Source organism: uncultured Parasphingorhabdus sp., from assembly GCF_963975735.1.
Taxonomy (GTDB): Bacteria; Pseudomonadota; Alphaproteobacteria; order Sphingomonadales; family Sphingomonadaceae; genus Parasphingorhabdus.
In genome coordinates this window covers 1-115343 of sequence record NZ_CAXBIA010000009.1, presented here as the reverse complement: position 1 = coordinate 115343, position 115343 = coordinate 1, and the positions used below count along the sequence as shown (strand labels likewise).

At 56.9% G+C, this 115343-nt stretch carries 106 protein-coding genes (1 of these 106 running past the window's edge); 51 read left to right on the top strand and 55 right to left on the bottom strand.

All coding sequences use genetic code 11. The features are described 5' to 3' along the window. The 5 genes from AACZ86_RS11220 to AACZ86_RS11200 form a co-directional block, all read right to left on the bottom strand. Positions 1 to 480, bottom strand: the start of a protein-coding gene (locus AACZ86_RS11220) for an acetyl-CoA C-acetyltransferase (protein ID WP_339692545.1). The gene continues 693 nt to the left of window position 1, outside the view; 480 of the gene's 1173 nt are visible here — the first part of the coding sequence; it begins with the start codon at positions 478 to 480; the stop codon falls past the left edge of the window. Positions 481 to 612: 132 nt separating this feature from the next. Next, the gene (locus tag AACZ86_RS11215) at positions 613 to 2043 is read right to left on the bottom strand and encodes an aldehyde dehydrogenase family protein (RefSeq protein ID WP_339692543.1); all 1431 of its coding nucleotides are present in this window, start codon (positions 2041 to 2043) and stop codon (positions 613 to 615) included. Positions 2044 to 2118: 75 nt separating this feature from the next. Further along, positions 2119 to 3417, bottom strand: a complete 1299-nt coding sequence (locus AACZ86_RS11210; protein WP_339692541.1) for a cytochrome P450 — start codon at positions 3415 to 3417, stop codon at positions 2119 to 2121. A gap of 4 nt (positions 3418 to 3421) precedes the next feature. Next, positions 3422 to 4951, bottom strand: a complete 1530-nt coding sequence (locus tag AACZ86_RS11205; RefSeq protein WP_339692540.1) for an acyl-CoA synthetase — start codon at positions 4949 to 4951, stop codon at positions 3422 to 3424. Between the two features lie 126 nt (positions 4952 to 5077). After that, positions 5078 to 5827 (bottom strand): 6-phosphogluconolactonase, encoded by a 750-nt coding sequence (locus tag AACZ86_RS11200; protein ID WP_339692538.1) that lies wholly within the window; start codon positions 5825 to 5827, stop codon positions 5078 to 5080. 126 nt (positions 5828 to 5953) lie between these two features. Between AACZ86_RS11200 and purU the strand changes: the two genes are divergently transcribed. Beyond that, positions 5954 to 6814: a formyltetrahydrofolate deformylase gene (gene purU / locus AACZ86_RS11195; RefSeq protein WP_339692536.1), complete on the top strand. Its 861-nt coding sequence runs from the start codon at positions 5954 to 5956 to the stop codon at positions 6812 to 6814. A gap of 23 nt (positions 6815 to 6837) precedes the next feature. On the opposite strand, the gene gspI is transcribed toward purU, so the two are convergent. After that, complete coding sequence (gene gspI, locus AACZ86_RS11190; RefSeq protein ID WP_339692535.1) at positions 6838 to 7242, bottom strand: type II secretion system minor pseudopilin GspI; 405 nt, start codon at positions 7240 to 7242, stop codon at positions 6838 to 6840. Next, the gene (gspH, locus tag AACZ86_RS11185; protein WP_339692533.1) at positions 7239 to 7718 is read right to left on the bottom strand and encodes a type II secretion system minor pseudopilin GspH; all 480 of its coding nucleotides are present in this window, start codon (positions 7716 to 7718) and stop codon (positions 7239 to 7241) included. The genes gspI and gspH overlap by 4 nt, the downstream gene beginning before the upstream one ends. Positions 7719 to 7821: 103 nt before the next feature. Here gspH and AACZ86_RS11180 point away from each other — a divergent pair, with 103 nt between their 5' ends. From AACZ86_RS11180 to AACZ86_RS11160, 5 genes are all read left to right on the top strand, one after another. Beyond that, positions 7822 to 8619 (top strand): enoyl-CoA hydratase-related protein, encoded by a 798-nt coding sequence (locus AACZ86_RS11180; RefSeq protein ID WP_339692531.1) that lies wholly within the window; start codon positions 7822 to 7824, stop codon positions 8617 to 8619. Positions 8620 to 8744: 125 nt separating this feature from the next. After that, positions 8745 to 10706: an alkyl sulfatase dimerization domain-containing protein gene (locus tag AACZ86_RS11175; protein ID WP_339692528.1), complete on the top strand. Its 1962-nt coding sequence runs from the start codon at positions 8745 to 8747 to the stop codon at positions 10704 to 10706. Positions 10707 to 10811: 105 nt separating this feature from the next. Next, a complete protein-coding gene (locus AACZ86_RS11170) occupies positions 10812 to 11966 on the top strand; it encodes an acyl-CoA dehydrogenase family protein (RefSeq protein WP_339692525.1) in 1155 nt (384 codons plus the stop codon). 118 nt (positions 11967 to 12084) lie between these two features. After that, positions 12085 to 13113 (top strand): acyl-CoA dehydrogenase family protein, encoded by a 1029-nt coding sequence (locus AACZ86_RS11165; RefSeq protein WP_339692523.1) that lies wholly within the window; start codon positions 12085 to 12087, stop codon positions 13111 to 13113. A 70-nt stretch (positions 13114 to 13183) separates the two neighbouring features. Then, a complete protein-coding gene (locus AACZ86_RS11160) occupies positions 13184 to 14161 on the top strand; it encodes a nitronate monooxygenase family protein (protein ID WP_339692521.1) in 978 nt (325 codons plus the stop codon). Positions 14162 to 14227: 66 nt separating this feature from the next. Here the strand turns inward: AACZ86_RS11160 and AACZ86_RS11155 are convergent, their stop codons facing one another. From AACZ86_RS11155 to AACZ86_RS11135, 5 genes are all read right to left on the bottom strand, one after another. Beyond that, complete coding sequence (locus AACZ86_RS11155; RefSeq protein WP_339692519.1) at positions 14228 to 14653, bottom strand: RcnB family protein; 426 nt, start codon at positions 14651 to 14653, stop codon at positions 14228 to 14230. Between the two features lie 151 nt (positions 14654 to 14804). Then, a complete protein-coding gene (locus AACZ86_RS11150) occupies positions 14805 to 15764 on the bottom strand; it encodes an alpha/beta hydrolase (RefSeq protein ID WP_339692516.1) in 960 nt (319 codons plus the stop codon). A 9-nt stretch (positions 15765 to 15773) separates the two neighbouring features. Next, entirely contained in the window at positions 15774 to 16532 is a 759-nt protein-coding gene (locus tag AACZ86_RS11145) for a crotonase/enoyl-CoA hydratase family protein (RefSeq protein WP_339692514.1), read from the bottom strand. A 107-nt stretch (positions 16533 to 16639) separates the two neighbouring features. Then, positions 16640 to 17764 carry an acyl-CoA dehydrogenase family protein gene (locus tag AACZ86_RS11140; RefSeq protein WP_339692511.1) on the bottom strand — a complete coding sequence of 375 codons (1125 nt, stop codon included), beginning with the start codon at positions 17762 to 17764 and terminating at the stop codon, positions 16640 to 16642. Positions 17765 to 17885: 121 nt separating this feature from the next. Further along, positions 17886 to 19100, bottom strand: a complete 1215-nt coding sequence (locus AACZ86_RS11135) for an acyl-CoA dehydrogenase family protein (RefSeq protein ID WP_339692509.1) — start codon at positions 19098 to 19100, stop codon at positions 17886 to 17888. A gap of 147 nt (positions 19101 to 19247) precedes the next feature. Between AACZ86_RS11135 and AACZ86_RS11130 the strand changes: the two genes are divergently transcribed. Further along, positions 19248 to 21482 (top strand): molybdopterin-dependent oxidoreductase, encoded by a 2235-nt coding sequence (locus tag AACZ86_RS11130; RefSeq protein WP_339692507.1) that lies wholly within the window; start codon positions 19248 to 19250, stop codon positions 21480 to 21482. A 227-nt stretch (positions 21483 to 21709) separates the two neighbouring features. Next, complete coding sequence (locus AACZ86_RS11125; protein WP_339692505.1) at positions 21710 to 22423, top strand: DUF3592 domain-containing protein; 714 nt, start codon at positions 21710 to 21712, stop codon at positions 22421 to 22423. Positions 22424 to 22489: 66 nt separating this feature from the next. Here the strand turns inward: AACZ86_RS11125 and AACZ86_RS11120 are convergent, their stop codons facing one another. The 11 genes from AACZ86_RS11120 to thiS form a co-directional block, all read right to left on the bottom strand. After that, the gene (locus AACZ86_RS11120; RefSeq protein WP_339692503.1) at positions 22490 to 23374 is read right to left on the bottom strand and encodes an ATP-grasp fold amidoligase family protein; all 885 of its coding nucleotides are present in this window, start codon (positions 23372 to 23374) and stop codon (positions 22490 to 22492) included. Positions 23375 to 23470: 96 nt separating this feature from the next. Then, the gene (locus AACZ86_RS11115; protein ID WP_339692571.1) at positions 23471 to 24247 is read right to left on the bottom strand and encodes a glucose 1-dehydrogenase; all 777 of its coding nucleotides are present in this window, start codon (positions 24245 to 24247) and stop codon (positions 23471 to 23473) included. 99 nt (positions 24248 to 24346) lie between these two features. Further along, positions 24347 to 25348: an inorganic phosphate transporter gene (locus AACZ86_RS11110; protein WP_339692500.1), complete on the bottom strand. Its 1002-nt coding sequence runs from the start codon at positions 25346 to 25348 to the stop codon at positions 24347 to 24349. Between the two features lie 14 nt (positions 25349 to 25362). After that, entirely contained in the window at positions 25363 to 26493 is a 1131-nt protein-coding gene (locus AACZ86_RS11105) for a DUF47 family protein (protein ID WP_339692498.1), read from the bottom strand. A 265-nt stretch (positions 26494 to 26758) separates the two neighbouring features. Further along, positions 26759 to 27217, bottom strand: coding sequence for a MaoC family dehydratase (locus AACZ86_RS11100; RefSeq protein WP_339692495.1), 459 nt, complete (start codon positions 27215 to 27217; stop codon positions 26759 to 26761). Positions 27218 to 27242: 25 nt separating this feature from the next. Then, the gene (locus tag AACZ86_RS11095; protein ID WP_335652901.1) at positions 27243 to 28157 is read right to left on the bottom strand and encodes an SDR family NAD(P)-dependent oxidoreductase; all 915 of its coding nucleotides are present in this window, start codon (positions 28155 to 28157) and stop codon (positions 27243 to 27245) included. Between the two features lie 77 nt (positions 28158 to 28234). Further along, complete coding sequence (locus tag AACZ86_RS11090) at positions 28235 to 29776, bottom strand: wax ester/triacylglycerol synthase family O-acyltransferase (RefSeq protein WP_339692489.1); 1542 nt, start codon at positions 29774 to 29776, stop codon at positions 28235 to 28237. Between the two features lie 126 nt (positions 29777 to 29902). Continuing rightward, the gene (locus AACZ86_RS11085; RefSeq protein ID WP_339692486.1) at positions 29903 to 31060 is read right to left on the bottom strand and encodes an EAL domain-containing protein; all 1158 of its coding nucleotides are present in this window, start codon (positions 31058 to 31060) and stop codon (positions 29903 to 29905) included. Positions 31061 to 31137: 77 nt separating this feature from the next. Then, entirely contained in the window at positions 31138 to 31428 is a 291-nt protein-coding gene (locus tag AACZ86_RS11080; RefSeq protein WP_339692483.1) for a DUF1153 domain-containing protein, read from the bottom strand. A gap of 238 nt (positions 31429 to 31666) precedes the next feature. Continuing rightward, positions 31667 to 32020: a UrcA family protein gene (locus AACZ86_RS11075; protein ID WP_339692480.1), complete on the bottom strand. Its 354-nt coding sequence runs from the start codon at positions 32018 to 32020 to the stop codon at positions 31667 to 31669. A 325-nt stretch (positions 32021 to 32345) separates the two neighbouring features. Beyond that, the gene (gene thiS, locus AACZ86_RS11070) at positions 32346 to 33326 is read right to left on the bottom strand and encodes a sulfur carrier protein ThiS (RefSeq protein WP_339692477.1); all 981 of its coding nucleotides are present in this window, start codon (positions 33324 to 33326) and stop codon (positions 32346 to 32348) included. A gap of 99 nt (positions 33327 to 33425) precedes the next feature. Here thiS and aroQ point away from each other — a divergent pair, with 99 nt between their 5' ends. From aroQ to AACZ86_RS11050, 4 genes are all read left to right on the top strand, one after another. Then, positions 33426 to 33863, top strand: a complete 438-nt coding sequence (gene aroQ, locus AACZ86_RS11065) for a type II 3-dehydroquinate dehydratase (RefSeq protein ID WP_339692474.1) — start codon at positions 33426 to 33428, stop codon at positions 33861 to 33863. Positions 33864 to 33883: 20 nt separating this feature from the next. Continuing rightward, on the top strand, positions 33884 to 34354 hold the full coding sequence (accB, locus tag AACZ86_RS11060; protein ID WP_339692472.1) for an acetyl-CoA carboxylase biotin carboxyl carrier protein: 471 nt from the start codon (positions 33884 to 33886) through the stop codon (positions 34352 to 34354). A 10-nt stretch (positions 34355 to 34364) separates the two neighbouring features. Then, positions 34365 to 35720: an acetyl-CoA carboxylase biotin carboxylase subunit gene (gene accC / locus AACZ86_RS11055; RefSeq protein ID WP_339692470.1), complete on the top strand. Its 1356-nt coding sequence runs from the start codon at positions 34365 to 34367 to the stop codon at positions 35718 to 35720. Between the two features lie 284 nt (positions 35721 to 36004). After that, positions 36005 to 36979, top strand: coding sequence for an RcnB family protein (locus AACZ86_RS11050; protein WP_339692469.1), 975 nt, complete (start codon positions 36005 to 36007; stop codon positions 36977 to 36979). Between the two features lie 103 nt (positions 36980 to 37082). On the opposite strand, the gene AACZ86_RS11045 is transcribed toward AACZ86_RS11050, so the two are convergent. Then, entirely contained in the window at positions 37083 to 38483 is a 1401-nt protein-coding gene (locus AACZ86_RS11045; protein ID WP_339692466.1) for a methyl-accepting chemotaxis protein, read from the bottom strand. A 367-nt stretch (positions 38484 to 38850) separates the two neighbouring features. Here AACZ86_RS11045 and AACZ86_RS11040 point away from each other — a divergent pair, with 367 nt between their 5' ends. The 7 genes from AACZ86_RS11040 to AACZ86_RS11010 all read left to right on the top strand — a co-directional run bounded on the left by AACZ86_RS11040 (position 38851) and on the right by AACZ86_RS11010 (position 47165). Continuing rightward, positions 38851 to 40131 carry an amidohydrolase family protein gene (locus tag AACZ86_RS11040; protein WP_339692464.1) on the top strand — a complete coding sequence of 427 codons (1281 nt, stop codon included), beginning with the start codon at positions 38851 to 38853 and terminating at the stop codon, positions 40129 to 40131. A 10-nt stretch (positions 40132 to 40141) separates the two neighbouring features. Then, a complete protein-coding gene (locus AACZ86_RS11035; protein WP_339692461.1) occupies positions 40142 to 40843 on the top strand; it encodes a 2OG-Fe(II) oxygenase in 702 nt (233 codons plus the stop codon). 123 nt (positions 40844 to 40966) lie between these two features. Next, on the top strand, positions 40967 to 42799 hold the full coding sequence (locus AACZ86_RS11030; RefSeq protein ID WP_339692458.1) for a DUF885 domain-containing protein: 1833 nt from the start codon (positions 40967 to 40969) through the stop codon (positions 42797 to 42799). A 139-nt stretch (positions 42800 to 42938) separates the two neighbouring features. Next, positions 42939 to 43901 carry a hypothetical protein gene (locus AACZ86_RS11025; protein WP_339692455.1) on the top strand — a complete coding sequence of 321 codons (963 nt, stop codon included), beginning with the start codon at positions 42939 to 42941 and terminating at the stop codon, positions 43899 to 43901. A gap of 78 nt (positions 43902 to 43979) precedes the next feature. Then, complete coding sequence (locus AACZ86_RS11020) at positions 43980 to 44516, top strand: rhodanese-like domain-containing protein (protein ID WP_339692453.1); 537 nt, start codon at positions 43980 to 43982, stop codon at positions 44514 to 44516. A gap of 254 nt (positions 44517 to 44770) precedes the next feature. Continuing rightward, positions 44771 to 45928, top strand: a complete 1158-nt coding sequence (argE, locus tag AACZ86_RS11015) for an acetylornithine deacetylase (RefSeq protein ID WP_339692451.1) — start codon at positions 44771 to 44773, stop codon at positions 45926 to 45928. Positions 45929 to 46103: 175 nt separating this feature from the next. Next, entirely contained in the window at positions 46104 to 47165 is a 1062-nt protein-coding gene (locus tag AACZ86_RS11010; RefSeq protein WP_339692449.1) for a fatty acid desaturase family protein, read from the top strand. Between the two features lie 17 nt (positions 47166 to 47182). On the opposite strand, the gene AACZ86_RS11005 is transcribed toward AACZ86_RS11010, so the two are convergent. Genes AACZ86_RS11005 through AACZ86_RS10990 form a run of 4 tightly spaced genes read right to left on the bottom strand, consistent with a single transcriptional unit; the run spans position 47183 to position 50309 of the window. Continuing rightward, positions 47183 to 47725: a DUF1003 domain-containing protein gene (locus tag AACZ86_RS11005; RefSeq protein ID WP_339692446.1), complete on the bottom strand. Its 543-nt coding sequence runs from the start codon at positions 47723 to 47725 to the stop codon at positions 47183 to 47185. A 39-nt stretch (positions 47726 to 47764) separates the two neighbouring features. Next, on the bottom strand, positions 47765 to 48244 hold the full coding sequence (locus tag AACZ86_RS11000; protein ID WP_339692443.1) for an asparaginase domain-containing protein: 480 nt from the start codon (positions 48242 to 48244) through the stop codon (positions 47765 to 47767). Then, positions 48244 to 48732 carry a DUF3291 domain-containing protein gene (locus tag AACZ86_RS10995; RefSeq protein ID WP_339692441.1) on the bottom strand — a complete coding sequence of 163 codons (489 nt, stop codon included), beginning with the start codon at positions 48730 to 48732 and terminating at the stop codon, positions 48244 to 48246. Before AACZ86_RS10995 ends, AACZ86_RS11000 begins: the two co-directional genes overlap by 1 nt. Beyond that, complete coding sequence (locus AACZ86_RS10990) at positions 48729 to 50309, bottom strand: lysine--tRNA ligase (protein ID WP_339692439.1); 1581 nt, start codon at positions 50307 to 50309, stop codon at positions 48729 to 48731. Before AACZ86_RS10990 ends, AACZ86_RS10995 begins: the two co-directional genes overlap by 4 nt. A gap of 80 nt (positions 50310 to 50389) precedes the next feature. Here AACZ86_RS10990 and AACZ86_RS10985 point away from each other — a divergent pair, with 80 nt between their 5' ends. From AACZ86_RS10985 to AACZ86_RS10975, 3 genes are read left to right on the top strand one after another with little or no spacing between them, the layout of a single operon-like run. After that, positions 50390 to 50965 carry an NnrU family protein gene (locus tag AACZ86_RS10985; protein WP_339692436.1) on the top strand — a complete coding sequence of 192 codons (576 nt, stop codon included), beginning with the start codon at positions 50390 to 50392 and terminating at the stop codon, positions 50963 to 50965. Next, positions 50965 to 53700 carry an ATP-dependent DNA helicase gene (locus tag AACZ86_RS10980; protein WP_339692433.1) on the top strand — a complete coding sequence of 912 codons (2736 nt, stop codon included), beginning with the start codon at positions 50965 to 50967 and terminating at the stop codon, positions 53698 to 53700. Before AACZ86_RS10985 ends, AACZ86_RS10980 begins: the two co-directional genes overlap by 1 nt. Continuing rightward, positions 53697 to 54239, top strand: coding sequence for a histidine phosphatase family protein (locus tag AACZ86_RS10975; RefSeq protein WP_339692431.1), 543 nt, complete (start codon positions 53697 to 53699; stop codon positions 54237 to 54239). Before AACZ86_RS10980 ends, AACZ86_RS10975 begins: the two co-directional genes overlap by 4 nt. Here AACZ86_RS10975 and AACZ86_RS10970 read toward each other — a convergent pair. Continuing rightward, positions 54236 to 54622 carry a MerR family transcriptional regulator gene (locus tag AACZ86_RS10970; RefSeq protein ID WP_339692428.1) on the bottom strand — a complete coding sequence of 129 codons (387 nt, stop codon included), beginning with the start codon at positions 54620 to 54622 and terminating at the stop codon, positions 54236 to 54238. The two genes, AACZ86_RS10975 and AACZ86_RS10970, sit on opposite strands and share 4 nt — an antisense overlap. A gap of 28 nt (positions 54623 to 54650) precedes the next feature. Then, a complete protein-coding gene (locus AACZ86_RS10965) occupies positions 54651 to 54950 on the bottom strand; it encodes an integration host factor subunit alpha (RefSeq protein WP_339692426.1) in 300 nt (99 codons plus the stop codon). 123 nt (positions 54951 to 55073) lie between these two features. Between AACZ86_RS10965 and AACZ86_RS10960 the strand changes: the two genes are divergently transcribed. The 5 genes from AACZ86_RS10960 to AACZ86_RS10940 all read left to right on the top strand — a co-directional run bounded on the left by AACZ86_RS10960 (position 55074) and on the right by AACZ86_RS10940 (position 61101). Next, positions 55074 to 55871, top strand: a complete 798-nt coding sequence (locus tag AACZ86_RS10960) for a thioesterase family protein (protein ID WP_339692424.1) — start codon at positions 55074 to 55076, stop codon at positions 55869 to 55871. A gap of 172 nt (positions 55872 to 56043) precedes the next feature. Beyond that, a complete protein-coding gene (locus tag AACZ86_RS10955; protein WP_339692422.1) occupies positions 56044 to 58302 on the top strand; it encodes a PAS domain S-box protein in 2259 nt (752 codons plus the stop codon). 434 nt (positions 58303 to 58736) lie between these two features. Beyond that, on the top strand, positions 58737 to 58937 hold the full coding sequence (locus AACZ86_RS10950; RefSeq protein ID WP_339692419.1) for a hypothetical protein: 201 nt from the start codon (positions 58737 to 58739) through the stop codon (positions 58935 to 58937). A 149-nt stretch (positions 58938 to 59086) separates the two neighbouring features. Next, positions 59087 to 60247, top strand: a complete 1161-nt coding sequence (locus AACZ86_RS10945; protein ID WP_339692417.1) for a DNA cytosine methyltransferase — start codon at positions 59087 to 59089, stop codon at positions 60245 to 60247. Continuing rightward, a complete protein-coding gene (locus AACZ86_RS10940) occupies positions 60244 to 61101 on the top strand; it encodes a hypothetical protein (RefSeq protein ID WP_339692416.1) in 858 nt (285 codons plus the stop codon). The genes AACZ86_RS10945 and AACZ86_RS10940 overlap by 4 nt, the downstream gene beginning before the upstream one ends. Before the next feature lie 81 nt (positions 61102 to 61182). Here the strand turns inward: AACZ86_RS10940 and AACZ86_RS10935 are convergent, their stop codons facing one another. From AACZ86_RS10935 to AACZ86_RS10900, 8 genes are all read right to left on the bottom strand, one after another. Next, complete coding sequence (locus AACZ86_RS10935) at positions 61183 to 64308, bottom strand: AAA family ATPase (RefSeq protein WP_339692412.1); 3126 nt, start codon at positions 64306 to 64308, stop codon at positions 61183 to 61185. After that, entirely contained in the window at positions 64305 to 64952 is a 648-nt protein-coding gene (locus AACZ86_RS10930) for an ABC-three component system middle component 1 (RefSeq protein WP_339692410.1), read from the bottom strand. Before AACZ86_RS10930 ends, AACZ86_RS10935 begins: the two co-directional genes overlap by 4 nt. Then, the gene (locus AACZ86_RS10925; RefSeq protein WP_339692404.1) at positions 64949 to 67324 is read right to left on the bottom strand and encodes an ABC-three component system protein; all 2376 of its coding nucleotides are present in this window, start codon (positions 67322 to 67324) and stop codon (positions 64949 to 64951) included. Before AACZ86_RS10925 ends, AACZ86_RS10930 begins: the two co-directional genes overlap by 4 nt. Before the next feature lie 341 nt (positions 67325 to 67665). Continuing rightward, the gene (rlxS, locus tag AACZ86_RS10920; protein WP_339692401.1) at positions 67666 to 69642 is read right to left on the bottom strand and encodes a relaxase/mobilization nuclease RlxS; all 1977 of its coding nucleotides are present in this window, start codon (positions 69640 to 69642) and stop codon (positions 67666 to 67668) included. A gap of 271 nt (positions 69643 to 69913) precedes the next feature. After that, entirely contained in the window at positions 69914 to 70543 is a 630-nt protein-coding gene (locus AACZ86_RS10915; RefSeq protein ID WP_339692399.1) for a lytic transglycosylase domain-containing protein, read from the bottom strand. Beyond that, a complete protein-coding gene (locus AACZ86_RS10910) occupies positions 70531 to 71115 on the bottom strand; it encodes a S26 family signal peptidase (protein WP_339692396.1) in 585 nt (194 codons plus the stop codon). Before AACZ86_RS10910 ends, AACZ86_RS10915 begins: the two co-directional genes overlap by 13 nt. After that, complete coding sequence (locus AACZ86_RS10905; protein WP_339692393.1) at positions 71108 to 71341, bottom strand: helix-turn-helix domain-containing protein; 234 nt, start codon at positions 71339 to 71341, stop codon at positions 71108 to 71110. Before AACZ86_RS10905 ends, AACZ86_RS10910 begins: the two co-directional genes overlap by 8 nt. Positions 71342 to 71508: 167 nt before the next feature. Next, positions 71509 to 71832, bottom strand: coding sequence for a DUF736 family protein (locus tag AACZ86_RS10900; RefSeq protein ID WP_339692391.1), 324 nt, complete (start codon positions 71830 to 71832; stop codon positions 71509 to 71511). Between the two features lie 430 nt (positions 71833 to 72262). Here AACZ86_RS10900 and AACZ86_RS10895 point away from each other — a divergent pair, with 430 nt between their 5' ends. The 3 genes from AACZ86_RS10895 (at position 72263) to AACZ86_RS10885 (ending at position 76563) form a co-directional block, all read left to right on the top strand. Next, positions 72263 to 73315, top strand: a complete 1053-nt coding sequence (locus AACZ86_RS10895; protein WP_339692388.1) for a hypothetical protein — start codon at positions 72263 to 72265, stop codon at positions 73313 to 73315. Further along, entirely contained in the window at positions 73315 to 75171 is a 1857-nt protein-coding gene (locus AACZ86_RS10890; protein WP_339692387.1) for an endonuclease NucS domain-containing protein, read from the top strand. Before AACZ86_RS10895 ends, AACZ86_RS10890 begins: the two co-directional genes overlap by 1 nt. A 123-nt stretch (positions 75172 to 75294) precedes the next feature. After that, on the top strand, positions 75295 to 76563 hold the full coding sequence (locus AACZ86_RS10885; protein ID WP_339692385.1) for a hypothetical protein: 1269 nt from the start codon (positions 75295 to 75297) through the stop codon (positions 76561 to 76563). Between the two features lie 137 nt (positions 76564 to 76700). Here the strand turns inward: AACZ86_RS10885 and AACZ86_RS10880 are convergent, their stop codons facing one another. From AACZ86_RS10880 to AACZ86_RS10845, 8 genes are all read right to left on the bottom strand, one after another. Then, a complete protein-coding gene (locus AACZ86_RS10880; RefSeq protein ID WP_339692382.1) occupies positions 76701 to 78464 on the bottom strand; it encodes a ParB/RepB/Spo0J family partition protein in 1764 nt (587 codons plus the stop codon). A 200-nt stretch (positions 78465 to 78664) separates the two neighbouring features. Then, positions 78665 to 79615: a zincin-like metallopeptidase domain-containing protein gene (locus AACZ86_RS10875; RefSeq protein ID WP_339692379.1), complete on the bottom strand. Its 951-nt coding sequence runs from the start codon at positions 79613 to 79615 to the stop codon at positions 78665 to 78667. Between the two features lie 163 nt (positions 79616 to 79778). Further along, positions 79779 to 79961, bottom strand: a complete 183-nt coding sequence (locus tag AACZ86_RS10870) for a hypothetical protein (RefSeq protein WP_339692377.1) — start codon at positions 79959 to 79961, stop codon at positions 79779 to 79781. 137 nt (positions 79962 to 80098) lie between these two features. Then, complete coding sequence (locus tag AACZ86_RS10865; protein ID WP_339692374.1) at positions 80099 to 81319, bottom strand: M20/M25/M40 family metallo-hydrolase; 1221 nt, start codon at positions 81317 to 81319, stop codon at positions 80099 to 80101. An 83-nt stretch (positions 81320 to 81402) separates the two neighbouring features. Continuing rightward, a complete protein-coding gene (locus AACZ86_RS10860; protein WP_339692372.1) occupies positions 81403 to 83739 on the bottom strand; it encodes a prolyl oligopeptidase family serine peptidase in 2337 nt (778 codons plus the stop codon). After that, on the bottom strand, positions 83733 to 86726 hold the full coding sequence (locus AACZ86_RS10855) for a TonB-dependent receptor (RefSeq protein ID WP_339692369.1): 2994 nt from the start codon (positions 86724 to 86726) through the stop codon (positions 83733 to 83735). The genes AACZ86_RS10860 and AACZ86_RS10855 overlap by 7 nt, the downstream gene beginning before the upstream one ends. Positions 86727 to 86752: 26 nt before the next feature. Continuing rightward, the gene (locus AACZ86_RS10850) at positions 86753 to 87772 is read right to left on the bottom strand and encodes a FecR domain-containing protein (protein ID WP_339692366.1); all 1020 of its coding nucleotides are present in this window, start codon (positions 87770 to 87772) and stop codon (positions 86753 to 86755) included. Beyond that, positions 87769 to 88365, bottom strand: a complete 597-nt coding sequence (locus AACZ86_RS10845; protein WP_339692363.1) for an RNA polymerase sigma factor — start codon at positions 88363 to 88365, stop codon at positions 87769 to 87771. The genes AACZ86_RS10850 and AACZ86_RS10845 overlap by 4 nt, the downstream gene beginning before the upstream one ends. Positions 88366 to 88729: 364 nt before the next feature. Here AACZ86_RS10845 and AACZ86_RS10840 point away from each other — a divergent pair, with 364 nt between their 5' ends. The 5 genes from AACZ86_RS10840 to AACZ86_RS10820 all read left to right on the top strand — a co-directional run bounded on the left by AACZ86_RS10840 (position 88730) and on the right by AACZ86_RS10820 (position 91903). After that, on the top strand, positions 88730 to 89530 hold the full coding sequence (locus AACZ86_RS10840) for a LuxR family transcriptional regulator (protein WP_339692361.1): 801 nt from the start codon (positions 88730 to 88732) through the stop codon (positions 89528 to 89530). Between the two features lie 56 nt (positions 89531 to 89586). After that, positions 89587 to 90207, top strand: a complete 621-nt coding sequence (locus AACZ86_RS10835) for an acyl-homoserine-lactone synthase (protein WP_339692359.1) — start codon at positions 89587 to 89589, stop codon at positions 90205 to 90207. Next, on the top strand, positions 90204 to 91097 hold the full coding sequence (locus tag AACZ86_RS10830; RefSeq protein ID WP_339692356.1) for a phytanoyl-CoA dioxygenase family protein: 894 nt from the start codon (positions 90204 to 90206) through the stop codon (positions 91095 to 91097). Before AACZ86_RS10835 ends, AACZ86_RS10830 begins: the two co-directional genes overlap by 4 nt. After that, positions 91024 to 91380 carry a DUF6499 domain-containing protein gene (locus AACZ86_RS10825; RefSeq protein ID WP_339692355.1) on the top strand — a complete coding sequence of 119 codons (357 nt, stop codon included), beginning with the start codon at positions 91024 to 91026 and terminating at the stop codon, positions 91378 to 91380. Before AACZ86_RS10830 ends, AACZ86_RS10825 begins: the two co-directional genes overlap by 74 nt. 148 nt (positions 91381 to 91528) lie before the next feature. Further along, positions 91529 to 91903: a DUF2285 domain-containing protein gene (locus AACZ86_RS10820; RefSeq protein WP_339692353.1), complete on the top strand. Its 375-nt coding sequence runs from the start codon at positions 91529 to 91531 to the stop codon at positions 91901 to 91903. 5 nt (positions 91904 to 91908) lie between these two features. Here AACZ86_RS10820 and AACZ86_RS10815 read toward each other — a convergent pair whose 3' ends face one another. Continuing rightward, positions 91909 to 92136, bottom strand: coding sequence for a helix-turn-helix transcriptional regulator (locus AACZ86_RS10815; protein ID WP_339692350.1), 228 nt, complete (start codon positions 92134 to 92136; stop codon positions 91909 to 91911). 107 nt (positions 92137 to 92243) lie between these two features. Between AACZ86_RS10815 and AACZ86_RS10810 the strand changes: the two genes are divergently transcribed. The 15 genes from AACZ86_RS10810 to AACZ86_RS10740 all read left to right on the top strand — a co-directional run bounded on the left by AACZ86_RS10810 (position 92244) and on the right by AACZ86_RS10740 (position 106615). Next, positions 92244 to 92564 (top strand): DUF2285 domain-containing protein, encoded by a 321-nt coding sequence (locus AACZ86_RS10810; protein ID WP_339692347.1) that lies wholly within the window; start codon positions 92244 to 92246, stop codon positions 92562 to 92564. 153 nt (positions 92565 to 92717) lie between these two features. Then, a complete protein-coding gene (locus tag AACZ86_RS10805; protein WP_339692345.1) occupies positions 92718 to 94745 on the top strand; it encodes a conjugal transfer protein TraG in 2028 nt (675 codons plus the stop codon). Between the two features lie 3 nt (positions 94746 to 94748). Beyond that, the gene (locus tag AACZ86_RS10800) at positions 94749 to 95162 is read left to right on the top strand and encodes a CopG family transcriptional regulator (protein ID WP_339692342.1); all 414 of its coding nucleotides are present in this window, start codon (positions 94749 to 94751) and stop codon (positions 95160 to 95162) included. Positions 95163 to 95197: 35 nt separating this feature from the next. Beyond that, entirely contained in the window at positions 95198 to 96190 is a 993-nt protein-coding gene (gene trbB, locus AACZ86_RS10795; RefSeq protein ID WP_339692569.1) for a P-type conjugative transfer ATPase TrbB, read from the top strand. Further along, positions 96154 to 96498, top strand: a complete 345-nt coding sequence (locus AACZ86_RS10790; protein ID WP_339692340.1) for a TrbC/VirB2 family protein — start codon at positions 96154 to 96156, stop codon at positions 96496 to 96498. Before trbB ends, AACZ86_RS10790 begins: the two co-directional genes overlap by 37 nt. After that, a complete protein-coding gene (locus AACZ86_RS10785) occupies positions 96498 to 96770 on the top strand; it encodes a VirB3 family type IV secretion system protein (RefSeq protein WP_339692338.1) in 273 nt (90 codons plus the stop codon). The genes AACZ86_RS10790 and AACZ86_RS10785 overlap by 1 nt, the downstream gene beginning before the upstream one ends. Next, positions 96764 to 99226 (top strand): conjugal transfer protein TrbE, encoded by a 2463-nt coding sequence (trbE, locus tag AACZ86_RS10780; protein WP_339692335.1) that lies wholly within the window; start codon positions 96764 to 96766, stop codon positions 99224 to 99226. The genes AACZ86_RS10785 and trbE overlap by 7 nt, the downstream gene beginning before the upstream one ends. After that, positions 99223 to 99954, top strand: coding sequence for a P-type conjugative transfer protein TrbJ (trbJ, locus tag AACZ86_RS10775; protein WP_339692333.1), 732 nt, complete (start codon positions 99223 to 99225; stop codon positions 99952 to 99954). Before trbE ends, trbJ begins: the two co-directional genes overlap by 4 nt. A gap of 130 nt (positions 99955 to 100084) precedes the next feature. Continuing rightward, positions 100085 to 101404: a P-type conjugative transfer protein TrbL gene (gene trbL / locus AACZ86_RS10770; protein ID WP_339692329.1), complete on the top strand. Its 1320-nt coding sequence runs from the start codon at positions 100085 to 100087 to the stop codon at positions 101402 to 101404. Continuing rightward, positions 101405 to 102223 (top strand): conjugal transfer protein TrbF, encoded by an 819-nt coding sequence (gene trbF, locus AACZ86_RS10765; protein WP_339692324.1) that lies wholly within the window; start codon positions 101405 to 101407, stop codon positions 102221 to 102223. Further along, a complete protein-coding gene (gene trbG / locus AACZ86_RS10760; protein ID WP_339692320.1) occupies positions 102220 to 103209 on the top strand; it encodes a P-type conjugative transfer protein TrbG in 990 nt (329 codons plus the stop codon). Before trbF ends, trbG begins: the two co-directional genes overlap by 4 nt. After that, positions 103206 to 104450 (top strand): TrbI/VirB10 family protein, encoded by a 1245-nt coding sequence (locus AACZ86_RS10755; RefSeq protein ID WP_339692317.1) that lies wholly within the window; start codon positions 103206 to 103208, stop codon positions 104448 to 104450. Before trbG ends, AACZ86_RS10755 begins: the two co-directional genes overlap by 4 nt. A 1-nt stretch (position 104451) precedes the next feature. Then, positions 104452 to 104682 (top strand): DUF2274 domain-containing protein, encoded by a 231-nt coding sequence (locus AACZ86_RS10750; protein ID WP_339692314.1) that lies wholly within the window; start codon positions 104452 to 104454, stop codon positions 104680 to 104682. After that, positions 104679 to 104885: a helix-turn-helix domain-containing protein gene (locus tag AACZ86_RS10745; RefSeq protein WP_339692311.1), complete on the top strand. Its 207-nt coding sequence runs from the start codon at positions 104679 to 104681 to the stop codon at positions 104883 to 104885. The genes AACZ86_RS10750 and AACZ86_RS10745 overlap by 4 nt, the downstream gene beginning before the upstream one ends. Positions 104886 to 105391: 506 nt before the next feature. Beyond that, a complete protein-coding gene (locus AACZ86_RS10740; RefSeq protein WP_339692309.1) occupies positions 105392 to 106615 on the top strand; it encodes a P1 family peptidase in 1224 nt (407 codons plus the stop codon). Between the two features lie 284 nt (positions 106616 to 106899). On the opposite strand, the gene AACZ86_RS10735 is transcribed toward AACZ86_RS10740, so the two are convergent. The 3 genes from AACZ86_RS10735 to rsgA are packed head-to-tail and all read right to left on the bottom strand — an operon-like array spanning position 106900 to position 108877. Continuing rightward, positions 106900 to 107034 (bottom strand): hypothetical protein, encoded by a 135-nt coding sequence (locus AACZ86_RS10735; protein WP_339692307.1) that lies wholly within the window; start codon positions 107032 to 107034, stop codon positions 106900 to 106902. Beyond that, the gene (locus AACZ86_RS10730) at positions 107034 to 107789 is read right to left on the bottom strand and encodes a VOC family protein (RefSeq protein ID WP_339692304.1); all 756 of its coding nucleotides are present in this window, start codon (positions 107787 to 107789) and stop codon (positions 107034 to 107036) included. The genes AACZ86_RS10735 and AACZ86_RS10730 overlap by 1 nt, the downstream gene beginning before the upstream one ends. After that, positions 107786 to 108877 carry a ribosome small subunit-dependent GTPase A gene (gene rsgA, locus AACZ86_RS10725; protein WP_339692301.1) on the bottom strand — a complete coding sequence of 364 codons (1092 nt, stop codon included), beginning with the start codon at positions 108875 to 108877 and terminating at the stop codon, positions 107786 to 107788. Before rsgA ends, AACZ86_RS10730 begins: the two co-directional genes overlap by 4 nt. Before the next feature lie 443 nt (positions 108878 to 109320). Between rsgA and AACZ86_RS10720 the strand changes: the two genes are divergently transcribed. Then, positions 109321 to 109659: a GFA family protein gene (locus AACZ86_RS10720; RefSeq protein WP_339692298.1), complete on the top strand. Its 339-nt coding sequence runs from the start codon at positions 109321 to 109323 to the stop codon at positions 109657 to 109659. 121 nt (positions 109660 to 109780) lie between these two features. On the opposite strand, the gene AACZ86_RS10715 is transcribed toward AACZ86_RS10720, so the two are convergent. Genes AACZ86_RS10715 through AACZ86_RS10695 form a run of 5 tightly spaced genes read right to left on the bottom strand, consistent with a single transcriptional unit; the run spans position 109781 to position 115193 of the window. After that, positions 109781 to 111310, bottom strand: coding sequence for a DHA2 family efflux MFS transporter permease subunit (locus tag AACZ86_RS10715; protein WP_339692295.1), 1530 nt, complete (start codon positions 111308 to 111310; stop codon positions 109781 to 109783). Between the two features lie 5 nt (positions 111311 to 111315). Further along, positions 111316 to 112461 carry an EmrA/EmrK family multidrug efflux transporter periplasmic adaptor subunit gene (locus AACZ86_RS10710; RefSeq protein WP_339692292.1) on the bottom strand — a complete coding sequence of 382 codons (1146 nt, stop codon included), beginning with the start codon at positions 112459 to 112461 and terminating at the stop codon, positions 111316 to 111318. After that, positions 112458 to 113909 (bottom strand): efflux transporter outer membrane subunit, encoded by a 1452-nt coding sequence (locus tag AACZ86_RS10705; protein WP_339692290.1) that lies wholly within the window; start codon positions 113907 to 113909, stop codon positions 112458 to 112460. The genes AACZ86_RS10710 and AACZ86_RS10705 overlap by 4 nt, the downstream gene beginning before the upstream one ends. Continuing rightward, a complete protein-coding gene (locus AACZ86_RS10700; RefSeq protein WP_339692288.1) occupies positions 113899 to 114312 on the bottom strand; it encodes a hotdog fold thioesterase in 414 nt (137 codons plus the stop codon). Before AACZ86_RS10700 ends, AACZ86_RS10705 begins: the two co-directional genes overlap by 11 nt. After that, positions 114309 to 115193: an alpha/beta hydrolase gene (locus AACZ86_RS10695; RefSeq protein WP_339692286.1), complete on the bottom strand. Its 885-nt coding sequence runs from the start codon at positions 115191 to 115193 to the stop codon at positions 114309 to 114311. The genes AACZ86_RS10700 and AACZ86_RS10695 overlap by 4 nt, the downstream gene beginning before the upstream one ends. Positions 115194 to 115343 lie beyond the last annotated feature (150 nt).

The following is a 115343-nucleotide window of genomic DNA, read 5'->3' as shown; positions in this document are numbered from 1 at the left end:
TTCGGCGCCCATGAACTGGCTGAACTGAATGCCGGGATAGGCTGCCTGCAGTCCTTCCGACATGTTGGTGCCGAGGCCCGCATCCTTGAAAAGTTTGAAGGTTGAACCCATCGGTACGCGGGTCATGCTTTCGATGCCGTGCGCCAGAACCATGTCCTGAGTACCGGACATGACGCCCTGCGCCGCAAATTGAATGGCCTGTTGCGAAGAGCCGCATTGGCGATCGATCGAAACCGAAGGAATGCTGTCGGGCAGGTTGGATGCGAGAACCGCGTTGCGACCGACGTCGCCGCTCTGCTCGCCACCCTGCATGACGCAACCGGTGATCACGTCTTCGATAGCGCTCGCGTCGAAATCATTGCGCTCGGCAATCGCGTTAAGCGTGGCAGCACCAAGATCCACCGGGTGCACACCGGCCAAACGGCCGCCGCGACGACCACCAGCGGTACGAACCGCGTCAACAATATAGGCTTCTGCCATAATCTTATTCCTTTGATAGGTTGAGAGTCGAAAATTTAACTGACCGGTTAAACCCCAGAAAGCCTAGCGTCAAATGAAAAAGCCGATCATCACAATAGTGATAATCGGCTTTTTCAATTCGATCAGCGGCAGTTAGGCCGGAACATTGTCTTTCTTGACCGTAATCACCTGAGGATAGGTGAATTCCAGCAGCCCTTCCTTGCCATATTCGGCGCCAAAGCCGGACTGTTTATGTCCGCCAAAGGGTGCGAAAGGTGACAGGTGGAGGAATTCATTGACCCACACAGTGCCGGTTTCCAGCTGTTCGGCAACCCGGACACCTTCGTCGGGATTGGCGGTCCACACAGCGCCGGCAAGACCATATTCGCTGGCATTGGCGCGGCTGATCGCCTCATCCGTGGTGCTGAATTTCATCAGCGGCATGACCGGTCCAAATTGCTCTTCGGCAACAATACGCGCATCTTCCGGCGGGTTATCGAGGATCGTGATCGGTACATAATAGCCGGGAATGCCCTCTTCCTTGGCATCGCCGCCGACCAGGAACTTATAGCCGTTATCCTTGGCGTCCTTGATCAGCTCGAGCACCCGCTCATATTGCTTCTTGTTCTGGACCGGACCAACCGCGGTGCCCTGTTGCGCGCCGTCGCCGACTTTCACATTCTTGGCGAATGCCGCGATGGCCGCGCTCAGCTCGTCATAAATATCCTCATGGATATAGATGCGTTTCGCAGCGACACAGATTTGGCCGGCATTGGTAAAGCTCGACCAGAACAATTGCTCGGCGACTTTTTCGACATTGGCGTCGGGAAGGACGATTGATGCGTCATTTCCACCCAGTTCCAGCGTGATCCGCTTGAGATCCTTGGAAGCGCCTTCCATGATTTTCTTGCCGGTCGCGGTCGAACCGGTGAAGGTGATTTTGTCGATATCGGCATGCGACGTCATCAACGGACCGAGGCTGTCTTCGCCAGTAATGATATTGACGACACCCGGAGGGGCAACATCCTTGATCAGTTCGGCAAGACGTAAGGTCGTCAATGGCGTGAACGGCGATGGTTTGAGCACGATCGTGCAGCCGGACAAGAGTGCGGGGGCGATTTTCTGCACCGCCATCATCACCGGGAAATTCCACGGCACGATACCGGCGACGACACCGACCGGCACGCGGCGGGTACGGCTCAGCCGTTGCTCTGTATCCTCGTTGATCTCGTCATCAAGTTCCAGCGTTGCCTGCGAACCCGCCATATAGGCAGCACCGGCGATTTCGCCCTGAGCTTGCGCATGGGGTTTGCCTTGCTCTGCGGTGAGCAGGCGGAACAGCTCGTCATTATTCTCGTTGATCACTCCGGCAATCGCCTGAACCACCTTGCGGCGTTCGTCGATCGGTGTTTTCGACCAGGTCTTGAACGCGGCACGCGCAGCCGAAACCGCACTGTTGAGTTCGGCTTCACCGGAGGCGGGCACCTGACCGATGACTTCTTCATTGGCCGGATTGACGACGTCCAGCACGTCCGTCGTGCCGACCATCTCGCCGTTGATCAAATTCTTATATTGGGTAACCATTTCGCTCTCCTTTGAGGTCTGCCGTTCCGTTCTATTTGAGTCGCTTATACTGCATTACAAGGGCGCAAGCGCCATTCATTTTGATAGACTATATCGTATCGGCAGGGTTTTCAGCCCGCCGACGAAGGTTGATTTGGCGCGCTTCGGCTCTCCGGCCAGTTCCAGCGTCTCGATCCGGTCGAGCAGTTCGTTGAACAATATCCGCATTTCCAGCCGCGCCATATGCAGCCCGAGACATTGATGCGCGCCCGCGCCAAAGGACAGATGCCGGTTGGGCGAGCGGCTCGCGTCAAATTTGCGCGGGTCGGGAAACACGCTCTCGTCGTGATTGGCCGCAATATAGCTGATCATCAGCCAGTCATCCTTGGCGATTTTCTGTCCACCCAGCTCGGTGTCTTCGGCCGCGGTGCGCATGAAATGCTGCACCGGAGTCGTCCATCGGATCGCTTCCTCGACAATCCCCGGCAACAGATCGCGGTCGGCTTTCAGACGCGCAAATTGTTCGGGATCCCGAGCAAGCGCCATCATCGCCCCTGCCGTCGAGGCCGAGGTCGTGTCGTGACCGGCAGCGGCGAGGATGATATAATAGCCCGCCATGTCCCGGTCGCTGAGATGTTCGCCGTCGACTTTTGCATTCGCGATCACGCTTGCGACATCATCGGACGGACTGGCGCGTTTTTCGGCGGTGAGCTTGGCAAAATAGGCTTCGAAATCGGCAACGGCGCCGACCACCAGCTGCATGATTTGCTCCGGCGTCATATTCGCCATGCCGGACTTGTTGAGATCCTCGTCCTGTCCACCAAACATCTGTTGGGTGAGAAACAGCATCCACTGCTCGTCCGCTTCCGGCACGCCCAATATCTGCATCACCACATGGAGCGGGTAAGGTGCGGACACCAGCGGCACGAAATCGGCCTCGCCGCCCGCATCGATCAGCCGGTCGACCGTGACTTTCGCCAGCGCCCTGATCTCGTCTTCCATCTTGCCGAGATTCTTCGGCATGAACCAGTCTTGCGTCAGCCGACGATATTTCGGGTGGGTGGGCGCATCAAGTGCGACCAGCGAACGGACCAGATTGGGATCGCCGCCGGTGATCGATTTGACGAAAGCACCACTGTTCTTGTCGCTGAAGGTGACGCTGCGCGGGCTGTTGAGGAACAGCTTGTTATCCTTGCTCACCCTCATCACGTCGTCATAGCTGGTGACCAGCCAGAACGGATCATGGACCTCGTCATTGACCACGCGGACGACCGGGGTCTCTCTACGCAACCTGTCGAAACGGTCGAGCAGACTGTCCCAGTCGACATAATTGGCCGGATCGATGATCGCCAGCGCATCTTCGCCGGTCAAAATGGGCTCTGCATATGTTGCCATCAGACTATCCCGCTTCCTGCTTGTTCCAATATTCGTCGCGCAAATGCCTTTTGTAGAGCTTGCCGGTCGCATGGCGCGGCAATTCGCTGCGAAAGTCGATCTGCCGCGGGATTTTGACGCCGGAAAGCGACTGGCGCAGATAGGCTTCCAGTTCCTGTGCCAGATCATCTCCCGCTTCCGCCATATCCATGGGCTGCACAACCGCGACGACCTTCTCGCCCATATCCTCGTCCGGCGCACCGATGACGGCGGCATCCGCAACCTTGTCGTGCGTGATCAGCAGATTTTCGATTTCCTGCGGGTAAATATTCACCCCGCCCGAAATGATCATGAAACTCTTGCGGTCGGTCAGATAGAGAAAACCGTCCTCGTCGAGCTTCCCGACATCACCGAGCGAGGTCCAGCCCTTGGCGTGAGTCGCCGCCTTGGTCTTCTCCGGATCATTATGATATTCGAACTTCGAACCGCTCTCGAAATAGATCTGGCCTTCTTCGCCAACGGCGACTTCCTCGCCATTTTCGTCACAGATATGAACCACGCAATTGATCGGCTGTCCGACCGAACCCTTGTGCGCCAGCCAGCCTTCGCTGTTGCAGAAGACGAAGCCGTTGCCTTCGGTCCCGGCATAATATTCGTTCAGCACCGGACCCCACCATTCGATCATCGCTTCCTTGATCGGCACCGGCACCGGAGCAGCAGCATGGACCGCGCTCTTGATCGAGGACACGTCATATTTGGCGCGAACCTCTTCCGGCAATTTCAGCATCCGGACAAAATGTGTGGGTACCCACTGGCCGACATCGCATTTATATTTCTCGATCAGCTGCAGCGCCAGTTCGGGATCGAATTTTTCCATGACGATGCTGGTACCGCCGAGCGCCTGCACCGCGATATTCCAGCGCAGCGGCGCGGCATGATATAGCGGAGCGGGGGAAAGATAGACGCAATCCTTGTGGAAACCGAAAATCATCTGCGCCAGATTCGCGATGCTATTGGGTCCGGCAATATCTTCATTTTCCGGCAAAGGGAGCTTAACCCCCTTCGGCTGGCCGGTGGTGCCGGAAGAATAAAGCATGTCGACTCCGGCCCGCTCATCGGCGATCGGCGTATCGGGCATCGATTCGAGCGCCCTTTCCATATTCCGGTCATCATCGACGCCGTAGACCAGTTGATCCACATCGGGGTTCAGCTTGCGGATCTGATCAATGACGGGCAGCATTTTAGCCGAACTGATCAGCAGCTTCGCGCCGGAATCCTTCAGAATATAGCTAACCTCTTCGGCGGTCAGACGGCTGGAAATGGCGACCTGAAACAGGCCGGAGCGCTGAGAACCCCAAGTGACCGGAAAAAACTGCGGATGGTTTTCCATGCAGATCGCAACCGTATCGCCAATCTGCAGACCGCGTGACCGGTAAAGCTGGGCTATCTGGTTGGAGCGCTTGTCGAGTTCACCATAAGTGATGACTTCTCCGGATCCGGCCATGATGACGGCTGGCATGTCGGGATTCTCCTTGGCGTGCAGATAGGGATGCATAGGTTGGCGCTCTCCAATTGATCGATCACCCGTCCGGGCGATTCGCAATGGCAGCACCTTGGTTTAATCGTGCAGTTAAATCAATCGATAGTCACACCGATTGACGATAGAAAGCGGCAACTGCCCCTAATTTTCTACATAAATATCCACCGGCACGGCCAAATCGGCGAATATCCGGCCTATTGGCGCCATGCTCGTCGCGCCCTGTTCAATTTCCGATTCGAGCACGGTCTGGTTCGCCGCACCCTTGAGCAGGACGATCACGGTTCGCGCTTCACAAATCGCTGCCTTGGTCAGCGTGACCAGCGGCGTGTCCCCGTCATCGGGAAGCAGGCCAACCACCAGTTTTTCCGGAGGGCCGTCAAGCGCCTCTTCCATATCGGCGCTTTCCATGATCCCGGCAGTGCTACCACCTTCGCCCATGCCGAGCCAGACCAGGTCCGCAGGCCATTTGGTATCGCGCAGCCGCGCATCGGCCGCGGCGCCGGCCATATGATAATCCTCGTGATCCGGTGCCAGTGGCAGCACCCGCGCGCCGCGGGTCAGGAACAGTTGCGCCAGTTTCTTGACGTGGCTGCGCGGATCGTCGAGCCGCACCAGAAGATCATCAGTCGGGATGATCGTGACATGTTTCCACTTGATCTGTTTTTCGGCGAGCGCCTCGAGCACCGGCATCGCTTCGTCACTGACGGGTAAGGCGAGCAGGGCATCGCCGCGCGCATCAAGGGCGCTTTCGATTATGAACTGGATATCTCCGGCGACGGCAGCGACCATCTCGTCGGCATCGTCAAAATCCCACCATTCGAGCGTCGATTCCTCGTCTTCCGGCAGGTCGTCCGAATCGAAATTTTCTAATGCGTCTTCGAGTTTGCTCATCACTATGTCCAGATCTGTATAAAGTCTCTCGGCTTCTAATCGCTGCAGACCTCAACACAAGGGTAAATCCCCCCTTTTAAAATTCTCCACTTTGGGCCAATTGGGGCTCGAAAAGGCGATATCCATATGACCGATAACTATATTCTTACCCTTACTGCCGATGACCGGGTCGGTCTGGTTGCCGCTGTTGCCGGATTTCTGGCGGAGCATGAGGGCTTCATTCTCGACAGCCAGCAATATGCCGATCTCGAGCAGGACCGTTTTTTCATGCGAGTCGAGTTCAAGGGCGCAGGCGCGAAATTCCCGGCGAGTCTCGATGCCCTGACGGAGAAATTCTCGCTGATCGGCAAGCAATATGCGCTCGACTGGACCCTGGTCAGCGGCGCGGTGAAACCCAATATCGTCATCGCGGTGTCAAAGGGCAGCCATTGTCTGAACGACTTGCTGCACCGCTGGAAAACCGGTGGACTGCCGGCGAATATTGTCGGCGTGGTCAGCAATCATGAAAGCCTGCGCGACCTGACCGAATGGCATGGCGTCGCCTTCCACCATTTCCCCGCGACCGACGACAATCGCGCGGAACAGGAACAGGCCATATTGGACGTGATGGAGCAGGGACAGGCCGATTATCTGATCCTGGCGCGCTATATGCAGATATTGTCCGATGACCTCAGCGCCAGACTGGCCGGCCGCTGCATCAATATCCATCACAGCTTCCTGCCCGGGTTCAAGGGGGCCAAACCCTATCACCGGGCCCATGCGCGCGGCGTCAAGCTGATCGGCGCGACCGCCCATTTCGTCAGCGCCGAACTCGACGAAGGCCCGATCATCGAACAAGCGGTGGAACGCGTCGACCATCGCGCCAGCGTCGAGGAAATGATCCGGATCGGCCGCGATATCGAGGCTCAGGTTCTGGCCAAGGCGGTCAAATGGGCCGGCGAACACCGGATCTTGCTCAACGGCAACCGCACGGTGGTGTTCCGCTAGAGAGACAGCAAGCCGGTTTGACGCTACTCGTCGGCCGGTGGCGGCGGCTCGACCGCGCGCAACTCTCCGGCCGGCCGCAATATCGTCAGCGACGCCGGGGCACCGCTGATCTTTTCCCGCGCCGTGATATCGACCTGCACGAATCGCTCGTCATCTGCGATTCGCGCGCTTTGCGTCCAGATCCAGTTGCGACCGCCATTCTGCTCCTCGCCGCTGCTGTCGCCGAGGCTTGGCGGGCGCGGGTCCGTGAGAATTTCGACCGCCCGGTTGCGGACCACCGATTGTGCGACAACCCGCAGTTCCAGTTCGGCGGCATTATGGGTGGTAAAGGCCTGCAGCCGGATTAGCGCCAGCGCGGCGAGGCTGAACACCGATAGCGCGACCAGCATTTCGATCAGGGTGAAGCCGCGCTCGCCAGACTTTCTCATGGCGCCGCTCCGGCCAGTTTCACGTCACCCATCGGAGCGATCAACACCCGCCTGCTCTGCTCTGCGCGCTGCAAGACAAGCTCCGCCTGCTCGCTGGGCAGGCCCGTGCTTTCAAAACTGATCATCATCGGTCCGGTCTCGCCGGTGGCCGCGCGGACGCCGCTGGACCAGCTGGTCGACACGAACGGTTTGTCCTCGATCACCGACCAGCTGCCCTTGCGCCGTTCCAGAAAACTGTATCCGGAGGGCGTGACCTGCACCGCCATCGGGCGCGATTGCAATATCGCATTGTCTCGCAGCGCCGCCGTGCGCGCCGCAAAGCGCTGGGCATCTTCTTCGAGATCGCTGCTGCCGCCCGGGAAGGAAAAGACGACGACCGACGCCATCAGCCCGATGATCAGCAGCACGACCATCAATTCCACCAGGGTGAAGCCGGCAGCATTATCGCTAGTATTGGGATCATTCTGCGGGATCATTGATCTCCATTTAGCGATTTGATCGGAGCGAGTCTTGCAGAATCCGTTGTCCCCTGCAATGACAGGGGCATAAGATAAGAAACGCTGGGAAAAGGAATTTTTGATGTCTGACGTCATTCTCTACGAGAAAAATGACCGCATCGTTACAATCACGCTGAACAAGCCGGAAACGCGCAACGCACTGTCAACGGATCTGTGCGAGGCGATAGTCAATGCGATCAACAAGGCCGATGCCGATGCCGGCGTCAGCTGCGTCGTGCTCGCCGCCAATGGCAAGAGCTTCTCTTCCGGCGGCAATCTGCACGAGATCAAGGCGATGACCGCCGAGCAGAATATGACGCCGCTGGAAATCGAGAACTGGTACAAGACCGGTATCCAGCGCATTCCGCTGGCTTTCTCGCAAATTTCCGTTCCGGTGATAGCAGCGGTCAACGGCCATGCGATCGGCGCGGGCAATGACCTGAGCACCATGTGCGATATCCGCATCGCTGGCGAGGACGCGATTTTTGCCGAGAGTTTTTTGAGGGTCGGACTTATTCCGGGTGATGGCGGCGCATGGTTGCTACCGCGGATTATCGGACAGGCACGGGCGAACCAGATGCTGTTCACCGGCGAATTTATCGACGCCGCCAAAGCGCTGGATTACGGCCTGGTGTCGGAAGTCGTACCCAATGATAAGCTGCTCGAGCGTGCCTATGAACTGGCCGAAATGGTCGTCGGGCTGCCACCGCAGGCCATCCGCAAGACCAAGGAACTGGTGCGGACCGCGCAGAGCGTGACGCTGAAGGAAAATCTTGATCAGGCGGCTCTGTTCCAGGGCGTGTTGCAGCAGGCTGACGATCATCAGGAAGCGATTGATGCGATACTCGAGAAAAGAAAGCCCGTGTTCAAAGGGGCGTGAATCTGATTTGGCGGCCAGCGAGACAGCATTCCCGCGAAGACGGGAGCCTGTCTCCGGCCGGTGCATATAGGAAATTTCGGGAGATGGGCCCCTGCCTGCGCAGGGGTACCAGAAGGAGGGATAGAATGAACAAGACCGCTATTTTGATCGTCGCCTTGATGTCGGCAGCACCAACACTGGCAGTTCCTCCGCAAGGCATCGCCACCGAAGCGACCAAAGCCGCCAATGCCAAGGTCGCCGCCAGCCTGCCGATCGCCGACCAGACAGATTTCGAAAATGCAAATCGCGGCTTTCTCGCCAAGATTGCCGACGACAAGATTCTCAACGAAGACGGTTCCGTCGCCTGGGATTCGCGCCAGTTCGACTTTATCGAGGGCGCAGCACCCGACACGGTCAACCCTTCGCTCTGGCGGCAGGGCAAGCTGAACAGCATCCACGGCCTGTTCGAGGTCGTGCCCGGCATCTACCAGATCCGCGGCTATGATCTGGCGCAGATGACGCTGATCGCCGGCAAGACCGGCTGGATCGTCATCGATCCGCTGACCACGCCCGCTCCGGCCAAGGCTGGTCTGGCGCTGGCCAACAAGACGCTGGGCGACCGGCCGGTCGTGGCGGTGATCTTCACCCATAGCCACGGCGACCATTTTGGCGGCGTGTCCGGTGTCGCTTCGCCCGAAGACATCCAGTCGGGCAAGATACAGGTCATCGCACCGCACGGCTTTCTCGCCGAATCGATCGGCGAAAGCGTGATCGCCGGAACCGCGATGAATCGCCGGGTGCAGTTTCAATTCGGCACCGCTTTGCCGGTGGGCAAGGCCGGTCATGTCGGCGGCGGACTGGGCCAGAAAATATCGAGCGGCAATGTCGCGCTGATCCCGCCCACCAGATCGATCAGCAAGGACGGCGAGAGCCTGACAGTCGACGGCATCGCCTTTGACTTCATGGACGCCGGCGAAACCGAAGCGCCAGCCGAGCTGGTGTTCTACCTGCCCCGGTTCAAGGCGCTGCACACTGCAGAAGTGGTGACCCGTACCTTCCACAATGTCCTCACCCCGCGCGGCGCGCTGGTCCGTGACACGCTGAAATGGTCCAAGGTGATCGATGATATGCTCGCCCGCTATGGCGCGAAATCGGACCTGATGCTGGCTTCGCATCACTGGCCGACCTGGGGCAGCGACAAGGTGCAGGCGGCGCTGAAAAACCAGCGCGGCATCTATCGCTATGTCCATGACCAGACCATGCGTCAGGCCAATCAGGGCGCAACGATGGACGAGATTGCCGAGAATATCGGCGAACCGGATTTCGCCGCTACCGACTTTGGTGTGCGCGATTATTACGGCACGCTCAACCACAACAGCAAAGCGGTCTATCAACGCTATTTCGGCTGGTGGGACGCGGTCCCGGCCCATTATCATGCGCTGCCGCCGGTAGAAGCCTCGAAAAAATATGTCGCGGCTATGGGCGGCGCCAAGAAGGCTCTGGCGGTAGGCGAAAAGGCCTTCGAAGCCGGGGATTACCGCTGGGCAGCAACCGTTTTCAACCATCTCGTGTTCGCCGTTCCGGAGGATGAAACGGCCAAAAAATGGCTGGCCTCCACCTATGAACAACTCGGCTTCCAGACCGAAGCCGGAACGTGGCGGAATATCTATCTGGTCGGCGCCAAGGAGCTTCGCGAAGGCAATAACGTCAAGAATTCGATCAGCACGGCGAGTGAAAAGGTGCTGAACGGCATCCCGGCGGTCGACCTGTTCGATGCCATGGCAACCCGCTTCAACCCGGCCAAGATGCAGGGCGATGGCGGCATCATCCGCTTCTGGTTCCCCGACCGGAAAGAAGCGGTCAGCATAGATCTGGGCAAGAGCGTGATGTTCCCGCGCGGGGAAGATTATGACATCACCGCGGACGGATCGGATACGCAGATCACCATCAGCCGCGCCTTGTTCACCAAATTGCTGATGCGTGAGGCCAATCCGCTGGAGCTGATCCAGAACAAGGAAATGGTCATCAGCGGCAATGCGGCCTTAATGGCATCTATGTTCGGCGCGCTTGACGAGGTAGACCCGCAATTTGATATTGTGACGCCGTGACCGGATCTGCGCCAATCACCGTTCTTCCTGAGCCTGTCGAAGGACGCTTGCCAAGGTGCTTCGACAGGCTCAGCACGAACGGGTCTGCTGTAATAAGGATTGCCCATGCAAAGATTTAACTTCCCCGTCGTCCAGCCCGATCCTGCGCTTGAAGAATTGCGCAGCGAATTGCAGGCCTTCCTGAGCGAAGAGCGCAAGGCCGGCAATTTCCGGCCCGAACCGGAATGCTGGATGGCCTCCGCCGATCCGGAATTTTCAAAGAAGATGGGCAAGCGCGGCTGGATCGGCCTGACCTGGTCGAGCCAATATGGCGGCCACGACAAGAGCGCACTCGAACGCTATATCGTCACCGAGGAAACCTTGCGATCCGGCGCACCCGTCGGTGCCCACTGGATCGCCGACCGCCAGCACGCACCGATGTTGCTCAAACATGGCACCGAGGAACAGAAGCTCGACATATTACCGCGCATCGCTGCCGGTGAATGCTATTTCGCCATTGGCCTCAGCGAGCCGGGCGCGGGTTCCGATCTCGCCAATGTCAAAACCAAGGCCGAGAAAGTCGCCGAAGGCTGGAAGATCAACGGCCAGAAAATCTGGTCCTCCGGCGCGCATATCTCGCATTATATGGTCGCTCTGCTGCGCACCTCGCCAGCCGATGGCCGCAACCGCCATGTCGGCCTGTCGCAGATCATGATCGATCTCAGTCTACCCGGCGTGACGATCAAGCCGATTGTCGACCTGTCGGGAGACGCCCATTTCAACGAAGTCTATTTCGAGGATGTGATCGTTCCTGACGACTGCCTGCTCGGCGAAGAAGGCGGCGGATGGGCTCAGGTGACTGGCGAACTGGCGATGGAACGCTCGGGACCGGAACGCTTCCTGTCGAGCTATATCACTCTGGAAACCGCGCTATATCAACTCAGCGGCAAAATGGGCTCGGACAGCCACGCCCGGCTCGGCAAGCTGATCGCCAGCCTGCGCACACTGAAAGGCATGTCCTGGGGCATTGCCAATCTGCTCAAGCAAGGCGTGTCGCCCGAAACCGAAGCGGCACTGGTCAAGGATCTCGGCAACCGGCTGGAAAATAACCTGACGATGCAAGTCCGCGCGATGCTCAACGACCTTCCCGCCGAAGACTGGAGCCCGGATATGCGGCGGATCATGAATATCGGCGTGCTGCGCTCCCCGCCCAATACATTACGGGGTGGCACGACCGAGGTAATGCGCGGGATCACCGCGCGGCAATTGGGGTTACGCTGATGTCAGGAACCATACATATCACACCGTTCGTCCTGAGCCTGTCGAAGGACCATCACCGGCAACGGCCGCACTTCGACAAGCTCAGTGCCAACGGCTCTATTCAAGGCGCCCTTTTATCATGATCAACACCGAAGGCATGGTCGCCGAAACCGCGGCGAAAATTTACACCGACCTATGCGGTCGTGAAGTCCCGCACCAGGCAGAGGCCGGCGAATATCCCCAAGCACTGTGGGACGCGCTGACCGAAAACGGCCTGCCGCTGGCATGGGTCAGCGAGGCCAATGGCGGATTTGGCGCGGACTATGACGAGACATTCGGCGCAATATGGGCTTCGGCGCAGGCGGCATCACCGGTGCCCTTTGCCGAGACTTTGATCGCCAACTGGATGCTCGACCGGGCCGGTCTAGCACCGGCGGACGGCAGCGCCAGCTTCGCGCTTAGCGGTCATACGCCGAGCGCCGATATCCCCTTTGGCATGCGCGCCGACAAGATTGTCCTGTTCGACGAAGCGCATCACGAGATATCCCTGTTCGACAATCGCGCTGCGGTCCGTTCGCCGGAAGAATCGCTGTCGCCCGACGGCATGACACAATTCGTATTTTCCGGTCATGTCGTGGAACAGTCGGCGAAAACCGATCTTTCCCGCCGGGCAGTCGAAGCGCTGGTCCTGACCGTTCGCGCCGTCCAAATGGCAGCTGCGATGGAAACTGCGCTGAATCTGTCGATCGACTATGTTTCCCAGCGTGAGCAATTCGGACGGCCGCTGTCGAAATTCCAGGCGATCCAGCAGCAGCTCGCCGTTGCCGCTTCCGAATGCGCCGCCGCGACCATGGCCGCGACGCAGGCGGCGAGCGCCATTGCCCGTCATAGCGATGATCCGGAACAGGCCTGGCACGAGGCGGTCATCGCCAAGGTCCAGATCGGCCATAGCGTCGAGGCGGTCACCGTGCCCTTCCATCAGGTGCACGGCGCGATGGGCTATACCCAGGAATATGACCTGCACCATTATACCCGCCGCCTGTGGGCGTGGCGCGATGCGCTGGGCAACGAGCATCACTGGTCGAAATTGCTCGGCGAAGCGCTTGCCGTAACGTTACCCGACCAGATCTGGAAAGGCGTGACAACAGGCCAATGGATTGCTAGTTAATCGCCCAATTAAATGATTCCGGTAGGGAGCAGAGATGCTTCCATATCTTCCAAAAACAGGAGCTAACCCTATGAAAACACGCATTACAGAGCTTTTCGGTATCGAACATCCGATCATCCAGGGCGGCATGCATTATGTAGGGTTTGCCGAACTCGCCGCTGCGGTGTCCAACGCCGGCGGCCTCGGCATCATTACCGCGTTGACCCAGCCTACTGCAGCAGCACTGGCCGATGAAATCGCCAAATGCCGCGAGATGACCGACAAGCCGTTCGGTGTGAACCTGACCTTTCTGCCCGTGGTCAATTCCCCCGATTATGAAGGCATGGTCAAGGCTATCATCGACGGCGGCGTCAAGGTTGTCGAAACCGCCGGCAACAATCCGGTCCAGGTGCTTCCCGCACTACACGGCGCCGGCATCAAGGTGATCCACAAATGCACTGCCGTCCGCCACGCGCTGAAGGCCCAGAGCATCGGCTGTGACGCGGTTTCCGTCGACGGCTTCGAATGCGGTGGCCATCCCGGCGAAGACGATATTCCGAACATGATCCTGCTGCCCCGCGCTGCCGACGAACTGGACATTCCGTTCGTATCCTCCGGTGGTCAGGCCGATGGTCGCAGCCTGGTTGCCTCGCTCGCCATGGGCGCAGAAGGCATGAACATGGGCACCCGTTTCATCGCTACCAAGGAAGCGCCGGTCCACCAGAATGTGAAGGACGCGATCGTCGCCGCCAGCGAACTGGATACCCGCCTCGTCATGCGCCCCTTGCGCAACACCGAACGCGTGCTGACCAATGCGGCGGTCGAACGGCTGCTCGAAATCGAAAAGGAAAAAGGCGCCGACCTGCAATTCTCCGACGTTATCGAGCAAGTCGCGGGCGTCTATCCGAAGATCATGATGGAAGGCACGATGGACGCCGGCGCGTGGAGTTGCGGCATGGTGGCCGGCCTGATCAACGATATCCCGACCTGTCAGGAACTGATCGACCGGATCATGGCCGAAGCGGACCAGATCATCAACCAGCGGCTCAAGGGCTTCATGGCAGGCTGAACGAACAGAAAAGCCCCCGGAATTGCTTCCGGGGGCTTTTGTTTAATTGTGGATTGATCGTTTGGTTTAGCGAGCAATCGCGTTGCCGATAACCGCTCCGATAATGCCGCTGGTCACAGCGATAAGCACCGCATCATTGCCGGACCGAACCCACTGATAGCCGCGCGGCGCATTCGACAGGCGATAGGCCCGCGGATTGTCGATCACCCGGTAATTGGTCGCATAGCGCCGGTCGAATTTCTGACCCTTGGACCAGTTTCTATGGTTCTGCTTCACCGCGACCGATGTCCTGTTGTAGCGCGCAGGAGCTGCTTTCTGCCGGGTGACGGTTTTCGTGACTACGCGCTTGCCCTGCTTGTTCGAAGTCGTTTTCTTGACCGTCTTTTGCGTCACCTTCTTGGACGTCTGGTGCGGGGCGGCCTGAGCCTGAGCGGTAATCACCGGGGACACCGCCATTGTTGTCACTGCCAAAGCCATCAGAAACTTTTTCATGTTCAATTCCTTTTTCTATCCGGCGCCAACTGCGGCGTCACAAACAGAAATAGGAGAGACCTGTCCCAGACATTTGTCAGATTCGAGCTAATTTGTACTAGAGTGTCGCAGAACCCCGCTTTCGTTCATCTGGCAATCAGCTAGCGGGCCGTTAATCCGTCCAGAGAGCCAGGATCGACCGTAACGCCGTCACCAGAGCCAGCGGTTGATCCAGCATCAGATGATGTTGGGCTTCCGGAATCGCGATCATGGGAATATGGCTACCGCCAAGTTCGCGCAGATAGGCGGCACTGTCGCCGTCAAACAGCTTGCTGTTCTCACCATAGACGATCGCCAGCCGGTGCGGCAGATCGACAATGCGTTTTCCGGTCTGCAGCCATTTGGTCTGATCGGCATCATGGCGATGGAATACCATCGGATCGAATTTCCACGCCCAGCCTTGCGCCTCGCCCTCGTCGACCCGGCGCAGCGAATGATAGGCCATATAGTCGAACAGAAACGGCTGCTGCACCGCTTGTGGCGGCGAAAGAACAAACCGTCCATATGCTGACTCATAATCGGGATAAAGCTTGTTGGGGCGATCCGAACGTCCGGAACCGGGAGGCCCGCCGCCGCCCTTGAAATGCGCCGCCAGCCGTTCGGGCCGCAACACCATCAGGTCGCAAATGACCAGACCACCGAAGCGGTCTCCGGCCAGCTCCATTGCCTGCAGTGCCACGCCAGAACCGAAACTATGCGCGATGATCTTGGGTTTCACCGGTCCGGCAAACAGGTCCAGCGCGTCCGCAATGGCCACCATCCGCTTGGCCCGCTTGATCCCGTCACAGTCCGGGATCATCTCGCTCTCGCCCATCCCGGCAAGGTCATAGGCGACGATATCATATTCTTCCGCCAGAAACGGCGCGATAAAGGCAAAGCAACGCGCGTGCGCCAGGAAGCCGTGGGTCATCAGCAGCGGCGGCTTGCCGCGTGTGCCCCAGCGGAAATAATGGACCTTATACCCGTCCACGTCGACAAAGGCTTCCTCGCGCGGGACGTCCATCGCGCGGACGAACCATGCGGGCAGGTCATGTGACGCTGCCCACTGGTCTACAATATCTGTGCTTGCCATAAGTCGGGCTTATTCACCCTTCCAGTCGGGCTTGCGCTTCTGTGCAAAGGCCAAAGAGCCTTCCTGCGCATCCTTGGAGGTGAAGACCGGCATGGTGATTTCGGCCTGTTTCTTCCAGGCTTCTTCGCTGGTCCAGTCATAGCTTTCGTTGATGATCTTCTTGGTCGCCTTGAGCGCCAATGGACCATTGGCCGCAACGGTCGTCGCCAGCTCGATTGCGGCCTCGAGGGCAGCGCCCTCGGTCACGCGATTAACGAAGCCGACTTCATAAGCGCGCTGGGCGGTGAAGAAATCGCCGGTCAGGGCCCATTCCATGGCGATCCGTTTGCCGACCAGTTGCTGAAGCTTGATGACGCCGCCAGCTGCCGCCACCAGGCTGCGCTTAACTTCGGGAATGCCGAATTTCGCATTGACGTTGGCGACGCACAGGTCACAAGCCAGAGCCAGCTCGAGGCCACCCGCCAATGCATAACCTTCGACCGCAGCGATCAGCGGCTTTTCCGGGCCCTTTTCGGTGATCCCGCCAAAGCCATAGCCTTTGACCGATGGCGTTTCGCCGCGCAGAAAGCCCTTGAGATCCATGCCGGAACAGAATGTCCCGCCCGCGCCCGTGATGATGCCCGCGTTGAGGCTATTGTCATTGTCGAGCTGCTCCATCGCCGCGCGAATGCCTTCGGCTGCCGCCTTGGTCATTGCATTCTTGGCGTCGGGCCGGTTGATCGTGACGATGATGAAACCGTCCTGGATATCGGTGAGTACTTCAGACATTTTATTTCTCCTTATTGGTTCACACCCGTTCGCGCTGAGCTTGTCGAAGTGCGCCTATCGACTAGCGCTGTCCTTCGACAAGCACGGGACGAACGGGAAATCAGTCCTTAATCAAACAACAGGTTGGCCAGTTTCGACCGTTGGTAAGCCGCATCGCCGATCAGGGCACCTGACAAAATCGCTTTGCGCCGGTGCAACTGAGCATCACAGTCATGGGTGAAGCCGAAGCCGCCGTGGAACTGGATCGCCCGGTCGGCAGAAGTGGAATAGCTCGAGTGGGACTGGGCCGCAGCCATCCGCACGGCGACCTCGCCGCGTCCCTGTTCGCCCCAGCTGTGCGCCGCGCTATAGAGATGCGTGCGCGCCTTTTCATATTCGACATAATTGTTGACCGTCGGATGTTTCAGCGCCTGATAGCTGCCGATAATCTTGCCGAACTGCTTGCGGGTCTTGAGATATTCGAGCGTATAGTCGATCACCGACTGCGCCCCGCCGGTCATTTCCGCTGCGTGGATCAGGCCCGCAGCGAGCTCGATCTTCTCCAGCGTCTCGCGGGTCCGTGATGCGTCGAACAATGCATCGGCCGACAGGGTCACGCCATCCAGATTCACTTCATAGCTGCGCGCGGTTTCGTCGATGACCGTCTCGCGGCGCAATGCGTTGTCACTCAGTGCCGACCGTTCGACCAGGGCAAAGCGCACTTCGCCGTCAATCTTGATCGAGACGATGATCAGTTCTGCGCTATCCGCCCAGAGCACCAGCTGTTTCTTGCCTGATAGTGTAACCGTGCCACCGCTCTCGACACCAGTGGCATCGATATTCGACAGGTCCCAGTCGCCATTCTCTTCGCGCAGAGCCAGCGTTGCCGCTGTGCCCGCCGCAATCTTCGGCAGCCATTCCGCGTGCTGCGCTTCGTTGCCACCGGCGAGCAAAGCCTGTGCCGCCAGCGTCGTCGACCCAAACGGCGTGCTCATCAGATTGCGGCCCATTTGCTCGGCAATCGGTACGACTTCCGCCATCGACAGGCCAACCCCGTCATGCGCTTCGGGTATCGCAATCGCCAGCCAGCCCAGTTCGCCTATTTCCTGCCAGATCGCAGGATCATAGCCCAGTTCGTCGTCGATCAGCGAGCGGACCTTGTCTATCGGGCTTTTGTCGCGACAGAAATTGGTCGCCACGTCCATCAGTTCGATCTGCTCTTCGGTGGTTCCGATTGTGCCTAGATTATCCATATATATCCTCAATTTCCAAAATGGCCGCTAGACCGTTCGTGGTGAGCCTGTCGAACCACATCTCTCGTCGCAAAATGTCCTTCGACAAGCTCAGGACGAACGGCGGTTCACGGCTCCAGATTTATCTCGTTTTCGGCAATCCCAGCGCATGCTCTGCGACAATATTGCGCTGAATTTCCGAGGTACCCCCGCCAATCGTGGCGGAGAAACTGTTGAGATAACTGCGATGCCAGTAACCGTCGTCGACCGCGTTCTCGTCACCGACATAATAGCCCGCCTTGGTGCCCTGGAAGGCCAGCGAGAATTCGGTCAGCTCGCGGATCAGTTCGGTGCGCGCCAGCTTGTTCATCAGCGGCAGTCCCATCGGCCTGTCCTGCATCAATTGCGGCATCCGGCGGCGGGTATTGTTGAGATTAAGCGCCTGGATATCGATCATATATTGCGTCATCTTGTCGCGCATCACCGGATCATCCAGCAAAGGCTTGCCATTGCGGACCGAGTTTTTCGCCAGTTCGACAATTTCCATCACGTCCAGTTCCTTGACGAAATAGCCGCCGACCGGCTTGACCTTGGTGCCGCGCTCATATTCGAGCGTCTTCATCGCCATCGACCAGCCATTGCCTTCGCCGCCGAACAGGCAGTCGCCGGAAATGCGGGCATCGGTAAAGAAGGTCTGGACGAAGCCATATTCGCCGGTCAGCTTCTTGATCCGGCTGGTGGTGATGCCGTCGATCTTCATCGGATTGAGGAAGAAGCTGAGGCCGGCATATTTGTTCGGCGCATCAAAATCGGTGCGTGCCAACAGGATCATATATTTGGCGCGGTCACCGAGCGAGGTCCATATTTTCGAGCCGTTGAGGACATAATCGTCACCATCCTTGACCGCTTTCAACTGCGCGTTACCGAGATCGGAGCCGTTTTCCGGTTCGGAAAAGCCCTGGCACCAGATATCCTCGGCGCTCAGCATCGGCTTGATATATTTCTGTTTCTGCTCTTCGCTACCGAGATCGAGAATCAGCGGGCCTGCCCAGCCATTGCCGATCGCGTTGAGCATGATCGGCGCATCATGCTTCTTCATCATCCGGGTCGCGGTGCGCTGAAACTCGCTGTGCAAGCCGCCGCCGCCATATTCCTTTGGCCAGCTCGCTCCAAGATAACCGGCTTCATAGACTTTGCGCTGCCAGTCGCGGAGGAAATCATACTGCTGGTCACTCGAGACTTCCATGAAGGTCAGCGGCAGCATGAAGCCGGGGTCGCGCACCGTATTTTCCTTGAACCAGGCATCCGCCTGTTCGCCATATTCCTTGAGTTCGGCTGCACTCGGTTTGTCGGCCATGGTCTTGCTCCAGTTTTCTTATCAATAGGGCCAGTGGCACAGCCCCATTACCTGCGATATTGTTTGAATCACTAGTGAGTTAATTGAACGATTAAATTGCAAATAGCAATGGTCGGAAGTCGCTAAATTTAGCCTGTGGAGAGAAATATGGTCACCGAAACGTTTACCGGACAGAAACATGTGATGTGCAGGGCATGCCACGCCCATTGCGGGCTGATAGTCGATTTCGAAGATGGCGTTCCGGTAAAGACCCATGGCGACAAGGATAATCCGGAGTTTGAAGGCTATAGCTGTATCAAGGGACGTCAGCTGGCCAATTACCACAGTTTCGATACGCGGTTGCTGACCAGCTATAAGGGCATGAAGCACGGCGAGAAACAGCCGGTGCACTGGCGCGATGCCGCCCGTGATATCGCGACACGGCTCGAACGAATCGTCGACGAACATGGCCCCGATGCGGTCGCCTCTTACGTCGGCACCTTTGGCTATAATAATGTCAACGCCCATGCCTTCATGCTCGCCCTGATGGATTCGATCGGTTCGACTTCGGTCTATGACAGCGTCACCATCGACCAGCCGGGCAAGGGTATTGCCCGCGCGCTGATCGGACCATGGCTAGCCGGAGCGCCGCGCGTCGGCGACTGGGACGGGCTGATGCTGATCGGCACCAATCCGGTCGTATCGATGAACGGTGGCCTCGGCATGAACCCGGCGAAGAAACTGCACGACGCGAAGAAGCGCGGCATGCAATTGATCGTGATCGACCCCCGCGTCACCGACAGCGCAAAGCAGGCCGACATCCACCTGCAATGCCGCCCCGGTCAGGACCCGATCCTGCTCGGCGCCATCGCCAAGGTGGTGATCAACGAAGAGCTGTACGACAAGGATTTCGTCGCCGGCGATGTCGAGGGTTTCGAGGCCCTCAAAAAAGCCGTGCAACCCTTCGATGCCGGACCAGCCGCCGACCGTGCCGGCGTGGCGGCAGAGGATATCGTGCGCGCGGCACGCATGTACGGAAGCTGGAAAAAGGCCAGCATCAGTGGCGGCACCGGCACCAATATGTCGGGCGGTGGGAATATCACCGAATATCTCAACCTAGCGTTGACCTCGATCATGGGTCACTGGCTGCGCGAGGGCGACCTGAATCGGCGCACCGGCGTGTTCACCAAACCCGCTCCGCCGATCGCCGCCACGCCCGGCCCGATGCCGGCATGGGGTTTCGGCCGCAAGCTGCACAGCCGTGATCTCGAGCAGAGCATTTCCGGCATGCCGACCTCGGCGCTGCCTGACGAGATACTGACCCCCGGCGACAAACAGGTGAAGGCACTAATTGTTCTCGGCGGCAATCCGATGCTTGCCTGGCCTGACCAGCTCAAGACGTTCGAGGCGATGAAGAAACTCGATCTCCTCGTCTGCATCGACCCGCGCATGTCGAAAACCGCTGAACTGGCCGACTATGTCATCGCGCCCAAGCTTCATTATGAAGTGCATGGGAATACAGCGGCACCGGAAGTCTACGGCGGCTTTGGGGCGGGCTGGGGCTTTGAAAATAACTACGCTCAGGCCAGCCTGCCGATCATGGAATCGCCGGAAGGCGCCGATCTATGCGAGGAATATCAGTTCATCCACGCGCTGGCCTCCGAGATGGACAAGACGATCAAGGTCAAATCCTGGGCGCTCCTCGCCCATCCCGACGAGCGCGAGGAGAAAGCGACGCCTTTCCCGCCCGGCGAAACCCCCGATCCGATCATCGCATGGAGCGCATCGCTCAACGGATGCCCGGCGGATATCGCCAAGCTCTATGAGGATGAGGAAGTGCAGAAGGGCAAGATCGTAGAAGCGCAGGCTCTGCTCGTGCAACCCAAGCCCGCCGGTTGGGAAGGCAAGCTGTCGGTCGGCAACGGCGCGATGATGGAAGAGCTCGCGGAATATGCCGCCAAGCTGGGTGAGCCGGTCGAGGACGGCGACTTCCCCTTCCGGATGATCGGCCGGCGGATGACCGAAATCCACAACAGCAACTGGCACGAAGACCCGGTGCAGCGCAAACGCGTCCCGCACCACCCCGCCTTCATGAACCCTGCTGATATGGAGGCGCTTGGCCTTTCCGAGGATCAGCCGGTCGAACTGGAATCAGCACGCGCCTTCATCAGCTGCGTCGCCAAGGCCGACAAGACCGTGCGCGCGGGATGCGTCTCCACACCACACAGCTGGGGCACCAACCCGGACGAGAAAGAAGACCCGCTAGGCGCAGGCGGCAACACCGGACGCCTGTCTTATAACGACCGCGACTTTGACAAGCGCACCGGCATTCCGCTGATGAGCGCGATCCCGATCCGCGTGCGGGCGAAACCGGCGGAAGTGGAACTCGAAGCGGCGGAATAGAGATTTCGCCCTCTCCCATAGGAAGAGGCAACGAAGACTTAGCCGCAGGCTTAGTCGTAGTCGGTGAGGGGTTATCCCTTCAAAGGCAAGAACCCCTCACCGAGTTCCACTAGTCAGACAAGCAAGGCCCATCCGCAACATTCCGGAAGCGGGCATTCCCATCCTCGTCAAGCTCTGCTGGATTTCCGGCTGCGGGACGATTATGCTGAATCTGGGGGGATATACTGATGAACATACTCAAACTTATTGGGGGCATTTTCTTCGTCGCCGGATTGGCGATGCTCGCGGGCAGCAGCTTCAGTTATGTCAGCCAGAAGGATTTCATCGCCAGCGCCAAACATGCAGAAGGCGAGGTCATTGATCTGCTTCGCAAGGTATCAAGAGATGACGATGGCGACAGCATAACCTACTCGGCGGTTGTGCGCTTTACCGATGACAAGTCGGTTTCCCATGAATTTGTGAACAATGTCAGCTCAAATCCGCCAGGCTATTCCAAGGGGCAGGATGTCAATCTGCTCTATGCACCGGACAATCCGACCAATGCGATAATCGATGATTTCTGGGGCCGCTGGGCAATGGTGGCGATCCTTGGCGGCATGGGCAGCATTTTTTCGCTGGTCGGAGGGACGCTGTTTTTCTCGCAAATCCGCAACGACTGGATCAGACGATGGCTGCGGGCAAATGGTACGGCATTCGCTGTCGATTTTCTCGAAGTGGAACGCGATCTCAGTCAGAGCATGAATGGCCGCCACCCCTATCGCATTGTCGCCCAGGGCAAAAACCCGTTCACCGGGAAATTGGAGCAATATCTCAGCGGGGCGATCTGGGTCGATCCGACAGAATATATGGCAGGCCGTAATTTGCGGGTTCTCGTCGACCCGAACAAGCCATCGCGCCATATGCTCGATACCGACTGGCTGGCAGACCTGCTCCAGCGCTAGAATAGCGGGGCCAGGCCATCAAATAGTTCGCGTTTCCGCCTCTTCTGGCAAGCAGGCGGCTAGCGATCAGGCCGCTTCCTGCCATCCTCCGTCCGGACACTGGCTTTCGGTGCCTGTGTCAGCCCCCGCCAGCCAAAGCGCGCCAATTGTAAGATCGAGTTCCGGAGGATCGAACGGATCCAGTCCTGACCCGGGATAAAAAGTGACTTCGCCGAATTTCGCTTCTCCGGCAATTTCATAGAAATCAATGCGCGCGAAATCGAAATCCCTCGCAATCGCTTCAGCACCAGCCAGAATTTTCTCCAGATTGATCGGAGCCACCGGAAGATCGTCATCACCCAGCCGGGAAATCTGCTTCCATTGTCGATCAAACAATATCCACCGGTGATCGGAATCGCGATCGAGATGGACTTGAATATACGCAGCCCTGCCGGAGAAAACGTAAATTTTATAGTCGATGGGCAATGCGGAGCCGCTACCCAGATAGGGTTCTACAATATAGCCCCGCGGGACGTCGCGATACGCCCATTCGTCAAGCCACAGACCATAAGGAGCGTCTGTCCATCTGACGGCGCGCCGCCGCGCTTTATCCCAATGGGCCTGATCGTGACAGACGATATTCTGATTGCAGCCATGGCTTGCCTTCAGGATGAACGGATATGGCCAGGCAGGCTGAGCGGGCAGGTCGCGGCCACTCCAGCAAGTCGGGATGGTCCATTCGCTGCCCAATAGCCGTGCGACATGTTTTTTGACCGCGATCTTGTCGGCTAGGACCGGCATCACCGGATTGCGATCATGCAGCTTGCGCCACTGGACAAGCTCGGAAAACCGGCGCGGATTGGCTAAATCCGGCCATCGGCGATGGCGCCACAGGTAGAGGATGTATATTCTCAAACGGGCGGAGGGAATCAGCCAATGCGGCAAGGAGGGCAGGCGCCGCAAGTTCATCATCATCTTACACCCAAGGGACCATTTGGTTCCCGCCTCTTGGCTTTGCTGGCTCTATCGCCGTCACCGGATCGATAACCACTGCCAGACCAACCGGGATCAGGGCCGCGAAATCATACCGCCGTCGAGCACCAGCGCCTGGCCGATCATCCACGAAGATGCGCGCGAGCAAAGGAATAATGCTGTGCCGGCGATATCCTCCGGCGCGCCCATACGGCCGCGCGGAATCTGCGAGATCGCCATTTTCGTCATGCCGTCATTCTCGACAATCTGCTTGGTCATATTGCTCGGGAAGAAACCGGGGGCGATCGCGTTGACGTTGATATTATAGGGCGCGAGATCGGTGGCCAGATGTTCGGTCAGATTGATCACGCCCGATTTGCTTGCGGTATAGGCATAGGTCGGCATGCCCGAATTGCGGATGCCGTTGATCGACGCGATATTGATCACCCGCGCCGGTTCATCGGCACTGCCTGAGGCTTTCAGCAGCGGCAGGAATTTCTGGGTGGCGAAGAAGATCGACTTGATGTTGATGTCCATCACCTTGTCCCAGCCCTTTTCCGGGAAATCCTCGATCGAAGCGCTCCAGTTCGCGCCGGCGTTGTTGATCAATATGTCGATCTTGTCTTCGCGTTCGCTGACCGCCGCGACCAGCGCTTCGATGCCTTCGACATTGGACAGATCGGCCGGAATAGCGATACACTCGCCCAGTTCGGAAAGCTCTGCGGCTTTGGCCATCAGCCGCTCTTCCTTGCGTGCCGTGATGTAGACCTTCGCTCCATTTTCGATCAGGCCGCGCGCCATCATCGCGCCGATGCCGCTGGATCCGCCGGTCACCACGGCCACTTTGCCTTGCACATCAAATAGGCTCTTCATCGACACGCTCGTTCTCCTGTTGGAATATATGGCCGCACTCCTTTCACATCGGCTGTGAAAAGTCCACGCGCTATCCTCTTGTAACCTCCGGCGAGCAGGTCAGAACAAGCGGGTCAGCCAATAGAAAAGAGCTCCCACCGCCGCGCTCGCGGGGATGGTGATGAACCAGGCCATGACGACCCGGCTTGCGACGCTCCACCGCACGGCCGAGGTCCGTCGCGCCGCTCCGACGCCGACCACGCTGCCGGTAATGGCATGGGTCGTCGAAACCGGAATTCCCATTGCCGAGGCGCCGAACACGACGAGAGAGCCCGCCGTGGATGCGCAAAATCCGTTGTGATGATTGAGTTTGGTGAGCTTGGTACCCATGGTTTTGATTATCCGCCAGCCGCCGGAAAGTGTTCCCAGCGATATCGCCGCATAACAGCTGATAACCACCCAGTTCGGGACATAAAATTCACCACCAAGATAGCCCGTCGAATAGAGCAGAACCGCGATAATCCCCATTGTCTTTTGCGCATCATTCGCGCCGTGGCTGATCGAATAGGCGGCCGATGACATGAGGTGGAAGACCTTGAAAACACCCTCGGCCTTGCGTGGTTGTACCGGCTTGAACAGCCATGCCGTCACCAGCATCAGCGCCATTGCGATCATGAAACCGATCATCGGGGAAAGGAAGATAGCAACCAGTGTCTTGGTCGTGCCGGAAGATTCCACCGCGCTGAACCCGGCATGGGCAATACCCGCGCCCAGCAGCCCGCCGATCAGGGCGTGGCTTGAGGAAGACGGAATGCCCTTGAGCCAGGTCAGCACGTTCCAGAACATCGCACCGATCAGCGCGCCGAACACGACCGACGGCGTTACAACATCTTTGTCGATAATACCTTTGCCGACGGTCTCCGCCACATGCAGTCCGACCAGCCAGTAAGCGGCAAAATTACCGCATGCCGCGAAGATAACTGCTGCCACCGGCGACAACAGACGGGTCGAAACCACGGTCGCGATAGAATTGGCTGCATCGTGCAGGCCGTTGAGAAAATCAAAAGCGAGCGCGAGCGCGACAAGCCCGAACAGGAGCGGAAAAACGATGCTATTGTCCATTATCCCGGGCCGCTTCAGCCGTGGTCAATCACGAGACCGTCGATCTCGTTGGCAACATCTTCAAACCGGTCAACCACGCGCTCCATATGCTGGTAAAGTTCCCGCCAGATGATGAAACGCAGCGTGTCGGTTTCACCATGTTCCTGAAACAGCTTTTTCAGCCCCGCCGCGTGAATTTCGTCGGCATGGCCCTCCATCCGCACCAGTCGCTCGGTCAGTTCGTGCAGGCGATCGCCATTGTCGGCAACATCCCGGAGCAACGGCATGGCCTCCGCGGTCAGCCGCGCGGCATCGACGATGATCGCCGCCATATCGATCATTTCCTGATCGAAGCTGGTAACATCATAGAGCTCGACCGCACCGGCGGTTTTCTGCATCTCGTCAATGGCGTCATCCATGGAAGCGATCAGGCCGGAAATTGCGCTGCGATCAAATGGTGTCAGAAATGTCCGGCGCACGGTGTTCAATACTTCGCGGGTTATTTCATCGGCATCATGTTCACGTTCGACAATTTCGCGAATATGATCCTCCATGCCATTGCCACCCTGGACCAGTCTTGCCAGCGCATCGGCGCCTGCCACCAGCGTCGCGGCGTGGCGTTCAAACAGGTCGAAAAAATTTCCCTGATGCGGGAGCAGGCGTTGGAACCAGGCAAACATTGTATTGACCCCTGTTTTTTGTGCGACTGTGTCGATAATGTTGGTTGATCTGGTGGCGGCCCAGAAATCGGCCGCTCCAAAGGAGTGGATCAGGTTCCGCAAATCTTCCTCGTCAACCGCTTCGGCGGCATCCTCCAGAGAAAACCAGCGGCGTTCGCGCTGATGCTGTTCGTCCCAGGTGGACAATTCCTCGGTTACCGCAAAGGGAAAGACACTGACGTCGACCCAGACCGATGCGCCGTTGCGCTTTTTCTTGCGATAGCGGTAGCTGCCGAGCGGCGTCGGGCAGGTTGCACCCAATATGCCCGCTTCTTCTTCCGCTTCCTGTGCAGCAGCGCTGTGAGGCAGTTGCCCCGACCCGATATTGCCCTTTGGAATGATCCAGCGTTTGGTTTCGCGAGAGGTGATCAGCATGATCCGCGCGGGCGAATTTATCGCGAAATCATCTGTTCGATAAGGAAGTGCAGCTATCTGCCGGATCGACATTGCAAATTCCCCCCAGATATCTCCGCCACAGATTTTGGCTTCGCGATATCCGAAAAAGCCCTAGTCGAGCGACATGATTCATGCAAGCCGCGCAATCTCCCGGATCCGGCGCGGCCCGTTGGAGATCAAGGTGCCACCAGCCGCCTCGCTGTTCTCGATCTGCCCGTTTTTGCGCCATGAACGGGCGTCACATTTCCTCAAATGGCTCATAAAAAAGGGCCCCGGAAACAGTCCGGAGCCCTTTTTGCTTATATCGTCCGGTAGCCTAGCCGACCACGATCATCACCAGTGATGTGGCGATCAGTGCCGGCGTTTCGATGCCGTCAATCTCGACAACAACATTGTACGTCAGCAGCCAGCGGCCCGGCTGTTTTTCAACCGCGTCAACCAATGTATGGCGACCGCGAACCTTTGATCCTGCACGAACAGGGTTGAGGAAGCGGACTTTGTCGAAGCCATAGTTGATACCCATGACCGTGCCTTCGAGGCCCAATGTCGTACCGTAGGATAGTTTCGGCAACAGCGAGAGCGTCAGCAATCCATGCGCAATGGTGCCGCCAAAGGGTGTGGCCTTGGCTTTTTCCTCGTCGATATGGATGAACTGGTGATCCTCGGTACAGTCGGCAAATTTGTTGATCCGGTCCTGATCCACGACGACCCAGTCGGATACACCGACTTCCTTGCCCTTCCAGGATTCCAGTTCGCTTGCTTTGATCGTTGGCATAATATTTCTCCTGTTCGCGGGTCTTTTAGCCCTTCATGACTTCCTGCATCCGGCGGAAGAATTTGCCGCCCTGTCCACCGCCATTGGCATATTCCTGCATGCCGGTTTCGTCCAGAATCTGGTCGATGTTGGCAGCGATCGATTCGGCGCTACGATCTTCAACCGGCAACCAGATGCCTTCTGTTTCGAAAATTTTCGCAGCAGCATAACCGCCGGCACCAGCCGTCAAAATGGTCTTCGATGGCGCGCCGTCGCTGCACAGATAAACCACGGCAGGGGTCACTGCTTCAGGGACCAGAGCCGCCAACGCTGCTTCCGGCATGATATCTTCGGTCATGCGGGTCGCTGCCACAGGGGAAATACAGTTGGTATGAATGCCCTTGCCGGCGCCTTCCTGGTGCAGGCTGTTCATCATGCCGACCAGAGCCAGTTTTGCAGCACCATAATTGACCTGGCCAAAATTGCCGTAGAGACCCGTCGACGATGTGGTCATCACGATCCGGCCATATTGGCGTTCGCGCATATGATCCCAGACCGCCTTGGTGCAATTGGCACTGCCGGTGAGATGGACGTCCATGACAAATTGGAAATCTTCCATCGACATTTTGTGGAAGCTTTTGTCGCGCAAAACGCCGGCATTGTTGACGAGAATGTCGACATGACCCCATTTGGCGATCGCATCGGCGACCATTTTTTCAACCGCGGGCATGTCGGTGACACTGCAACCGGCTGCCATGGCAACGCCGCCTTCGGCTTCGATTTCGGCAACAACCTGTTCTGCCACAGTGGCGGAACCACCGGTACCATCGCGCGCGCCGCCAAAATCATTGACGACAACTTTCACGCCACGGCGTGCCAGTTCCTTGGCATGTTCGCGGCCCAGACCGGCGCCTGCGCCGGTGACGATGGCGACGCGGTCGTTAAATTCTACTTTGCTCATGACGAGTCCCTTTTGTTAATCGAATGATTAACGGGAGCGATGCGCAATCAGGCCCGAGGAGTCAAGCGTCAAGGCCGCTATTTCCCAGTCGTTTTCGCTCTGGTCCTGCCTGCCGTAGCGGCAGAGGCGGAAACCCTTTTCTTCGGCTTTTTCGGCTGCTTGGCTTTCTTCTCCTTGGCCTTTCGCGTCGCCGCCTTTGTTTCCTTGGCCGCTGCGGCCATCAGACTGGAGAAACTGTCCGCAATGCAGGTCGCGTAAAATTCGGGATCGGGCATGATATTGCGATCCGCCAGAAAGGTCAGAATGACATTGCCATTGTAACTGGTCACCACATGGAACAGCCCCTGCCCCTCCGCCAATATTCCCATGCCAAAGGATTTGACCAGCTCGGCACCGGCAAAATACATTGGCACCATCGGTCCCGGAACATTGGTAACAACCGTGTTCACCGCCGGATTAAGACGGTCAACGAGACCCGCGCGGACCATCATCTTGGTCCCGGCCGCGGTCAGACCGGCCGGCATTGCTCCGGACAATTCCATCAGCGTCTTTGCCCCCATCGCCTGGGTCATCGCCTTGGAACGCCGGGTTTCTTCCATGATGAATTTCAGCCGGTCGCCCGCATCGGCGAGATGGGTGCCGACACCGACCTGCATCATCGTGACCTGATTGCCTGCGGAGTCCTTGTCATCGTCTGTTCGCACCGATACCGGCGCACCGATTTTCAGCGTTTTGCCCGGGAGGTCGTCCTTGGCTTCGAGATAGCTGCGCATTGATCCGCTGACCACCGCGATCATGACGTCGTTCACCGTCGACCCGGGATAGGCCTCGCGGATTTTCTTGATGTCCGACAGCGAGAATTCACGCCCGTCAAACACCCGGTGCGGGCTCAGCTTCTTGTTGAAGCGTGTCTTGGGAATAGAGCCCTTCGCATCGTCGCGCTGACGGAATTCGCGCTGCACGTCGAACAACCGTTTCGGCATCGGAATCAGTTTTTGCAGATTCTGCAGCCCGCGCACCGGGTTGGCGATATTGTTGAACTGGGCCTTGGCCAGCAAGGCAAATGGATTGGGGTCTTTTTCCGGTTCAAACTCCATTTCGAATTTGCGTGGTTTCATCTGCGCGTCAAGATCGTGGAGCGCGAGCGTCATTTGCAGACCGGACTGGCCGTCAATCGCCGCATGATGCATTTTGTGCAGCATCGCAAAGCTGCCCTTTGGCACGCCCTCTACATTGTCGAGCCCTTCGATCACCGTATATTCCCAGAGTGGCTTGTTCATGTCCATCGGCCGGGCATAGATGCGCGCCGCCTGGATACACAATTGCCGCCAGTCACCGGGCTTGGGCAAGGCAATATGGCGGACGTGAAACTCGAGATCGAAATTCGCGTCATCCACCCAATAGGGGTGATCGAGATCGAGCGGGACCCGCACCAGTTTCTGCCGGAAAATCCGGGCGCCGTCGAGACGCCCCTCGATATAGCGCAATATGTCCTTGAAACCGACCTTGCCGCCGGGTGCGGTAGAGGGATCATAAATCAACAATTGCCCGATATGCATCGGCGTGTTCGGTGTTTCTGTATAGGCAAACATCGCATCCAGTGCGCTTAGCTGTTTCATGACAATGTCCTCAAGCTGCTCTTCCGATCCATAGCGTAATGCAAATCTGTCCGATAAGCGAATCCGTTAAACTTCGATCAGCAGGAGCAGCAGCGGCCGTTTCCGGACTCGAATAATCCCGGGATATCAGACCGGCGATCCGCACCAGTCCCTAACCAGATATTGCGGTGGAATCGCGTGTCCCCAGTAAAAGCCCTGGCCCTGATCCGCGCCAAGCAGCCGCGCTTTTCCCAGATGAAAGGGTGTTTCAATACCCTCGACCACTGTCGTGGCTCCCCGCATATGACAAAAATCGATGATCGATTCGATGATCGTGATCGGCAAACGACCGTCACAAAAAGCCCAGAAAATTTCCTTGTCCAGTTTCAACTCGGCAAAGGGAATGGCGGCAATCCGGTCGATATTGCTATAGCCCGTACCATAATCGTCAATCGACACTTTCAGTCCATATCGCGACAGCATGTGACAGATTTCGGCAACGACCTTGATATTGGCGACCCGATTCTCTTCGGTAATCTCCATCATCACCGACCCGCGCAAATTCCCGTGCCTTTGCAACCGGCTGCAAAGCGCGTCGACGAAATCACGCCGGGTCAGCAATATCGCGCTGCAGTTGAATGATACCGGCACGCTTTTCCCCCGCCCCTTTAACGAGCGTGCGAGCTTCATCATATGATCGATGACATTCAACGTCGCCGCTATTTCGAGATTTATTTCGGTTGCTGCTGAAAAAATCGTCGCCGGACTGATCGCCCGTCTCGTCTTCAGCCGCGACAAGGCTTCATAACCCACGACCCGCCCGTCGGTGAGCGCGTGCTTTGACTGAAATTCGACGACTAGATTGTCGAGCAACCGGTTGCTGGCAATCAGGGCGGATATATATTCTGAGTCCAATATGGTTTTTTGACTGGCTTCCGCATGTTGGTCGATCAGCTCAGCGAGCACATTGGGTTCGAACGGCTTGGGTATTGTAGCAACAATTTGCGCGTTGCCCCCCTGCACCGGATCCGAGCTGTCGTGGGTCAGTTTCGCGTCTGCTCCAGTCATCAGGACCAGCGGCAATTTGTGCGAAATCTTGTCGAATGCCTGGATAAGGTCGGCGGACGTATTGGCGAGTATATCCTTGTCAATGACAACCGCGTTCGGAGCAAAGGCCACAGCTCCATTCTCGTCTCCAGGAGAATAAACACAAGCCACCGATATTGCGCGTTGTTCAAGGTCATCTTGCAAAAGTCGCGTGAAGGCGCTCTCCTCGTCAACGACAAGAACCCGTTTATTTGACATGATGTGAGGCTTTCGATCAGTGAAGGTCTGCAGGCGGGCCGTCCATAGGGTATGACCCGGTTATAGTCCGTCTGCTCCTAGCTTACCCGATTTTCAGTACGATATTTCGACAGATGGCTTACCCGCAAACCTGGCAAACCAGACTTGTCGATGGCTTCTTGCCATGAGCAGAATTCTTCCAGCGAAAGATCATAGCGGGCGCAGGCCTCTTCGAGGCTTAGCAATCCACCATTGACCGCAGCCACCACTTCGGCTTTCCGCCGGATTACCCATCTGGTTGTATTACTTTCCGGCAAATCGGCGAGGCGTAAAGATTCACCGAAAGGACCGATAACTTGCACTGGTTTTGTGTGCCGATGAACTTCCATAGAACCTCCAAAAATATGGGGTCTTGCGCTGTCTCATCGTGCAAATGTATCGGAGCACCTGATAAGCGCCCCCGTTACAGTTCCACATCTATAAAGATCCACCAATTAAGATTGGGTTTTTGGTTCTGGTTAACAGATAAAAAAGAAACCCCGGCGTAAGGGACGCCGAGGCTTTTAAAGGTTGGTTTGGCCAAAGTGCGGCCGCTTGTTGGGGAACCGCGGCTCTTGGGGTTTTTCTCTAGTTGCTGATTAGCATCGCGGTTTCGGCGGGCTTGTCTGATTTGGCCGCCGCCATGATCGTCACACTGGCGCGCTGGGCCGAGGCATTGGCCTGATCCATGCAGATGCCGTGATCCTGCACTTCCGTCAGGTTTCTCGCATCATAGCTTCCACAAACCTTACGGACAGCCCCTTTCAGGCGACCTTGCAGGGTAGACTGGCCATCTTCGCTGGCCAAATCAAGATCGGCATAGCTGACCTCAACCGAACGCACGGTCCGGTTCTGGGCACTGGCACTGACCGAAAATCCGGCTGCGGTGACAGCAATTGCGGCAGCGGCACAAAGGGACTTGGTAAAGATAATATTCGACATTTTCTCTCTCCTCAAAACTTGTTCAGGGCGATGCCGGAAAAAGGGGGACCGGCACTACCCGCTAGGGGTGAGGTCAGGAGCGAAATATCCATTGGACCGGGGTCGGACTGTCTGGAGAGACGTAGGGTCATGCTCCCGCCTCACCATCTTGGATAGGGGAACGATCCGGGACGAGCATCCGGACTTCGATAAACCGCCAGAATGTTCGGCCAACGGCAGTCGGCTTCGACCAACGACAATCGTTGATCGACAAATGTACCGACAGGTAACTTTTGTTACGAATCAAGTGGTTACAGATGGCACCGAATCATGCCGTATTAAGGCACTAAATCAGTCCGGAGAGCGGACTCGAAGGGTCGGCATACATCCGGCGGCCCATCCGTCCCGAAAGATAAGCCTCCCGCCCTGCCTCGACGGCGAGCTTCATCGCCCTTGCCATACGGACGGGCTCCCTGGCTTCGGCAATGGCGGTATTCATCAGAACGCCGTCGCAGCCCAGCTCCATAGCCACCGCCGCATCGCTCGCGGTCCCGACACCAGCGTCGACCAGCACCGGCACATTGGCGCCCTCGACGATCAGCCGGATAGTCACCCGGTTCTGGATACCAAGCCCGGACCCGATCGGTGCACCCAGCGGCATGATCGCCACCGCGCCTGCGTCTTCCAGCTGCTTCGCTCCGATCGGATCATCGACACAATAGACCATCGGTTTGAAACCTTCCTTGGCCAGCACCTCGGTCGCCTCGAGCGTTTCGCGCATATTGGGATATAATGTCTTTGCCTCGCCAAGCACCTCCAGCTTGACCAGATCCCAGCCGCCAGCCTCGCGCGCCAGCCGCAAGGTGCGGATCGCGTCTTCGGCATTAAAGCAGCCGGCGGTGTTCGGCAGATAGGTAATTTTCTTCGGATCGATAAAGTCCATCAGCACCGGCTGGTTGCGATCGGTAACATTGACGCGGCGCACGGCGACCGTGACAATCTCCGCACCCGACGCTTCGACGGCTGCCGCGTTTTCTGCAAAGTCCTTGTATTTGCCAGTGCCGACGATCAGTCGCGATTTGAAAGTCCGACCTGCCACGGTCCAGCTGTCGTCACCGGAGCCGCCACCGACGAAATGGACGATTTCCAGTTCATCGCCCTGCTCGACCATGACATCTTCAAGGGTAGAGCGCGTCACGATCAGGCGATTGCGCTCGACAGCGACCTTGGCCGGATCAAGTTCGAGTGACCGCACCAGATCGGCGATCGAGCCGCCAGCCGCAATCTTGTGGTCATCGCCGTTCAACTTGATCTGAATTTCAGCCATATCGGTAACTTTCATGTCTTTGATCTCGCTTTTCAAAAACGAGCCATATAAAGAGGTCGCTCCAGTCGCAACCAAAAGCCTTTGGGAAGGAGCAATATCTTGGCGGCCAAGACCATCTTCGTATTGAACGGACCCAATCTCAACCTGCTGGGCATGCGCGAACCCGAAATTTACGGTTCGGCAACGCTCGACGAGATTGCCGGACAGATTGAAGACCATGCCCAGACGCTCGGCTTCGACGTCGACATTCGCCAGAGCAACCATGAAGGCCATCTGATCGACTGGTTGCACGAAGCCTCCGCGGAAGGCGCGCATGCGGTGATCCTGAACGCTGGAGCACTGACCCATACGTCGCTCGCCCTGTTCGACGCGATCAAGGCAATCAACACGCCGGTTATCGAGGTACATATTTCAAATCCCGCCGCGCGCGAGGAATATCGCCACAAGAGTTTCATTGCACCGGTTGCAAAAGGAAGCATTTGCGGCTTTGGTACTTTTGGCTATCAACTGGCGCTGGACGCCGCAAGCAAGTTTTAAATATAATATAGGGACAAAATATGTCTGCAAAAAAAGAAACGGGTGAAGGCATGAACGTAGATATCAAGCTGGTCCGTGATCTCGCTGCCATTCTCGAAAAAGCGGGACTGACCGAGATTGAAGTCGAAGACGGTGACCGCAAGATCAAGGTCGCGCGCGGTGGTGGAACATATATTTCCGCGCCCGTCGCCGCTGCACCTGCCCCCGCAGCAGCAGCCCCTGCCGCAGCAGCGCCAGCCGCTCCGGTCGACGATCACGCCGGCGCACAAAAATCACCGATGGTCGGCACCGCCTATCTCGCCGCCGAACCAGGCTCACCCAATTTCATCAGCGTCGGCGACAAGGTTGCGGTTGGCGATACATTGCTGATCGTTGAAGCGATGAAGGTGATGAACCCGATCACTGCCGAAACATCCGGCACGGTGAAAGCCATTCTGGTCGAAAACGGCCAGCCGATAGAATTTGACCAGCCTCTGGTCGTGATCGCTTGAGGCTGACAGCGTGACCATTGAAAAAATCCTGATTGCCAATCGCGGGGAAATTGCTCTGCGGATATTGCGCGCGGCCAAAGAGCTGGGCATCGAAACCGTTGCCGTACACAGCACCGCCGATTCAGACGCGATGCATGTGCGGCTCGCCGATCAGGCGGTCTGCATTGGACCCCCACCGGCAGCAGACAGCTATCTGTCGATCCCGGCGATCATCTCTGCCGCCGAAATCAGCGGCGCGGATGCGATTCATCCCGGCTATGGTTTCCTTTCCGAAAACGCGCATTTTGCCGAAGTCGTCGAAGCGCACGGAATCAAGTGGATCGGCCCCAAGCCGGAACATATCAAAATCATGGGCGACAAGGTCGCGGCCAAGAAAACCGCTGGCGATCTCGGCATTCCTCTGGTCCCCGGCTCCGACGGCGCGGTCAGCGAAATTGCCGAAGCCAAGCAGGTTGCCAAAAAAGTCGGCTATCCGGTCATCATCAAGGCGGCTTCCGGCGGCGGCGGTCGCGGCATGAAAGTGGTCAACAGCGAAGCCGAGCTCGAAACCCAGATGAAACAGGCGGGTACCGAAGCCAAGGCAGCCTTTGGTGACGCCACCGTCTATATCGAGAAATATCTCGGCGATCCGCGCCATATCGAATTCCAGGTGTTCGGCGACGGTCGCGGCAATGCCATTCATCTCGGCGAGCGGGACTGTTCGCTGCAGCGCCGGCACCAGAAAGTGCTCGAAGAAGCGCCTTCGCCGGTGATCAGCGCCGAGCAGCGCGAAAAAATGGGCAAGGTCTGCGTCGACGCGATGAAGGGCATGCAATATCGCGGCGCCGGAACGATCGAATTTCTCTACGAGAATGATGAATTTTACTTCATCGAGATGAACACGCGCCTGCAGGTCGAGCATCCGGTCACCGAAATGATCACCGGTTTCGATCTGGTCCGCGAGCAGATCCGCATAGCCGACGGCCGCGATCTGTCGGTCAAACAGGAAGACCTGGTATTCAGCGGCCATGCCATCGAATGCCGGATCAACGCCGAAAATCCGAAGACCTGGGCGCCATCGCCCGGCAAGGTCACCAGCTACCATGCGCCCGGTGGCATGCATGTGCGCGTGGATAGCGGGCTCTATGCCGGCTATTCGATCCCGCCTTATTATGACAGCATGATTGCCAAGCTGATCGTCTATGGCCGCACCCGCGACGGCTGCATGATGCGGCTGGCACGGGCGCTGGACGAGATGGTCATCGAAGGCGTCCAGACCACCATCCCGCTCCACCAGAAACTTGTCCACGACAAGGAATTCCAGTCCGGCGAATATACGATCAAATGGCTGGAAGAGTGGCTGGAAAAGGATAATCTGAAGGATTAGCGCTGCCCCCGCGAAGGCGGGGGTCCATCTCGAGCACGCTCCTCAACTGCAATGGCTGTGATCAACCGCTGGACTCGCCAAAAAAACCAATATCGCTCGTGCTTGTACCTGCCCGAGATGGACCCCGGATTAAGTCCGGGGTGGAAGTTATCCGAACAGCTGCGTTCAGATAACTTCCACCTTTCCTGAACATAACAAGTCAGTTCAGGAGTCTGACAGGGTTAATAACCTATCACCTGTTGCACAGATGCGGCAAATGGAGTCGCCAGCAACAGGAGTAAGCCATGCGTATATTTTTCTTCACCGGTCTGATGGCGGCCACGATGTTGACGCCCCCCGCCGCATCCGCAGCCGAAATTGCACCCAGTCTCAATAGCGCACCGGGACTGGATCAGCTTGGCCTGACCAGCGCAGCTGCCCTGCAGCGCGATGGTCGTAGTGAACGCCGTGCCAATCGCAGCAGTAACCGCGGGGACCGGAGCAGCAATCGCGGTAGTGGCCAGCGTCAGGCGCAGCGGGCCGAGAGTCGCAACAATCGTGGACAGGCGCAGGTAACCCCGCAAACCCGCAGTGCTCGCGACGAAACCCGGCAGAACCGCCGAGCGGATCGTGTCGATCGCAATGCCGTTCAACGCAGCGCGCGTCAGGATAGATCGAATAGCAATGTCAATCTCGCCACCCGGCGCAATCAACAGGCCACACAGCAGCGCAATAGCAACCGGAATGTAACGCAGAGCCGACAAGTCACGCAACAACGCGCGGCTCGCCGCGGCGACAGCAACCAGGATGGCCGGGTTGACCGGCGCTATGATCGCAACCGCGACGGCCAGATTGACCGCCGCTATGACCGCAACAACAATAATCGCGTCGACCGGCGGGTCGACAGCAACCGCGATGGCAAAATCGACCGGCGCTATCGCGATAATCGCAAGTCCGCGCGGAACAGTCGCAACTGGAACCGCAACTGGCGCAGTAACCAGCGCTACGACTGGCAACGTTACCGCCAGGCAAACCGCAGCTATTACCGGCTCGGCCGCTATTATTCACCCTATCGGTCGCACAGCTACAACCGGTGGAGCATCGGGGTCTATCTTGGGTCAGCCTATTACGGATCACGCTACTGGATCAACGACCCATGGCGCTACCGCCTGCCAGCCGCTTATGCCGGCACCCGCTGGATCCGCTATTATGACGATGTCCTGCTGGTCGACACCTATACCGGCGAAGTCGTCGACGTGATTTACGACTTCTTCTGGTAAGACAGAATGATTGATCGAAAGACCCGCTACCTGAAGGTGGCGGGTCTTTTTTGTTTGGCGGCAAGCCTGACTTCCGGCAATCTGCGGCATGAGATCCAGCGGACTAGTCCAGATACAGCAGCTCGAAATTGCCCCAATATTCGCCGCCAAACCAGAGCGGAACGAAGACCTGTTTGCCCGCGCTTGATTTATCGTCGGCGGTCCGAATGAACCGGTATACCGAGACGCTGAATGGCCGGTCTTTTTGTTCAATCGCGCGTTTGGTCATCTCGTCCAGGAATATACGTCGGTTGCGGCAATATTTGTCATCATGCGCCGGATCACCATTGGGTTCTCGCGAACGTTCGCTGACATGGGTTGGCAGATAGCCGTCAATGTTCGTCGCGCCGCAGCTGATAATTGCATCCATGTGCCGGTATTTATCCAGGATGGGCTGAACCTTCGCGTCAGCAAAGACATTGAACTTGTTATCATATCGGGTGGGATTGGAGCCCGGTATCTCGCGATATTCCCGGTCGAACAGCTGGTCCCTGGTCAGCTCTCCGCTGGCCAAAGCCTCTTCAACTGTAGCGACCAGTTCATCCTTGCCGGTAATCGCCAGATCGACAAATTTTCGATCCTCCGTCGCAAAACCGCTCTGGACCAGCTGGTCAAACATGACTTTAGACATGGTCTCAAGGTCACCCACCTTGTCTTTCGCCGCTTCCAAAGTGATATTATTCTTGTCCGCGCTTTCCGAAAAATGATCGAGAACATCTTGCACCTGTTGCACCTTATTGTGGATCAGGCCGGTGTTTTTGGCGATATCGCTATTCTGCTCATCAACCTGCCATACCAGATCAGAAATCCGGTTGACCGTATCGTCTATTTTTTGAAAGTTTCGCTGGGCATCATTGCTCTTGCTGACCCCTTTTTCGATTTTCTCGACCAGAGTTTCGGCTTCGACGCCCAACGAGTTGACCGTGGCCGATATCTCATCGGTCGCTTCCCGTGTATTGAAAGCCAGTTGCTTGACCTCTGCTGCAACGACCGCAAATGTGGCGCCGGCAGCCCCGGCGCGATGCGCTTCAATCGCGGCATTTAGCGCGAGAATGCTGGTGGTATTGGCAATTCTGTCAATATTCTGGGAAACCCTGCGCACTTGATCCATCGCGCCGGCAAATCCGGTAATATGCTCGGCAAGTGCGACTACCAGACCGGTCAGATCACCGAATTCCTGCATCGACATCCGGATAACGTGGGTGCTTTCGTGCAGATCATCCTTCGCACGCTTCGACAGCATTCGTGCTTCGTTGGTGGAATCCGTGACGCGTTTCTGGTCATCAGCCAATTTCGCGATCACATCCTGCAACACTTCCCGGCGCTCGCGCATTTCATCCGCATTCGCCATCACTTCCTCGACCAGACCGCCTACATCGGCGCAGCCAACGGTGACTTCCCCGCACGAACGGACCACAGCATCAATCAGTGTCGGATCGGTGATATCAAACTTCTCATGCTTCATAACGGGGATCAATTTCCTATTGATAGTAAGGGCGACAATTCACAGCCCTAACCCAATCAAGTTAGCGATCTATTAACTGTAAATGCGACTATTGCTGTCGGCGACACACGATCGGTCAAACCGGTCAAAAAATAGCAGCTCCTGTCAGAGGCTAGCGGCTGAAATATCGCCATTTTTGGGGATAAAATTGGCGTCGGCAACCCACCTAGGTTTGATTTTATTTTTCCCGCAGAAAACGATCAATCGAACGGATTTTATCTGCCTCCGTCCTCTGAAGGCAAAAATCCCCGTCAGGACAATTTCCTTTCTTGTTGCAACTTGCAAAAGCGCTCCGCAATAAGGCCTTATAACGTTGGAGAGAAATATCATGAGACGTGCGCTTGGTTTGGCTATTGCCGCTTTTGTAACGATCACAATTTCGGGCAGCGCGTTCGCGCAAGAGCAGATCATTCGCGTAGGCAGTCTGCTGACCGATGCAGCCGCTCAGCCAACCGGTCCGGCCACGATCTTCGTCCGCGAAGGCAAGATTGCCGAAATCCGGATCGGCCCTGATTCTGCTCCCAACGCTGCGGCAGAAGTCATCGACCTCTCCGACAAGACCGTGATGCCCGGCCTGATCGACCTGCACGTTCATCTGACCGGTGATCCGGGTGGCGATTTCTGGCGAGAAACCACCGAACCGGCGGAATGGGGCGTCGTTGTCGGTGCCAAAAACGCACTGGTCACGGCCAAAGCGGGTTTCACCACGGTACGCGAAGCCGGATCCTCGCAATATAGCGCCTTCTCGCTCCGCCGCGGCACCGCCGATGGGGTCATTCCCGGACCACGCATCATCGCCGCCGGGCCAGCCCTGGCGATCGTCGGCGGCCATGGCGACGTGTCGGGCTTCACCGAAGACGTCAACGCGCTGCTGACCAGCGGCTATGCCTGCACCGGCGCCGTCCAATGCGCGGAAAAAGTACGCAAGGCCAGCCGGGCCGGTTCCGATATCATCAAGATCACCGCGACCGGCGGCGTGCTTTCCCAGCAGGGTCGCGGACTGGAAGCACAATTTACCAATGAAGAAATGCAGTCGATCGCCACGACCGCCCATTCGCTCGGCCTGAAAGTCATGGCCCACGCCCATGGTGCGCGCGGTATCGAGGCGGCCTCTCGCGCCGGTATCGATACGATCGAACATGGCACGTTCGCCGACGAGGCTGCGCTCAAGGTCATGAAAGCCAATGGCACCGCGATGGTCCCGACATTAATGGCGTTCAAGGGCGTCAGCGAAGGCCTTGGCAAGGGCATTTACACGCCGGTGGTCGAAGAGAAAATCCGGATGACGCTCAACACCATCGGCAAGGCGGTTGCGTCCGCCAAAAGGCTGGGCGTACCGATCGTATTCGGTACCGATGCCGGCGTCTTTGAACATGGCCGCAACGCCGAGGAACTGCAGCTGATGGTCGATGCCGGCCTGACCCCGCGCGAGGCTGTGGCCAGCGCGACCACATCGGCTGCCAAGGCGCTCGATATGGAAAATGAAATCGGCCGCATCGCGGTTGGCTATTCCGCCGATCTGATCGCTTTTGACGGCAACCCGCTGGACGATGTCCGGGTGCTGGAAAAGATCGACTGGGTGATGGTCCGCGGCCGCATCATCGACTAGGCTGCCGAGCATGGCCCGGGTCTTTACGAAAAAGCAGATCGAACTTTATTCCAGCCCAAAGCGGATAGCCGCGCTGGGCCGCCGGGTGACCGAGACACTCAACGCCCATCCCCGGGTCCAGTGGCTGGAGAGCCCCTATGTTCAGCTCTATGTCTGCCAGAATTTTATCAGCGACTCCGATTGCGACCTGCTGATCGACATGATCGACAGCGATAGCCAACCCTCGACGCTTTACGAAGGCACCGAACGCGAAGGCTATCGCACCAGCTATAGCTGCAATGTCGACCCGGCCAATCCCGACATCCGCCGTATCGACCAGTCGATTTGCGACCTGATGGGCCTGCCGCAGACCCATAGCGAAGTCCTGCAGGGCCAGCGCTATCAAGTGGGACAGCAGTTCAAGGACCATCACGACTATTTCCACAAGAGCGAAAAATACTGGCAATATGAAGGTCCTAATGGTGGCCAGCGCACCTGGACCGCGATGGCCTATCTCAACGAGCCGGAGAAGGGTGGCGCGACCGCTTTCCCGCAGCTGCAATATCAGGTCGAACCGCGTCGCGGCATGTTGCTGATATGGAATAATATGCGCCTCGACGGCACGCCCAATATCGATACGCTGCACGCCGGAACGCCGGTGGAAGAGGGCACCAAATATATCATCACCAAATGGTTCCGGCTCAATCAGTGGCAGAAAGCCTGGGTCCCGTAAAAACCGGCTTGCCGATCAACAGACGACGGGTTTCGACCAACGACATTGATTGACCGGTGAAATCGTTGCGAGTGTAACTTTAGCGTGTTAGCTGGACATAACAGTTTTGGATAGGAACCGAATATGATCAAGAAACCTCTCGCCCTTCTCGTCGGCACCAGCCTGCTCGCCTTCAGTGGCGTTGCTGCAGCCCAGCCGCTTGCAGCAACCAGCGCAGCAGCGATGGAACATCACGAAGCAGCGGAGATGACCGAAGGCGAAAAGCTGAAGGCGCTGTTCGCCAAGAGCGACGAGGAAAACCTGAAACGCAATCCGATCGGCGCCCTGTTCCGCGGCGACGAACGCTATGCCGACCAGCTTGGTGATTATATTTCCGACGAATATTTTGCCGGTGAGAAGGCGGCCGAGACAGCCGAACTGGCGGCTTTGCTGAAGCTGGACCGCAGCAAACTAAGCGCCACCGACAAAATCGCCTATGACGTGTTCAAACGCGACAAGGAGCAGGCGCTCAAAGGCTATTCCGACGAGATATTGTCCCTGACCATCGTCCGCCCGGTCAATCATTTCAGCGGTTTTCACACATTCTATCCCAATTTTGCTTCCGGCAAAGGCGGCGCGCCGTTCAAGACAGTGAAAAATTACGAGGACAATCTCAAACGTCACAAACAATATATTGTCATCGGCGACCGATCGATCGAACGTTTCCGCGAAGGCATGGAAAGCGGCGTACTCGAAACCAAATTGACGATCACCAACGTGATCGAGCAGCTCGCCACGCAAAATGGCCTGGGCCTTGAAGACAGCCCGTTCATGGCGCCGACCAAGAATTTCCCCGACGATTTCAGCGATGCCGACAAGGCCCGCCTGACCAAGGAATATGCCGCCGCTACCAAGGATATTTTCGCTGGCAATCAGCGCATGCATGATTTCCTGAAAAACGAATATCTGCCCGTCGCCCGCACCGAAGTCGGCCTGTCGCAGATGAAGGGCGGAGCGATCCTCTATGAGAATATGATCGAGAACACGACTACTCTGCCGCTCAAGGCCGATTATGTTCACAATCTGGGTCTCAGCGAAGTCACGCGGATCAAGACCGAGATGGAAGAGATCAAGGCCGAGGTCGGTTTCGACGGCACCCTCCCCGAATTTTTCGAATTCCTGCGGACCGATGAACAGTTCCACCCGGAATCCCGCGAAGCGCTGACCCAGGCATATTATGACATGGGCAAGATGGTCGATGCCAGGATTGGCGAGCAATTCAAGGTTCTGCCAAAATCGCCGCTGGAAATTCGTCCCTATGACGAATCGATCGAGAAATTCCAGGCGGGCGGTTCCTATCAGAGCGGCACGCCCGACGGATCGCGTCCCGGCGTCTTCTATTTCAACGCCTATGACCTGCCCTCACGCAGCACTTCGGGCATTACCACGCTCTATCTGCACGAAGGTGCACCGGGCCACCATTTCCAGATTTCGCTGGCTCAGGAAAATGCCGATCTGCCCAATTTCATGCGCTTTGGCGGCAACACCGCCTTCGTCGAAGGCTGGGCGCTTTATGCTGAGAAGCTCGGCTTCCCGATGGAGCTTTATGATGACCCTTACCAGCGCTTCGGCCATCTCGACGACGAGATGCTCCGCGCGATGCGGCTGGTCGTCGATACCGGCCTGCACAGCAAGGGCTGGAGCCGTGAAAAGGCTATTCAGTATATGCTCGACAACAGCAGCATGGGTGAAACCGATGCTACCGCCGAAGTCGAACGTTATATCGCGATCCCGACCCAGGCCCTGGCCTACAAGATCGGCGCGCTGACCATCCAGCGGCTGAAGAAAGAAGCCCAAGACGCGCTCGGCGACAAGTTCGACCCGCGCGAATTCCACGACCAGGTGCTCAACACCGGCGCGCTGCCGATGACCGTGCTGGAAAGCAAGATCCGCGACTGGATCAAGTCGCAGGCCTGATCCGGCCGTTTCAAATTGATCAAAGCCGGTATGAAGCAAGAATTGCCTTCATACCGGCCTGATCGCTAAACCCGACCGCACTAACCGCATTTTAAGCATTTCCGGCTAATCGCATTCCCGAACTAGCGGGGTGAATGCGATGAAAATGGATATGTCGGGACTAATCGGGGAAATCAAAGCCAAACAGGCGATTAGCGCGGCAGACGTCATGGCGCTGCGCCAGGAGATTTGGCCGGACGGCATTGTCAGTTCCGATGAAGCCGATCTCCTTTTCCAGATCAATAATCTTGGCAGCCATCCGAGCGAGGAATGGCTCGAGTTTTTCGTCGCGACAATAACCGAATATGTCGTCAACCAGACCGAACCCAAAGGCTATGTCAGCGATGATAATGCCGGATGGCTGATGCAGAAGATCGACCATGACGGCAAAATAGAATCCGCAGCAGAACTGGAACTGCTCGTCCGCACGATGGAACGGGCCACCGGAACACCGGAGCAGCTACAGGATTATGTGCTCAAACAGATCGAAGGCGCCGTTCTGACCGGCAAAGGTCCGACCCGAGATGGCGGAGCCCTGCAACCCGGATCGATCAGCGACAGCGAAGTAAAGATATTGCGCCGCGTCTGCTACGCTGCCGGCTCTGACGGCCCCGGCCGGATCAGCCGCAACGAAGCCGATATGCTGTTCCGGATCAAGGACGCGACACTGAACAGCGAGAATAGCAAAGACTGGCCGAAATTGTTCGTGCAGCTGGTTGGCAATTATCTGATGGCCTATGGCGAATATGACATGCTTTCTCGCACAGAGGCCGCGCGTCTCGAAAGCTTCATGGACGACAATGAAGCAAGTGTCCGCGGTTTCTTTGGCCGGATGAAAGATTCCGACATCGGTGCCACGTTCAAAAAAACCTTCAACACAGATATTTTTGGCAAGAAAAATGCTGAATGCGGTCACATCGATGCAGTTGAACAGGCGCGCAAGCTGACCATTGTAGAGGATAGCTGGTTGCACGGGAAAATTCACGCCGACCAGAATCTTGATCCGCTGGAAAGCGAACTCCTCGATTTTATCGCCGACGAGTTGGCCGGAACGCGTCACTAGATTGCGGGCTCGCTGTCGGGTTCAGCGCCGGTTCAAAATATTTGACGGATAGTTCTCTTCTTTTGAGGAGCCCCCGACATGCGATATTCCGGATTGATGCTGGCCTTGGGTGGAGCAACGGCCTTGTCGTTTTCACCGCTGCAGGCCACCCCCGATAGCGCGCCGCAGATTGACTATCCCGGCTTTCTCGACCTGAGCAATGAAGTTGCCACGGTCAGGGCGGAGCGGCTCATTGATCTAGCCGAATTCCGCCAGCGAGCGGCAAAGTCTGGCACGCTGATTCTCGACACGCGCTCCGCCGCTGCCTTTGCCGAAGGTCATATGGCGGGCGCGATCAACCTTCCCTTTTCCGACTTTACCGACAGCAAATTGCGGGCCGTGATCGGCGACAATCTCGACCGGGAAATATTGATCTATTGCAACAATAATTTCAGCAATAATATCCGTCCGATCATGACCAAACGCGCACCGCTCGCGCTCAACATCCCGACCTTCATTAATCTCTACGGCTATGGCTATCGCAATATCTACGAGCTCGGCGCGATCGTCGATCTCTATGATCCGATGGTACAATGGGTGGCTGATGATCAGCTACGCGACCCCCTTCTCCCGTGAGGGAGAAGGGTGCGAAGACTTGGCAGCTTATCTGCGTAGACGTAGCTAGTCACAGTCGCGATAAGGCGACGTATCCTTCTCCTTCACCGGAGAAAGCTCTACCGAGATAATACTGTCCTACATCGCGCTTATTATGATAGTCGTCCGATATGACCGACCGCAAAATATCACCCAAGAACCCGCAAATTCTGACCATTTTGGGGCCAGACCGTTTTTTTCTTTTAACACTGTAAAGTTTGTAAAGCTCATACCCCATGACCAGCGCTCTCCTACCCGCCGCCCGCGATATTCTCGCCAGGCTGATCGCCTTCGACACCACGTCGCGGAACAGCAATCTTGATCTGATCGCCTGGGTCGAAGATTATCTGACCGGACATGGCGTCGCATCGACGCGCGTAGTCAACGCCGATGCCAGCAAGGCCAATCTCTATGCATCTGTCGGCCCCGCTATCGAAGGCGGGATCATTCTTTCGGGTCATAGCGATGTTGTGCCGGTCGACGGACAGGATTGGCTCAGTGATCCGTGGACGGTGACCGAGCGCAATGGTCTGCTCCACGGGCGCGGGACCTGCGACATGAAGGGGTTTATCGCGCTGGCCCTGGCCGCTGTGCCGCTGTTCAAAGACGGCGCGAAACCGGTGCATCTGGCGTTCAGCTATGACGAAGAGATCGGCTGTCTCGGCGCGCCGGCGATGATCGAGGAGATGGCGGCGAAACTGCCAAAACCGGCGCTGGCAATTATCGGCGAGCCGACGATGATGAAGGTGATCACCGGCCACAAGGGGATCACCGTCCACGAGGTCGAGGTGCTCGGCCACGAAGCCCATAGCAGCCTCACCCATCTCGGCCTGTCTGCCAATATGGTGGCGATCGAACTGATGCACGATCTGGCCGAACTGGCACGCAGCCTGTGGGAGAATGCCGACCCCGCCTCTCCTTTCATCCCGCCCCACGCGACGCTGACCATCGGCAAGATGCAGGGGGGCACCGCGCCCAATATCCTTGCCCGCCGCGCGCATTTTGTCTTCGATCTGCGCTGCCCGCCCGATATCGAACCGGAGGTCGTGCTCGCGCCGTTCAAGGCAAAGGTCGCGGCGCTTGATGGCGAGTTGCGCCGCGCCTTCCCCGAAGCGGGTGTCACCATCACCCGCCTGTCCAACGCCCCGCCAATGGCGCCGGCCGGTTCGCAGGAGGCGGCAGATTTTGTCCGCAGTCTGACCGGCGACAATGGCCCTTCGGACGTTGTCTCTTATGCCGCCGAGGCGGGACAATTCCAGCAGGTCGGCTTTGCCACCGTGATCTGTGGTCCCGGATCGATCGAGCAGGCGCACCAGCCGAATGAATATCTGGCAGTCGAGCAATTTGAGCGGGGCGCGGATTTCATGGTCAGGCTGGCACAGGCGCTGGCCTAGTGCGGCAATAATGGTCCGTTCGTCCTGAGCCTGTCGAAGGACGAGTGCGCGCAGACCGGTCCTTCGACGGGCTCGGGACGTACGCAATGCCCGCACTTCGGGATAACGCTACGGCATCGCCGACATTTGTAAAATCCGCAGAAAACAGGTATATTGGGTGAAGAAGGATTGCATTATGCCCGCTGTAAAAGCTGCCAAACCCAATGAAATATTCGCCCGCGAGGAATGGGCAGCTCTAACGCGCGTTTCGCGCTGGCACGGCCTGTGGCTGACTGTCCATGCCTGGCTGATGGTGGCGCTGGTCACCGGTGGCACGGCTTTGTTGTGGCAATGGCACTGGCTCGCCGGTCTCCTCGCGACCCCCTTCGCCATCTTGCTGATCGGCGGGCGGCAGCTCGGCCTGTCGATCCTGATGCACGAAGGCGCGCACGGCCTGCTCCACCCCAAACGCAAGACCAACAATTTCCTTGGCCAGTGGCTGACCGGATCGGCAACCGGCAGCGATCTGCACAGCTATCGCGCCTATCATCTGACCCATCACCGCTACACCCAGCAGAGCGAAGATCCCGATCTCGGTCTGTCAGCGGCTTTCCCGACCAGCCGGGCCAGTCTGCGGCGCAAGATCACCCGCGACCTGACCGGACAGACATTTCTCAAGCAACGCAGCAACCAGTTCGCGGTCGCATGGAAAGGCCTGAAAGCAATGCTGTCGGGTGCAAGTGATGCCAGTCCACCGGCCAAGCGCGACACATCGGCGGGTACCCCGCTCAACCGCAACGGCGCCGCAGGCGTCGCCGCGCCGGTGATCGATCTGGAGGGTGCAAAGCACACCACACGGACCGTCGGACGCTTCCTGCTGATCCAGCTGGCGGTGCTGCTGGTCAGCCTGGCGACGCTGGGCATCATCCCCTTCCTGATCTGGATCGTCGCACTGGCAACCACCTTCCAGTTGATCCTGCGGATTCGCAATATCGCCGAACATGCCTGCACCACCACCGGTGGCGATGACCCGTTCAGCCACGCCCGCACGACCAAGGCCAATATGCTGATGCGGATGACGCTGGCGCCTTACTGGGTCAACTATCACAGCGAACATCATCTGTTCATGGGCGTGCCTTGCTATAATTTGCCCAAGGCGCATGATCTGCTGATCGCCAAGGGGTATGGCCCGCGGATGACGATCGCCAACAGCTATGCCGAAGTGTTGCGGACGGTGACGCAGCCGGTTGCAGCCTAGACCAATCGGCGGGTCAATCAGCCCGCAGGCTTCACTGCTGCCTTGATCTCGTTGAGGTCGGATTGAAGGCTGGTGATCTTCTCGAGCATCAGCAGATCCATTTTTTCGTGCAGGCGGATGATATCGATTTCCGCCCGCAGATTGACTTCATAGTCATGCGCCGCGGCTATCCGGTCCTTGTTCGCTGCCCGGTTCTGGCTCATCATGATGATCGGCGCCTGGATCGCGGCCAGCGTCGACAATATCAGATTGAGAAAGATGAAGGGATAGGGATCAAAAGCCGCATCGAACCGACCCAGTATTTTCGAGTTCAATATCATCCAGCTGAGCAGGACCAGAGCGAAGGCAATGATGAAGCCCCAAGAACCGCCAATGGCTGCGACCCGGTCGGAAAGCCGTTCGCCGAAACTGGCTTGCTCGTCCGCCAGGTTTCCGGCGTCATCCGCAACAATCTGCCGGGAGACGATCGCTTCGAGAACCCCACGCTCCTCCGGGGACAGGGCTGCCACAGGTTTGTCGAGCAGTTGCTCGCTGAGTTGCTCGACCGTACGCTTTGCCATCTCAAACTCCCCGTCGTTCCCTATATGCCGGAAATAATCCTATTCACTGACAAATCTGTGTGCCGAGCGATCCTTGTGCGTTTTCGCCGGATCGAAGACTTCGCCGTTCATCGCGATATAGACACCGTGCGGCAGGGTCTGGGTCGCGGCGAGGGCAAAGCCGACGTTGAACTGGGCATCGCTGATCCGCAGCGACGCCGGCTGCATCGCACCGGTCAGCACGATCGTCTTGCCGGAAATGTCGGACAGCACCCGCGCCGTATCGACCATCGTGTCGGTGCCGTGGGTCACGAGAATCTTGTCGGCATCGCTGGCCGCAACCGCGTCATGGATCGCCGCCCGGTCCACGTCGGTCAGCTCGAGACTGTCCTTGCGCATCAGCTGCGTCACCCGATGCGCGACAAAGACATTATTCTCCTGCAGCATATCGGGCAGCGCCGTCGCGCCAATCTGATATTCCGACAACGCATCGAAATAGACCTTGTCGATCGTCCCGCCGGTGGTGAAAATATCGATCATCAGGCGCATTCGTCCAGCACGGGAACCGCCGGCGTGCCATCCGGCGCAGCAAAGGTCTGGCGAAAGGTGAAGGCCTTGGCCGTCGGTCCGTGGGCGGCAAGATGGTCGACCGCCGCCAACCCTTCCGCCACGCTCGGTTCATGGCCAACCGGCACCCACCAGAGCGCCTGATAAACATCGATATGCTCCATCCACTCCTTGCGGCGGCGCATGATCACCAGATGCTGTTCGTTGCGATAGACATAGGCGCCGAGCGAATCGACATCGACCCATACCGACATATTGACGACCAGATTGGGGTCACCGGGTACCGCGTCAATATCCACCGCATCATTGCCCTCGCCGGTCAACCGCCAGACAAAGCCCGGGGCTGCTTCCGCCGCTGCATTGACCGGATCAAGCGCGTCCATGAAATCGGCATTGGCGGGATCGTCCTTGGCCCGCTTGAACCGCGCGATATTGATCTGTGCCAGATGATATTCGCTCATGCCAAAGCCTCCGCAATCAGTTTGCGGGTATTTGATATGCCATAAAGCGCAATGAAGCTACCCATGCGCGGGCCTTGCGAAGAGCCTAGCAGTGTCTCGTAAAGCGCCTTGAACCAGTCACGGAGATTGTCGAAACCGCCTTCCTTGCCGATCGTATAGACAATCGTCTGGATATCCTCGGCAGCAGCATCCTCGGGCAATGCGCCCAGTTCGCTATCCAGCCGCTCCAGCGCCGCCACTTCGACCCCTTCCGGTTTGCGCCGGTGCAGGGTCGGGGCGATGAAGTCCTTGTGATAGGCCATCGCATTGCCGATCAGCTCGTCGAGATCGGGATAGCGTTCCGGCGTGGCATCTGGCGCATATTGCCGCAAATAGCCCCAGATCTGTTCGCGATCCGCATCGCCCATCACACCGACAAGGTTTAGCAGCAGGCCGAAGGTGACCGGAATCGTGTCCGTCGGCACATCGCCATTGTGGACATGGTGCACCGCATTGCCGAGCCGCTTGCTGGCATCCTGTTCGTGCCAGTTGGCGCGCGCCTGGAAATATTCGTCGACCGCCTTGGGAATAACGCCGAGATGCAATTGCTTCGCCGACTTGGGCTCGCGGAAGATATAATAGGCGAGGCTGGTCTCGGAACCATAGCGCAGCCAGTCGTCGAGGCTGAGACCATTGCCTTTGGACTTGGAAATCTTCTCACCCTTTTCATCGAGAAACATCTCGTAGATCAGGCCCTCGGGCTTGCGAGCGCCCAGCACCTTGGCGATCTTGCCCGACTGCACACCGCTGTCGGTCAGGTCCTTGCCATACATTTCATAGTCGACGCCAAGCGCGGTCCAGCGCATCGCCCAGTCGACTTTCCACTGCAGCTTGGCGCCGCCGGAGAGGATATTATGCTCGATCATCTCGCCATCGTCTTCAAAGCGGACAGTCCCGGCTTCGGCATCAACGATCTCGACCGGCACCTGCAAAACATGGCCGGTTTTCGGGCTGATTGGGAGTATTGGCGAATATGTCGCCTGACGCTCCTTGCCCAGAGTCGGCAGCATGATGTCCAATATCTGCTGGTTGCGGGCAAGGACCAGCTTCAGCGTCTCGTCAAAAGCGCCGCTCTGATATTGCTCGGTCGAGGAGATAAATTCATAATCAAAGCCGAACTGGTCGAGGAAATCGCGCAGCATCGCATTGTTGTGTGCGGCAAAACTCTCGAACTTTTCGAACGGATCGGGAACCTGAGTCAGCGGCTTGTGCAGATGTTCGGCCAGCATATCCTGATTGGGGACATTGGTCGGCACTTTGCGGAAACCGTCCATGTCATCGCTGAACGCAATCAGACGGGTCGGGTTGCCGGTCAGTGTTTCATACGCATGGCGCACCATCGTCGTGCGCAACACTTCGTTAAACGTACCGATATGCGGCAGGCCCGAGGGACCATAGCCGGTCTCGAACAGCATCGGCTCGCCACCCGGCTTTGGCGCGGGCGCACCGCGCTCGCCGCGATAGCGTTTGAGCAGCTTGCGGGCTTCCTCGAACGGCCACGCTTTGGAATTTTCTGCTGCTTCACGATAATCGGTCACAATTTGTCCTTCTCAGTCAATGCTGCGCAAATAGTAGCCTTAGCCTATATGGCAAGGTAGAACGCAACAAAAGCGGGAGAATGAACATGGAAATGCTGATCGTCGGGGTTCTGCTGTGGAGCCTGATACATCTGATGAAGTCCGTCATGCCGAGACTGCGCGCCTCGATTCAGGGCGCTGTCGGCGAAGGGCCGCACAAGGGGCTGGTAACATTATTGCTGCTGGTTTCGCTGGCGCTGATGGTTTTCGGCTGGCGCTCGACCACCGCAGAATTTGTCTATGATCCGCCAGCATGGGGCCGCCATGCCAATATGACGCTGATGTTCGTGGCGATCCTGCTGCTCGGCGCGGCACAAGGCGCTTCGCGCATCCGGCAGTGGATCCGCCATCCGATGCTGACTGGTGTGCTGATCTGGGCGGTCGGCCATCTGCTCGCCAATGGCGACAACAAGTCGCTGGTGCTGTTCGGTGGACTAGGCCTGTGGGCGCTGATCTCGATCATCACCATATCGCGCAACGAGGGCGTCTGGGTGAAGCCGGCCAAGATCGCGACCGCTGGCCGCGAATTGCTGAGCGTGGTCATTGCGGCGATACTCTATGCCGTTCTGATGTTCCTCCATCCGTGGTTCGCTGGCGTACCGGTCGTCGGCGGCTAATGGTCGCGCCGCTCCCCTTTCCCGCGCTGCATGCCAGCCACAGCGGCATCTGGATTTGCTCGATCGATGGCGAAACCCGCGCGATTGGCAAGGGCGAGGCTATCGGCAGGGTCGCGGAAACGCCGCATATTCTGCTCAACGCTCCCTTATTGGGGCAACGACTCGGCTATCCCGATCTCTCCGGCCTGGACCTTCTAGAGCTATTCGCCTTCATCCATCCGGCCCAGTTCGTCGTCCCGACACCGGCCGGTCTCGCCAAGACACTGGGGCTCACCCCGCCGGAGCAGGAGGCGGATATCGCCGCGCTGTGCCGGCAAGCCGCAAGCTTGCTGTTGGAAGGATTGGAAGCCCCTTATTGGAAGGAGCGGGAAGGCGCGTGGAGCAGCGCTCAAGCGCTCTACCGGTTGCGCTGGCCCTGGGCGCAGGAGGTCGGACGCAAACTGGAGAAGCCGGTCGAGGCCGAACGCTGGCTGTTTTCCAAGCTGACCGAATGGGAGGAAGAGCCGCCGCGCCCGGCTCCCCGATCAATCACCGTGGACAAGGAAGAGGCACTTGCCACGCTCGACGCCCTGACCGGGGAAGGATCGGAAGAACGCGAAGGCCAGAAAAGCTATACGGCCGCCGTCAGCCAGATTTTCAACCCGCGCAAGATCAAGGGCGTGCCCAATATGTTGCTGGCGGAAGCGGGGACGGGAATCGGCAAGACGCTCGGCTATCTCGCGCCTGCATCCTTATGGTCTCGCCAGGCTGGCGGTACGGTATGGATTTCAACTTTCACCAAGGCGCTGCAGCGCCAGCTCGACCGCGAGACCCGCCGCATCTATCCGGACGAAGAGACATTCCGAAAGAAAGTCGTGGTGCGCAAGGGACGGGAAAATTATCTCTGCCTGCTCAATCTGGAAGACGCGCTGCAAGGCGGATTTACCGGACGGGCAGCGATTCTTGCCCATCTGGTCGCGCGCTGGGCCGCCTATAGCAAGGACGGCGATATGGTCGGCGGCGATCTGCCCGGATGGCTGCCCACATTATTCCGTCGCAATGGCGCCACCGCGCTGACCGACCGGCGCGGGGAATGCGTCTATGCCGGCTGCCCGCATTACCGCAAATGTTTCATCGAGAAAGCGGCCCGCGCCAGCCAGCAGGCCGATATTGTCATCGCCAATCACGCACTGGTCATGGTCAATGCCGCCCGCGGACGCGAACAACAGAACCGGCCGACCAGACTGATCTTTGACGAAGGCCATCATCTGTTCGACGCCGCCGATTCGATGTTTGCCGCGCGGCTGTCCGGACAGGAAGCGATAGAAATACGCCGCTGGGTGATCGGACCGGAAACGAAGAATCGCGGCCGCCGTCGCGGACTCGCCGCCCGGCTCGCCGATCTTGCATCCTATGACGAGGAAGGCGGACGGGCGATTGAAAGTGCTCGTGTCGCAGCCGAGGCCCTGCCCGGAGACGGCTGGCTCCAGCGGATTGGCGAAGGCGAGGCATCCGGTCCGATCGAGGCGTTGCTCCAGGAGGTGCGCGCGATGGTCTTCGCTCGCGATGAAAGCCAGAGCGCCGATGCCGGCTACGGGCTGGAAACCGAGCTGACCCATATCGAAGGGCCGATGATCGACGCGGTCGCCACAGCCGCACAGGCGATGGATGCCCTGCTCAAGCCGCTGGTCCGTCTCGGCCAGCGGATCGAACATCTGATCGAGGAAGGCCCCGACTGGATGGACGCTCCCGCCCGGGCGCGTATGGAAGGCGCATTGTCGAGCCTCGGCTGGCGCCGCGATACTTTGTCCGGCTGGCTCTCGCTCTTGTCGCGTATCGGCGGTCCTGCCGATCCCGATTTCGTCGACTGGCTGATGATCGACCGGTTCGAGGGCCGCGAATATGATATCGGCATCTGCCGTCACTGGCTCGACCCGACCATCCCGGTCACCGAGGTCGTCACCAAACCCGCCCATGGCGTGATGATCACCTCGGCTACGCTAAAAGGCGGCGGCGGCTGGGATACCGCGCGGGCGCGCAGCGGCGCTGTCCATCTGGAACATGCCCCGCAGGAATTCGAGGTCGCCAGCCCGTTCGACTATCCCAATCAGGCGAAGGTCATCATCGTCACCGATGTGAAGCGCGGCGATATGGCCGGCCTTGCCGGTGCCTATGCCCAGTTGATCGAAGCCTCGGCGGGCGGGACGCTCGGCCTGTTCACCGCGATCAGACGCCTGCGCACGGTCTATGCCCGAATCGCCGACCGGATGGCGCAGAGCGGACTGCCGATCTACGCCCAGCATGTCGACCCGATCGACACCGGCACGTTAGTCGACATTTTCCGCGACGATCCCAAGGCCAGCCTGCTCGGCACCGACGCCTTGCGCGACGGGGTCGATGTTCCCGGCCAGAGCCTGCGCCTCGTGGTAATGGAATCGGTGCCATGGCCGCGACCGAATATCCTCCACCGTGCCCGCAAGATGGCTGGCGGCGGCAACGCCTATGACGACCGGATCATTCGCGCGCGTCTGGCCCAGGCCTTTGGCCGTATCATCCGCCGCGCCGACGATCATGGCCATTTCGTCATCCTCTCTTCATCCTTTCCCACGCGCCTGTTCTCGGCCTTTCCCGAAGGCACGCCGATCGAACGCATGCCGCTGGAACAGGCCCTGGCCGAGATCCGCCAGGCCAAATCAAAAATGGAACAATCCGGTCTTCCAACTGAAACAAGTTTGATGCATGACAATCCGCAATGAAAAAACTCACACTCCTGCGCCACGCCAAATCCAGCTGGGATGACCCGGTCGACCGCGATTTTGACCGGCCACTCAACAAGAAGGGCAAACGCGCCGCTGCGGTCATGGGCCGCTTCATCCAGCGCAATGGCCTGGCCTTTGACCAGATACTGGCGTCGCCGGCGGTGCGGGTGATCGAGACACTCGAGAATGTAGAGGAAGCCAGCGCTCTGGAGATGGAACCGACCTGGGATCGCAAGATCTACCTCGCCTCCTCGGCTACCTTGCTGGATGTATTGCGCGGTGTCCGCGCCGATGCCGACCATATCCTGATGGTCGGGCATAACCCGGGGCTGGAAGACCTTATCTTCGATCTCGTTCCCGATGACGGAAGTTCCCCGGCGCGTGACGAGGTGGAAACAAAATATCCGACCGCAACGCTGGCCGAGATGACGCTCGCCATCGACAATTGGGCGGATATCACAGAAAAATGCGGCACACTGGACCGTTTCACTCGGCCGCGCGACCTCGATCCGGAACTGGGCCCGAATTACGACTAAGCGTGGTTCAGCGCGTTCGTCAGCTGATCGCGGATCGTTTTCAGTTCGGCCAGAATCAAGCTGTTATCCTCCTGCCCATTCCCCGCCAGCGGTAGGGCTGCAGCGGCCGATTGCGGCGCATCTTCGACCATCTCGGGGCCCCTCCGCCGTGCGGACAGAAATTTGCGGGCGCCTTTGATCGTATAGCCTTCTTCGTTGAGCAGACGGTTGATCGTCTTGACCATCATGACATCTTCGGGCCGATAATGGCGCCGCGATCCGGCCCGTTTAAGCGGCGTCAGAACCGCAAACTGGTCTTCCCAATAGCGCAGAATATGGGGTTTGATGCTAAGCTCTTTCGAAAGCTCTCCGATGGTCCGAAAAGCCCCTTGTTCCTTGGTCATACTCTAACTCCCCCGGTTCACCGGGCCATTAACCTGCAGCGATAATCCTGTCACGCATCGTTTGGCTGGCGCGGAAGGTCAGAACCCGGCGCGGTGCAATCGGCACTTCTATACCGGTCTTGGGATTGCGACCGGTGCGTTCACCTTTATCGCGCAGCACGAAAGTGCCAAATCCCGAAATCTTGACATTTTCACCGTCGACCAGTGCCTCGATCATATGATCAAGAATTGATTCCACCATGACCGCGCTGTCAGCCCGCGACAGGCCGACCTGACGGTTCATTGTTTCGGCGAGATCGGCGCGGGTCAGGGTGTTTGTATAGCTCATCACAACATCTTCCATCAAGAGATTGAAAACTAACCAAAGCCATAAATCAAATCCGAGCTTTTGTAAATGTCGGCAGCAAACTTACCAGTGGATTTCAGCCGATTAGCCCGATATGCGGAAAAGATGACCGATAAACATCCTCAACCAGTCGCCCTCGCCGAACTGCTCGATCAATGCGGACCCGGCGGACCGGACAATCCCGTCACTCTGCCGCAAAGCTGGACGCAGGGCCGGACCGCCTTCGGCGGCCTGTCCGGCGCGCTTGCCTATCACGCAGCCAGCCATATCGAGGATGACCTGCCGCCGCTCCGCTCGGCACAAATTGCCTTCACCGGCCCGCTGTTTGGCGCACTGACGGCGGAAACCGCGATGCTGCGCCGTGGCAAGAATACCGCATTTGTCCAGTCGGAGATTTTTGGTGACAAGGGTCTCGGGCTCCACTGCAATTTCATCTTTGCCGCGCCCCGCCCGACCGAAGTCAAGACTTCAGACATTGTCGAGCCCGATTTCCCGCCCCTTCCGGATAGCGAGGGCCTGCACAGCGGTCCGCCACAATTTTTCACTTCGAACATGGAATATGTCGGCAAGCGAATCGATACCAGCACCAAAACCAATCGTCTGACCCGCTGGATGCGGCTGAAACAGCGCGACGGACTTGATCCGATGGCTGAAATCCTCTGCATGTGCGACAGCCTGCCGCCTTCGGTGATGGGACTGCTCGACCAGAACGCGATGGTCAGCTCGATGAACTGGCAGGTCAATATCATTGCCGAAAAGCTCACGACCGGGGATGGCTGGTGGCTGATCGATTCCCACACCCACCACGCCGATCACGGGGCGAGCAGCCAGTATATGAGTATCTGGAACAGCCGCCGCGAGCTGATGGCAACCGCGATGCAGAGCGTGGCCTACTACGCCTGACATAGGGTCGGGGCCGCCAAACCGGATAATCGCGTCGGCGTGCCGGATGCGATGGCTCCCGATCGATGGCTACTCAGGCTAATGCAGCAGGTCCCACGCAAATCATGCTCGAAACATCCTGTTGCAGGAACCGCGCGAAGCTTTTACATATCGGCTTCTGGGGGAGCAACCGATGGTACAGGCTACGCAAACGCCAAATGGCGCAATACAGTCTTTCTCTTCTGTACAGGCCAAGCTGGCCTCATGTTCCAAAGTCGTGGGAGAAGCCTTTTTCCCCGTCATGGTAGAGGCGCTGGCGGAAGCGCTGTCGGTCCGTTGGGTGTTCCTGTCCACCCTCCATCCGGTAGACCCCGGGCAAGCCTGCACGGTAGCGGTCTGGGACAATGGTCCCGGAGAAAATTTCGAATATCAGCTGGAACATTCACCCTGCGCGGATATTGTCGGTCAGGGCGCCTGCTGCTTTCCCGACAATATTATTGATCTCTTCCCCGACGACCAGATGTTGAAGGATATGGGCGCAGAGGCCTATATCGGAACCCCGCTTCGATCATCATCCGGGGAAATTCTCGGTCTGCTTGCGGCGCTCGACGACAAAGTCATTGAACATCCCGAACAGGCGGCCGAAATCGTCGAACTGTTTTCCGGCCGCGCGGCAGCGGAACTGGAACGGCTGGCGACCGCCTCGCTCAACGAACGGCTCGGACGGATCGTCGAGGATTCGGTCAGTGAAATATATATATTCGGCGCCGACAGCTATTATTTTGAACTGGTGAACCGGGGCGCGCGGGAAAATCTCGGCTATTCGATGGAAGAGCTTCAGATCCTCACCCCCTGGGACCTGAAGCCGCAATATACAAAGGAACAATTCATCGATTTCGTGACACCGCTGCGGAACGGAGAGGTGCCGAACCTGCTGTTTGAAGCGGTGCACGAACGCAAGGACGGTTCCACTTATGATGTCGCGGTACAACTGCAGTTTTTTCCCGGCGTCGAAAATATTTTCTATGCCTCGATCACCGATATCACCGACCGGAAGCGCGCGGAACAGGCACGCGCGCATCTCGCCGCCATCGTTGCATCGTCCGACGAGGCGATCATTTCCAAGACGCTGGATAGCACAATCACAAGCTGGAACGACGGGGCCGAGAAGATCTTCGGCTATTCTGCCGGTGAAATGATCGGCAAATCGATCCGCATTCTCATTCCGGAAGACCGTCAGTACGAGGAAGACGACATTCTTTCGCGACTGAACAGTGGCGAGAAGATCAGCAATTACGAGACGGTCCGCGTGTGTCGTGACGGGCGGCGGGTGGACGTCGCTGTCAACGTCTCGCCGATTTACGATGCCGCCGGCAATATCGTCGGCGCCTCGAAAATCGCGCATGACATAAGCGAACGCAAGCGCGCGGAAGAGCGCGAGCGCCTGCTGATGGGCGAGGTGAACCACCGCGCGAAAAACATGCTGACCCTGGTGCAGGTCATTGCGCGGCAAACCGCCGCTAGCGACGCCACAACCTTCGTGCAGCGCTTCGAAGAGCGCATACTCGCGCTGTCTGCCAGCCACGATGTGCTTCTGAACAACTGCTGGCAAGATGTCCCGCTCGACGAACTGGTGCGGTCGCAGCTTGCCCATTTTGGCGATGCGATAGGGCCGCGGATACAATTGTCCGGCCCGCCGCTCAGGATTACCGCACCGGCGGCCCAGGCGATCGGAATGGCGTTGCATGAACTTGCCACCAACGCCGCCAAATATGGCGCGCTGTCAAACGATGAAGGTGTCATCGAAATCATCTGGAAGCTCGAACAAGGGACTGGAGCGGAGCAAGATTTTTCGATGAGCTGGAGCGAACATGGGGGCCCGAGAGTCGAAAAACCGTCGCGCAGCGGCTTCGGGTCCACGATCATCGACCGCCTGCTCGAGGCCAGTCTCGAGGGAGAGGTCGATCTGGATTGGCGACCAACCGGCCTTTTCTGCCAATTGTCGTGCCGGGCAAGCAAGGTGCTTAGCGGACCGCACCCGTCAACACAGCAAGGCAGTGCGGTCATCGGGTCCAGGCAAGCGCGACCCGGCACAACCCACCGGATTCTGGTGGTGGAGGACGAGATCCTGATCGGAATCGAGATTGCGGAAATTCTGAAAGACGCCGGTTTCGACATACTCGGCCCGGTCACTACGGTCGGCGGGGCTCTTGAATATCTCGAGAATGAAATATGTGACGCGGCGGTGCTGGACATCAACCTGGGCAAAGAGACGTCGGAACCGGTCGCGGAGCTTTTGTCGAGAATGGGAACGCCCTATCTCTCGGTCTCGGGGCGCAGCATCGACGACCGGCCGGCAGCCTTCTCCGGCTCGCTCCATCTCGCCAAGCCGATCCAGTCGAAACTGCTGGTAAAAGAACTGGGCCAGATGCTCCGCGCTACGACGACGTAACAGTGGGTAGTCGCACAACCACGTGTGAATCGTCTCAGCCGACCCGAATTGAGATTCGAATATCGATATATTTCGATCAATGAAAATATGGTGCCAGAAGAGGGACCGTGACTTGTGACTAGTGCGTTGTAATATTGGTATAAATACATCTTATTTGGCGATTATATACCGACAAATATACCGTCTTTTGTCATTGATAGGAAATTGGGACTCGAACCATCAGGCTCTTTTTCTTAGTCTGATGGAAAAAAATTCAGCATCGCATTCTATTTGGTGCCTGCTTGAGCCTCAGGAGCACTTGCAACAAGTCTGCCAAGCTTCGAGATAAAGAACTTCTCGCCCCAGAGTATCAACAATTCTTCTTCCGCGGGACGTAAGAAACGCCTGACATCTTCCCGGCTTCGTACCAATTGATGGAACGGATTTTGTCGATCATGGCCGCTTCAAGCCATCCGGATAATCCGGCGCGGTGCCGCGAATTTGTCGAGGAAACCAAAAAGCAGCTCGCTGTTACCATCGTTGCCGGGAACAAGGTCAAGGGTCTGCAACCTAAGGCAGCCGAACGCGAAACCATCCAAGAACGCATTCGCCGGAATCTCATCACTAAGGAAAAAACGAAGGTGAGAGATCGATAAACGTCCTGCGACACCAAGGGTCGGCTTATTGTTCGCTTGAAAAAATCACGGAAGCCAATGGCGTTTCTGCGACAAACCAACGCGTTCCTTGTTTGTTCTTGATTTTACGGGATGTATCGATCAATATACGGTGCTAGGGAGAACAAACCATGCGAAGCGAAAAGTTATCATTTTTTGAGTTCTTTGCCGGCGGTGGAATGGCACGGGCCGGGTTGGGTTCAGATGCCTGGCAATGCGCGTTCTCCAACGACTTCGACCATAAAAAAAGTCGGATATACCGCCAAAACTGGGGCGAAGAGGCTTCCGTTTGCGGCGATGTCGGCAAGCTCAATTCTTCGGACTTGCCTGGCAGTCCAAATCTGGTCTGGGCGTCATTTCCTTGCCAAGATTTGTCGCTAGCTGGCGGCGGCGCTGGGTTACGCGGAGACAGGTCGGGAACTTTCTGGCCATTTTGGCGTCTGATGGACGATCTGGTCGCCGATGGCCGGGCACCAGATATCATTGCGCTTGAGAACGTCTGTGGCACCTTGACGTCTCACGGCGGCGAAGATTTTGCCGCCATATGTAATACATTCGTTAAATCCGGCTATCGCTTCGGTGCTGTTGTCATCGACGCAGCGTTATTCGTTCCGCACTCGCGGCCGCGCTTGTTCGTCATCGGCGTGCGCAAAGATTTCCCAATTCCTCAAGGGCTCGTTGGCGACGGAGCCTCCGCGCAGTGGCATACCAAGGCACTTCGCACCGCCTTCGATCGATTGCCCAACAAGAGCAAACGCGATTGGTTATGGTGGCGGTTAACGCCCCCAGCGCTCTCGAACATGCGGTTCGCTGATTTGATAGAAGAAAGTCCAAAAAGCGTTTCATGGCATTCGTCAGAACAGACGGCAAAGCTCCTTGGAATGATGAGCACGGTCAATCTAGCAAAAGTGAATCACGCGAAACGTAGCGGCCTTAAAATGGTGGGGACGATATACAAACGAACGCGGTTGGACGCGCAGGGCAACAAAGTGCAGCGCGCAGAAGTACGGTTCGACGACATTGCAGGCTGTCTACGGACGCCCGCCGGAGGGTCCAGTCGCCAACTTATCTTGGTCGTCGACGGCAAGCGCGTAAAATCCCGCCTTATCTCAAGCCGGGAAACGGCGAGGCTCATGGGCTTGCCGGATAGCTATGCTCTGCCGGAAAACTATAACGAAGCTTATCATCTGACAGGGGACGGAGTCGTCGTGCCGGTCGTCCGGCATCTTGCGGATCAAATATTCGAACCGCTGCTCCTCTCGGCCTCGGCGCGGCTCAGGGCAGTTGCATGACGGTCATTCCTTGCGAACAAAATGCCGGGTTACGTAAGCAGATCGAAGAATTTGCCGAAACGTTAAAAACGCAAGCTCATCTGCTCGGCGAGCATGGTCTTGATGAAACGGAATTTTACAATAGTGGGCTTTTTCGCGGCGCGATCGAACGAATCCGCGGTCAATTCTCGGCCACCATGCGGGCAAAGAGAGAGTTCGTCACGCATATCCTCAACCACATGCAGGACCGGGAATATATTCGCGAATGGGAATCTGCCGGAGAAAACAACCGGCACGATTACTCGGTCACGATGGCCAGCGGCAAAATCGCCGCCATCGAGCTTAAGGGTTGCCTCGATGGCAATAACACCAACATATTCGAGCGGCCGCCGCACGCGAACGAGTTCGTGTTGTGGAGCGTTTGCACCAATCCAGGTGCCGATCCACGCCACAACGTATGGTCCGGTGTCCATACCCGTCTAAGCGCGGAAATTATCGCAAGGTCGCAGCGCATCGATGGACTGATCGTCTGGGATATGGTGTGCGGTACCATAGGAAGACCCTGCCCGAAAATTATTGGGAACGATGCGAGGCTCAACGAAGTGGGACCATATAACTTGCCGCCGCCATGCATCTATCTTTTTCCCGCTACCATAGCCGCACCGCGCAACAATCCGTCGCCCAAAGCCCAAGCCTTGGAATCGGTCGAATTACTGTCAGCCTTCAACGCCTGTTTCCAAGGCGAGCCCGATGAAATCAATTTCGTCGATTTCGACGTGGAGAATCGAGGTGCCGAAACGCTGAGAACCACAAGAATACGACGTGGCGGCAAGGTCGCACAGGAATCGGCTCCGACCGCGATCCGGCGGACCTAAACACATTTCGCCTTTCATCTATTTTGCACGACATTTGCGCAAACTGAACGCAGCGATTTCCGAGATCGAAGATACGTAGATTTAGGCTGTCGCTGCTTCAGGGTTGCCTGACGTAGGGGATCGCACTGACCACTCGACCCCTTCTTTACCGATCCCCAAGAGGCTTAGTGTAGTGCAAGGAATGCGGCGCGACCGAAACTTGCGTTGAAGGAACTCGGCTTGAGCCACATCGTGGGTTGAGAGAAGTATCTGATAACCCTCAGCGCTAACTAGATTCCCCATAAGATCTGCAAATGCAGCGGCATGGATGGAATCGTTATGCTGAAGCGGATCATCAAGGACGAGAGCTTTCCATCGTGACCACGGAAACGTTAAGCTCGCAGCACACAACATACTAACTGCCAGTGCGGCCATTTGACCTTCGCTGTGCACTAGCATCGGATCGATTTCGCCGACTGCCTCAGGAACCTCGCCCTGTTTGACAGCACTCTGCTCGATCTTCTTTTTCTTGACGTGCAGATCGATCCCGACTCTCGGATCGCACAAGATCGCCTGATTTATTTCTGCCATGAGAAAGCCGAGAGGCTTGATATACTCAGAATTGAAATCCTCGAGTTCTGCATTGATGTCAGCGCTCGCTGCTCGAGCAATTTCTTTGACCTGACGAATTGCTTGTACATTTGACCGATATTTTTCTCGCAACGAGTCCGCGCTCGCAAGCAATTCGCTGCGACCACCGTTGGGCGGCCCGTCGACCTGCTCCCTTACTTGCTCGAGCACCGCGCGGTGACTCAGCTGCCTAGCCCAAGCAAGGCGCCCTTGGCGCAGTCGAGTTATTTGGCCTTGAGCTTTCTTGACCAACACTCTGGCTTCCGACACGCGACGTTCTAAGCGGTGCGGGGAGACCAGGTCTGGCTCAGTATCAAATCGCCCAAGATCGAGCCACTCGGTTCGAATTCGCCGAGCTGTATCCTCCAATTCCGACTTGCGAGAATCGTTCTCGATGAGCCGCGCTTTTAGCCCAGCTTGTTCTGCTTCCAATGCGGCAATGATTGCGTCCGTGTCAGCAAGCACCTGTATTGCTGCGTCCAATTCGGCTTGGCTTCGGCCTGTGGCAGACTCGGCTTCGCGAAGCATCGCCGCAAGAACCTCAGACCCAATGTCTTCCGTACTATCTATTACCGACCGTTTCGCTGCCTCGTCAGCATTCGCGCGACTAAGGGAAGCGGAGAGATCTGCAACTTTACGTTTCGAAGCTTCCACTGCCCGCTGCGCCGTATCGCGGCTGCGGATCGCGTTCGCTCGATCAACACCATAACTGGAGATTCCTTCAGACGACAAGAGCGTATGCCAGCGCTGCTTGCGCCGCAGCCGCGTATTCACCGCCGCAATTTCATTCGTCAATTTCGCCCTATCGACAGATAGCGAGATTGTAGCGCCACTCGATATCTCAGTGATACGCGCGAACAACGCGTTGTTCGCTAACTTTTCTGCGTCCAGCACTTCTCGGCTCGAGCGGATAGTCGCCTGCGCCGCTTTCAATGTCTGAAGTTTGGCTTTCCGCTCGTCACGGTCGGCGATCAGGTCTCGGAGTGCCTTTTCCTGAACTACAAGAGTAGGTGCGAGACGCTGAGCGGCCGTTGAAGCCCGAGCCTGAAGGTCTGAAGGACTAGCGAAGTGAGTATTGCAGACGGGGCAATCGCTCTCATCGGGGTGCAAATGGGTCGCGATCGAAGCAAGCGCGGTCGACAAGGTATCAACCGTATCACGAAGCGCCTCGACCGCGCCTTTCTGTACATTGACCCTATCTTCGACTGCGGCAACAGCAGCTGAAACATCAATCACGGACTGATCAAGGTTCGGATTGGCAGCTACAATTTCAGCCAGCATATCTGATTGTTCACGAATACGTTCGCCAGACTCAATAGCTTGGTCAACGGTGGTGACCACGCTGCGCAGACGCGTCAGTTCCGCATTGAATGATTCAATTTCCCCGCTCAGGCGTTGAATTATTTGTTGTGTTCGTTCTGCTTGAATGACCGTCCGTTCGGCTTCTTTCTGAGTTTGTTCTACCACTGACAAGACACCAATTGCCTCGCGATGTTGAGTGGTCAGCTTTGCTACGAGCTCGCGCGCGTCTATCAAGTCCCGAAGTCGGCCAAGGCCGGAGTTCACAACAATCATAGACTCTCGACGAGTAGAAACATCCGCACGCCGTTGCTCTTGATTGTTCCGTGCTTGCTCGAGTTCCCGGCTAAGCGCATCAATGCGTGTCTGGCTGCTGAGGTGCGAAGCTTCATTTTCGGCAATGTCAGCCAGCACTCTTTGCAGATCGCTATGCAACTTTTTCGCCTCGCTGATTTTCGCTTCAGTTTCAAGACAATCGCGCTCAATCTGGTCGGCTTCGGCCTGCAGACTGTCGGGCGTCGGCTCAGAGTCATGGCTTAGTGTATCTGAAAGTTGATGGCCGCCGATCTGCGCCAAAATCAATTGGTCAGCAATACCGCTTGCCTCGAGGACGGCTGCGGCGTCATCGATCGCTCCCGACATCTGTGTCTCAGACCAAAGCGTAGCCTCCTGCTCGAGCACGTCATCCAGCGCCTTACATTCGCGTTCGAGTCTCTCAATCTCACGGGCATAGGCGCGCACCACAGTGTTATTGCCTTGGCCATGCAGCGAGTTAGCGATCGCTTCGATGGCGGTGCTTTGAGCGGCTTCTTTCAATATATCAAAGCGCTCAGTGGATTTTCGATAGGTCAGGCGAGAAAGGGTGGACTGACCGAGGAAATGTGTGAGCAGCAGATAGCGCTGCAATTCCGAAATGCTTTGCTGCCATGTCGGAGCGCGAAGGTAGGAAGTGACGTCTGAAACATTCCCGCCAAGCTGGGATTTTGTCGAACTCGCCGACAACAAGCTACGCGCAATAATGCTGTCGTCGGAAAACGTCATTGTTGCGCTGGTTGGACCTGGGTCGCCGTCACGCCAACGGCAAAGATACGTCCCCGGCTTGTTGACACCTGTTGCGTCTCGAAAGTGGTCAATCCGGTCGGAAAGAGTCCATTCAAGCGCATCGAACAGGGAAGATTTACCTAAACCATTGCTGCCGTGGACGATAAGAACCCCGGGCATCGCCGGAATCTCAACGTCAAGTGTTGCGAAACTCCGGAATTGTCGGAGAGCAATACGCTGCAGGTATAGCGGCGTCATTCTGCTTGCTCCAAGGCGGCTACCAACTGCGGAATTAGTCCATCGGGATCGTTTTTGTAGATATCCGCAAGTTTAACCCATCGGTCCGCCGAAGGCTCTGAGAGCCCGTGTTTGATCAAAATTCGTTCGGCGAGGCCTTGGTTGTGATCCAGCGGCGCATTGAGTACAGCATTTGACGATCGCCAGGGCTGGGCGAGAAAGGTTCGCGCAAGGAACCGCGCAAAGGATGCGCCCACTGCATCCGCGTCCGGCATCCAGATTACCTTTCGGCAGACTGTTTCATCTCTTTCGACAAGGTCGATCAACCCCCGCCAATCGGCCGTGGGGCTCGTCTCGGTGACGCACAGCATGATATGCGCGTTTATGACCTCTTCCGCCCGCATGTACGACCGTGCGATCACCATTTGATTATGCAGCGCTTTCAATGATGCTTTTATCTCATCGCCGCTGTTCAATGCGACAGGTGCCACAAGGACGGGATAGGAACCAAGCCGAAGACCTATGGTGATGCTTGGAAGGGAAGCGCCTGAAGCATCTTGCCGCCCTCTGAACATTGGAGATACGAAATCTGGCTCTATCGTAGCTGACCATTCCATTGCTTTGGCTGCCGCTATCAGCTTGTCACGCAATATCTCGGGGGTCACTTGGTCAGCTCCTGTAGTTCCTGATCTTGGCGGTCGCGCAGAGCGGCAAATTCAGTCTCTATGGCGGTCCGCCATGTGGTTAGATCCTCGGTCAAACGGGCTCGCCAGTGCTTGTCGTTGCGGATCACAACGGGCCGGACCCTTCTCGCAGTTGTCATTCCCAAGCCAAATTTGCCGGCATCGAAAATGCGCCCAGGCGGGTCTGACACTTCTATCTCCGACGACCCAGAGAGGATGAGCGCGTCTACACCCCACTGGTCAGGCTGGTCCCAGACGGAAATAGGCTGTTGGCCGACCATTTCACAACCTGACCCGAGGGCCAATGCGTTGAGGCTGAATTTAAGATTTCCCCGCTCGACAAGTGCGGGTTCGAGCGCCTCACCATGGTGTGTCGCCAGCATCATGATAAGCGCTGTTGCGAGTTGCGGGATACGATCATGATCGCCGGTCCAAACAGTTCGCGTATGCTGTTCGACACTGGCCAGCCAGCTCAGAAACGCGCCGAGCAGCGCTTTGTCTGCATTCAAAGAAGCGTGCCAGGTCGTCCATGTCGGTGCGATGGCGGCAGTGATAGTTGGATTAATTGGACCCAACGTCTCGCAATTATGATTAGCCAATGCGGCCTGAATGCGCTGATCCAGCAGCCGGAGGAGGCAAGCATCGATCGCCGCATCCAGACCATCTATTGCAAGAGTAGAGCAGGGGTAGTGCGAAGCCGCACTAGGCGCAGTGCCGATCGCTGGAGCAGTCTTCTGCCATGCGCCCAACCATTCGGGAAGAGTCGATAATGTGATTCGGCCGCCGCTGGCCCTTGCAAGACGCACGATATCGTCAAAAGCTGGCATAGTTGAAGGTGAGGCCGCGAGATGGAGTGAGACGTTGCTGGCTAAGCGCTCGCATTGGTCTGCAACGTCCAACAGGCGTTGCCGTCCTTGTTCGACCGGAAGTCGCGTAGCCCGGTCAATGCCAAGGAAAAGCGTTGATTTCGCGCTTTCGGCGTTTGCTTCCGAGGCAAGCCGTGATGCGTGGTCTTCTAGTTTATTCATCCGAAGCACTTCGAAAAATTCGTACGTATCCGGTGCCAAGACCGGCGGCACAACAAGTTCTGGTCGCGCCGCGAGGAGCTCCAAAATGTGTGTTCTGTAGGTCTCGAAGTGGCTGCCCGCAGGTTTGTACCGGTCAGCGCGATCGGGACCATGCCGAAGCACAACATGCTGAAAGGTCTGGGTCAGTGAGACCCCATCCACGCTCAAGCCGGCGACCTGGAACGCCCCATCGTTACCTGTCGCATCCGTCACCTGGCCAGAACTCCGTCCCACAGGACGGTCGACGTGCGTTGCAGCTGCGAGGACGGCGAAGGCCATCACTTGGTTCAGTTGAGCTGCCTGGCCCGCCGCAAACAACGGACCCAAGCTATTGATCGTGACTTGGCGATCGGCGCGGAGCATCTGGCCAATCCGGTCGATAACATTCAATTCAGTGAATAGCGGCAATAGCCGGGCGGTGAACGCGGCCTCAAGGTCCCCTCCTGCTGAGATTCCAGCGTATGCGGATTCCGTCTCGGCGCGAAGCGTGTCGTTGGAAAAATAGTCCAGGAATTGCTTGGTAAACCCAACATGCTCAAAATTTTCGACTAGCAAGTTGAGGAGATCGGTGAGGCCGCCATCGCCATTGCCACTGACAATATAGGTCGCGGGGCTGAGCGGTTCTGCTGCGGTCGACCCCACGGAGTTCTGCTTCCAGTAGTGGACCGGTTTGGCGCTCCCGCAGGGAATCTCGTTACCAAACCCGATCGCCAATATGACATGATCAAATTGACGAAAGTCCATGGCGGCGTTTGTTGACAATCCTAGTCGCCAGCGCGCGTCAACTTTCTCGACGGAGCTCAACGAGTGGGAGTCTTTAAATGAGAGATTCGTAAGACGAGCATTCGCAGCGTCGAAGTCCGCCTTTAATCTACTGCAGACCTCACCGCCGGTGCCGGCAACCCAATCCAAGAATGGAAGACCGGCTCGATCATCAAGAGACCCGAGCTCGGGCCATTCGTAGATATGAGGATGCAACAATCGAGGAGATGCGCTTTGCAGCTGCAATATCGATGTAGCAGGATCGTACAGCGTCACATCGTTCCCTAGTAACGCCAGGCCGAGCGCTGCTGTGACGCCCGCGGCACCCGCGCCAACCACTGCTATTGTATCAGATGGCTTCAGTTTATCGGATTTGCTTAATGCGTGTACTAGCCGCAATGCGCGCACCTGTTGCGAATAGAAAGTTATCCGCCGATCAAAAGTGCCTACGAAATGCAGGCCGGTGTCGGCAGGAGATCCTGCCAAAAGCAACCAGTCATCAAAAGGAAGGTCGACGCTCTCCATTATATGCAAACGTGAAAACTTCGTGAACTATAGTAAAAGTGCCCAAACAAGGCACAGCTATTACCAAAAAACTGTCCAGCACCGCCTCTCACATAATTCTCCGTTTTGTACCTATACCAAATTGCGCTATGCACGCTAAATAACTGGTCATCAACGGATTTTGCTATGGTATTTGTACGAGAGCTTCCGTCTATAGATTGGTCCGTTACGGACAGGATTTGCCACGCTTATATTTGGTAAACCGAAGCCAGAAAGTCGATTAATTTAGCATAATATATATCCGCACCACTAAACAACAGTTACAACGACAGGGGGGCGCAGACTTATCTTACCTCAACTATTTAAGATATTGTCAGTCCTGATTGCTTTCTACCTACGGTCCAACTTATACCACTGTTGCGCATAACCCCAGACAGTTGCTTCCTCATATGTTTCTCTAACATAGGTCGCCAAGGTACCAAGGTAAACTCTCGCGACTTTTCAATCATGGCAAACTTACCGCTAACTAAATTAACGCGCCGTTTCAAAACACCTTCAATATGTTCGCCCTGCTTCGTCTCACGAAAAGCCAACCCACTTTTGTCAGTTAGTTGCCGGGCAACCCTAAGCAGTTCCCTACGCTGCAAATTCGCAATCATGTTTTTGCTATAGCTCACTGAGCCGCCGTGCTCGCTCGCCAAGTCTTGCTCAATGAGCCACTGACGACGTATGTTAAGAGCCACGTAAACTTCCTTACCAAAGCCAGTGCCACGAACACCTTCACGCGTCTTTGCGACAAGCTCGTGATCCAGCCAAGTCGCGGCTTCTATGTTAGTTAGCTGATCCAATGGAACGGACGACAAGATGTCAATGTTCACCGGCTTGTCGCGGGCCTGAAGTGTGGCATAGTCGGCGGTCTTCTGCAGATGGTCTGGCTCGATGATCCAGCGCCCATCTGCTTCGCGCTCCACATTGCCCATGATCCGCCGCATGGCTTCGAGACGGCGGGCATGGGTTTGTGCAAATTGTTCGGAAGCATTGGCATCAAACCGCAGATGCGCTTCGATATCATAATGCCCCTCATTTTGCGCCGCGACATCGACAATGGTTTGGTCGGCTTTGCGGATACCAGATTGTCTTGGTTTCACATTTATGATCGCATCGCTGGGAATGGATTCATGACTATCCCCCTTGCCAATCTCAACATAATGGCTCTGTCCATCAACGGCATCGACGATGATGTATTGGCGATCATTAATCTCATCAGAAAGCCCGCGTGTCACCACCCGGCCCAAAACGGGCTCCGTCAGCGGCGATTTGCCACCATGGATGATCTGGTTTGCCCGTGCCCGTTTCAAATTCTTCGCGGACAGGTCGCGCTGCATGGTCCGGATAATATCGCCCCGTTCGCCCATATCGCGCAGCGTGTTCTCGAAGCCTTGTTCCAGTTGCCAGCGACCCTTGCCAATCGGCTCTGCCAGACCCAGAGATTTGAGCTTCTGCAACCGCCCCGCCCGCAAGGACTGCTGAAAAGGCTCGCGGTCCATGGCGGTAACAATCCGCTCTTCATCCATGTCGCGCATGAGTCGGCGATCAATGCTCGTCAGGCGCTCTTCGCCAACATCATGTCGCAGCCTTTCTTCAATTTCGAGATCACTGCACGGTCCGAGATCAAGGGTGACCAATTCGGATAATCGCTCGCGCATGCCACTACTCAAATAATCACGCGCGATGATCAGATCCTTGCCGCGATCATCAACTCCGCGCAGCAGGATATGGGTGTGCGGATAGCCAGTGTTAAAATGGTCGACCGCCACCCAATCGAGCCTGGTGCCAAGATCGGATTCCATCTGTGCCATAAACCGCCTGGTCAATGGTTTGAGATCGTCATATTGCGCGCCATCTTCGGCCGACACAATGAACCGGAACTGGTGGCGATCTTCCTGCCCGCGCTGCAAAAACTCCTTGCCGTCGGCATGATCGCTTTCGGCTGCATAGAGCTCACCCGGCTCGCCTTCACAGGTGACGCCGTCACGCTCAATATAGCGCAGATGGGCCTGCGCTGCTGCCCGTCCCTTGCCAGCCAGTTTCACATAGCGCGATTTGATGACGGCGCGGCGCGTGCGCGCGCCGGAATGGTGATTGCGATACCCGAGCACCCGTCCAATAGCGGCACCGCGCCCGATCCGTGCGCCTGTAAATATAGACTTGCTGCCAGATCGCTTGATACCGCCCGCCAGGGCTGAGGACGCCAGCACTCTATGCAGGAAACGTTTGGCTTTCTTACCACCTTTGCTGCGGATGCGCCCAAGCCTGGGTTTGAACTCGTCATCGCTCATGCCGAGCGCACCAATTCCGGGGTGTATTCGTGGCGTAACGAGCAACGAGACAGTGTAAAGTCTCGGAAAAGCTGGCGTTCTCGCCGAAAGATCTCCCTGATTTGCAACGATGAGGCGAGAGTCTCTCTAAAAAAGGATGTGCAGACAATGATATAGCTCGCTCTGCGAGATTTTGCTTTTATCTTGCCTTCGCCTTTCCTTCTCTCCCGATTACTGCATCCCCGTTCTTCGCGCCAAGATCGCCGCCTGCCACGCCGGTACGAGGAGCCTTTCATTGATCGTTCTTGCGGATCGCAAACAATCCACCCTCCGGCTGAGCTGGCGTGCCAACGGAACCATTCTGTGAGGCGGATTGCACCCTGTAGAAGATAACGTCTGGCGGTCTCGCGGCCACCTTTGTGCGCTCCTGCGATGTCACTGAACGTGCATAAGTTGTCCGGCCAGCAACGATACGAACATAAGCAACTGTCTCGGCAGGCAGGCGGCTGCGGCCCTGCAAATAGGCGCGATATCTTCCCGGTCCCGCATTGTAAGCGGCAAACAAACCGGGATAACCGAAGCGGTCATACATATCGCGCAAATAGGCGGTCCCGGCCAATATATTGGCGCGGGGATTATCGGGATTTGGACCCAAGCGATGTGTTTTGGTGAGCTGTGCCCAGGTTGCCGGCATGACCTGCATCAGCCCCATAGCGCCAGCATGCGAACGTATAGGTCGTCCGTTGAGCGTTGTGTTCCCGGCGCTTTCGGCACGCATCACCCTCTTAATCCAGTGTTCCGGAATACCAAAGCGCAGCGAGGCTTCGGTGATATGTGGTTGCCAGTGATCAACGGAATTAGCGGCTGCTGGTGACGAAACCACGAGCGTTATGAGCGCGAGAGAAAGCCTCAACCGGCGCATAGAAAAGTCGCTTTTCCGATAACATCGGATTCTTTAGTAATGCCGATATAACGGCCATCGAAAGAGTTTTGAACGTCTCTATTGAGCAAAAATAGCTCGCCCTGACCTAGGGTCTTACATCCGTCCCACGAGGGCATGGCGCGGCCTTTGGTATCGACTGACAGCCGGTCGGCGGTGTGCTTTCTGTTCACATAAATATGCTTTCCTGCTGCACAGACAGTGTCGCCGTTGATCGCAACAATGCGTTTGAGTGCCGGTATATTGCGCGGCAAATAGTGACGCTGGGCGGCAAACTGGCGCATTCGTTCCGGCAACCAGACCGCGACCAGATCGCCGCGATTTAACGCTACATCAGAGCCGATATAGTAAAGGCCAATCGGCGTGCTGGCACTTGCATTCCAAACGAAAAAAGGCCGCGGTGGGAAGGCAATTGTGGTTACAAGGACCGCGCTTCCAACACCAATGCCGAACATCCAGCGCCGCAGCCCCTTGCGCTGTTCCGCCTTAATTCGCTGCGTTTTCTGCCATTCGCACAGCGGCAATGGGATGCCTGTCTTGCGCGATTTACGCATCGCCGGTCTCGCCGTTGGACGTATCTCGCGACCAGCTATCGAGATCGTCAATATGATAACGGACATAGCGGCTGTGCCGCCGGAAGCGCGGGCCAGTGCCTTCGCTGCGCATCGATTGCAGCTTTCTGGGACATAGGCCGAGATAGAAAGCGGCCTGTTCGGTATTGAGAAAGGGGCTGCCTTTCTTGGCCTGACTTGCTCGCTCGATTGCGTCATTCTTGTCCATATTGTCCTCATTGCTACGGGCTGCTTTGAACTGCCGTCCGCTGCAACCAAGATGACGCGCCAAGCACAAAAGCAGCAGGGTCGAAAACGCCCTGTGGTGTTTTCGACCCTGCTGTGAGGCGATTAGATATGTGCATTGGCCCCGCCGGAGCGGGGCCAATGGTACGATCAGTCCGCCGGATTCCAGATGACGGCGTAGGTCTCGATATCGTCATGGCCAGCGGCACGGCCAAGATTGGCGTAGAGCTTGCGCGGCCCGAATTCGGGAGCAGCGAGGCTCAGCGACACGTAATCCTTGCCGGATGTTTCGCCAGTGCGGGTCCAGCCAGCGCCGATTTCAACGCCGTCGGAGGTGACCCGGTAGTCGGGCTGATTCTCGCTGGTTTTGCCATCATTGGGAACGATTTCGACATTGGCTTGGATCGAAAGCGTTTTGAGATTGCCGCTAAATCCACCATTGGAATTGCGGGTTACATAACCGATTGCAGGCATTTTCTGTCTCCTTAAATTCTCCCCAGCGACCATTCGCTCGGGAGTGATGTGTCAACGACCAGCGTAAAAGGGCGGCGGCGAACCGAAGGGCGCAACGCAGTGGAGCACCTGCAGGACATGCTTATTTGCTGCGCGAGGAGCGGGGCGAAGCCCGGCGGGGAAATAAGCATGTCTGTGCAGGTTTTGCCGTCGAACGCGCTGGTCAGGACAAGACATCACCCACGCGAAATGGACGATCGGGAGCCATGGAGACAGGTGCTCATCGTGGCGTGGAGGAGTATAGCGATGGTAATTGGGGTAGATTTGATGCTTAGGTCAGCAGTAAATCATAGCCGAACCAGATGAAAACGAACAATAATGTTATGGATGCGTAATTGAATCGACAAGCTGTCGACCCTATTTTGATCGGTGGAAGGAGCGGATGCTGGATATGTCTGATAACGAATCTAAACAAGAGCATCCCAATGCTCGCGTCCGTCCAGCTCGACCCTTCCACACTATCAATGCTGCACATATCATTACACGAACAGCGGAAGCACTCGACTGGGACCTAGACAATGTCGAGAACTTCATCAAAACGGCCGAACATGTCGAGTTTGGTCTTTCAGCCGAACTCGAATTATCTGCTATCCTGCGATGGTTAGGGCCGTGCCGAATGGTGCACCGTCTTGCTGAAGACGCCTTTGTCGCCGATACGGCCGCACAACAAATCCCCGATCTCGTTGCGACGTTTGAATCCAATGGCGAGCACATCGTCACGCTTATTGAAGTGAAGACGACGGCTGATCCCGTGCTTCATCTCAAGGCTAATTATCTCGATAGGTTGAGACGCTATGCCGAGATTTTGGGCCATCCGCTGCTAGTCGGTTGGCGCTGTCGCGCCATCGACATGTGGCTGCTGTTTGACCCCTTTGCTATCGGGCTGCCTCGCGCCGGAGGGTTCGACTATACTCTTGAAGATGTTATGAAGGTCGACTTGATGAGCCTGATTGCAGGTGACTTCTATCTCGTTCCGACCACAGGTACCGGTTTACGGTTCGAGATGGAGCGTACTGGCGATAAAATCGCAACGAAGGAGGGTTATCAAGCCGAGTTCACTGTACGCCGTGCTTATTTTCATGATGGAGAGGGCCGTGCGGAGACAGAATTACCGCAAGCGATGATATGGACAGTTTTGTCTGGGGTCAGAGCAAACTCGAATGTCGAAGATGGTCAAGCGGTACAGTCATTTACCAGCACGGGTGGGCTCAGGCGGGCACAAAATATCCTAAAGACCGCACTGCAATTCCAGACCAAAGGCGATCAACGTATTCGTTGGAAAGGAGTCGCTGATGATCTCGACTCCATAGTGCGCTGCACCGACATTCTTACGGAAAGCCGCGCACGATTTGGCACCTATGTGCAATATATTTTTCTTCAAAAACCAAGGGTGACACCAACATTCCTGCCGCCGAAATGGCGCTCGAAAAATGAGCCTGACTGATGAAATCCAAGCCTCCAAATGAAGCCGCGATACGAGACACTCTGGCCGCTCGACTAGATTTGATTGAGCCGGGCTTGATTCTGGTTGATACAGAATTTCACCTCAGGAACAACCATGGAGCATCAGCGTTTCTCGACATTTACGCCCGGGCACAAAACGGCCAGCGCGTCATTATTGAGATAAAACGCACCAATGCGGCTGCGCGCGAAGCGGTGCAGGAACTGGTCAAATATGCGCCGCTCCTTCGTGAGCGTTTCTTGTTAAAGGAGACCGATTACAGGCTCATCATACTTTCGGTCGAATGGCACGAACTGCTAGTTCCTTACTCGGAGTTTGCCAAGCATGCACCATATGAATTGTCCGCTGGCAAGATCATGCTCGGCGATGATGGTCTTCCGGTGCGGGTCGATCCGATTACGTTACCTGCGTTAGTCGGCGCACGCCGGATCAGTAGACGGCATTTTATGTGGCGGTTTGTAGATCCGGCAGCAGCAAGCCATGCTGTGCCCCTGATTGCAAAGCATATGCAGGCAGCGGGCCTTGAAGACTTCGTGCTCATCCGCAGCCAGTCCAATAATCCGGAAATTCGCGAAAAAGGTTTCGTTTATTTCGCTCAGCAACAACTGTCGCTTGCAGGCTATATGGAGCTGCTGGAAACACAAGTGAGCAAAGACCGCATCATAGAATATAAGGAATATCTCGCCGAACTAACAGAAGAGGAAGACCGCGTCGCTGAGGCCGCAGATGAAGTCTGGATGACCGGATGCGGTGAGCTTTATCGTGCAATTGGGGGCGATCATGGCGAGATTTCAAACCCGGAAAAAGCGAGGCGCTGGTTCGCAGATGACGCACAGCGTGACGTTATAATTGAGCGCTTTGGCCGCTTCGCTGATGCTGGTATTGACGACGCAACCATCCTAACAGAAATAGTCGGTCATGGCGGCGAGTCTGATTTCCTGCTTGACCTCCGTGCGAATACCGATTCACGACCTCAAATCGAAGCAATGCGTGCCGCTGTCGAGAATATATTTTTCTTTAACCCGGCTTGGCGAGGTATGGCCCGCGACTTGATCGACTATGCCTGTCGCAAGAGCCAAGCCGATCTTCACATACTTGCGTTCAGCAATGAGGATATCTTACGGGGAATCGCAGGATTAGCATTTGGTTATCCTGCCTTCATGGCAACGTTTCGAATTGATATTGAGAGTAAAGGTGAGATAGAACAATTTATGGGAGTGATCGACTGGGACGGTCGAACGCCTGATTTTGATAAAATAATCGCCGACTACTTCGACGGTAACGCCTTCAATTATTTCATGATGGTCCATTTTGGCTCCAACCGTAGCCTCAACGTCGATATAATGGATGACCTCGGCCTCCGCTATGCGGTATGGCGGGAAGGCGAGAACGGGCCGGAGCGTATACGCGTTCAGGGGGCAACGATATCGGCGTCGCCCCGACCACCAATCGGCGGAGTACCAGGGCTAATCAACGCCAATGTCGACGAAATCCACAAGATCGTCGCACTCTTCATGGAACATGATTACGGCTTCGCGAAGTCAATTGAGGCCTATTTGAACAGCGATATCATGAAGGCGGAGGACGAACTTGAAGCTCTCGTTGCAACAGTAAACAGTCCTGCTCGTACCCTTTACTGGACACAAACGATCAAAGGTTGCGATGTTTGCGACCGGCCCTTCGCCTTAGCCCGCTACATGGTGGATGCGCATCTCAAACGCGGTGTCGGTGCCAATGTCTGCGCGCTCTGTTTCAAGGAACATGGCGTAGGGTTCGGCACAGGGCGCGGTCAAGTTTATGAAGCAAAAGAGGAAGGCTGGCTCCATGTCGCTGGTTAAATTATCTGCAGTAACATTTGTGTTTGTCAAAACATGGACTCGTCTCAACTCTGCACCTCACGCCGTCGATTATCATAGGATTACAGTCAATGAACTAATGTTGGTAAATGAAGGAGGCAGAGCGTGAAGATATTCTGGTCTTGGCAGAACGACTATGCTCCCAAGCGCAATCGTTGGTTTATTCAAGATGCGCTCACTGACGCGGTTGCAGCGCTCGCTGACGAGTATGAATTGGAGCCAGCCGGTCGACCGGAGTTAGACCATGACACCAAGGATACGGCAGGCATGGTTGAAATCACGAATGAGATTTTCGACAAGATCGCAGTGTCTGCTGCATTTGTCGCTGACCTGACCCCGATCGCCCGAACAGAGGATGGCAAAGCGCTCCCCAACCCCAATGTGTTAATCGAACTGGGCTGGGCACTCAAGATGCCAGGCTGGCGTCGTTTAGTGGGCGTGATGAATGTTGCTGAAGGATTCAGCCCCGATGACTTACCTTTTGACATACGGCAACGCCGTGCATTGACCTATTCATTACCAGAGGGAGCGTCGCCACAAACCAAAAAAGCGGTCAAGGCATCCTTGGTGAAGGCGTTAACTGTCGCGCTTCGCCGCAATCTGGAAGAACATCTCGATGAAACCAACGCTCAGGTCCGTCCTGAGGGCGTCCCCGCAAACGAAGAAGATCCTTCGATCTGGGTAAATGCGCAGATGACAGTCGACTATCTCGACTCGCTTGGTGCGAATGGACGAAGCAGTTTCGCGCTCGCACCTCTACCTCGCGCATATTTTCGTTTGATCCCAGCTGGCTGGGCGAATGGCATCCCACTCGTCACGGAGATTGGCTCCTTGGACGGCTCGCATGCAGTTCAACCTCCCCTGAATGGAGTCAGAGATGGTGACTATGGGGCATGCGAGCAAGGATATGTGCGATGCTGGTTCACCGGGGCACTAGACCAAGAACCGCGCGAAGCCGGTCAGGTGGCGATGTATTTTGACGAGACCGGAGAGTTCTGGATCCTTGATAAGAACGCTATCTACGCAAACAAGGAAAATCACTTCCTTAGCGTCAACGGCCTGATAACTGGCTGGGGGGATGCTTTACGTACGACCAATGCGGCCTTTGATCGGATGGGGGCAAATATGACACGACGCGCGGAATTCGGTATTGTTGGGCTGGATGGCGTGCGCTGGCCGGGTGAAGTTCTGTCGATGTCGCCGCAGGCTAGGAAAGGCCGCTTCAAGTTCGAGCGTATCCAACGTAATTGGGATATCGCTGCCCAACACGAGCTCCTCACCGAAGCTGTCGATCAGTTACGCGATATCTTTGGTGTTGGACCTACCAATCCCGGCCAAGTCGCCGAAATCGCAGACAAGTATCAGCGCAGATAGCTGACAGGTGCAGCGCTCAAGCAAGCGTACCTATCAAAACTAATGGCCGCGCGAGGTTTGGCGACAGCCAAGCCCGCGCGGCCCGAGTTTCAGCAGAGCAAAAAAAGGGGCGGCAAAAAGTCGCCCCTTCCCCCTATTCAAGCGGCCAGCTTCTCATCCGGCTCTGCATCGGCGGGGGATGGCTGATCCTCTGCCAGCAGCCATTTGGCCCGCTCGGCAGCCGAGACCGCTCCGACACCGCCGCGCTCCGTATAGGCCGATGGCGGAAAAGCCATCCAGCGCGGCACCCAATTCTCGTGCTTTTCGCGACCGTTTTCGCCGGTCAGATGGTCGGATATGATGCCCTTGACCGTCTTGGTCTTTTCACCGGCATTGGCGCTGGCAACCGTGGCTCCGCCAATTTCGGCAAGCAACGCGGTCAGCAGTTCACGGTCACGGACAAGGTTCATAAACGCATCATCCGCTACCCAGTAATCGGACATTTCGACATCGAGATGAACACCCAATGTTTCGATCAGATCGCTTCCTGCCGCTAGCGTTTCGGCCATGACCACGCCCAATATGTCCATTACCGCAGCATCGGGTATATCAAGCAGGCGTAAGAGCAAGCCGCTTATGCCATTATGCGGCTCATGGCCGAGCACGACATAAGGCTCGTCGGCATCAAAACCGAGCACATCGAGCACGGCGCGGCGGCGCTCATCAAAACGGACTTCCGCAACGCTGGTTTCGATGCTCTCGGTAATCGCATCCTTGCGGCTGCGTTGGTCCTGCACCTTAACGGCCCAGAGCGGGGATCCACAAATCGCATGGGCGACCATCACCCGCAAAGCGACATAGGAACTGGCGGCGAGTTCGCAGCGGACGACTGCATGACGGTGCAAATCGATATATTCATTCATCGGCCCTGTGATTTCAGGACGTTTGGGCTTGTCGGGCTTGATATCGCTTTCCCCTGCTCGCTGCCTTTGCGCTTCCTTGGCGGACAGATAGCCTTCGTGGAAACTGACCTCGCCCTTACCGCTCACGTCGATATAGACGCGCCCTCCCTTGCGCTTGGTGGTCTTTTCATATTCCCATGTATGAAAATAACTATCCGGCGCGATGATCTCAACATCACTCCAGCCATTGTGGAGATAGTCCGCCTTTTTCGCTTCAATAGCAGCGTTCTGCGCTTCCCAGAACTGGTCAGCATCGGCAAAATAGCCATCCTCGGCAAACAGGTCGGTGACGATTTGCCCTTGGAAATCGGTCATATCGAACAGAGCGGCAGATATTGAAATTGACGCCCCGCCAAATAGCCAAGCCTTGAGTTGTCCCCCAAGCGGGGCATAGCTGTCCGCGTCCTTGAACAAAGCCAGCCACGCCTTTTGCTGCGCCTTGCTGGCAAGGGTCAGATGCCGGATGGTGGATGCATCGATTTCTTCCGCCGCATAGGCCTTGCGAATAGCGGGCAGGAGATTGCCGAGTGCTAGGATGCGCTTGACCGTGCTTTCCTCCATGCCGAACGTCGCGGCAATATCGGCAAGGGTACGGCCCTTTTTGACTAGCGCCGTGAAGGTTTCCCATTGTGTGACCTCGCCGGGATTTTCGCGCACGATATTCTCAATCAGCGAGGCTTCCAGGGCGGCGGCATCGTCACCTTCTTGCAGTATCGCGCAAGGGAGCGGCGTCTTGCTGCCGCCTTCTTCCGCCACGGTCTGCGCCGCATGATAACGCCGCCGTCCGGCGACGATTTCAAAGCTGTCCGCAGACCCATTGGGCCGCACCAGCAACGGCACCAATACGCCCCGCGCCCGCACCGACGGCAATATATCGCTAATATCCGGCGGTTTTTTGGCATGGCGCATATTGGCGGGCGATATGGATAGGTTTTCCAATTTGATATTTTTCAGTTGCATTGTCTTTACTCCTTCTAGTTTTCGCGCAAGGACGTGCGCGGGCGTCATCCGTCTCGGGACAGAAGAGGGTGGAACATCTCGAGTTGATTGATCGCGTTTGTATCGAACAGGCCGTCATCGGCGGGGCGCTGTTTGCTGCGCGGCTACATCGGCGCGTTCGCCAATATCGATCTGTTCGGATGCAAATTTTTGGGTGTCGCTCATGCTGCCAACCCCGCTTTTTGGGCATGCGATGGCGCAGGGCTATGGAAGGTCAGCAAATAGTCCGCCGCCTTGCTGGCAGCGCTGGCGGCTTTGAAGATGGCGCGATTATCAGCCTTAAGCACGGTCAACCAAGAGGCCAGATAATCGGCATGGCGCACAGTCGGCACGATGCCAAGCGCCGCACAGCGATAGGCGGAGCCGAGTTCGGCCACGAGTTCCTCGCGGGCATAGTCGGCGCTGCCAAACCGGCCTTTCTGGTCGCGGTGCAATCTCGAAGGATGCCCGGTCCAGTGGCTTAACTCATGTAACGCCGTGCGGTAATAGTTGATCTGGTCGGCGAAAGCGGGCTGCGGCGGCACCTGCACATAATCTTGCAGTGGCGCATAAAAAGCCCGCGCCCCGCCGATGCGAAAATCGGCGTCGGTCGCTGCGATAAGCTGCTCCGCCACTGGCACTATCTCGCGTTCGGGCAAGGGCGGCTGCTGTGCGGTCAGATCATCGGGCAGACCGTCGCATTGCGCGACATTGAACAGGGTAAAGCGCTTGAGGAAGGGAACGCTCTGCGGCGTCTCGCCGCTTTGGGCAGCGCGCGCCTTTTCCGCTTCGGGGGTGAAGCGGTCAGCGTAGCAGACGGTCACGCCATGCTCGCCCTTGCGCACGCAACCGCCCGCCTGACGGGCCTGACGAAAGGTCAGCCAGCCCTGACCGGCATAGCCGTGGCTATTAACCGCGCCCCATAATATCAATATATTGATGCCCGAATAGCTGCGCCCCGATATTGCATTGCGCGGCAAACCTGCACAGGCGGCGGAGGCATCCCAAGGCTGCGCCCAAGGAAAGCGGCCCGCCTCGAGTTCGGCGATGATCTGGTCCGTGACCTCGGCATAAAGTGATCCGCGCGCCTTGCTGCTACTGCCTCTTGCTTTCCATTTCCGTTTCTTGCCCATGACGCACCTTTCAAACCTCACCAAAAACCACCACAGCCTGCCCCGGGAAAGCGGGGTGGGCGGCAGAAGCGACTGGCAGGCCCGCATCAAGCGGGCGGCTGCATCCGTGAGGACTGGAGCATCGCGGAAGACCCCGAAGGGGTTGCGGCCGGCTGCGGCGGGCCTAGAGGGAAGCGCCGCCCACTCCGATTTTCCGAGGCAGGCCATACAGAGCGCCGCCGCGCAGCTGCGCGGCGCCCGCATGACCTGACCATTGCAAGGCAATGGGCTGGCTTGCGCCAGCGATCGTCACCGCCAGGACAAGACCGTTTACGGGCTTGGTGATGCAGGCCGCAGGCCCAATCATAGAGCGCGCTCGCGCCCAGGCGCGAGGCGCCCGGATGGACATTTGAATTACACAGGATCAGGGGATGGCAAAGGACGGAACAGGCGCAGGCCAAAGGCGATCAGAAAGGTAAAATCCATTTGCAGGCGCAGGCCCTGCTACCGCTGTTCCCGGCTGAGGCGCGTCATCAATATGGCTGCCCGCTTTGCCTGACGGCGAATGCTGTCCAGATCAACCGTTTCGCCGGGGGCATGATCGCCGCGACTATAGGTACCGAGACCGGCCAGGCCATCGACATCGCCCGCCACAAAGGAGATATCGCCGGCCCCGCGCTTGACCGGATCGAGCGCGGGCATTTGCGGCAGGCCCAGATCTGCATTGACTTCATTCAACTTCGCCAGCAGCGTCCGATTGCCATCGGTGGGCGGCATCGAGGGATAGCCGCCGGGATCAAACACGATTTTCGCATCGGTGCCAGGCAGATGCGCATCGACGATCGCTTGCATGCGTTTGCGCGTCCGCTGTGTCTGCTCTTCCGACAGCGTACGAAAGTCGCCGCGCGCCATGGCAATAGAGGGAATGATATTGGTCTTGCCCGAAGCTGCGGCCTTGAGACTGTCATCTTCCAGCGCTGCGGCCGCCCCGCCAACGACGATGCCGGTGTTGAAGGTGAGATTGGGTTCTGGAAGCTGCGTGCGGAAAGCGGCCAATATGCGCGCCATTTCATTGACCGCGCCGTCGCCATATTCAGCATTGAAGATCAGGGAGGAATGGCCGGTCTTGCCGCTGGTCGTGAGCGTCCAGCTATTGGACGATCGCCGCGCAATCGATCCCATGTCCTTGCCCTCATCAATGACCAGGCCTTCGAAATCGAGAGCCACATCAGCACGCTTGCCCGCCGCGATCAGATCGGCACGCGCAATCTCCAGCGGATCGCTGACATCTTCCTCGTCGCCGGTGAGGACAATCTCGATATTGGCATCCTGCAAGATTCCCGCCGCATGCATGGCGTGCAGCGCCGAGAGCATCACCACCATCCCGCCCTTGTCATCGCCAACCCCGGGGCCTTCGGCCTGTTCACCGTCTCGCACGAATGTCTGAAACGGTGAATCGAGCTCAAACACCGTATCGAGGTGACCGATGAGCAGCAGCCGCTTCCGGCCCGGCTTGCCCTTATGGGTCGCAATCAAATGCCCGGCCCGTCCGGCCTCCGCCATCGGTTTCCAAACCGCGTCGAAACCCAGCGGTTCAAGCTCGGCGCGCATCATGGCACCGACCTTCTCGACGCCAGCCAAATTCATGGTACCGCTATTCTCGTTTACCAGTTTCTCCAGCAGAGCGACCGAGCGCTCATATTCGGAATCGACCGTCTGAGCCATTTGCCCTTCGGCCGGCGAGATTTGGGCATTTGCGTTCGCAGTGCATGCCAAACTAGCAAGGGCGAAGAGGAATGGCTTAATGTTCATTGCGGGCAATAGCTTGGGTGACTGGTGAATTTCTCCGAAGTGCACCGTTCGTCTCGCATGGTGCGCCAGCGATTATATTGTTCAGCTTTGGAAGGATCGGGATCTTCTTCGTCCTTCAACCAGAAGCGGAACCAGTCTAAATTGCGCTCAGCTGATTCACGGCGTAAACGAGGAATAGTCATTCCATGCCCTGTTTTTGGGTAGACTATATATTCGCTCGGCATACCTGCGTGTCGCGCTGCCTTCGGATATCCAAGCATGGGCACTGCGGAAGCGTATGCACCGGCTTCGAACAATACCGCTGCATCTAAATCCTCGAAATGCAATTCAGGAGAAAGCTCAACGTAGCGCTGAGGGTTCTTATAGAGGCTACCGCCATAGGTTCTGCTGTGCAGATCGCGATTCAACAAACCTGGTGTCAAATCATAAAGCAAAGTCGCATTACCTGTACCTTCTGAAAACGATCCGGCTGCAAAAACCCGTGCACGACTCATTACCAATGGTCCCAACCAGGCACCATGGCTCTGGCCCGAAATAGCGAGCCGGTCAGGGTCAGCGACCCCTATGTGCACGAGATAATCAATTCCAGAAATGATATCATCTACCGGTTCACCATCAACCCGGTCGGGGCTTACGAACTTACGACCATAAGTTCTACTGCCCCGATAATTTGGAATAAATACTCTAATCCCATTTTGAGCCAAGACTTCGAATGGGTATGGCCATAGATTGAAATAATGAGCGAACTCGTCTGGCATGACGTATTGTGGGCCGCCATGTACGAAGGTGACCATCGGCAAGGTTCTACTCGCAAATCTAGGGAAAGAAGGTTCCAGCAACCAGCCATGAATCTTCGTTTTATCTTTGCTTTTCCAGAATACTTCCCGTGCATTTGGCAATATTTTACTTCTAATGTTTTCGTTGAATGAGGTGAGCCTGTAGATCCCTTCACCTTGGCGCCAGATGTATATCTCAGGAGGTTCGGTTAAGCTCTGCTCTACAAATGTCGCTTGTGCAACTCCGTCACTAAAATCGAATAACGACTGGCTTCCACTTCGTCCGCCCAACAGCTCTGCACGTTTAATGTCGCCCGATTTAGAAACGCGAAAAAGTGATCTTCGCCCTTCGAAAACAATGTTGATGAACTTTCTCTCATCGTCACAGGGAATAAGCATTGGACGATTTCCTACGCCGTAAGGCTCTATCGTTACCCAATTTAAACTATTTTCGTTGATGTCCACTTCACTAGATAAATCAAGCGCCACTACTTGAGGGAAGAAGCGATCAAGAAAATCTCCTCTCTCAGTGTATCTTCTGATTAAGATTTTTTGAGTGCCAGGAATCCATTCATCACCTGCAAAACTAACTCTGGTGCCAGATTCCGACAACATATGCATTTCGGCAAAAGGCGCGAACCCATTGCTTGCTACGTCATATATCCCAACACTTGTTTCAACGCCGATCGCCACTCCCTTAGAAACGACCCTAGGGTGGGCAACGTAAGTTACGGACAGTCGCCCTCCATCAGGAGACCACGAAGCATATTGAGGACTGCCCGGAATATTTGCCTTGCGAGGCCCTGACCCTGCAATGTCAATCCACATCTCGCTTTCGCGAGCTACTGGATCCCTTGGCCATTCCCCCCAATTCGGGTCTAGGAAATCGTATGCGCCGATTGTGTCAGAATCCACAATGATCCCATGTTCGGTACCCCTAAAGCGTTCATAAAGTGTTTCGCCAACCACCGTCGGCTGTGTGAAATAAACAACTCCATTTCCGTTTGGAGCAAATTGAAAATCTACAATCGGGGAAGAACTGTTGGTCCGAAGCCAAAGTGTCTTTTTCTGGACATCATAAGAATATAGCTGTGTCGTGCCACTGCGGTCAGACAAAAAGGCAAGCCGGTTTTGGTTTGGTATCCACGCAAACTTTCTTCCGTCTTGAATTTCTTCAATCAGCTCTGGCAGAGAACCACGTGTAGTACTCTGCAAATATACCGCCGGGTCCGTTTTGTTCGTTTTTAGATCGATCGAATCTACCGCGTACGCAATTATTTTGCCGTCGGACGCTATGACTAGTTCGCGAAATTGCGTCGTTGAAAAATAGTCATCAATTGAAAAGGCGTTACTTGGCAGTTCTATCTGTTGAGATGGAGCTGCCCAACCTGCACGTGAACCTGAAAAAAACAGAACACCTAAAAAAACGACAGCCCCGAACTGCAAAAAACAATACTGGATTGGTGATCTGCCCCCCAAGCCTTCAAAGCTGACCTCGCCCGTTTTCGAAAGAACCGTCATGAAAGAGCCTTCATAAAGCCATGCCCGTATTACCAACGCTTTGTAACATTAATCGAGATGAAACGCCCCAAAGCGCTTGCATTTTCAGGGTCGTACCCGATGCCATTAGCGTTATTTACAAAGGGCGGGTCATTATCAAACAGATTTCGAGCAGTTAAGGATATAGTAGTATTATCCAAGCCAATATTCCGTAACTTTTGACCAGTGCTGAAGCCCAAACTTAGATCAAACGTTGTCCAGCTATCTATTTTCCGTTCAGGATTACTAATATTGTCTTGGTAACCGTCGGCATAATTTATAAACAAATTAGCTGAGAGGCCAATATCATGGTTCCAACCGATACTGTTGCGCAGTCGTAAGCCGATGGGGTTACCCACAGTGTTAATTAACTCAGTTACTGGCGCCGTCGGATCGAACGCCTCGTCAAAATTCAAAATGTAGGTGCCCCCAACATGAAAATTAAAACGACTAAATTCGGATGTGGTGAGAACATAACGTAAGTTGAAGTCAAGGCCATCAGTCTGGGTCACGCCAGCATTTATTAGTCGGAAATCAACGATTGCGCCGATTGGCGTGGTAAGGCAGGGTCCGCCAACAAAGTCAAAAAATGTTCCGTCTACAGCGCAGGCGGTTTCTATTTGGGATTGGGTAGGATTCCTGACGATCGCAGACGAGAATCTGGCCTCCTGACTTAAAATGGAACCGAAGCCAGCGCCAATTGCGCTGGTTATACGATTGTCAAACTTGACATTATAGTAGGTTAGATCGAGCTCCAATCCGGGAACAGAAATTGGCGAGACGTCGATGCCAACTGTCCATGTCGTAGCCGTCTCACTTTCGAGTTCGCTATTGTTACCCTGTAATAACAGCGCGGCCGTCGTACCTGTCGTCGAAACTGGATCGGGTATCGTAAATATGAAGCTCGCATTTGCAGCCGAGGTCGTATCTAGTTCCACGAAATCAGGAGCGCGAAATGACGTTCCATAGGAACCGCGAATATCAACTCCATCAAGAGGTGTCCAAAGTAGCCCGACCTTTGGATTGGTTGTCGAGCCGACGTCACTATAATCTTCATATCTTACGGAAGTGGAGATTATAAGTCGCTCCAGACCTCTACGCGCGTTTTCATTTCCAAAAATTGGGATCTGCAGTTCTCCAAATAGGGCGAAAACATCTCTGTCAAAATCAGACTCGGTTAAACCCGAGAGCCGGTTGTCGGAAAACGCTGTGGATGAATAATCGTCATAACTACCGCCAACGGCCAGCTTTATTGAGCCTCCAGGTAGGTCAAAGAGCGATCCATCCGCCACCATATTAACTGACTTGATCGTGGACTGAGCCCCAATATCCGTCGTAACGCTTATTCCTTGAATCGTGCTGGGATTTTGCGTGAAGGTTCCGTCACCAAATGGATTAAAGGCGGTATTTGGATTAGGATCTGCCAACGCAAGGTTGAGCGCCCCATTGTCCAAGCCTCTCGAAACGGTCCTCAGCCGGTCGCGATTATATGACGCATAGGCAAGTAGTTGCCAATCTTTGGCCAAATCAAACTTGGCACCCAAGGAAGAAGTAATCGTTTGGGTGTCGCCGTCGCTCGACAAAATTGAGCTAAAATCGCTGAACGAATTATACCTCACGACAATAGTACCGTTCGAGCCAAACGGGTCTACGTAAAAGGGATTCGAGGGCGGCACCCGAAGTGTAAGATTTTGTCCTGGCGAATTTCTAGTAAAATCGCGCTGGCTAAAGCTGCCTTCCGCAAACAGTTCGATTGATTCACTAACATTTTGAGACCCTGCGATAAATATACTGTGGCGTCGATTTTCGAATTGCAGGTTTCTACCCAAGTTCTGATTGAACAGATTAGTTTGACCAGATAACAGATCGCTTGGATCCAAATCGGTGCCATCCTGGCCGATCGGGATCGCGAAACCAGGACCGCCAATGATGTTTCCAGGGACGCTAAAATTAGTCCTAAAGTCATCTCCCCCTAAGGTGCGGAGATCGCTTGTTTCCGTAAAGCTGCGTGCCTGATAACTGAGATTTTCTTTATCAAAATACTCATATGAAACAAGAACGTTACCGGTAGCCCAGTTTTCGCCAAGAGTGAGGCTCGTGCGATATTCTTGTGCCCCACCTTCTGTAACGGTACCAAATCTAAAGCCGGCTTCGACACCCTCAAAATCATCGCGAAGTATGATGTTAACGACACCGCCAATCGCGTCAGATCCATAGGTTGCTGAAGCGCCATCTGCCAACACTTCTACTCGGTCGATCAAGGATGCAGGTATACTGGAAATATCGACAAATGTTCCGCGACGTCCACCCGATGCCAACCTCCGGCCATTTAATAGTACCAGCGTATTGCCAGCCCCCAATCCTCTTAAATTAATACTTGTCCCACCCGCCAAATTGACATCATTGGCTGCCGTTCGGGAGTCTTCGCTGATGCCGCCTTGAAAATTCTGCGGTAAACTTTCGAGGATTTCCGGCACTGTACCAAAACCTCCCTTACTGATTTCATCTCTAGTTATCGTTGCGACTTTTGTGCCAACGGACTTTTCCGTTCCTCGAATGAGTGAGCCAGTGACAACGATCTCAGCGCTTTTGTTTTCCGAGGTGGCACTTTTCGCTAGCACTTCACCCGCCGATGTGGACGCAGCACCTTCGCCTCGGACAATAGCAATTGCACCAGACCTGTCCGAATTGGCTCGGAATCCAGTGCCCGCTAGGATTGCCGTTAAGGCAGCATCTGCCGTTCTAGCGCCCTTAACGCCCTTGCTGCGCGCCGACCGCACTTCGTCCATCTTATAGATGACCTGACGCCCCGTTTGCTTCGCATAGGCATCAAGCGCGGCTTTCAAGCTGCCCGCAGGAATATTAAACTGCTGTGCCTGCGCATAGGCCGGCGTTGCCATCGCAACTACGGAAACGGTCGCAAATGCCGCTGCAAGATTTCTGGAAAGCATGTTTATCCCCCTTAAGTCTGCGACATTTTTCGTCGCCTTATAAGGTTCAGACAATCATGTGTCACAAACCCGTAATGCATTTATTGCGAAATCTTCACACCATTCTCCATCTGCTCGACGCGCAAACCATATGCGTCATCGAGCAGCCGGACGAACGCGTCGACGTTGGAAGCCTGAAACGTCCCGCCAATCCTGATGTTGGCGGTTTCCACATCGCCAATAATCAACTGCGTTTTGTTATAGCGATTGAATTCAGACGCCGCCTCGGTCAGCGTTGACTGATCAAATACCAGCATGCCGTCCCGCCATGATAGCTCGGTTGCGACACGTTCAGGAGATTTGATCGCAACCAAGGTGGATGCCTCATTGGTGAACGCCATGTCGCCGTTCGTGATAGTGGCGGAACGCGATACGCGTCCGTTTGCCATTTCATCAACGCGCACGCGGCCTTCGAGCACCGCGACGGTGATTTTCTTCCCATCCTTGCGGACGGAAAACTTGGTGCCCAAGACGGTAATGACACGGTTCCCGGCATGAACCACGAAAGGCACTTTTTCCGAGCGCTTGACCACAAAAAAAGCCTCGCCTTCATCGATCCAGATTTCGCGGCTGGCTTCGGTAACGGCGGCGCGTATCTTTGTTGCCGTGTTCAACTCCACCTTGCTACCATCGGCGAGCGGAACGACCTTGTGCTCGCCAATCGCGGTCGCCAATCTGACTTGGCCCGATTGCAAAACCGAGCCGTCTTGCTGCGCGATATTCTGTTCGCCGCCTGGCGACGGCACCGTACGCATAATGCCAACTATGCCGATCATGATCAGCACCGACGCCGCGAGCGACAGGGGTTTCCAATATCGCTGCCATGAACGTGGGTCTTGCGGCGGCGCATCCTGCTTAAGGGGTGCAAGTGCAGCGAGACGATCCGCAAGACCCCACCCATGTTCAAGGCGCCAAAAGGCTGCCTTGTGTGCCATGGATTGATTGAGCCATTGATCAAGATCAACCTGATCCTGTTCGGTCCATTCAGGCTCTTCGCGGCGCAATAGCCAAGAAGCAGCACTTTCCTCAGTCTCCCGGGCCCTGCCGTTTTCCTGGCTCATGACCGGCCCGCCTCTTCGGCATTTTTAGGGCGAACGGTTCTGACGACCTTGCCCGATCCGCCTAGCATGAAGTCGGCTAAAGCTCGCATGCCGAGCGTCATCTGTTTCTCAACGGTGTCTTTGCCGACACCAAGTTGCTCGGCTACTTCCCGGGTCGTGAATCCCTGCACTTTCCGCAACCGGACGACTTCGCCGCATCGCTTTGGCAGATTGTCGATACCCGCCTGCGCGCGGCGCAGTTCATCGCGCGCTTCCAACTGGCGCTGGGAGGCGTCATTGTCGATATCGATCACGATGCTTTCGAGATCGGCCACCAAATCGAATGATACAATCTGCGCGCGCTTGGCCCGGTTGATGAGATGGTGCCTGGCAGTAGTAAAAACATATTGCTGCGGCTTATGGGGCAGCTCTTTTTGCGCGCCCATCAATACCCGTTCATAAATATCCTGCCTTAAATCGATCACGTCGGCCTCTATTCTCCAATTCCTGCGGATGAAGCGCATCAGCATTGCTTCGAGAGGGAGCACCTCTCGGCAAAACCAAAGGTTCAGGGCATCATCATCAACCATTTTTCCGGCCGGATATCTCCTCATCAGATATTTCGGTGCTTAATCTCCAAGACAATCGAACAATCAGAAGCCGTAACACCATAGACAAGTTTTTCTCGAAATTCACGCCTCCAGTGTTCTGGCGGTTAAAGAGGAAAACCATGTTTGCAAAACTGCATGGTGCGCGGCGGTTTCGCTCTTGCGGAATGCCAAATCCGAATCGGCTCAATCCATAAAGTCAGCGAATAAATCACATGATCTGTTCAAGATTAGGGGGTTAGAATTTAGCACCATAATTTAAGTTTATGTTACGGCTTTCGTGCTTTTGACTGTCTTCCCAAACAGTAACGCTGTGCTTGAGTTCGTCAGGTGATATTTATGACGCTTTTGTTGGCAGGAGGCTTGTTCATTGCCATCCCATTCCCGCCAACTGGACATTGCCGCTCGTTTTGCCCTAGCCGATGCTTTCATCGCCGACGCGAGAGCCCTTCAAACCACCGCGGAACTGCGCGGCGTGATGGACGCTTTTACCAACGAGATTGGATTTCGCTATTTTGCCCTGATCCATCATGACGATCTGCGCGAACCAAAACCAGGCGTCATCCATCTGCAAAACTATCCCGATGTCTGGGCTGACTATTTCATAGAGCATCGGCTTTATCTTGATGATCCGGTGGTTCATGCTTGCCTGCGCACAAATTGCGGCTTCAGTTGGAACGAGTTACCAAAACTCGTTTCACTGACCCGCCGTCACCAAGGGATTTTGCGCGGCGCTGCCAAGGAAGGCCTGAGCCAAGGTCTTACCATTCCCGCCTGTGTTCCAGGTGAGCGCACCGGATCATGCTCACTGGCAGGGCCGCGGCGCGGAAAAAAGGTTGATCGCTTTCTCGGTCTGACCCAGATTGTTGGTGCCTTTGCTTTTCAGGCGGCTCGCCGGCTCATTGCCAAAGATATCCTCAAACCCGCACTACGGCCCAGATTGGCTCCGCGACAACGTGAATGTGTGATTCTGGTCGGTCAGGGAAAATCCAATTGGGAGATCGCCAAGATATTGGGACTCAGCCGATCCACCATCAACCATTATCTCAACGACGCGCGTGACCGCTATGGCGTCGTAACCCGCACGCAACTGGTTGTGAGCGCGGTGCTCGATGGCGAAGTCAGCCTGTCCGAACTCGCGCCCTGGCAATACGATCATATGATCGGGTAGCGGCAACAGCGCCCGTTTGCTCCCTTCAAGACCTCAGGTTTTGACGGGAGAGCAACATGATCCAGATACTATCATTAGCGCAACACGGCGTTCAGGCTCACATCTTCGACAGTATGTTTGAGGACCGCAAACGTTTGTTTGTCGATCTGCTGGGCTGGGATGTACCGGTGATCGACAATCGGTTCGAGATCGACAGATTCGATACCAAGCATGCCGTCTATTTCGTCGCGGCGGACGAGGACGGACAGCATCAGGGTTCGCTCCGGCTACTCCCGACCATTCATCCGCACATATTGGACAGTCTGTTTGGGGATTTATGCCCGGGAGGCGTGCCGACAGGCGAACAGATATTTGAGATCACTCGATTATGCCTTCCGGCCCGGCTTGGCTGCGCGCAGCGGCTTGAGACCCGCAAACAGCTGATTTCCGCCATGGTCGATTATGCACTTGCCAATGGCATTATCCGGTTGACCGGCGTTGTCGATGCAGGCTTCCGCAATGACATACTCAATATGGGCTGGCTCGCTGAACCACTTGGACCCGCCAAGCTTTTTGATGGCGCGAATCTTGGCGCCTTTGCCATTCACATCTCCTCCGATACGCCCGAGCGGCTAAACTGGACCGGTATTTACCGAGAAAATATAACTGCGGATCGCGTCCAGAAGGTATCAGCATGAACGGCGCGGTTCGGGGTGAGCAATCGGCTCAGATCAATGACATAGTGACCGGCCTCCAGCGCGATGGCTATCATGTGATCGGGAACGCGCTCGATCCCGAGATCATAGCAAGACTTGCTGCTGACCTCGACAACGATTTTGCGGCCACACCCCATTGTGAAGGCGGTTTTTACGGTACCCGCACCAAGCGGTTTGGAGGTCTGCTTGCGCGGTCACCGCATAGCGACGAATTGGTCCGCCACCCCGCGATCCTTGCAGCAGCTCAGAGAGTGCTCAAACCTTTTTGTGATCGGATTGGGTTAAATCTCACCCAGGCCGTCGAAATCCATCCCGGCGCATTGCCGCAATTTCCGCATCGCGACCAGGATATGTGGCAAGGCCCGAAGGGAGAGATGGAGTATCTGCTCAACGTGATGTGGCCACTCACGCCCTTCACAGTGGATAATGGGGCAACCCGGATCTGGCCCGGCAGTCACCACCTGCCGGGTAGCGACGCTCTTCTAGACGATGAAGCCATCACGCCCGAATTGATGCCCGGCGACGCAATGTTATTTCTGGGTTCGACGCTACATGGTGGTGGCGGCAACGTTACCGATAATCCAAGGCGAGGCATCATCATTAGCTATTGCCTTGGCTGGCTCAAGCCGTTTGAGCTGCAATGGCTGGTCTATCCGCCGCATGTCGCCCGGCATTTTGATCCCGAGCTTGCCGCATTGATCGGTTATGCCCAGCACCGACCCAATTTGGGTAATGTCGAAGGCCAATGCCCATCGCTATTGCTCAGGGACGATCTGCCATTGCACCGCGCTGCGATTGATGCCCTGCGGCCCGATCAGGCAGAAGCGCTGGCAGCCTTTGTCGCCGACCAATCCGGCAAGACAGAATCTTAAGATGACCGTCGGCGGCATAGGCTCGGGATGGCAGGATGCGGCGTTTTACCGGGCGCTGCTACAATGTGGACGTGCAGGCCTCGCCTGGGAAGTACTGCGGCGCAATCCGGAATATCGGAAAGAGATTATTCACGCCCCTCAGCAACTGCGCTGCCAGCAAGTCGGTCCCACTTTGCTGAAGGGTGCCGAGAGCGGCATAGCTGCACGCTGGGGTTTGCACTTTCGCCGAAGATCCCGCCATCAAAGCACCCCATGCCCGGCTGATCTGGTCGGCCAAGTTTGATCCATCGGTTCTGACAGTTGTTGCCCGCACAAGTTTTGCACCCGCTCGTGAGTGTTTCGATCTGGCTCGTTTTGGATCGCGTGTCTTTGTCGCGCGCGATACCAACACAGAATATGTCGCGATTAGCGATGGTAGTGTATCGTTGCGGTTGGATATTATTACCGGGTCGGTATGCAACGGTCCGGTGATGATCGAGCACAGGCTTGCCGGTATTTCCGCACTGGCGTTAAAAATACCTGCATTGCATCATTTTATCAGCCTGTGCCGATCCGGCAAGATGGCGTCTTGGCGAGAACCGGCTGATCCGCGTTTGCCGCGCCTGATAACGACTCTGCGCGTTCTGGACGCACTATGTGATGGAGCAAGTCAGCGCGATATTGGGACGGTGCTGATAGGCGGCGGCGATGAAATCGATTGGCCGGGACCGGGCGATTCCAATCGATCCTATGTTCGCAGACTTATTGCCCTTGCACGCCGCATGGAGCATCTGGGGCCGCGCGGTATTTTGATACGCACAATTTGAGCGAACTAGCGTTTCGCCGTCGAATGATCGTTTTTGAGAAAATCACTCGGATCAATCCCGAGTGCTTCGGCGAGTCGCCCGACAACACTAATGGTTGGTGATACCCTGCCCTGTTCAATTTTACCGACATAGCGTGCGCTCAGATCCGCCTTGTCTGCCAACTCTTCCTGAGTCAGTTTCCGCTCATGCCTGATACGGCGGATATTGAGTGCAACGACTTCAGTGAGTTCCATCCCCCATCGTCGACGACAATAAAGCGAGTTTTTCTAGGAACTATAGTTCCTATTCGTGTCGCGATATGCTATTTGTTTGACTGCTAATGGTGGAAGAGCCTCTTACAATGTCAGATCATTTCAACACCAATCCTGCTAAAATCCTAAGCTGTGCGCCCAATGAGAGTGTCGTCACAGACTATGATCGCGCCCATTTCCTAACCTATGCGAGATTGCTTGACGCGGCAGATGAAAGCACGGACTGGCGAAAAAACGCTCGCACGATACTCGGATGCGATAAGACTGCAGATGATAAAACGGTGCGCCGATGTTGGGATTCCCATCTTGCCCGAGCCCGCTGGATCATCGGTGAAGGATTGGCGTTGGTGGTGAGCGCAGAATCCGAAACCGGCGAGAACAGCGCTCAGAAACAAAGCATTCACCAATAACGCAGTGAATCGCCCTCTTCGTCCATAATGATTGAGACGTGCAGCGCCGAGGAAGCATCTTGATGCGCCGGTCCGTGGCTCCGATTTTTATGAGCATCGGGATATTTCGGAACCTCGAAGCCACGCGCATTCCGCCGTGGATCAAGGCGAGCCATGACCCCGACAAAACTCCTTATCGGCCAGATCCTGATCGTTTTCACGATCGTGATATTGGGCGTCTGGGCCGCGACGCAGTGGGCGGCTGCCATGCTCGGCTATCAGGGCCAACTGGGAAGCGCATGGTTCATGGCTGGTGAGTTGCCGGTCTACCGTCCGTGGTCGCTATTCCCATGGTGGTATCATTTTGACGCCTACGCGCCTGAGGTTTTCAGGAAAGCCGGCGCGCTCGCCGCGATAAGCGGGTTTCTGGGCTGCGCGTGGGCCATCGGCGGGTCGTTGTGGCGGGCGCGCCAGTCGGGAAAGATAACAACTTATGGCTCCGCGCGCTGGGCGGCGCGAAGGGAAACCCATGTTGCCGGGCTGCACGATGACAGCGGCGTATTTCTTGGCAAATCTCGCGGCAACTATCTGCGCCATGATGGTCCTGAACATGTCATGGCCTTTGCGCCCACCCGCTCAGGAAAGGGTGTGGGGCTGGTCATTCCTACCTTACTCTCCTGGACCGGCTCTGCGGTCATTCACGATATCAAAGGCGAGAATTGGCAGCTGACCGCTGGCTGGCGGTCGCGCTTCTCACATTGCCTGCTGTTCAATCCAACCGATCCGCATTCGGCAAAATATAATCCGCTGCTCGAAGTACGGCGCGGTGCGTATGAAGTGCGCGACGCACAGAATATTGCCGATATCCTGGTTGATCCCGAAGGCGCGCTGGAACGGCGCAACCATTGGGAAAAGACCAGCCATGCGCTTTTGGTCGGCGCGATCTTGCATATTCTCTACGCCGAAGAGGACAAGACGCTGGCCCGCGTCGCCACTTTTCTCTCGGACCCGCAGCGCAGCTTTGTCGCAACCTTGCGGCGGATGATGAGCACCAATCATCTGGGTACCAGAGACAATCCGCAAGTCCATCCCGTGGTTGCTTCAGCGGCGCGTGAATTGCTCAACAAGAGCGACAACGAGCGCTCGGGCGTCCTCTCGACCGCCATGTCGTTTCTCGGTCTCTACCGGGACCCAACCGTTGCGCAGGTGACAAGCGCCTGCGATTGGCGGATTGCCGATCTGATCGATGGCGAGCGGCCCTGCTCGCTTTATCTGGTGATCCCGCCCTCGGATATTTCGCGGACCAAATCGCTGATTCGTCTAGTGCTCAATCAGATTGGCCGCCGTCTCATCGAAAAGCTCGAAACCGAGCAGGACGGCAGACGCAAGCATCAGCTGCTGATGATGCTTGATGAGTTTCCGGCGCTGGGCCGTCTCGATTTCTTCGAGACCGCGCTCGCCTTTATGGCGGGCTATGGCATCCGCGCCTTCCTGATTGCGCAGAGCCTCAACCAGATATCCAAAGCCTATGGCGAGAATAACGCCATCCTCGACAATTGCCATGTGCGGGTGTGTTTTTCGACCAATGACGAACGCACCGCCAAGCGAGTGTCCGATGCGCTGGGAACGGCCACCGAGCAGCGCGCGATGCGCAATTATGCGGGCCACCGGCTCGCGCCCTGGCTCGCCCATGTCATGGTATCGCGCCAGGAAACTGCGCGCCCGCTGCTCACCCCCGGTGAAATCATGCAATTGCCGCCGTCCGATGAAATCGTCATGGTTTCCGGACTGGCCCCGATCCGCGCAAAGAAGCTGCGTTACTATAAAGACAGCAATTTCACCGCCCGGGTTCTCCCGCCGCCGCTACTTACGGACGTGGACTATCTCGACCGGCCCTTATCACGCGGCCATGACTGGACCGACCGCATTGGCGCGGCCGATGCCCGGCTTGGCGAACAATATGTTAGCGACGGCGAAGCAGGTGATGGAGGTCTGCAGCAGGAACGGCATCCCGGTCTTTCCGAAGAACAGGTCGCCAAAACACCCGAACCTGAGCAGCTTGAACTGTTGGGAAGCACTGAAGACGATAGCGAGGTCCAGACCGACAAACGCGCGATGGACCGCACGCGCCTTAGAATGCTCACCGCCGCTCATGCTGTCAACGAAAGCAGCGATCGCGACGATCTGTTGCCGAGCTTTTGAGTCATGCGCAAACAGTCCGTCCGCTATCAGCTGTTCCTGCCTAAATCGCTCGCCGAACAATTCGAGGCGCTGGCTGCCGGACCCGGCGTCACCAAATCGGCGATCCTGACCGATGCTCTGACCGCCTGGCTGAGCCGGCGGGCAGCCAGTGAGGCCGAAGAGCGCTTTGCAATCCGGCTCAACACAATATCGAACCAGCTTGGACGGATTGAGCGCGACGGGCATGTGCTGATCGAAGCCTTTGCACTGTTCGTCCATTACCAGCTCACCATCTGTCCGCCCTTGGCTGAGGACGATCGTGCCGCGCGCGCCATTGGCCGCGACCGGTTCCACGCCTTTGTCGGCGAAGTCGGCAAAGCGATGGCGACGGGCAAACGCAGCCTGGCCAGGACCGATGATACAGGAGGCACCTCGTGACCTCCGGTTCGCCGTCGGAGAGCCGCGCACTCGCCATGCTGCTCTCGGCCATGGGGCCGGATATTGCGGCGGCCTTGTCCGATCCGGCGACACAGGAGGTGATGGTCAATCCCGACGGACGGCTGCGGGTTGATCGTCTCGGCGAAGGCCGGATCGATACGGGCATTGATATCGCGCCCGCACAGGCCGAACGTATCATCCGCCTGGTGGCAAGCCATGCCCGCACCGAGGTTCATGGCGCTGCTCCGATCATCAGTGCCGAACTGCCGCCGCATGGCGGCGCGGTTGCCGGTGAACGGTTCGAAGGGATCTTGCCGCCCGTCGCGTCCGCACCCTGCTTTTCGATCCGCAAGCCCGCGACCCGCGCCTATACATTGAGTGACTACGTGCAGGACGGCATCATGGCACCCGAGCAGGCCGCGATGCTGCGCGCTGCCGTCTCCGAGCGGCATAATATCCTCGTCGCCGGCGGGACCAGCTCGGGCAAGACCACGCTCGCCAATGCGCTACTTGCAGAGATGGCCGATCTCGATGAGCGTATATTGATCATCGAGGATACGCGCGAGCTGCAATGCGCGGCGCCCGACTGCGTGGCCCTCAAGACAAAGCCGGGTCTTGTCACCATGGCAGATCTGGTCCGATCGACGCTGAGACTGCGTCCCGACCGGATCATTGTGGGTGAAGTGCGCGGCGGCGAGGCGCTCGATATGCTCAAGGCCTGGAATACCGGTCATCCCGGCGGGATCGCGACGGTCCACGCCAATTCGGCGGCGGCTGCGCTGACCCGGCTCGAACAGCTCATACAAGAGGCCGTCGCCACCGTCCCGCGTGCGCTGATTGCAGAGAGTATCGACACCATCGTCTTTATCGCCGGTCGCGGGCTCAGCCGCCGCATCGAGGGCGTTGCCCGGCTGTCCGGCCTCGGTTCGGACGGGGCCTATGCGCTCAATGAACTGACCACCTTTCCCACAAACACCAAAGGAGACCCAACATGCCTAAATATCCCCTGCCTTCCCATCGTTCCATAATCATAGAGGCTAGCGTAGTTTTAGTAGCTGCCATGCTCGCGCTGGCGATCAGCAGCAGCGCCTTGGCGGCAGGCTCAGGCATGCCCTGGGAGGAGCCGCTGCAGCAGGTGCTGGAATCGATCCAGGGCCCGGTCGCCAAGATCATCGCGGTGATGATCATCATCATTACCGGATTGACCCTGGCATTCGGAGAGACGGCAGGCGGTTTTCGCAAACTGATCCAGATCGTTTTCGGTCTGTCGATCGCCTTCGCCGCCTCCTCCTTCTTCCTCTCCTTCTTCAGTTTCGGCGGCGGAGCGCTAATCTGATGGCACCCGCAGATCCAAATCTCGAAGGCTTCGAAGCACCGATCCACCGCGCGCTGTGCGAACCGATCCTGCTCGCCGGCGCTCCCCGCGTGATCGCGATCGTCAATGGCACGGTGGCCGCCGCGCTCGGTCTCGGTCTGCAGCAATGGCTCGCCGGTTTGCTTTTGTGGGCAGCCGGGCACGGCGTCGCCGTGTTCGCCGCCAGGCGCGATCCCGATTTTGCCAGCGTGCTCGCGCGCCATCTCAAACAAAAAGGCCATTTCACATGCTAGCCTTGCACGAATATCGCAGCAAAGCCGACCGGCTCGCCGACCATCTGCCGTGGGCGGCGCTGGTGGCCGAGGGCATCGTTCTCAACAAGGATGGCAGCTTCCAGCGCACATTTGCCTTTCGCGGACCCGATCTGGAGAGCGCAACGCAGGCCGAACTGATCGCTGCATCAGCACGCGCCAACAATATGCTCAAACGCTTCGGTTCGGGATGGGCGCTGTTTTTCGAGGCCGAGCGGCTCCCCGCCATCGGCTATCCGACAAGCGAATTTCCCGATCCGGCCTCTTGGCTGGTCGACGAAGAGCGGCGGGCCAGTTTTGAAAGTGATGGGGACGCAGGCGATCGCCAGCATTTCGAAAGCCGCTATCACGCCACGCTGGTCTGGCTACCGCCCGCCGATGGCAGCGACAGCGCGGGCCGCGCTCTGGTCGAACGCGAAGGCGGCAATAAGGCGCGCGACTGGCGGGCCGCACTCGACAGTTTCATCGCAGAAACGGGCCGTGCGCTCGATCTGATGGGCCAGTTCATGCCCGAGGTGCGGGCGCTGTCGAGCGCAGAGACGCTCAGCTATTTGCACACCGCCGTCTCAGCGAAACGCCACCCGGTCGCCGTGCCCGAAGCGCCGTTCTACTTGGACGGCCTGCTCGCGGACACGCCGCTCACCGGCGGATTGGAGCCCATGCTCGGGCCGCAGCATCTGCGCACCGTAACGATATTGGGATTTCCCAATATGAGCCGCGCCGGAATACTGGACGCGCTCAATCATCAGGATTTTGCCTATCGCTGGATGACGCGCTTCATCGCGCTCGACAAGACTGAGGCGACCGCCACGCTCACGAAGCTGCGCCGACAATGGTTTAACAAGCGCAAATCGATTACCGCATTGATCCGCGAGGTTATGTATAACCAGCCCGCGCAATTGCTCGACAGCGATGCCGACAACAAGGTGCTCGATGCCGATACCGCGCTCCAGGCGCTGGGCGGCGATATGGTGGCCTTCGGTTATCTCACCACGACCATCACCGTCACGGACGAAACCCGCGCCGGCGCGGAAGACAAGGTTCGCCGCGTCGAGCGGATCGTCAATGGTCTGGGGTTCACCTGCATCCGCGAGAGCATGAACGCGGTAGAGGCCTGGCTCTCCAGTCTGCCCGGTCAATCCTACGCCAATGTCCGGCAGCCGCTGGTGCACACGCTCAACCTGTCGCATCTTGTGCCATTTTCCAGCATCTGGGCTGGCCCCGTGCGCAATGCGCATCTGGACGGACCGCCTTTGCTCTATGCCGAGACCAGCGGCACCACGCCGTTTCGTCTGTCGACCCATGTCGGCGATGTCGGGCATATGCTGATCGTCGGGCCGACGGGTGCGGGGAAATCGGTGCTGCTGGCGCTGCTCGCGCTCCAGTTCCGGCGCTATGCGGACGCTCAAATAACGATTTTCGACAAAGGCTTTTCCGCCCGCGCGGCGGTGCTGGCGATGGGCGGCGCGCATCATGCGCTCGGCAGCGGCGATGATGAAAGCGTCCTTGCCTTTCAGCCGCTGCGGGATGTCGATCTGGAAAGAGAACGCATCTGGGCGGCGGAATGGACCATGGGACTGCTCGCCCACGAGCATGTGACCCTCACGCCCGAGATCAAGGATATGGTCTGGTCAGCGCTCGGCAGCCTCGCCAGCGCCCCGCCGCAAGAGCGGACATTGACAGGATTGTCCCTGCTGCTGCAATCGAATGCGCTTAAATCCGCGCTCCAGCCCTATACGCTGGAAGGGCCGTTTGGCGCTTTGCTTGATGCGGCGGAAAGCCGTCTCGATCTCACAGATATCCAGTGTTTCGAGACCGAAGCGCTGATGGGGCAGGAAAGCGTGGTCGCGCCGGTACTGACCTACTTATTTCACCGGCTCGAAGAACGGTTTGACGGGCGGGCAAGTTTGCTCATTTTGGATGAGGCCTGGATATTTCTCGACAATCCGCTGTTTGCCGCGCGCATCAGGGAATGGCTCAAGACCCTGCGCAAGAAAAACGTCGCGGTGATATTTGCAACGCAATCGCTCGCCGATATTGCCGGTTCCAATATTGCGCCGGCGATTATCGAAAGCTGCCCGCAGCGAATATTTCTGCCCAATGACCGCGCGATCGAACCGCAGGCCAGATCGGCCTATGACGCTTTCGGCCTCAATGACCGGCAGATCGAATTGATCGCGCGGGCCGTCCCCAAACGGCAATATTATCTCCAGTCCGCGCGCGGGAACCGCCTGTTCGAGCTGGGGCTCGGACCCGTAGCGCTCACTCTGTGCGGCGCGGCGGACCCTGCGGCGCAGAAGCGTATTGATGCGCTGAGCGCGCAATATGGAAAAGACCAGTTTGCTGCCAAATTCCTTTCAGCTTCCGGCCTCGAATGGGCCGCCGAGCTGCTCGCTCAATTTCCTTCCCCATCCTCCCACACAGGAGATAATATATGAAGAAGCACGTTCTGCCCGCCCTGCTCGCCTCGGTCATGAGCACAACAATGATTGCCAGCATAACGCTGCCAGCCACGCCGGCCTTCGCCATTCCCGTATTCGATGCGAACAATTACGCACAAAATCTGGTTCAGGCGGCGCGCGCCTTGCAGCAGATCAACCAGCAAATCCAGCAGCTGCAAAATGAAGCAGCGATGATCGCGCAAGGCGCGAAGAATCTGGAAAAAATCGACTTCCCGCAGCTGCGCGAACTGACCGAGACGATGCAGAAAATCGACCGGCTGATGGGCCAGGCGCAAGGCATAGGCTTCAAGGTCGACGATCTCGACACAAAATTCCGCAAGACCTTTCCCGGAAGCTCAGGTCCGGTTCTCACCTCGAACCAGTCGCTGCGCGATGCCAAGGCCCGGATCGAGGGCGCAATGGAGGCGTTTCGCCAGACCATGGCCGTGCAATCGCAGGTCGTCGAGAATGTGACTGCCGATGCTGAGGCGCTGGCCGCCATCGTCGCGCGCAGTCAGGGTGCGGGCGGTAGCTTGCAGGCCCAGCAGGCGACCAACCAGCTGCTTGCGCTTACCGCCAAACAGCAATTCCAGCTGCAAAATATGATGGCGGCGCAATTTCGAGCTGAGACGGTGGAAGCCGCGCGCCGGACGCAGGCCGAAAGCGACGCGCGCGCTGCAACCCGCAAATTCCTTGGAAAGCGCAACGCCTACACGCCCGAATAAGACCCGCTTGGATGGCGCCGGTATCCCCTGATCGGCGCTATCCCGCCGCAGGACCGGTCAGGACACCCCCTCCCTCCGGAAAGCCGGGCCTGCGGCACCATGTTCAAGGGCCAACTGGGAATAAAACTGCGTGAACGACCTCAATGTCATCGACCGGTTTATGGATGCCTTCATCCGCTATATCGACAGCGGCTTTGGCCTGCTTGGCGGCGATGTCGGCTTTTTGACCTCCGTGCTGATCGGGATTGATATCACGCTGGCCGGCCTGTTCTGGGCGCTCGGCGGCGAAGACAATGTGCTCGGTCGGTTTATCAAGAAAATCCTCTATGTCGGAGCCTTTGCGCTCATCATCAATAGCTTCCCGCTGCTGACCGATATCATCTTCAAATCCTTTGCCGGGCTCGGCCTGACGGCGGGCGGTGGATCTTTGAGCGCGGACGATTTGCTGCGACCGGGGAAACTGGCAGGCACTGGCTTCGAGGCCGCCTATCCGCTACTCGAACAGGTGAGCGAACTGCTCGGGTTCACCACATTCTTCGACAATTTCCTGACCATCGCGGTGCTGCTCATCGCCTGGCTGGTCGTCATTGTCGCTTTCTTCATTCTCGCGGTGCAGCTTTTTGTCACAATCCTTGAATTCAAACTGACGAGCCTCGCCGGTTTCATTCTCGTACCGTTCGCCCTGTGGAACCGCACCTCGTTTCTCGCCGAACGGGTGCTCGGCAATGTCATCTCTTCAGGCATCAAGGTGATGGTGCTCGCGGTCATTGTCGGGATCGGCTCAGGTTTCTTTGCCGGGTTCATTACGGCGCTGGATGGTCAGGAACCCGATATCGGTGCCGCAATGAGTCTGGTCCTAGCCAGCCTCGCCCTGTTCGGCTTGGGTATTTTTGGTCCCGCCATTGCCTCGGGACTGGTCGCGGGCGCACCGCAACTGGGGGCGGGCTCGGCCATCGGCACTGCGGCTCTGGCTGGCGGCGGCCTCGCCGTGGGCGGCATGGCAACGGCCGCAGGCACGCGGGCGCTGGCAGGTGCCGGTCTCGGCGCTGTCCGGGCGGGTACGGCCATGGGATCGGCAGCTTCAGCCTCCTACAAACTTGGTCAGGAAACCTCCGGCAGCAAAACTATCGCTGCCGGCATGAGCGGTGTCGGCAGCGCGGCCAAGGGCGCGATCTCCCAAAAGATGGGCGGAGCCCTGGGCCTCAAGGCCGCCGCACAATCTGGCCGTGATGCCGCCTGGCAAGCCGGGACCAACTCAGCCTCCTCAAGTTCTTCTGCAGCCAGCAGCCCGGAACAATCTTCTGCAGGTGCAGCTGCGCCGGCCTGGGCCGGTCAGCTGCGCTCCGAGGCACGCAATCGCAGCTACCGCCATGCCGCCATTCAGGGCGTCAAAGAAGGCGATCGCGGCGGGGCTTCGGCCATTCCCGATATCAAGGACAAGGAGGACTAGATGATCTTCAAACGCGCGGCTCAAAGATATGGCCGCACACCTGAGCCCGATACGCCGTTTCAGCGAGCCGGGCAGCTATGGGACGAGCGCATCGGCTCTGCCCGCGTCCAAGCTCGCAATTGGCGGCTCATGTCGTTTGGCGGGCTATTTCTGTCCGCCACGCTCGGCGGCGGCTTGATCTGGCAATCGCTGCAAAGCCGGGTCGTCCCCTATGTCGTTGAAGTCGACCGGCTCGGGGCTGCCCGCAGCATCTCCGTCGCCGGGACCGATTATCAGCCCACCGATCCGCAGATTGAATGGCATCTGGCAAAGTTTATCGGAAACGTCCGTTCGCTGTCGCTCGATCCGGTACTGGTGCGGGAGGGCTGGCTGGCAGCCTATGATTATACAACCGATCGCGGCGCGTTGTTTCTAAACGAATATGCCCGCGCGGCCAATCCCTTTGCCGAGGTCGGACAAAAAACCGTTTCGGTCCAGGTCACCAGCGTGGTGCGGGCATCGGATACATCCTTCCAGGTCAAATGGCGGGAATCGGAATATGAACGCGGCAGCCTCGCGCGAACATCGGAATGGACCGCGATCCTGACCGTCAAGGTCAAAACCCCGCGCTCGGCCGAGATATTGCGCAAAAATCCGCTGGGCCTTTATGTCGATGCGATAGCCTGGTCGCGCGAACTGGAAACCATCATTGCGCCGGAAGAAGGACTTTCCGCTCCAATTCCCGTAGATCAACCAGCGCCTCGATCTGAGCCAGAAACCGCTCTCGACGACACGCGCGCGCAAACACCATCCGAACCTTCCAAAAGGACCAATCCATGAGAAAACCCCTCATCTCCTCGCTCGCTTTGACAATGCTATCCGCTTGCGGGGGGCGCGCCGAATTACCAGCTCTGCCACTGTCGCCGGATATGCAACCCGCACTTCTTCAGCAAACCCCCAAAGCGCCCCTTCGGGTTCTCGAAATCCCTGTGGCCATACCGCTGCCCGGCCAGTTAATGGAAATATTCGCTCAGAAACCCAAAGGAAAAGCCCTGCCTGCTACCGCCGCAGTTGAAGCGGCGAACCAAGCTGCGCTCAAAAAGCCGGGCAGGGACGGCTATGTCAACGCCGTCCAGATTTACCCTTATGTAGAAGGTGCGCTCTATCAGCTCTATGCAGCGCCCGAACGGGTCAGCGATATCGCTCTGCAGCCGGGCGAAGATCTTGTGTCGGTTGCCGCCGGTGACACGGTGCGCTGGATCGTCGGTGATACCACCAGCGGTGCGGGTACTGACAGGCGAACGCATATTCTGGTCAAACCCACTGCGGCGGGTATCCAGACCAATCTGATCATTACGACGGATCGCCGCAGCTATCATTTGCAGCTGGAATCAACGCCGCAGACGGCGATGGCGGCGCTGTCATGGACCTACCCGGCAGATGAATTGCTTGCCATCAAACGCGCGGGCGATGCGGCGCAAGCGCGCTCCTCGATTGCAGAAGGTCTGGATATCGACCGGCTCTATTTCGGCTACGGGATTTCCGGCGACAATCCCTCCTGGCGTCCGGTCCGCGTATTTGATGACGGCGTCCAGGTCTTTATCGCCTTTCCCGAAACCATCGCCCATGATGAGGCCCCGCCCCTGTTCGTGACCGGCGGGAAGGGGGAGGCGCAGCTGGTCAATTACCGGATGCGCGGGAATTACTATGTTGTCGATCGGCTGTTCGAAGCCGCCGAACTGAGACTGGGCAGCAAGCCGCAAAGCGTGGTGCGGATCACGAGAAAAGCGGACAGGAAACCCTGGCGCCGGGAGAAGCGCTCGTGAACGCGCCCGAAAATCCACCGAGTGCCCCGCCACCCAAGGTCGATCCGGAAACCTTAGCGCTGCGCGGTAAGGCACCACGTATCATCCGTTTCAAACGCGGTGTCATCATTGCTATTGCCGCTATGGGATCGCTTGCCATTGTCGGTGTGACCTGGATTGCGCTTAAACCCGCGACGTTCAAGCTGATCGCGGACACGGAAACGCAGATACATGCGGAGAACAAACGTCCGCCCGAAGCGCTGGCAGGCGGCCCCAAAAGCTATGCGGATATCCCCAAACTCGGACCGCCGCTGCCCGGTGATTTGGGAAAACCGATGTTGGACGCGCAGCGCAATATGGCGAGCGAAGAGCCGCCATCGTCGATAGCAGATCAGGAAGCCCTGAATGCAGCGCAGGCAGCGGAGGCTGAACGGCAGCGGCGGGAGGCCGAACTGCGCAAGGTGCGCGAGGCGGGCGTTATGTTGCCATTACAGCGGGCGGGATCGGTAACTGCCAGCTCTGCCGTTCCAGCGCCGGTGCCAGTCAATGAAGCGGCTTTGCCCGCTGGTACAAAACCGCCAGGGCTCGATCCCGAGCGTGATCCCAACGCACAAGGCCGCAAAATCGACTTTGTAAAGACCGCTGGCAGCAGCGAAAATATCAATAGGCACCCATTGCAGCCATCGCCGTCGCCATGGACATTGTCAGCCGGGAGCATAGTGGCCGCCAGCCTGATCACCGGGGTCAATTCCGATCTGCCCGGACTGGTGACCGCCCAGGTGACCGAGAATATCATGGACAGTTTGACAGGGCGTACTGTTTTGATACCGCAAGGGTCCCGGCTGATCGGGGAATATGACAGCGTCATCGCCTTTGGTCAGAGCCGCGCCCTGCTGGTGTGGCAGCGCATCATGTTTCCAGATGGATCATCCATCCAGATCGATAATGCGCCAACAAGTGATGCATCAGGATATGCCGGGCTTGCGGACACAGTCGACAATCACAGCTGGAAGCTGCTGAGGGGCATTGCGCTGTCTACGCTGCTCGGTGTCGGTACGGAACTCACCTTTGGAGACAGCGAGAGCGATCTCGTGCGCGCCTTACGTGAATCCACCCAGCAAAATGCCGACCGCGCCGGACAGCAGCTGGTTGGCAAGAATCTCGCGATACAGCCGACAATCAAGATACGCCCGGGATTTCCGCTGCGGATCGTGGTCCACAAGGATCTGGTTTTACGGCCCTGGACCGAGGGAGGATATTGAGATGGCGGCTCTTCGCATAAGCAAGCTTCCCGACCGGACGCCGATCAAGCTCACGATCTCGGTTTTGCCAGACCTTAACGACGCGCTCGCTGATTATGCGACCATTTATGCGGAAACTTATAGGCAAACTGACTCGGTTACCGAACTCATACCTGCGATGCTCACGACTTTTCTGGAAAGCGATAAGGAATTCAAACGCAGCAGGGCCAAGATTCAAAAGGACAGTCAATGATGGAAACGCCGGGAAAGCCCTCCAAACCCGAAATATGTCCGATCACCGTGCGTATCCCTGTGGCGGTGCAAATGACCGGTATTGGGCGGTCCAAGCTATATGAGCTAATCGGCGCAGGTGAGATCGAGACGATCAAGCTTGGAAGTTCGCGGTTGATTCTGGTCAGCAGCCTGCAAGATTTCATCGACCGACGCCGCTTATAGGCTGTTTGGTATTTTAACATGGTCGGTGAAAGCAGACGTTCAGCTACCGCCCCACTTTGCGACATAGGATCGCAGCAATGGCAATATAAAAGCAGTCAGTCGGCTACCGCCCCAATTATCGGTCGTTATGAGTTCAAAGAAGGTTTTTCTTAAACAGCCATACTTTCAGACGTATTCGATCGATGAAAATGGCGCTATTGGACGCCGGTTCTCCAATTCGACTTTCTGAAAAGTTGGCTCTAAATATCGTCAAGCTGATTGTAGCGCTAATTGCCAAGCAGTGAATACGTTCTTTTTGCAGACGGTTTTGACGGAAGACCGCGACCCACAGGCCTGTGCGTGCTGTATTTGTTTTATTGCAAATGTGAATTTCAGATTATTGGCACAACGTCTGAAGTAACGAAGGCTATGATTGATTTTTGTAGATCTGTGTTTCCTTCCTTTTCCGTTTGCTCTATTCTGCTTCAAATGGGAAAAGTTAGAATGCTCTGCCGAGGGATTACTCAATGATAAAACTTTCTAGGGCATGCCAATGGATGCTGGTCACACTAATGGCCGTCTCGCATCAAACAACCTGGTCTCAAACAACTGATCCGGCAGAAAACAGTGTCCGTGCGAGGGAACTGGGTGTCCCGTTCGACGGGAATCCCGGCCCGCTCAATGCTATCACAGACGTTCCGGGTGTTGAGGTTGGGCACACGACGCTGATATCCGGCAGTGGAAAGTTGGTGACGGGTGAAGGACCAGTACGCACTGGTGTAACCGCCATTCTACCGCGCGGCAAAACCTATGATCCTGTTTATGCCGGTTGGTTCTCGCTGAACGGGAATGGCGAAATGACAGGCACAACATGGGTTGATGAATCGGGCTGGCTGGAAGGCCCCGTGATGATAACCAACACGCATAGTGTTGGCACAGTGCGCGACGCGACAATCGAATGGGCACACAAAAACAAGTATTTCCGACCCCTTGCAGGGGAGTCAGATACATTCTGGATGCTGCCTGTTGTTGCTGAAACTTATGATGGTGATTTGAGTGATATCAACGGATTTCACATAAAAAAGCCGCATGTCTTCGCCGCCCTCGACGGAGCAAGTTCGGGCCGTGTTGCCGAGGGAAATGTTGGCGGGGGCACGGGTATGATCACCCATGGATTCAAAGGCGGTATCGGGACATCCTCACGCGTGGTTTCGATCGGGGAGACCGAATATACGCTGGGGGTTCTGGTTCAGTCCAATTATGGCATTCGTGATACCTTCACCGTCGCTGGCGTCCCGGTTGGCCGCGAAATAACCGACCTCACGACCACCTATGGCGATCACAATCAAGAGAATGGATCGATCATCATTGTCGTCGCAACGGATGCTCCCCTGCTACCTCATCAACTCAAACGCATTGCAAAGCGTGCCACCATGGGCATTGCCCGCACCGGCTCTTACGCTTCGAATGGTTCAGGTGACATTTTTATTGCATTCTCGACGGCTAACACTGGAGCTTGGGACAGGGCTACGTCTGCGGCCGTAACGAGCTTGCCCAATGATTCAATGAGCCCGCTTTTTCGAGCAACAGTTGAAGCCACCGAGGAAGCAGTTATTAATGCACTGGTAGCAGCGCGCACGATGACAGGAATCAACGGCAACACCGCACATGCCTTGCCGCAAGATAGGCTTCAAGATGTGCTCAGAAAATATGGTAGGCTCGAAGTAGACGAGGTTCCGGCAGGAAACTGAATGCTGATGACCGGATCGGATTTTTTCGACCGCTATTCTTATTATACTCATTGCACGTTGGAACGGTTCGACGGTTGTTTGATTTTTTGAAGCAAAAAGGATCGGGGAAGATAAGCGCTAGCAATCGAGAAATGGCCTGCCTGCTACTTGGTAACAACTTCCCCTAAGCCCTCAGGGATGTCTGCACTTCGCGCTACAAGCCTAAATTCCGCCAGTCAGCTTACCACCCCAGTTTACGACATTGAACGATAGCTCAAACTGGGCCGATAACAGACCTTCTGCTCCTAGGCCGGACGCTCGATGAAGCAGACCTTCTGCTCACGACTCAATTTGCGCATGTTCGAGACCATTTCCGGTGAAACCAAAGCAGGCATGTCCCGGCCCAGCCTATCGAGCCGCAACTCGATCGAGTCCTGCATCAGATTTCCACCAAGTATATCGAAGCACCGTCGGGATCGCGCATAAGTAAGAGGTTGCTCTCACTGCCTTTGGAGGGCCTGTCCCCAAATAAGTGCGCACCTTGCAGCTTGGCCTCCCGAGCGGCGGATTGAGCGTCGGCGACACGCACGCCAGGCAGCCAAACAGACTGTGCCTTCTCGCTTCCTTCAAGCACATAGCGTGCGATCTCGGTAGAGGAAGGGCCGATGACGCGGCGATCGCCATCAGTGCCATCCGACTGAGGCGCAAGGGTCCAGTCGAACAGTTCAAAGTAGAACCCAGCGGGGAATTCGGACTGGCCCGACAGATAGATTTCGGGCCCAAATTGCCGCGTTGGCGCGGGATAGTTATGGCGTGAGAGCGCCAACCCGATCAGCGCGCCAGCAGGGTCTATCACCAGGGCGTTGCGCCCCACTCCAGGGACTTCGAACGGCTTGCGCACGATTGTTCCGCCGAGTTTTTCGGCCTGAGAACAAGACGCATCGACATCCGCGACTTCCACGTAGGCGATCCAGCTATTCGGAAATGCTTCAGGGGTTTGTGCAATGCCGGCACCTGCTTCGTCATCTAGCAGCGCGAGAATGAAATCCTTCTCGCCGCCGCCCCACGCGAAGTCCGTTGCATGCTCGGTTTCGTAGTGCCAACCTGCTACACGCCGATAAAACTCCATCGAGCCGTCCCGGTCGCTTGAGAACAGGTCATGCCAGATGATCCGGCCGATTTTCTCCGCATTCATGATACATCTCCTTCGTCAAATTTGGTTTTCTTGATTCGCCGGACCATCTTCCCGAATTCCTTGTCTCTCGATCTGCGTTCGGAGAGGCTGGCATTGTTGAAAGCCTCTTCTGCCTTAAGCTTGCGCCAACGGCTCAACCGGGCCTCCTCGATATCACCACGCTCGATAGCTTCCAAGACCGCACAACCCGGTTCAGAATCATGCTCGCAATCCTTGAAGCGACATTGGGAAGCCAGCTCCAGGAGGTCGGCAAAAACACCGTCGATACCGGACGCTGCGTCGGTTAACTGAAGCTCTCGCATCCCCGGTGTATCGAGAACAATGCAGCCGCCCGGGATCAGGTGTAACTGGCGGCGCGTAGTCGTATGGCGGCCTTTCGCATCGTCCTCTCGTATCGGTTGCGTTGCGATTGTATCGCTTCCGGCCAAAGCATTTGTGAGGGTTGATTTGCCGACGCCCGACGAGCCGAGAAACGCGACGGTCTGGCCCGGCTTGCACCAGGGACCAAGCTTCGTCCTCGGTTCGTCGCCGCGGGCGTCAAGAGCGATGACCGGTACCAGATCAGAGATCGCCTGGGCCTTGGCAAGATACCCCTCCACGCCGTCTGCTATATCGGACTTGGTCAAGACGATGACCGGAGCGATGTCTGCTTCGAAAGCCATGGCGATATAGCGCTCCAGCCGTGCGACATTGAAATCCTGATTGCACGAGGTCACGATGAAGATCGTATCAATATTGGCAGCGATGAGCTGCACTCGCCGGTCGGTGCCCGGTGCGCGCCGCTTGATCAGGCTCTTTCTGGCGAGGATGCGGCTCGCGCCCGGTCGCCGGGGGTCCAGCATGATCCAATCGCCAACAGCAGCGCCTTCTATCGGCACGATCGTCTGGTCGACATTCTCGCCCACCACGTGCAGCGCGCTGCGGTGAACTTCGACGATGCGGACAGGCGAGGTGTCAGACAGCTCAGCGGCGCTGACTTGTTGAGAGAAGAAAGGCTGCCAGCCCAATTTTTCGAGAGCTGTCGGTAGCCGTTGGATCGAGGTGCCCATATCCTTGGGCGGAAGGAAAACAGAATAGTCCTTGGTCATTTTGAATAGCTTTCATGTCGCCGCCGCAAGCATTGCTCGGGCGTAAAGTGTCAGAAGGTTCTGAGGTCGCAAATCAGCGGGTCGCCAAGGCGAACTTGGCGACGATCACATTTCGTCAGATTTGCTCCGGGAGGGTTTTCCTCCCCACGTCACTAGGACATCAAAGCTCCATTTTTCCTGCGTCAATCTTAGTCCTGTTTCGACCGTAATTCAAGGCTCACAAGAGCGGTGTTTTTTGCTAGCAAGATCAGGACGCACCGAATGACTGTGTTGTCAGACCGAAACCAGCCGTTCCGCTTACCACCCAGTTAGCGACATAAGGGCTGCGACCTTGTTGAAAAAAAGCAGACCGGTAGGAAGCGACAACTTTTCGGACATTGCCTTGAACTTGGCAGAGTTATAAAAGCGGACGTTCATAACGACTTGAGGGGAAGGAAGCGACAATGACCGAGCATCACGGCAGCTGCCATTGCGGACGAATTCATCTGACACTACGCGACGAACCAACTGAAGTCAGTGAATGCAATTGCTCGATTTGTCGGCGCACCGCTGGATTGTGGCACTATTGCTCGCCGGACTTGATCTCTGTCGAGGGAGAGGGCGTTGCATACCAGCAGGGTGATTGTTCGCTCGACACATGGCACTGCCCGGATTGTGGCTGCACGACCCATTGGACGGCGACCGATCCAACTTACGCGCGCATGGCCATCAATCTCAGGATGTTCGAGCCCGACTTTTGGCGCGACCTGCCTCGCAAACTGGTCGATGGTGCGTCCTACTGAATAGCCCGCATATTAGGACGGCGAACGACAACATAACTGCCGTTCCGAGGGCGTGATTGCCGTTCCGAAAGCCGACGTTCACGGCCCGATGCTGGCGGCAGCTATGCGTGCCATAGCCGGATCAATGCCCGATCGACACACCACCCTCCCGCTTGGGGCGTGGCGCTAGCCAGATGAGGGCGGCAGCGATGAACAGCATTACGGATGTTGTCCAGAACACATGGATCAAAGACAGTGTCGTAGCCTCTTGCTCGACCATATTGCTGAGCAACTGAAGCGCCGCTTCGGGAGAGAAACCAAGCCCAGAAATCGCACTATCTGCAGCGCTAGGTTCTAGTACGGCGACAATATCATTGCGCGTCGCGCGTTGAGTGTCGCCCCAGTATGTCAGCGAAATCGAAGTTGCAAATGCGGTTGCAATCGTCCGCATGAAACTTTGGAGACCTGCGGCAGATGCTACCTCATGCTTTTCCACGGTGTTGAGCGTCAGGGTCATTATTGGCAGCATCAAGAACGTCATTCCCAGCCCCATCACGAATTGCGGCGAGCTGAGGGTCCAAAAATCACTATCTGTGGTCCAGAGCGTGCGCGTCAGCCCGATGACCGCCAGCCAGACAATTCCTGCGGAAATCAGAAGGCGGGGATCAAAGCGCGGCATCAAGAACACAACAATCGGCGCAGTCAGCAGCGCTGCGATAGCCGTGAATGACGAAGAATACCCAGCCTGTGTCGCGGTGAATCCCAGCCATGCCTGTTGCCATTGCGGGACGATCACAAAACCAGCAAAGTAACCTCCGAAACTGATGGAGAGAACGACGAGACTGACGCTCAGCCCCCGGTGTCGCAAGACGCGCAAATCGACCATTGGATTGTCCTCAGTGAGTTCCCAGATGACAAAAATCAGAAATGCGATGGCTGAGGTGATCGCCAGGGCGACGATCAGCGGATCACTAAACCAGTCATGGTTGCGGCCAATGTCCAGAATGATCTGAAGGCAGCCAACCCAGATCACCAGTAATATCAACCCGACATAGTCTATCGGGATGATCTGACGGTCCGTTTCAATCGGGCGCAAAAGAAAGGCAGAGCCTATGGTCGCTATCACCGCAATCGGCACGTTGATGAGGAATATCCAATGCCATGACCAATTGTCGGTGAGCCAGCCTCCGATGATCGGCCCTAGCGCCGGACCCAGGAGCAAAGTCATCGCCCACATTCCCATCGCTAGATTCTGCTGCTCTGGGGGGAAGACACGCAGCAACAAGGTTTGCGACATGGGCATCAGAAATGCTCCGAAGATACCTTGGCCGATGCGGCAGAGGACAAGCATCTCTATCGAAACCGAAAGCCCGCAGAGCATCGAGAAGACACCGAAGCCCACCATGCTGAACAGGAAAGTCCGCACCGATCCGAAACGCAACGCAATCCAGCCGGTCAGAGGCACACAGATCGCCTCGGCTATCGCGTAGGACGTGATGACCCACGCGCCCTGTTCAAGAGAAACGCCAAGGCTGGCGGCGATGTGGGGGATCGAAACATTGGCAATTGTCAGGTCGAGGATCACCATGAAGTTTGCAAATGCTAAGGCGAGCCCGGCAATGAGCCTAAGCGAAGGCGGAATACCCTTCAAACCTTGTGTTGCGGCAGTCATCGCGCTCAGCTGCCCGACACATCAATTTCGACTTCCATCGACAAACCAACACGCAAGGGATGCCGCTTCAGATCGGCGGGCTCGAGTTCGATCCGCACTGGCAATCGTTGGATGACCTTGATCCAGTTGCCGGTTGCGTTTTGGGCGGGGATTACAGCCATCGACGATCCGGTGCCGCCGGAAAAGCCAACCACCTTCCCACGATAAGTCACGCTCGACCCATAAATATCTGCCGTCAACGTCGCTGGCATACCAATCCGCACACGCTGCAACTGATTTTCTTTGAAATTAGCTTCGACATGAACATTGGCCAGAGGCACAATCGTCATGATGGTCTGTCCGGGATTGAGCCGTTGCCCGATCTGGACCTGAAGTCTGCTGACCACCCCGTCGATGGGCGCTCGAATTTCTGTGCGGTCCAGATTAAGCTGTGCAGCATCCCGACGCGCCTTTGCCGCGAGAACGGCGGGGTCAGTGTCTTCGGTCAAGCCGCTTACTAACACGGAATTTGCCGCGAGTTGGCCTTGCGCAGCACGCTTGGATGAACTCAACTCGCTTAACGCACCCTGCGCTGCGTCAAGCGCCGCACGCGACGTGGCATAGGCGCTTCGTGCCTGGGTAAGTTCCTCACCGGAAATCGCGCCGCTCGCAGCAACGCTTTCCCTGCGCTGCAAGTCAATCCGGGCTTTGCCATGTTCGGCGCGGGCTGCGCGCAATCGTGCCTGCGCCTGAACCATCGCGTCGCCTGATCCGTCAACCTTAGCGGCCAATGCAATATTGTTCGCAACTGTATGGCGAAATCCTCGACGTGCTGCCGCCAGATCGGCTTCGGCCTGTGCCAAGGCAATTTGTGCATCAGCCTGGTCCAACCGTATGAGCACGTCCCCGGCCTTGACCTGCTGGGTATCGCGCACCAGCAGTTCGCTTGCAGACCCCCCGACCAATGGCGTGATCGGTGCTATCTGCGCGTTGACATAGGCATTGTCAGTGGTGACGAAGTTCCGGGCTGCCAACAGATACCAGATGCCCCAGGCGAGCCCGGCTACAACCAAGACCACTGCCAGCCGCGTGAGCCATCGCTTGCGCGCAATCTTCCGGCCCTCGGACAAGACCGGGTCAACCGCAGGCGTTTCGGGCAGTGCTTCTGTCATGGTGTTACCGGTTCCGTTGGAGGTTGAAATGCAGTCACGAACCCGCCTCCGAGCGCCCTGATCAAGGCCAGGGTTGCTCCGCGTTCGTAAGTTTCGAGGCCAATCACCGCGAGCCGTAGGTTATGAACCGCACTTTCACTGGCCAGCACGTCCAATTGGCTCGCCAAGCCCGCGACATGTCGGTTGCGCACAAGCCCAGCGGCTTCCTCGCTCGCCATCAATGCGGCGCGAGCCGCTGCCTGTCGTTTGTCAGCCGCATCGCGCTGTGTCACCGCATCGGCAACTTGCTGATAGGCGGAAATGACCACCTGGTTGTAGCTGGCGACCGCTTCTTCATATTCGGCATTGGCGCGGCCATATTGCGCTTTGATCGCACCTCCCTGAAAAATTGGCAGACTGATTGCTGGACCGGTGGCTCCGAAAATCGATCCGGAATCGATGAGATTGCCAAGGCCAATGGCCTGTAGTCCAAGCAGCCCTCTGAGGCTGACTGCGGGAAAGAATCCGGCGCGCGCGACCTTGACCTGGCTTGCGGCGACCTCAACCCGCTCGCGTGCTGCAACAATATCCGGGCGCCGCCCGATCAGGTCCGTTGTCACTCCAGCCGGAACGCCCGCTGGCGCCGATGGAGTAAGCGGCGGGCGCGTGATCGAACGGCCCCGATCCGGTCCAGCTCCCAGCAGGGCAGCCAACTGGTTTCGCCGCAATCCGATGCTTTCATCTACGGCTGCAAGTTCCTGTTCGGCGTTCGCCACGTCCGCGTCCGCCCGGCGCAGTCGGATGCGATTGTCCAGCCCGTTGCGCACGCGCAATGAAACAAGTCCTTGCACCGCGCGGCGGTTGCCTAGCACCGCTTCGGCGTTATCACGTTCCCAGTAGTGCCTCCCGAGCTCCGCATAGGCAGCGGTAATCGCAACTGAGAGGACAAGCCGCGCTTGCGCCGCATCAACCGCCACAGCGCGTGCTTCCGAAATCGCGGCTGCATGCGCCGCGCGATTGCGGCCCCAAAGGTCAAGATCAAAACCAAATGTCAAAGCAGTCTGGCCATAATCCTTCCAGCCATCGGGAAGGAACTGGGCGGGAATGCCATTATTGCCACTCTGGCGGCGGATACCGGCTTCCGCCTCGGCTCCGATAGTGGGAAGTCGGGACGCACCGACGCGCTGAACCTCAGCCTCGGCGCGCCTGATCCTGGCCCCGGCAGTTGCAACTTGCGGTGAGTTTGTAAGTCCTTCCTCGATCAGTGAGGTAAGCTGTGGGTCGCCCGCCAATCGCCACCATTGGTCGGGGGGCCAGTCAATGTCCCCGCGTGCGGCAAGTGTCTGGGCCGCGTCGCTGGCCTCGGCGCTCCGGATGACTGGTTTGACGCCTGTTTCAGGGACAGAAACACAACCCGCCAACGCGAGGACTATCGCAAACATCGGCAAAGACCGCAGATCAACCGACATAAGCTGCCCTGCCACTGGCGACTAGCCGCTGTGCCGAGTCCTCGACTCTGGTTTCCGCCACACTCAATTGTTTGCCCAGTTTGACCACTCGGCCAATCGCGCGCAGTGGACCCGGAGTCGCAGGGCGGTGAAAATCTACGTGCAGGTCGGCGGTTGCGCGCGCCGTGCCGCCAAATGCATTGATAGTGTAAAGTCCGGTCAGATCGATCAGGGCCGACAGGATGCCGCCGTGCACCGCTTTAATCATTGGATTGGATATTATTTCTTCGCGCCAAGGCATTTCAAAGATCAGTTCGCGCTCGGTCAGATCGACAACATCCAGCCCAAGCCAGCGATGAAACGGCGCAATGAGGAGCATATTGCGCAATTCGGCCAATTCGGGCCTGCCGGGGTTATCCATCATCTTGAAACCTTCCCTGTGTGCGTGCCGATCAGGAAATCGACAATCGCCGCGCCAAATTCATCGTTTTGGTCTCCGACGACCATGTGCGTGGCACCGGCAATGTCGCTGTAAGCGGCATGCGGGACCAGCTTTCGGAAGTGTTCAACCGCATCAGGGGAAACAAGGTCGCTCGAACCGCCTCTGACCAGATGCACCGGAAGCGAAAGACGGCTTGCTGCAAGGCTAAGCTCGCTTTGCCCGTTCTCGACCGCACCATCGCTCTGCTTATGGCGGCGCGTTACGCCTTCAATAAATGCGGGGTCCCAATGCCAATAAAAGCGGCCATCTGATTTTTTATGCAAATAGTTCGCCAGACCTGACGATGCCTTACGGCTTGGCCGATGTGGCAGATACTCGGAGATTACCTGTGCGGCCTCTTCCGGTGAAGCGAAACCAGCTTGGGCATGGGCTGCCATGAAGCCAACCACCCTCGCTACTCCCGTTGCCTCCATCTGCGGGGTAATATCAACCAGGGTTAGCGAAGCAAAACTGCCCGGTGCTAGATGCCCCTCGGCCTTGATCCCGGCAAGACCACCGAGCGATGCACCGATCAGCGCCGGTTTGCGCTCCAATCGGGCAGCGACGGCGATAAGATCGCCAGCAAAATCGGCAATGTCATAGGCCCCGTCTTTGGCCCATTCGCTGTTCCCGTGACCTCGCAGGTCCAATGCAATCGCGTGAAAGCCGTGACTTGCGAGAAGCGTGGAAACCTTCTTCCAGGCACGGTGGGTTTGTCCACCGCCATGCGCGAGAATGACCGGCATTCCATCGCTGGCGCCTTCGACACTGGCGGCAATGGCAAGGCCGGATTGACCGGCCAATTTGATCGATTTTTTCGTCATGAAGATATCATACTGTAATAAGTCTTACAGTAAAGACTTTTCAATTTTTGGTCCGTCGGGTAAGGTCCTGCCCGATGCGCGACGAAATCAACCAAGATAGCTATGTGACCGAGGCCGACGAGATCGTTTTTCTCGTCGAGGAAGTTCCGC

Excerpts from the sequence above, each read along its gene's own strand:
- AACZ86_RS11215 (WP_339692543.1), bottom strand. The coding sequence starts at position 2,043 with ATGGTTACCCAATATAAGAATTTGATCAACGGCGAGATGGTCGGCACG.
- AACZ86_RS11210 (WP_339692541.1), bottom strand. The coding sequence starts at position 3,417 with ATGGCAACATATGCAGAGCCCATTTTGACCGGCGAAGATGCGCTGGCG.
- AACZ86_RS11205 (WP_339692540.1), bottom strand. The coding sequence starts at position 4,951 with ATGCATCCCTATCTGCACGCCAAGGAGAATCCCGACATGCCAGCCGTC.
- AACZ86_RS11200 (WP_339692538.1), bottom strand. The coding sequence starts at position 5,827 with ATGAGCAAACTCGAAGACGCATTAGAAAATTTCGATTCGGACGACCTG.
- purU (WP_339692536.1), top strand. The coding sequence starts at position 5,954 with ATGACCGATAACTATATTCTTACCCTTACTGCCGATGACCGGGTCGGT.
- gspI (WP_339692535.1), bottom strand. The coding sequence starts at position 7,242 with ATGAGAAAGTCTGGCGAGCGCGGCTTCACCCTGATCGAAATGCTGGTC.
- gspH (WP_339692533.1), bottom strand. The coding sequence starts at position 7,718 with ATGATCCCGCAGAATGATCCCAATACTAGCGATAATGCTGCCGGCTTC.
- AACZ86_RS11180 (WP_339692531.1), top strand. The coding sequence starts at position 7,822 with ATGTCTGACGTCATTCTCTACGAGAAAAATGACCGCATCGTTACAATC.
- AACZ86_RS11175 (WP_339692528.1), top strand. The coding sequence starts at position 8,745 with ATGAACAAGACCGCTATTTTGATCGTCGCCTTGATGTCGGCAGCACCA.
- AACZ86_RS11170 (WP_339692525.1), top strand. The coding sequence starts at position 10,812 with ATGCAAAGATTTAACTTCCCCGTCGTCCAGCCCGATCCTGCGCTTGAA.
- AACZ86_RS11165 (WP_339692523.1), top strand. The coding sequence starts at position 12,085 with ATGATCAACACCGAAGGCATGGTCGCCGAAACCGCGGCGAAAATTTAC.
- AACZ86_RS11160 (WP_339692521.1), top strand. The coding sequence starts at position 13,184 with ATGAAAACACGCATTACAGAGCTTTTCGGTATCGAACATCCGATCATC.
- AACZ86_RS11155 (WP_339692519.1), bottom strand. The coding sequence starts at position 14,653 with ATGAAAAAGTTTCTGATGGCTTTGGCAGTGACAACAATGGCGGTGTCC.
- AACZ86_RS11150 (WP_339692516.1), bottom strand. The coding sequence starts at position 15,764 with ATGGCAAGCACAGATATTGTAGACCAGTGGGCAGCGTCACATGACCTG.
- AACZ86_RS11145 (WP_339692514.1), bottom strand. The coding sequence starts at position 16,532 with ATGTCTGAAGTACTCACCGATATCCAGGACGGTTTCATCATCGTCACG.
- AACZ86_RS11140 (WP_339692511.1), bottom strand. The coding sequence starts at position 17,764 with ATGGATAATCTAGGCACAATCGGAACCACCGAAGAGCAGATCGAACTG.
- AACZ86_RS11135 (WP_339692509.1), bottom strand. The coding sequence starts at position 19,100 with ATGGCCGACAAACCGAGTGCAGCCGAACTCAAGGAATATGGCGAACAG.
- AACZ86_RS11130 (WP_339692507.1), top strand. The coding sequence starts at position 19,248 with ATGGTCACCGAAACGTTTACCGGACAGAAACATGTGATGTGCAGGGCA.
- AACZ86_RS11125 (WP_339692505.1), top strand. The coding sequence starts at position 21,710 with ATGAACATACTCAAACTTATTGGGGGCATTTTCTTCGTCGCCGGATTG.
- AACZ86_RS11120 (WP_339692503.1), bottom strand. The coding sequence starts at position 23,374 with ATGATGAACTTGCGGCGCCTGCCCTCCTTGCCGCATTGGCTGATTCCC.
- AACZ86_RS11115 (WP_339692571.1), bottom strand. The coding sequence starts at position 24,247 with ATGAAGAGCCTATTTGATGTGCAAGGCAAAGTGGCCGTGGTGACCGGC.
- AACZ86_RS11110 (WP_339692500.1), bottom strand. The coding sequence starts at position 25,348 with ATGGACAATAGCATCGTTTTTCCGCTCCTGTTCGGGCTTGTCGCGCTC.
- AACZ86_RS11105 (WP_339692498.1), bottom strand. The coding sequence starts at position 26,493 with ATGTCGATCCGGCAGATAGCTGCACTTCCTTATCGAACAGATGATTTC.
- AACZ86_RS11100 (WP_339692495.1), bottom strand. The coding sequence starts at position 27,217 with ATGCCAACGATCAAAGCAAGCGAACTGGAATCCTGGAAGGGCAAGGAA.
- AACZ86_RS11095 (WP_335652901.1), bottom strand. The coding sequence starts at position 28,157 with ATGAGCAAAGTAGAATTTAACGACCGCGTCGCCATCGTCACCGGCGCA.
- AACZ86_RS11090 (WP_339692489.1), bottom strand. The coding sequence starts at position 29,776 with ATGAAACAGCTAAGCGCACTGGATGCGATGTTTGCCTATACAGAAACA.
- AACZ86_RS11085 (WP_339692486.1), bottom strand. The coding sequence starts at position 31,060 with ATGTCAAATAAACGGGTTCTTGTCGTTGACGAGGAGAGCGCCTTCACG.
- AACZ86_RS11080 (WP_339692483.1), bottom strand. The coding sequence starts at position 31,428 with ATGGAAGTTCATCGGCACACAAAACCAGTGCAAGTTATCGGTCCTTTC.
- AACZ86_RS11075 (WP_339692480.1), bottom strand. The coding sequence starts at position 32,020 with ATGTCGAATATTATCTTTACCAAGTCCCTTTGTGCCGCTGCCGCAATT.
- thiS (WP_339692477.1), bottom strand. The coding sequence starts at position 33,326 with ATGGCTGAAATTCAGATCAAGTTGAACGGCGATGACCACAAGATTGCG.
- accB (WP_339692472.1), top strand. The coding sequence starts at position 33,884 with ATGTCTGCAAAAAAAGAAACGGGTGAAGGCATGAACGTAGATATCAAG.
- AACZ86_RS11050 (WP_339692469.1), top strand. The coding sequence starts at position 36,005 with ATGCGTATATTTTTCTTCACCGGTCTGATGGCGGCCACGATGTTGACG.
- AACZ86_RS11045 (WP_339692466.1), bottom strand. The coding sequence starts at position 38,483 with ATGAAGCATGAGAAGTTTGATATCACCGATCCGACACTGATTGATGCT.
- AACZ86_RS11040 (WP_339692464.1), top strand. The coding sequence starts at position 38,851 with ATGAGACGTGCGCTTGGTTTGGCTATTGCCGCTTTTGTAACGATCACA.
- AACZ86_RS11035 (WP_339692461.1), top strand. The coding sequence starts at position 40,142 with ATGGCCCGGGTCTTTACGAAAAAGCAGATCGAACTTTATTCCAGCCCA.
- AACZ86_RS11030 (WP_339692458.1), top strand. The coding sequence starts at position 40,967 with ATGATCAAGAAACCTCTCGCCCTTCTCGTCGGCACCAGCCTGCTCGCC.
- AACZ86_RS11025 (WP_339692455.1), top strand. The coding sequence starts at position 42,939 with ATGAAAATGGATATGTCGGGACTAATCGGGGAAATCAAAGCCAAACAG.
- AACZ86_RS11020 (WP_339692453.1), top strand. The coding sequence starts at position 43,980 with ATGCGATATTCCGGATTGATGCTGGCCTTGGGTGGAGCAACGGCCTTG.
- argE (WP_339692451.1), top strand. The coding sequence starts at position 44,771 with ATGACCAGCGCTCTCCTACCCGCCGCCCGCGATATTCTCGCCAGGCTG.
- AACZ86_RS11010 (WP_339692449.1), top strand. The coding sequence starts at position 46,104 with ATGCCCGCTGTAAAAGCTGCCAAACCCAATGAAATATTCGCCCGCGAG.
- AACZ86_RS11005 (WP_339692446.1), bottom strand. The coding sequence starts at position 47,725 with ATGGCAAAGCGTACGGTCGAGCAACTCAGCGAGCAACTGCTCGACAAA.
- AACZ86_RS11000 (WP_339692443.1), bottom strand. The coding sequence starts at position 48,244 with ATGATCGATATTTTCACCACCGGCGGGACGATCGACAAGGTCTATTTC.
- AACZ86_RS10995 (WP_339692441.1), bottom strand. The coding sequence starts at position 48,732 with ATGAGCGAATATCATCTGGCACAGATCAATATCGCGCGGTTCAAGCGG.
- AACZ86_RS10985 (WP_339692436.1), top strand. The coding sequence starts at position 50,390 with ATGAACATGGAAATGCTGATCGTCGGGGTTCTGCTGTGGAGCCTGATA.
- AACZ86_RS10980 (WP_339692433.1), top strand. The coding sequence starts at position 50,965 with ATGGTCGCGCCGCTCCCCTTTCCCGCGCTGCATGCCAGCCACAGCGGC.
- AACZ86_RS10975 (WP_339692431.1), top strand. The coding sequence starts at position 53,697 with ATGAAAAAACTCACACTCCTGCGCCACGCCAAATCCAGCTGGGATGAC.
- AACZ86_RS10970 (WP_339692428.1), bottom strand. The coding sequence starts at position 54,622 with ATGACCAAGGAACAAGGGGCTTTTCGGACCATCGGAGAGCTTTCGAAA.
- AACZ86_RS10965 (WP_339692426.1), bottom strand. The coding sequence starts at position 54,950 with ATGAGCTATACAAACACCCTGACCCGCGCCGATCTCGCCGAAACAATG.
- AACZ86_RS10960 (WP_339692424.1), top strand. The coding sequence starts at position 55,074 with ATGACCGATAAACATCCTCAACCAGTCGCCCTCGCCGAACTGCTCGAT.
- AACZ86_RS10955 (WP_339692422.1), top strand. The coding sequence starts at position 56,044 with ATGGTACAGGCTACGCAAACGCCAAATGGCGCAATACAGTCTTTCTCT.
- AACZ86_RS10950 (WP_339692419.1), top strand. The coding sequence starts at position 58,737 with ATGGCCGCTTCAAGCCATCCGGATAATCCGGCGCGGTGCCGCGAATTT.
- AACZ86_RS10945 (WP_339692417.1), top strand. The coding sequence starts at position 59,087 with ATGCGAAGCGAAAAGTTATCATTTTTTGAGTTCTTTGCCGGCGGTGGA.
- AACZ86_RS10940 (WP_339692416.1), top strand. The coding sequence starts at position 60,244 with ATGACGGTCATTCCTTGCGAACAAAATGCCGGGTTACGTAAGCAGATC.
- AACZ86_RS10935 (WP_339692412.1), bottom strand. The coding sequence starts at position 64,308 with ATGACGCCGCTATACCTGCAGCGTATTGCTCTCCGACAATTCCGGAGT.
- AACZ86_RS10925 (WP_339692404.1), bottom strand. The coding sequence starts at position 67,324 with ATGGAGAGCGTCGACCTTCCTTTTGATGACTGGTTGCTTTTGGCAGGA.
- rlxS (WP_339692401.1), bottom strand. The coding sequence starts at position 69,642 with ATGAGCGATGACGAGTTCAAACCCAGGCTTGGGCGCATCCGCAGCAAA.
- AACZ86_RS10915 (WP_339692399.1), bottom strand. The coding sequence starts at position 70,543 with ATGCGCCGGTTGAGGCTTTCTCTCGCGCTCATAACGCTCGTGGTTTCG.
- AACZ86_RS10910 (WP_339692396.1), bottom strand. The coding sequence starts at position 71,115 with ATGCGTAAATCGCGCAAGACAGGCATCCCATTGCCGCTGTGCGAATGG.
- AACZ86_RS10905 (WP_339692393.1), bottom strand. The coding sequence starts at position 71,341 with ATGGACAAGAATGACGCAATCGAGCGAGCAAGTCAGGCCAAGAAAGGC.
- AACZ86_RS10900 (WP_339692391.1), bottom strand. The coding sequence starts at position 71,832 with ATGCCTGCAATCGGTTATGTAACCCGCAATTCCAATGGTGGATTTAGC.
- AACZ86_RS10895 (WP_339692388.1), top strand. The coding sequence starts at position 72,263 with ATGTCTGATAACGAATCTAAACAAGAGCATCCCAATGCTCGCGTCCGT.
- AACZ86_RS10890 (WP_339692387.1), top strand. The coding sequence starts at position 73,315 with ATGAAATCCAAGCCTCCAAATGAAGCCGCGATACGAGACACTCTGGCC.
- AACZ86_RS10880 (WP_339692382.1), bottom strand. The coding sequence starts at position 78,464 with ATGCAACTGAAAAATATCAAATTGGAAAACCTATCCATATCGCCCGCC.
- AACZ86_RS10875 (WP_339692379.1), bottom strand. The coding sequence starts at position 79,615 with ATGGGCAAGAAACGGAAATGGAAAGCAAGAGGCAGTAGCAGCAAGGCG.
- AACZ86_RS10870 (WP_339692377.1), bottom strand. The coding sequence starts at position 79,961 with ATGATTGGGCCTGCGGCCTGCATCACCAAGCCCGTAAACGGTCTTGTC.
- AACZ86_RS10865 (WP_339692374.1), bottom strand. The coding sequence starts at position 81,319 with ATGGCTCAGACGGTCGATTCCGAATATGAGCGCTCGGTCGCTCTGCTG.
- AACZ86_RS10850 (WP_339692366.1), bottom strand. The coding sequence starts at position 87,772 with ATGAGCCAGGAAAACGGCAGGGCCCGGGAGACTGAGGAAAGTGCTGCT.
- AACZ86_RS10845 (WP_339692363.1), bottom strand. The coding sequence starts at position 88,365 with ATGAGGAGATATCCGGCCGGAAAAATGGTTGATGATGATGCCCTGAAC.
- AACZ86_RS10835 (WP_339692359.1), top strand. The coding sequence starts at position 89,587 with ATGATCCAGATACTATCATTAGCGCAACACGGCGTTCAGGCTCACATC.
- AACZ86_RS10830 (WP_339692356.1), top strand. The coding sequence starts at position 90,204 with ATGAACGGCGCGGTTCGGGGTGAGCAATCGGCTCAGATCAATGACATA.
- AACZ86_RS10825 (WP_339692355.1), top strand. The coding sequence starts at position 91,024 with ATGCCCTGCGGCCCGATCAGGCAGAAGCGCTGGCAGCCTTTGTCGCCG.
- AACZ86_RS10815 (WP_339692350.1), bottom strand. The coding sequence starts at position 92,136 with ATGGAACTCACTGAAGTCGTTGCACTCAATATCCGCCGTATCAGGCAT.
- AACZ86_RS10810 (WP_339692347.1), top strand. The coding sequence starts at position 92,244 with ATGTCAGATCATTTCAACACCAATCCTGCTAAAATCCTAAGCTGTGCG.
- AACZ86_RS10805 (WP_339692345.1), top strand. The coding sequence starts at position 92,718 with ATGACCCCGACAAAACTCCTTATCGGCCAGATCCTGATCGTTTTCACG.
- AACZ86_RS10800 (WP_339692342.1), top strand. The coding sequence starts at position 94,749 with ATGCGCAAACAGTCCGTCCGCTATCAGCTGTTCCTGCCTAAATCGCTC.
- trbB (WP_339692569.1), top strand. The coding sequence starts at position 95,198 with ATGCTGCTCTCGGCCATGGGGCCGGATATTGCGGCGGCCTTGTCCGAT.
- AACZ86_RS10790 (WP_339692340.1), top strand. The coding sequence starts at position 96,154 with ATGCCTAAATATCCCCTGCCTTCCCATCGTTCCATAATCATAGAGGCT.
- AACZ86_RS10785 (WP_339692338.1), top strand. The coding sequence starts at position 96,498 with ATGGCACCCGCAGATCCAAATCTCGAAGGCTTCGAAGCACCGATCCAC.
- trbE (WP_339692335.1), top strand. The coding sequence starts at position 96,764 with ATGCTAGCCTTGCACGAATATCGCAGCAAAGCCGACCGGCTCGCCGAC.
- trbJ (WP_339692333.1), top strand. The coding sequence starts at position 99,223 with ATGAAGAAGCACGTTCTGCCCGCCCTGCTCGCCTCGGTCATGAGCACA.
- trbF (WP_339692324.1), top strand. The coding sequence starts at position 101,405 with ATGATCTTCAAACGCGCGGCTCAAAGATATGGCCGCACACCTGAGCCC.
- trbG (WP_339692320.1), top strand. The coding sequence starts at position 102,220 with ATGAGAAAACCCCTCATCTCCTCGCTCGCTTTGACAATGCTATCCGCT.
- AACZ86_RS10750 (WP_339692314.1), top strand. The coding sequence starts at position 104,452 with ATGGCGGCTCTTCGCATAAGCAAGCTTCCCGACCGGACGCCGATCAAG.
- AACZ86_RS10745 (WP_339692311.1), top strand. The coding sequence starts at position 104,679 with ATGATGGAAACGCCGGGAAAGCCCTCCAAACCCGAAATATGTCCGATC.
- AACZ86_RS10740 (WP_339692309.1), top strand. The coding sequence starts at position 105,392 with ATGATAAAACTTTCTAGGGCATGCCAATGGATGCTGGTCACACTAATG.
- AACZ86_RS10735 (WP_339692307.1), bottom strand. The coding sequence starts at position 107,034 with ATGCAGGACTCGATCGAGTTGCGGCTCGATAGGCTGGGCCGGGACATG.
- AACZ86_RS10730 (WP_339692304.1), bottom strand. The coding sequence starts at position 107,789 with ATGAATGCGGAGAAAATCGGCCGGATCATCTGGCATGACCTGTTCTCA.
- rsgA (WP_339692301.1), bottom strand. The coding sequence starts at position 108,877 with ATGACCAAGGACTATTCTGTTTTCCTTCCGCCCAAGGATATGGGCACC.
- AACZ86_RS10720 (WP_339692298.1), top strand. The coding sequence starts at position 109,321 with ATGACCGAGCATCACGGCAGCTGCCATTGCGGACGAATTCATCTGACA.
- AACZ86_RS10715 (WP_339692295.1), bottom strand. The coding sequence starts at position 111,310 with ATGACTGCCGCAACACAAGGTTTGAAGGGTATTCCGCCTTCGCTTAGG.
- AACZ86_RS10710 (WP_339692292.1), bottom strand. The coding sequence starts at position 112,461 with ATGACAGAAGCACTGCCCGAAACGCCTGCGGTTGACCCGGTCTTGTCC.
- AACZ86_RS10705 (WP_339692290.1), bottom strand. The coding sequence starts at position 113,909 with ATGTCGGTTGATCTGCGGTCTTTGCCGATGTTTGCGATAGTCCTCGCG.
- AACZ86_RS10700 (WP_339692288.1), bottom strand. The coding sequence starts at position 114,312 with ATGATGGATAACCCCGGCAGGCCCGAATTGGCCGAATTGCGCAATATG.
- AACZ86_RS10695 (WP_339692286.1), bottom strand. The coding sequence starts at position 115,193 with ATGACGAAAAAATCGATCAAATTGGCCGGTCAATCCGGCCTTGCCATT.